This is a genomic window from Actinomyces israelii, assembly GCF_030253495.1.
In the GTDB taxonomy this organism is placed as follows: Bacteria; Actinomycetota; Actinomycetes; order Actinomycetales; family Actinomycetaceae; genus Actinomyces; species Actinomyces israelii.
Map to the genome: position 1 here is coordinate 862092 of NZ_CP124548.1, position 113050 is coordinate 975141.

Below are 113050 nucleotides of genomic sequence, written 5' to 3' on the forward strand. Positions count from 1 at the left end.
ACAACATCGCCTGCGGGAAGTCGGGGAAGTCCTAGCGGAGGCGCCGCCCCGGCACTACGCTCCGCGCGAGCCAGCGACACGCTGGAAAACCTAGTCCCCAAAAAGGTACAGATAGCAATACCATAACATTTTGATCTCGCTGCCGTCTCGCCGGGCGTGCCCTTGCGCCGCCCACTAGGCTTGTCAAGGCTATGGAGCATCGTTTCCCCTTCCCACGAGGAGAACGCATATGACTGTGACGACGCCGGGCCGTTCCGTCGTGAACACCTCGGCCCCCCCGACGGAGACGAGGTCCGGGCGCCGCCGCGCCTCTGCTGATGCTGACGCACAGGGCCGCCACCGCGCCGCCGCCTCGGCGGAGGCCGGGGCGACGACGGGGCGCCGCACCGCGCCGTCGGCCGTTCCCGCCTCCGAGGCCGGGTTCCAGTCCTACTCCATGTTCTCGGGGTCGCGCCCCGCCAACGCCGTCCCGGTCTATCGCAGCGCCGCCAGTCACGGTGCAGGGTCTCAGCCCGGTGCCGCGGGTGCCCCCCGCCCGTCGACGTCGGGCGGGGGGCACTCCCGCGCCCCTCGGCAGGCCTCCTCCCCGGGGCGGGGGGTGCGTCCCGCCTCGGCCACGAGCCCCGGATCCCAACGACCGGCCGTCGCCCCCGGCAGAGCCGCCCCGATGCCGCACAGGCGTCCGGCCGAGCCCGGGGGCGCCGAGCCGCCGACTGGGCGCCCGGCCTCCGGTCGGCGGCCCGCGGCCTCGTCCCGCCGCGCCTCAGAACCGCCCACAATGCCTTCCCCCACGGGCCCGACGCCGGTTCTGCCGCCGAGTCCGCCCGCGGAAGCGCACCTGTCCACCGCCGAGGCCGAGCTCAGCGCCCTGCTGCTCGGCGGGACGCCGACCGGCTCCATCGACGTGAGCTCGCAGGCGGGACATCAGAGGGGCCGAGCCTCCTCGACCGCGCGCCCCGGGGCGCCGGCAACGGCGCGCTCCGGGTCCCCCATCGTGGCGCGCCCCGGGGACCCGAACGCCGGCGCTGCGGACAGCTCCCGAGTCGCTTCTCCTCCTGCGGCCTCTGTCCGCCGGGCGGCCTCCGCTCCCCATGCGGCCTCTGCGGCGACCTCCGGCGGACGCGCGCGATCCGCCGAGCCCCCGGTGCGATCCGCCGGCTCCCCGACGCGCTCCGCGATGACGACGCCGTCCAGGGCGTCTGCGGCCTCGGCTGCCAGCGGAGCCCCCGCGCCGTCGGCCTCCTCCGCGCCCGGGGCGGTGAGGCGCCGCCCCGTTTTCGCGCCGGGCAGCCCGTCGGCGTCGTCCGCCGGAACCACCGGCCCGGTGGGCATCCTTCCCTCACCGGCCACAGCAGACGCCCCGGAGGGCACGGCGACCTATCGGGTGGTCGTCGCCAACCAGCAGGTCGCCGTCACAGCCGCCCATGAGGCGCCGGGCGCAGGTCGTGGCGCGGCGGGACCTCCGGCCTCGGCGCCGGCTCGGGCCGCGGCTCCCGGCCGCCCAGGATCGGGCAGCAGCAGGGCGCCCGCCCCGATTCGGGCGAGGACCCGGTCCACCGCGCTCCCGTCCGCCTCTCCGACCCCGGGGGTCCCTGCTTCGGCGGCGCCGGGCGCGCCGGCCAGGACTGCGCCCGGGCGGCCCGCGGCCGCCGCCTCCGCGCCGTCGTCGGAGACCGCCTCCCAGCCGGCGGTCCCCGCACGCGCCTCCTCCGCCTCGGGCGCCCAGGGCCGCGAGGTGTGGTCGCGGGAGGAGAACCTCGCCTGGGTCACGCTCTCCAAGAGCGCGCCCGGGGAGCAGCAGGCCCACGCCCCCTATCGCCGAGACGCGGTGGCGGCCGCCAGACGGCGGGGGATCCCGACGGCGGTGAAGGTCGCTGCGATCCTTGCACTGGTCCTGCTGATCGTACTTGCGGGCCTGATCTGGGTCGCGCCCATGCTGCTCGGCCCGGACTTCTCGCTGTCGCACATCGTCGGCTCGCTGCTGGGAGGGGCGTCGGCGGGCGCGGCCGCCCCGCCGGGTCTCCTGGCGTAAGTCCTGTCGTCGAAGGTCGTTCGACTCGGCGGTCGACACCGGCGGTGTGCAGCGGGGCCGTGGGCGGTCGAAGGCACGAGAGGGGTGGTGCGACCGCGACGCATGCCGCTGGGCCCGTATCCGGGCGCGGACGGAGGGGAAACCCGCACAGTCGGCCGCGGCCTAGCCCGCACGCCCCGGAAGACCTCGCGCGCTGGACGCTGAGCTAGACGCCGCCGTCGCTCGGCCCGCAACACCCCGGAGAAACTCCGGAGGAGTCGGCTCCCGGCCCTCCGGCTGGATTCGGTTCCTCGCCCATCACCAAATAAACCGCGGGAGCACCCCGCATTCCCGTGCTCAGGGCCACGGTTCCGGCCTCTTGGGCGAGGTGGGGACGTGGGGCAATATTGTGGACATGGCTGCGTCGCCGCCCGTGCGACGCGTTCCAGAGAAGAGGAATCCACCCATGACCTACGTCATCGCCCAGCCATGTGTCGACGTCAAGGACCGCGCATGTGTGGACGAGTGTCCGGTCGACTGCATCTACGAGGGCGAACGGACCCTCTACATCAACGCCGACGAGTGTGTTGACTGCGGCGCCTGCGAGCCCGTGTGCCCCACCGAGGCGATCTTCTACGAGGATGACGTCCCCGAGGAGTGGGAGGACTACACGCGGGCCAATATCGACTTCTTCGAGCTCGAGGGCCTGGGCTCCCCGGGCGGTGCCCAGAAGACCGGCCCCCAGCCCTACGACGACCCCATGGTTGCGGCCCTGCCTCCGCAGAACGCCGACTACCGGGAGGCCAACGGGCTCGACTGACCCGAACGGCGCGCGGCACCCGGCCGATGGCCCGCCGTCGGGGCACCGTTGGGAGACAATCGGGTGCGTGACTGACGTGACCGACTCGCCCTCCGCCCGCGCCTCTCGCCCCGTCCTGCCGCGCCCGCCCGCCCTGCCGGACTTCCCCTGGGACTCCCTGAGGCCCTACCGCGCCCTCGCCGCAGCACACCCGGACGGCGTCGTCGATCTCGCCATCGGCACTCCTGTTGACGACTCGCCCGATGTGGCCCGCGCCGCCCTGGCCGCGGCCTCCAACGCGCCCGGGTACCCGGCCGCCGTCGGCACGCCGGCCGTCCGCCGGGCCATCATCGCCTGGATGGAGCGCCGGCGCGGGGTGCGCGGCCTGACCGACGACGCCGTCATCCCCACCATCGGCTCCAAGGAGTCGGTGGCGCTCCTCGCGCTGCAGCTCGGGGCCGGGCCCGGCGATGTCGTCGTCCACCCGCGCGCCGCCTACCCCACCTACGACGTCGGGGCGCGTCTGGCCGGCGCCACGCCCGTGCCCGTCGACACCGATGCCGACCCCGACACCTGGGAGCTGCCCGCCGGCCCGGACGGCGCCCCCGCCGCGCCGGTCATTGTGTGGCTCAACAGCCCCGGCAACCCCGACGGCCACGTTCTGGGCGTAGAGCAGCTGGCGCGCATCGTCGCCTGGGCGCGCCACCGCGGGGCCGTCGTCGTCGCCGACGAGTGCTATGCCGAGCTCGGCTGGGCCGAGCCGTGGGCCTTCGAGGGCGTGCCGAGCCTGCTGGACGCGCGCGTGACCGGCCGCGCCGACGGCGGTGAGACTGATCCGACCGGGCTCATCGCCCTGTACTCCCTGTCCAAGCAGTCAAACTTGGCCGGCTACCGGGCCGCCTTCCTGGCCGGCGACCACGAGCTCGTCAAGGCGGTGACCGAGGTGCGCAAGCACTCCGGCCTGCTCGTGCCCGCCCCCGTCCAGGCGGCCATGGTCGCCGCCCTCGGCGACGACGCCCATGTGGCGGCCCAGCGGGAGACCTACCGACGTCGTCGGGAGGCCCTCCTGGAGGCCACGGCCGCCGTGGGCCTGGTCAATGACCCGGCCTCGGTCGCCGGCCTCTACCTGTGGCTGAGCGGGCCCGCGTCCATGAGCGCCTTCGACCTGGTGGGGGCCTTCGCCGAGCTGGGGATCGTCGTCGCCCCCGGGGACTTCTACGGCGAGGCGGGCGCCGGGCGGGTGCGCATGAGCCTGACCGACACCGACGAGCGCGTGGCCGCCGCCTGCGAGCGCCTGCGCTCGCCCGGGGCCCGGAGGCTCTTCGCCTGAGCGGGCCGCCGGCTCGCGCCCCTCCTCCTTCGCCGAGATCGGTCGAGTTCCGCACCGAGATCGGTTCATGCACAATTCTTTCAGGAACCCGTCAAGAACCCGCCGAGCGCGGCGCGTTGAGCGATCCGCACGGGAGGCCGTCATTGTGCGGAAAGGTGCCCCTGGGCGAGTTCTTCGGAGTTCTTTTGAGCCCGCGGTCAGTGTCGCTCGGCTGCGCCGGGCGCCTTTCGGGCGCCCGGCGCAGACCGCGGGGCCGCCCGGCGGTGCGCCCGCAGTTCGGCACGCGTCAATGTCGCGGGCGGGGAGCCCGTAGAGTTGGCCGAGGACCAGGGCCCGCCCGCGGTGGGCCAGGGTGCGGCAGCGCCGACGTCGTCAGCCTTAGGAGGCACTATGACCGACACGACCATCGACCCCAACGACCTGGACGTCCCGGGCGAGCTCACCGTCGGGGAGACGGGCCTGGAGCTGCCGCGCATCCACGCCACCGAGGGATCCGACGGGCTGGGCGTGGGCAGGCTGCTGCGCTCCACCGGGATGGTCACCCTTGACCCGGGCTTCACCAACACCGCCTCGTGCACCTCGGACATCACCTACATCGACGGCGCCGCCGGCGTCCTGCGCTACCGCGGCTACCCGATCGCCGAGCTCGCCAAGTCCTCGACCTTCCTGGAGGTCGCCTACCTGCTCATTAACGGCGAGCTGCCCGACGCCAGGACCTTCGAGCGCTTCGAGCGCCGCATCGGCCGTCACCGCCTCCTCCACGAGGACTTCCGCAGCTTCTTCACCTCCTTCCCCTCCTCCGGCCACCCCATGGCGATCCTCCAGGCGGGCATCGCCGGGCTGGCCACCTACTACGAGGACACCCTCAACCCGCACGACCCCTACGAGCGCGAGCTCGCCACGGTGCTGCTCCTGAGCAAGCTGCCGACCATGATCTCCTACATCGCCCGTCGCGCCATCGGCCTGCCGCTGCTCTACCCGGACTCCAAGCGGGGCTACGTCGAGGACTTCCTCAACATGACCTTCGGCATGCCCGACCAGAGCTACGAGATCGACCCCGCCGTCATCAGGGCGCTGGACATGCTGCTCATCCTGCACGCCGACCACGAGCAGAACTGCTCCACGTCCACCGTGCGCCTGGTCGGCTCCGCGGACGCCAATATGTACGCCTCGGTGGCGGCCGGCGTCGGGGCGCTGTCGGGGCCGCTGCACGGCGGTGCCAACGAGGCCGTTCTGCGCATGCTCGACACCATCCAGGCCGAGGGCATGACGACGACCGAGTTCGTCCGCAGGGTCAAGAACAAGGAGGGCGGGGTGCGTCTGATGGGCTTCGGCCACCGCGTCTACAAGAACTACGACCCGCGCGCCGCCATCGTCAAGGAGACCGCCCACGACGTCCTGACCCGCCTGGGCAGCGAGGACGGCGACCGCAAGCTCGAGATCGCCATGGAGCTGGAGGATGTGGCGCTGTCCGACGAGTACTTCATCTCCCGCAGCCTGTACCCGAACGTCGATTTCTACACGGGCCTGATCTACCAGGCCATGGGCTTCCCGGCGAAGATGTTCACGCCGCTGTTCGCCCTGGGGCGCCTGCCCGGCTGGATCGCCCAGTACCGCGAGATGATCGCCGACCCGGCCAAGCGCATCGGCCGTCCGCGCCAGGTCTACACCGGGGAGGTCGAGCGGCACTACATCGCCATGCGCCGCCGCAAGCACGCCGCCGAGTACCCCGGCACCCGCGTGGGCGAGATGAGCCTGGACCACGTCAACAAGGTCTGAGGGCCGGCCCTGCGGCGGCGCGGGCCTGCGCCGTGGCCCTCTCTCAGGCGTAGGACCGGGGATCGAGACTGCCCATGAAGTGTCTTCGCGTCATCGAGACCGTCCAGAGACGGCGGTTGGTCTTGATGTTGCCGCGCGTCCAGCCCGCTGCTGGGTCGTACCATTTCGCGGCCTCGACCTTCGCGCCCGCTGTCGCAGCGGCCGCGTCGAGCGCAGGGGCCAGATCAGTGTCGCGGGAGGCGAGAACGACGACGTCATAGGCGCGGGAGCGGGCCAGCTCTACCAGGGTGAGCGCGCACAGGACGTCTACGCCCTTCTCCTGCCGAGAACTGCGTACCGGCACTCGGCTCCCGTCCACGTAGTCCCATGAGTACTTCAGCGGACGCAGCGTCACGTTGACCACTCCGTGGTGGCCCCGTTCCCAGGCGGCGCGCTGTTCCTGGTTCCGCCGGTAGGCATCGGGGTCGTCCTCTGGGATCGGTAGGCCGCGGAACACCTCGACTCGTGAGACCGATACCTGGCGTGCGTCGTCGTTCGTCGCGTTGCGGGCCTGAGCGAGCCGACACGCGAAACGGTAGGGCTCGACAAGGGCCTCTTCCGGCGGGCGTCCAGGCAGAAACAGCTTCGCTGCTGTCAAGTGGACGTTCTGATAGTCGACTACGACTGCCATCGTGAGGGTCATGACAACTCCACAAAGTAGACCCCGCCAGTCCCGGAGGACGACGGGGAGTTATGAACGAATAGTAGGAGCGCTCCGGGCGACCGGTCAAGCAGCAGGAGGTGGGTCGAGAGCCGGCCCATGTCACTGTTTCTCACGGTGAGGGCAGGCTAAACTCCCGTCCATGAGCGACAAGCCCGCTTCCGACGTCCCCCTCCCGTACGCCGACCGCCCCATCGCCACAGCGCCCGGCCACTGGGTCCTCGCCCGCGCGGGCAAGCGCGTCCTGCGCCCCGGCGGCGCCGCCCTGACCGCCGACATGCTCGCCCACGCCGGGCTGGCGGACGCCGACGTCGTGGAGATGGCTCCCGGCCTGGGCCGCACCGCCGCCGAGATCGTTGCCGCCGGCCCAGCCTCCTACACCGCGATCGACCGTGACCCGCAGGCCGCGGCCCGGGTGGCCGCCGTCGTCGGGGAGCGCGGCACCGTCCGTCAGGGCGAGGCGGCCGACACCGGCCTGCCCGACGCCAGCGCCGACGTCGTCGTGGGAGAGGCCATGCTCACCATGCAGGGGGACAAGGGCAAGGCGGCCATTGTCGCCGAGGCCGCCCGCGTCCTGAGGTCCGGGGGCCGCTACGCGATCCACGAGCTCGGCGTCGCCCCCGACGACATCGACGAGGAGTACTACACCCGGCTGCGTCGCGACCTGGCCCGCGCCATCCACGTCAACGCCCGCCCCATGACCGCCGCCGCCTGGCGCCAGCTCATGGAGGACGCCGGGCTGGAGGTCGACTGGGTCGGCACCGCCCCCATGGCGCTGCTCAAGATGAGCCGCAACCTGCGCGACGAGGGGCTGGGCGGCGCGCTGAGGATCGTCCGCAACGTCATGCGGGACAAGGAGCTGCGCGCCCGCATCCTCCAGATGCGCTCCGTGTTCACCCGCTACCAGAAGGACATGGTGGGCATCGCCGTCGTCGCCCACAAGCCGCGGGCTTGAGACCGGCCCAGGGCGCCCCGAGGCCGGGGCGTGCGCCGGCCGACGGTGGCCCGGGCACAGGGATGCGTCAGTCATCGGCTCGGGAGAAACCGGAGTCCAGGCGGTCCCGGGCTCACAAGGAGCCTTCGGCGGCCCGGGCGGGGGCGCTTCGGAGTCGGCCCGGGCAGGGGCGTCCACCAGAATGACATTGGCGTCGGACAGTCCCGGGCGGTGTCGTACGATCCGCGGAATCATGCGGTTTTCTCATGTGCTCCGGCGGGTTCGAGCGGTTAATGTCATTCTGGTGGACACTCCCGCCACCGAACCCGCATCGAGCCACGCGGTCGGGCGTTGGGAAGACGGTCGGGCAGACCCCTGCGATCCCCGGACGTGGCGGCCCCACGCGCTTTCAACCCCGCCCCCGCACGACCCGCGCAATCACGCCGGTCGTGTACGCCCGCATCACCCCTGCACAACCTGAAAACGCGCGAGAACCACCTTCCTCGCAGAAGCAGTCGCCCTCCCCGGGTGCGTCGGGACGAGCCATGCCGCCTGGGGCTCCTGAGCGGGCGCCGAGCGTCCCCGGGCGCGTCGGGATGAACCTGGCCGGGTCCTTATCGGGCGACGCCCGCCACCGGCGCTCCCCGGGCGCGTCGGGACGAACGGTCCTCCCGGAGCGCCATGTGCCCGCGACTCCGCTCGGGGTCCGCCCCGCCGCGACCAGCCCGTGCGCCCTCAGTCGTCCCGGCCGCGGCCGATCAGCCCGGTGCGCAGCACCTCCCGGTTGACGCGCGCGATCGCCTCCAGCGGGATGCCGGCCGGGCAGGCGGGCACGCACTCGCCGTAGACCGAGCACGGCCCGAAGGCCTCGTCCAGGACGCGGGCCATCCTGCGCGCCCGCCGCGCCCGCTCGTGGCGGCCCTGCGGCATGAGCGACAGGTGCGCCAGCTTCGCGCCCGCGAAGAGCATGGCCGCACCGTTCGGGCACGCCGCCACGCAGGCCCCGCAGCCGATGCAGGCGGCGAAGTCCAGCGCCCGCTCGGCCTGCTGGTGCGGTTGGGCGACGTCGTCGGCGTCCGGCGCCGTCCCCGCGGCCACATCCACGGTTCCGCCGGCGCGGATGAGCTCGTCCAGGGCCGTGCGGTCCACCACCAGGTCGCGGATCACCGGGAAGGCCGCCGCCCGCCACGGCTCGATGCGCAGGCGCGTCACGCCGGGGAAGGCCCGCAGGTGCTGGCGGCAGGCCGGCGTGTTGTCCACCGGCCCGTGCGGAGAGCCGTTGACCAGGAAGCCGCAGGCCCCGCACACCCCCTCCCGGCAGTCAGACTCGAAGACCACCGGCTCCCCGCCGTCCTCAATGATCTGGTCGTTGAGGCGGTCGAGCAGCTCCAGCAGACTCATCTCCGGGGCGGCGTCCTCGACGACGTACTCCTCGAAGGCCCCGGCCGCCCACGGGCCGTCCTGCCGCCAGATCTCCAGCTCGACTCTCATCGGTAGTCCCTCACCTGCATCGGCACCAGCGAGAAGCTCAGCGGTTCGGACCGGCGGGTATGGGCGCCGTCGGGCGCCGTCTGCCAGGCCGACACCGAGCACCAGGCGTCGTCGTCGCGCCTGGCCTCGCCGGACTCGGTGGCGTACTCCTCGCGGAAGTGGGCGCCGGCGGACTCGCGGCGGTCCAGGGCGTCCAGGACCATGACCTCCGCCAGCTCCAGGAAGTCGGCCACTCGCAGCGCCCTCTCCAGCTCCTGGTTGAGGCGCTGCCCGCCGCCGACCACCTTCACGTCGGCCCAGAACTCCTCGCGCAGCGCGCCCACCTCCTCCAGGGCCCGGCGCAGCCCGGCCTCGCTGCGGCTGACCCCGCAGCCGGCGTAGAGGATCTCGCCGAGCCGGCGGTGGAACCACACGGGGCGGTGGGTCCCGCCCACGGCCATCAGCGCCCCGATGCGGGAGCGGACGGCGGCCACGGCCTCGCGCGCCTCGGGGGCGTCGCCCGGCAGCGGGCTGGCGCCGACGAGCCCGGCCAGGTAGCTCGGCACGCTCAGCGGCAGCACGAACCAGCCGTCCACGGATGCGCTCAGCAGCGAGTTCGCCCCCAGGCGGTTGGCGCCGTGGTAGTTGTTCGACGCCTCCCCGCCCACGAACAGCCCCGGGATGGTGGACATCTGGTCGAAGTCCACCCACAGGCCGCCCATAGTGAAGTGGGCGCCCGGGGCGATGCGCATGGGCACCTCGTAGGGGTCCTCGCCGGTGGCGTCCAGGTACATCTCGAACAGGTTGCCGTAGCGCGAGGCGATGGTCTCCCGCCCCAGCCGCTCCAGGGCGTCGCGGAAGTCCAGGTAGACGGAGTTGCACAGCGGGCCCACCCCGCGGCCGGACTCGATCTGCTCGCGGGCGTTGCGCGAGGCCACGTCGCGCGGGGTGAGGTTGCCGAAGGCCGGGTACTTGCGCTCCAGGTAGTAGTCGCGCTCGTCCTCGGGGATGTCGTTCGGAGGGCGTTCGTCCCCGGGCTGCTTGGGCACCCAGATGCGACCGTCGTTGCGCAGTGACTCGCTCATGAGCGTCGTCTTGGACTGCCAGCGGCTGGACACCGGCAGGGCCGTGGGGTGGAACTGGACCATGCAGGCCGACGCGAAGGCCGCCCCGCGCCGGTGGGCGCGCCAGGTGGCGGTGGCGTTGGAGGCCATGGCCAGGGTCGAGTAGTGGTAGACGCTGCCGTAGCCGCCGGTGGCCAGCACGACGGCGTGGGCGGTGCGGGCGGCGACCTCGCCGGTGAGCAGGTCGCGGGTGATGATGCCCTGGGCGCGGCCGTCGGCGACGATGAGGTCGAGCATCTCGGTGCGGGCGTGCATGCGCACGCTGCCGGCGGCGATCTGCTCCTGGAGGGCCTGGGCGCAGGCGATCTCGAGCTGCTGACCGGTCTGGCCGCGCGTGTAGTAGGTGCGCGAGACCTGCACCCCGCCGAAGGACCGGGTGGCGAGCTGGCCACCGTACTCGCGGGCGAAGGGCGCCCCGATAGCCTCCATGTGGTCGATGACCCGCCCTGACTCGGTGCCCAGGCGCACGACGTCGGCCTCGCGGCCCCGGTAGTCGCCACCCTTGACCGTGTCCTTGACGAACCGGGCCAGGGAGTCGCCGTCGACCTTGCGGGCCCGGGCGGCGTTGATGCCGCCCTGCGCGGCCACCGAGTGGGCGCGGCGCGGGGCGTCGTGCAGGCTGAAGCACTCCACCCGGTAGCCCAGGCGGCCCAGGCTCGCGGCGGTTCCCGAGCCCGCCAGGCCGGTGCCCACGACGATGACGGTCAGCTTTCGGCGGTTGGCGGGGTTGACCAGGCGGTAGTCGTCGCGGCGCCTCTGCCAGGCCTGCTCCGGCGGGCAGCCGGGCAGGTGGGGGTCGAGGTCGGGGCCGATGTCGTAGAGGGCGTCGACCGGGCCGGGCGTGCGGCGTGCGCTCGCGGGGCTCATGAGATCACCCCGGCCAGGATGAGCAGGGGCAGGGCGCCGTTGCCGAGCGCGACGGCCACTGCGACGGCGAGCGCGACCGCCAGCCAGATGCGGCGCAGCCTCTCGCCGGTGCCGCCCAGGTCGACGACGACGTTCCACAGGCCTTGGGCCAGGTGCAGAGCGATTGCGAGCATGATGGCGCTGTAGAAGATCGCCATGTGCGGGCGGGACAGGCTCGCCACGAGATTCTGGTAGGCGCTCACGTGCAGGGCGCCGTCGCCGTGAGAGGGGGCGGTGTAGGACGGCGAGGCGACCAGGCGCCCGATGGTCAGGTCAAGGATGTGGACGACGACGAAGACGGCGATGAGGCAGCCGGTAATGAGCATGGAGCGGGCAGCGGTGGCCCGCGCCGGCAGCCCGCGGCGTCGGAAGCGGCCGCGCGAGGCCCGGCCGCGGCGCCACAGCTCGACCCCGGCGGCCATGTGCAGGCCGATGCAGGCCAGCAGGACGACCCGCAGGATCCACAGCAGGCCCTCATGGGGGAGGAGCGGGTAGGCGACCTCGCGCAGCCAGGCGGCGTAGGAGTTGTAGGCCTCCGCGCCCATGAAGGCCTTGAGGTTGCCGACCATGTGGACGGTGACGAAGGCGGCCATGATCGTGCCGGTGAGGGCCATGGTCGTCTTGAGCGTCGTGAAGGACGGGCCGCGGCTCCGACCGGGACGGGCCGGCGGGGCGTCGCCGGGAGCGTGCGCCGACTTCGGGACGTCAGTGACCGCGGGCATTCGGCTCCCCCCTCCGTCCTCCGTTGCTGCAGAACTACAGTACTTATGGTAACGAAGGTCACAGCAGTGCGGGAGGAAATGACGGCCTGTCCCATACTGCGAGCCGGGCCGTCTCGCTCGCCGTGCTGCGCCTCTACCCGCTGCCCCGGGCCCGCCGCCCCGTCCGTCCCGCCCCTTTCGTCGAGATCGATCGTATTCCGGTTCGAGATCGGTTCAGTTCCGCGTCGGCGTTGGTTGCGTGTGGTTAGAGTCCTGCCAGGATGGCGAAGATGAGGGCGTAGAAGGCGATGGTGACGGCGGTCCATGTGGCGATGCCGATGAGGAGGCCTTTGATCATGGCGTGGTTGTAGGCGTTGGTGACGACGCCGAGGTTCTTGGCGGTGCTGTTGGCGGTGAGCATGGGGATGAGGCCGAACAGTCCGAAGAAGAAGCTGATCCAGAACGTGAGCCTGGTGGTGGGCAGCAGGGCGGCGACGGCGGTCTGGTCCAGGGGTCTGCCGTCCGGGCCGACCGGCTGGAAGGTGCGCGCCAGGATCGTGGGCCTGCCCGCGACCGCCCCCGCGGCGCGCGCCGGCGGCGGGGTCCACGTTCCGTCGCACCACTGCCTGAACGACCTGGAGAACACCGGCACCGCAAGAGCGAGTGGCGCAATGGTCATGAGAAGAAGGAGGATGATCGTCGTTAAGAGATTTGTCTGGACGAGTGGATGGTAGATGGCCATGAATCCGTTAATTATGGCATCTACGAGCGCGCATGTGCATAGGGTGATGGATAGGCATTGAGTAACGATTATATTCTTGTGATGTAATAGAAATGCGAGTAGTGCGACACCGCAGGAAACCCCCAGGGCGGCTGAAATCCACGATGCTGCACCCATGGCAAGTGCGAGGGAAGACTTGTCCTCGTGTAGGTGCGTTAGTAGACTGGGAAATGCATGCACCATGGGTTGTATTTGAATAAACCCGGTGCTGGCGTCGACGGCATGCATGTTGTTCTTGTTCCATGCGCTGAGCAGTGCGATAATGGCTTGCCATATCGAGGCGACCCCCAGTGAGCTTACGGCGACCGCGGAGTGGGGCGCGTGTGTGCGGTGGGGTAGGCGTCCCCACAAGCAGATAAATATAAATGATAATACGATGATGCGCGTTCCCGGGGTAAGGATTATGGCGATGCGGCGGAAGTCCGGCGCGCGATGGTGAATTTGATGCAAATCATTGAGGATTACGGTGGGCATAATGGCGCTGGCCGCTACTAACGAGCTTGGCATGACTCGCCTGCAGACTTGTACAATGCCAATAATGAGAAGTGTTAGCGGTGTGGAAAAGAGCAGGGTCGCGACTATTGTGCCCACATTGTCCAAGGAGAAGGGGAGCTGGCATGTTAGTAAAAGAACAATTGCGAGCATGGCGAGGATGAGGACTGCTCGCTGCTGGCCGCGTGACCACGGGGCGGTCTCCGTGGAGGTTGTCGTCGGAAGGGGCGGTGCGGATGCGGCAGCGATGGGCGCAGGGCCAGCAGGAACTCCGCTCTGGGCCGGCGAACCGTAGACGGGAGCGGGCCCGGAGGGGACCCCGCTCGGTGCGGCTGCGGCGGGGCCCGACGGTGGTGGGGGTGTCGGTTGGGGCGGGGGAGGCGGGACCGGGGGGAGGCTGCCGGTGTCGGTAATGGGTCCGCTGTCGGCGGATGCGGTTACGGGGGTTGACTGAGGGTTACCGCCGATAGGAGCGGGGGGGGGTGCTCATAATAGGGCATAGTATTCCGGCCCCCGAGCTGCCACCACGGATCGTCGTCCTCACGGTAGCCCAGAACACTCTTTGCCGGTCGTGTTCTCAGTTCGCAGGGCGACTGAGCGCGGCGTCCCGGGGTATCGGGCCCGGCCGAGCCCACCGCCGTCGGCGCCCTGGGGCCGAGGGCCCCGCGACTCGCCGAGATCGGTCCGACCGACCGATCTCGAGGCGGAAATGAACCGATCTCGGCGCGGAATACGACCGATCTCAGCGAAAGAGGAGGGACGGGCGGAGCGCGCGACCTACTGACGGGCGTGCAGGACGGCGTTGAGCTCGATGCCCTTGCCCCCGCGCGGCAGCGCCTCCACGGCGCCGGACTGCGAGTTGCGGCGGAAGAGCACGTTCGAGGCGCCCGCGAGCTCCCGGGCCGGGACCACGCGTGGCTCCTTGAACAGGCCGTGGGGCCCCGGCACCACACCGCCGGAGGGCAGCACTGAGAGCTTGGTACCGGCGGTCAGGTACAGGCCCGCCTCGACGACGCAGTCGTCGCCCAGCGGAATGCCCAGGCCCGAGTTCGCGCCCAGCAGGCAGCGCTCGCCCACCGCCACGCGCTGGTGGCCCCCGCCCGAGAGCATCCCCATGGTCGAGGCGCCCCCGCCGACGTCGGAGCCGTCCCCGATCACGACGCCCTGGGAGACCCGGCCCTCGACCATGGAGCGCCCCAGCGTCCCGGCGTTGTAGTTGACGAAGCCGGAGTGCATGACGGTCGTCCCCTCGGACAGGTAGGCGCCCAGACGGACGTTGGCCGCGTTGCCGATGCGCACGCCCGAGGGCAGCACGTAGTCGGTCATACGCGGGAACTTGTCGACCGCGTTGACCTGGACCGCGTGGCCGAGCTTGGCGCGCAGGCGGGTGCGCGTGGCCTCAAAGCCCTCGGCGGCGCAGGGGCCGGCGGAGGTCCACACGACATTAGGCAGGCGGGAGAAGACCCCGTCCAGGTTGACCGTGTTGGGCAGGACCAGGCGGTGGGACAGGACGTGGAGGCGCAGGTAGGCGCCCGCCACGGTCTTCGGGGCGTCGTCCAGGTCGGCCCAGGTGCGCACCACGGTGGTGTGGACCCCGCGCGCGGCGTCCTTGCTCTCCATGGCGGACAGGGTGGTGAGCAGGTCGGCGTCGCCGTCGGCGGGCTCATCCCCCAGGATCGGCCTCGGGTACCAGACGTCGAGGGTGTTGCCGTCATCGGTCACGGTCGCCAGACCGAGACCCCATGCTCTGCGGGTCGTCATGACGCCCAACCATACGGGACGCGGCCTCGGCGCGCCGGTGCCGACCGGCATCCGGGCGGGCCCGGCACGGGACGGCTTCCGCCTCGACGCGCCCAGGCTCACTTTGCCGCCCTGCGAGCGTGGTCGGTGATGAGCATGCCGACGACGGGGACTGCGGCAGCGAGGAATACTGCCGCTGCGGTGCCGACGGCGAGGTGGAAGCCGACGAGGAACGTGCTGGTGGTGATCAGTGCGCCCAGAGCGGCCACGCCGACGACGCTTCCGGTCTGCCTGGCCGCGTTGATGACTCCGCCTGCCAGCCCGGTGTACGCGGGCGGCGCCGAGGCCACCGCTGCGGACGTCGCCGCAGGCATGGCGAAGGCCATGCCGAAGCCGCCGGCGAAGGTCAGGAGCGCAGTCAGCGGATACGGCGTGCCCTCCGTGACCTTGATAAGGCTCCCGAATCCCGCTGTGCCTGTGAGAAGGCCTATGAGCATTGTGACGGGTGCTCCGATGCGCGCCGTGCTGCGCCCACCGAGCGGAGAGGCGATGGCCGCGCTGCAGGCCTGCGGGGCGAGCGCGAGGCCGGCGAGCCAGGGGGCGTACCCCAGATAGCTCTGGAAGAACCTCTGGAAGAACAGGGACAGGACGAAGAGCTGACCGAAGAAGCTGATATTCAGCGCCAGGCCGACGAGCGCCGAGACCGTGAATCGTGCTCTCCTGAACAGCGGCATGGGGAGCATCGGGTCGTCAACGTGATGCTCGACGACGACAAATCCCACGAGCACGGCCGCGCCGCAGCAGATCGCCGCGGCCGACGCGCCTCCCAGGCCGCTCTCGCCGCCGGCGATCATCCCGTAGGTGAGCGCGGCCAGGCCCAGGACGGACAGGATCTGCCCCAGCGGGTCGATTGCGCGCCCGTGCCGGGCGGCCGGTGCCGGCAGCGAGCGGAGGGCGAGCCGGCAGGCGATCGCAATAATGGGGATGTTGACCCAGAAGACGGCCCGCCAGCCGATCCAGGACACCAGCACTCCTCCGAGTACCGGACCGGCCGCGGCGGCGATCCCTCCCGCCCCTCCCCACAGGCCGATCGCGCGGGATCGCTTGTCTGGCTCCGTGTAGATCACGGCGAGCAGCGCCAGCGAGCCGGGGACGATGGCGGACGCGCCCGCCCCCTGGGCCGCCCGGGCCGCAACCAGCGCCCCGCGCTGACCCAGCGCAGCCATTTCTCTCTATCCTTCGCGCAGTGCCGGCCCCGGCTCCTGTTGCGAGCCCCCGGCGGAAGTCAAGATAGTGCCGCTCTTGTTCGGCGACGACCGAACAATCGGAGCTCTAGGATCAAAACATGTCGGCTCGCGTGTTTCCGGAGGCGGTCCCGGATATCTCCACCATTGCGACCGCTCTCGCCGACCGCTCGCGGGCGGCCATGTGCGCCGCGCTCATGGACGGTCGCGCGTGGACCGTCGGAGAGCTCGCCGCGTACGCCGGGCTGGCACGATCGACCGCCAGCGAGCACGTCAGCATCCTGGTCGGTTGCGGCATCGCCGTCGATACGCGTCAAGGACGCCACCGCTACATCAGCCTCGCCAACGAGGACACCGCCCGAGTGATCGAGAGCCTCGGCGCGGCCGCCAGGAGCACACTGCCCACCCCGCCGAGCCTTGGCGCGTGGACGGCCAATAAGCGCCTGCGGCAAGGACGCACCTGCTACAGGAACCTGGCCGGCTGCCTCGGCGTCGAGCTCACCGCCCGGCTCACGGACTGCGCCCTCATCAACCCCGGCTGGCAGCTGACGCGAAGCAGGGAAGAGCTCCTGACCGCCTGGGGCACTCCGCTGGGAGCGAGCAGGGACGAACGGCTCGCGGCGCCCTGCATGGACTCCACCGAGCGCCGCTTCCACCTCGCCGGCCCTCTGGGCACGGCGATCTGCCAGACCCTCCTCTCCCGCAGGTGGGTCGAGCGCCTCGGCGCCACCCGCGCCGTGCGCCTCACCCCGGCCGGCAGAGCGGTCCTCGACGACGCCGGTCTGGCCGTCGTCGTCAGCGAGCCCGCGCCCTGACCGGCCCGGCACCGCACCGCCGCCCGCGCTCCGCGGCCCCGCAGCCGCACCGCGCCGCCGACCGCACCGCGGGCGTGCGAGAATCACGCACATGGCGCGCACGACGATCCACCTCATGAGGCACGGCGAGGTCCACAACCCCGAGGGCATCCTGTACGGGCGCCTTCCCGGCTACCACCTCTCCGAGCTGGGCCGGCAGATGGCGCTGCAGGTAGCCGACGTGCTGTCCGCCTCCGGCCACGACATCACCGCGGTCATCACCTCCCCCCTGGAGCGGGCGCGCGAGACCGGCGCCCCGACCGCCACCGCCTTCAACCTCGCCCCGACCACGGACGCGCGCCTCATCGAGGCCGGCAACCACTTCGAGGGCGTGCCCGTCAACCGCAACCGGTGGGTCCTGGCCCACCCCGAGCACTGGCGCTACTACCTCAACCCCCTGCGCCCGAGCTGGGGCGAGCCCTACACCGATCTCGTCGCCCGCATGAGCGCCGCCGTGCGCGCCGCCATCGGCCGGGCCGAGGGCCACGAGGCGCTGCTCGTCTCCCACCAGCTGCCCATCTGGGCGACCCGCCTGTGGCTCGAGGGCCGCCTCCTGGTCCACGACCCCCGCCGCCGCCAGTGCTCCCTGGCCTCGCTGACCTCCCTGACCTTCGACTCGCGCACGCTGGTCGGCCTGTCCTACTGGGAGCCCGCCAGCGACCTCCTGCGCCGCGCCGAGGACATGGTCCCGGGAACCTCCGCGGCCGCCGCGGCCATGGGGCGCTTACCCGAGTCCGCCGCCCCGGACGCCCCGGACGCCCCGGACGGGACGACGGCGTGACCCTCCAGCCCTGGCCGCAACCGGAGGGCCCCGACGGCGCCGCCCCGGGCGAGCTCGTCCCCGCCCGGAGCACCGGCCTGGTCCGCCCGGACGGGCGCGCCCCCGCCCGCCCCGCCCCGCGGCGACCGTGGACGGGCCAGGACTTCGTGTGGTGGAACACCGCCGCCGTCCTGACCGCCCTGCGCGCCGGGCGCCGCCCCAACCCCGTCTCGCCCGTCATCGACCCCGTGCGCCGCGCCTTCGCCTCCGACGAGGTCATGCTCGCCACCTGCGACGCCGAGCTGCTCATGTGGCGCCGCGGGGACGCCACCTACAACCCGTCGCGCGGCTTCTTCCTGGCCGGCGGACCCGTCGGGCTGGCCCTGACCGCCGCCTTCTTCGGCGGCCAGGCCTACCTGAACTCGCGGCGCAAGAGGGCCGCCGAGGCCGACGCCGTCGAGCGCTGGCGCCACCTGGCCGACGCCCGCCTGACCGTGTCCACCCACGGGATCTACCTGGGCACCGGGGAGGGCATCATGCCGATCGCCCTCCGCGACGTCCAGGAGGCCCAGCTCACCGGCACCGGCGAGATCGTCATGGCGGCCGCCAACGCCAGCGGCTCGGCGCGCTGGAAGCTGCGCGGGCAGTGGGCCGAGCTCGTCCTGATCCTGTGGTCGGCCCGGTACATGCCCGAGCACCCGCAGGTCGTGGGGCGCACGTGGCTGCCCGGCGACTGGTTCGTCCACGCCGCCGCCCACGGCTACGACGTCGACACCTCCTCCTGGCCGCGTTTCACCCCGCGCGCCTCGAGCTGAGGCCGACGGCTGAGGTCACGGTCGTTCCGGCGCCCGGTCAGCCGGCCTCCCCGGAGCCGGCGTCCTCGGGGGAGTCCCCGCTGCCGTCCTCGTCGCGGTGGTGGCGCTTGCGGCGGATGTCCTGCTCCAGGCCCCGCAGGAACTCCGGGTCGTCGTCGGGGGCGACAGGGCGCGGGCGCTCCGCCCGACGGAAGCTCGTGCCCTCCTTGGAGGACCACATCGTCGGCTCGACCCCCCCGCCGCGGTCCTCGGCGGCCTTGACGCGGCTGACAATGATCCACGCGATCGGCCCGACGAGCGTGGCCATGACGATAATGACGATCCACAACAGCTTGGGCATGCGGGCCGGCATCGACTCCTCCGGCGTGCGGGCGCAGTCGAGCAGGGAGTAGATCGTCAGGGCGAGGACGAGGACGATGAGAACGGCGCGCATGGCGCCACCCTAGCGGTTACCGGCCCCGATCCCGCACGGCCGCATGCGTGCGGTGTGCGACCCTGGCGCCGTGAGCGCGCACGTCACCCCTCCGCCCCCTCCCGCCCCGCGCCCCCTCCGCCTCGTCGTGGGCGGGACCGGCGCCCACCGAATCGCCCACCTGCACGGCGCGCTCGCCGATGTCCTTCACGGGCGCCCAGCTGGCCCAGGCCCGACGGCGGCCCGCGGCGGCCGAGGGCCGGCGGGTGCGGCCGGCGGGCCCCGGCCACTGATCGTGCCGATCGGCCCCCGCGAGGACGCCGCCGTCGTGCGCGCCGACCTGGCAGGCAGGATCGCCGGCGTTCCGGAGCGCGCCGACATCATCCTGCGCACCTCCGGCTCCACCACGGGCACGGCCCGCCTCGTCGCCATGGGCGCCGCCGCCCTGGTCGCCTCGGCGCGCGCCACGCACGCCCGGCTCGGCGGCCCCGGGACCTGGGTGCTGGCCCTGCCCGCCCACCACGTCGCCGGCCTGCAGGTGCTGGTGCGCTCCGTCGTGGCCGGGACCCGGCCCGTCGTCGTCGATACCGCCGGGGGCTTCGACGCCGGTGCGCTCGCGGCCGGGGCCGAGCGGGCGCTGGGGCGCGGGGGACCGGTGTACGTCTCGCTCGTGCCCACCCAGCTCCTGCGGGTGCTGGCAGACCCCGGCGCGGCCGCCGTCCTCGCGCGCGCGAGCGCCGTGCTCGTCGGCGGGGCCGCCACCGACCCCGCGCTGCTGGCGCGCTCGCGCGCCGCCGGGATCCGGGCGGTGACGACCTACGGCATGAGCGAGACCGGGGGAGGGTGCGTCTACGACGGCCTGCCGCTTGAGGGCGTGAGCGTGCGCATCGAGGACCCCGACGAGGCCGGCGTCGGCAGGATCGTGCTGGCCGGGCCCGTCCTGGCGGAGGGCTACGTCGGCCCGCCCGGTGCGCCGAGCCGGACGGCTCAGACTGGCCGGCCTGCCGAGTCCGCCCGGTCCGCGGAGCCCACCCGGTCCGCGGCCTTCCGCACCGGCCCCCGCGAGCTCGCAACCGCCGACCGCGGGCGGCTGGAGGCCCTGCCCGACGGCTCCACCCGGCTGACGGTGCTCGGACGGCTCGACGACATCATTGTCACCGGCGGCATCAAGGTCGATCCCCACGAGGTTGAGCAGGTGCTGGCCGGCCTGCCCGGCGTCGCCCAGGCCTGCGTCGTCGGCATCCCGGACGCCACGTGGGGAAGCGCCGTCGTGGCCGTCGTCGTGCCCGAGGCCGGCGCCGCTGTCGACGGCGAGGGGCTGCGCAGGCAGGCCAGGGAGCGTCTTGACGGCGCCCACGCCCCCAAACGCGTCCTGGTCGTGCCCGAGATGCCCCTGCGCGGCCCGGGCAAGACCGACCGGCGCGCCGTCGCCGCCCTCTGCCGGGCGATGCGAGGCCTTCCGAGGCCTTCTGAGGCCGTCGCGGCCCGCTCCTGAGAAGCCTCCAGGCGCCGAGTCGGGGATGTTGCACATTCGTTTGCGGCCCGCGTGGAGCAGAACCGCGGAATCATGCGAAAAAGACGATGTGGCGGGAAGCGAGGCGGCTCTCCCGTGTGCGCAGACCCCCCTCGGCGACCGTGGGAGCACAGCAACAGATTGTGGCGATTGGGGAGAAATCGCAGAATCCCAACGAAAAGTCGGGCTCGCTCTGCGAGGGTCCTGTTCTCCCATGTGCAACTCGGCCGTGCGCCCTGGAACCGGTCGCCGAGAAGGCGCAGCCCTGAGGCGCGGGTGGGGCCCGTTCCCATTGGGAACGGGCCCGGCCGCGCGCCTATGCTGGTAACGGCCTTGATCGTCGTCCAGGAGCAGCCCATGTCGCAGCCGACCTTTCCCGACCAGCCGCAGTCACCCGGCCGGTACGGGTACCCGCCCGCCTCCGGGCAGCCCCAGGCGGGGTACGGGCAGACGCCGGCCGGATACGGCCAGACCGCCCCGGCTGGTCAGGGCCTGCCGCAGGGGGCTTACGGCCAGGCGGCTCCCGCCGGCTACGGACAGCCGGTGGCCTACGGCGCTCCCGCGGCTCCCGACTCGGCGCCTGGGAGCCTGCCTCCTCGGGGCGTTCCCATCCCCGTGACGCAGGAGTCCGTGGCCTTCCGCGCCTCCGCCACCAGGTCGGCGCGCACGGTGATGCTCGTCACCGGAGGTTTCGGTCTTGTCGTCCTCGCCGGCGCCATCTACAACTTTGCCGACGGGAAGTTCGGCGCCGGCATCCTCCTGGTCCTCCTCGGCCTGCTCCTGCTCGCTGTCGTCGCACTCATGATGACCGTGCGCACCACCCTGGACGCCACCGGGATCCACACCGGATCGGCCCTCGGGTACAAGGACTTCCCCTGGCCGGCCTCGCGCACCGGCCTGTTCGTGCGGATCAAGATCGCCGGGGGCAAGGCGGCTCTCGTCGCCAACGACGCGCAGGCCATGCTCGTCACCCCCGAGGGCAGGGCGGTGCAGCTCACCGGCCTGACCTGGATGGGTCCCCTGCCCAGCTCGATCGAGGCCAAGGGCATGGCAGAGCTCGACCGCATCTGGGCCTGGGCCCTCGCCCGCGGGTACGCCCGCGAGACCGGTCAGTACACCGAGATCCGCGGCCTCCAGAAGCTGATGCAGCTCCAGCGCCGTGGGCAGGAGGAGCGTTACGGGCTCGTGTGAGCCCTTCTGCGCGCGTCCGTGCGCCGGGACCCGGCCCGGCTCGTCCCCCGCAGGGTCCCTCCGCGGTCCCGGATCGCGCCGGCTCTCGCAAGCCCGGCCTCGTCGTCGCGCCACCGTGAGCAGGTAGGCTCCGCGGCAGGCACCGGGGAGAGGACATTATGAGCGCCAGCAGCACCGCACGGCAACCGGGCAGTCGGACGGATACGGGTCCGCGCGCCACCAGCTGGGCGGAGGTCGTGCGCCTGCGCACCCTGCCCGCCGCCGTCACCCCGGTCATTCTCGGGGGCGGGGCGGCGGCGGCGCTCGGGACCTTCTCGGCGCCGCGCACCCTGCTGGCCGCGGGAGTCGCCCTCGCCCTCCAGGTCGGCTGCAACCTCGCCAACGACTACTCCGACGGCGTGCGCGGCACCGACGACGAGCGCACCGGCCCGCCGCGCCTGACCGCCTCCGGGGCCGTCGCCCCCCGCGCCGTCAAGCTGGCCGCCTTCGGCTGCTTCGGGGTCGGCGGGGCGCTCGGGGCCGCGCTCCTGGCCCTGTCCGGCCAGTGGTGGATGCTGCTGCTCGGCGCCGCGGCGATCGCCGCCGCCTGGTTCTACACCGGCGGCCCCCGCCCCTACGGCTACGCGGGGCTCGGCGAGGTCTTCGTCTTCGTGTTCTTCGGGCTCATGGCCACCGCCGGCACCCTCTACGTCCAGGGCGGGAGCGTGCCGGGCTGGGCGTGGCTCGCCGCCTGCGGGATCGGGCTCATCGCCTGCTCGCTGCTCATGGTCAACAACCTGCGCGACATCGGCACCGACCCCCTGCACGGCAAGCGCACGCTCGCCGTGCGGCTGGGGGAGCGCGGGGCGCGGGCGGCCTTCTGCGCCATGCTCGCGGTTCCGGTCCTCCTCGGCGTCGTCGCCCTGTGGCAGGCCCGCAGCACTCACAGCGCTTCTGGTGCTCCCGGTGCTCCCGGCGCCGTGACGCTCGGCGGTGCCGTGGCCGTCGTCTACGCGGTCTACCTGCTCCTCCTCGGACTGCTCGCGGGCCGTGCCGCCCTGCCCGTCCTGCGCGGCGCCACCGGGCGCGATCTCATCCCCTCCCTGCGGGACGCCGGGCTGTACGAGCTCGTCTACGGCGCCGCCACCGCGGCGGCGCTCGTCGTCGTCACCGGTTGAGCGACGACGGGGAGGCCGCCCCATTCCCGCGTGCGGGACGGGCGCATACGCTGGGCGGGACGCAAGGGGGAGAGAATGGGTACTAGTGGTCCCTGGGCGGTGACGGATATGCAGGAGGCGCTGCTCCTGGAGCCGCCCCCGGACGTGGCCCGCACGGGGCGGCGCGTGTACGTGTCCTTCGGCGTGAACTGCGCCTCGTTGCTGTGCATCCTGGGCTGCCTTTCGACAGGCAGCATGGTGATCAACCCCGACCCGCCGGGGTGGTCGGTTCTCATGATGCTCCTGTTCGTAGCCGTCGACCTCCCGCTGCTGTGCCTCCAGCTCGTGGTCGCGCGCTCCCACTCGACGGTGCGCACCATCGTCACCCGTCGAGGGCTGGTCTGCATGGGCCTGTCCACGCGCCGACTGCCCTGGCCCTCCTCGCGCTCGGACCTGTACCCGGTTGTGCGCGGATTCTCCGGCCGGCAGGCCGTCATCGCCTTCCAGGTCGACGACGACGCCAGGGCCCATCAGCTCTTCGGGGTCATTCACATCGGCAGGGGCGAGCAGGTGCCGCAGATGCTCGCCGCCGTGAACGCTCAGCTCGACGCCGTGTGGGCGTGGGGCGTGGAGCGCGGCTGCGCCGTCGAGTCCGGCCGCTACCGGGCGCTGACCAGCTCCGGGGAGGAGCGGGCCCGACGCCGGGCGGCCGCGCGGCTGGAGGCCTTTCGTGGCGCCCGGAGGGGTCCGGGGCCGGGGTGACGGTTGCGGTTGTGTACATGGCCCTGGGCCTTGTCGCGGCCTTCTTGATGGGCGGGGCGGGCGGCGCATGGGAGGCAAGCGACACGGATCCTGTGGATTCCGTGGCCGAGCGGCGCTGTGCGCTCAAGACCGACCTTCCAAGAGACTCCGGGCCCCGGAGAGCCGGCAGAAGACACCGCCCGCCCCTGCTGGCGTCAGGCAGGGGCCTCGGACCGATCTCGGGTCGGAATACTACCGATCTCGACGAAGGGGGGGGCAGCGCCCCGGCACGTGCCGGCGGCGCTCAATACCCAGCTCGACGATCTGCGGACCTGGGGGCGCGGGGCCCTCAGCGCGCCGGCTCGGCGTCCAGGGCGACCTCGGCGTCGGGCTCGTGGGTGATGCGGTTGCGCAGGTCGCGGCGCACGACCTCAATCGACCACAGCCACACGATATGGCCGAAGAGCTCTGAGAAGTGCTCCGACCAGGTCTGGGCCCCCGCCACCCACGGGAAGGGGCTCGGAGCCCAGCCCAGCAGCGGCATGACGACGACGTGCGCGCCGATGTACACCACGATTCCGAAGACGGCGCCCTGCCACATCTTGATCCGCGGGAAGTACTCGGCCGCGATGCAGTAGATGAGGCCGAATGCGATGGCGAAGCTGAAGTGCACGATGAAGGACATGATCGGCAGCTGGTTGTTGCTGAAGGTCACCATCATGTGCGAGGTGTCGTGCGGCATCCCGAACCACTCCAGCATGGACTGGGGCGGATTCGTCTCCGAGCGCAGGCCGGGCGTACGGGGCGGGAACGGGACCTCCCAGCCGAACTTCACGAGCGCGGAGAACACGCCGCCGATGAGCCCTACGACTGCGGCGACCTTGAGACGGCGACGGGCGGGGTCGGTGCTGCCGAGCAGCGAGGTGATCCAGGTGGGCATGGGGGCCTCCGGGGTGGGGAATAGGAAGCCGGCACCGCCGATCGACGTCGGTCGACGCTGCCGGTTGAGGACGGAGCGGTACCCGTAAGGGCAGGCCCGCCCTGCCACCATGTCATCACAATGCCGTGGTGTCCAGGCTCCGTCCCGTCGTCGTTCCCGGGCCCGGACGGCCGGCTCCGAGCGGGGCGGGGCTCGGCGCCGAAAGTGCGTGGGAGCCTCACTCGGCCGGGGGCGGCGGTGCCCGGCCGGCGTCGTGAACCGATCTCGACGCGGAGATCTATCGTTCTCGGCGCGGAAGTGAACCGATCTCGAGCCGGAATACGACCGATCTCGGCGAAAGAGGCGGCGGCCCGCCCCCGATTGTCTCGGGGCGGGCCGCCGCAGGCCGGCTCGACGGATCCTTACTTGTTGCCCGATCCGTCGCTCATCTTGTCGTCGGGCATCGCCGAGCCGTCATGCATCTTGTCGCCGTCGGACATCTTGCCGTCGTCCATCTTGTCGCCGTCGGACATCTTGCCGTCGTCCATCTTGTCGCTCGACGTCTGCTGCATGCTCGGCTTGTCCTTGCCGGCGTCCGTCGAGCCGCAGGCCGCGGTGCCGGCCGCGAGGGCCGCAACGAGCAGGGAGGCGGACAGGGCGGTGCGAATACGCATGGGATCTCCTTAGAGAGGAAAGGAATGATGATGTGGAGTGGCGCGCCGGTGAGCGCGCCGACATCACAGGTTCGGAGCGGCGGGGGGCGCGGATTGGAGATGGGCCGAGCAGTTTGAGTGAGCCTCGTCACTCTCAATGGGGGCATCCGGACGGTCGTCCGCGCCGAACAGACGGTGACACCATCGCGAAAGAGGAGCAACAATGGTCAGTCTTGTTCTCATCGGCCTGCTCGGTGGCCTCATCACCGGCATATCCCCCTGCATTCTGCCGGTCCTACCGGTCATCTTCCTGTCCGGCGGGGCCCAGGGCGCACGAACACAGGGCGAGGACGGGGCCCCCGCCGTCTCCAGGTGGCGGCCGTACCTCGTGGTGGCCGGGCTGGTCCTCAGCTTCACCACCTTCACGCTGCTGGGGTCCACGCTCCTCAACCTCCTGCACCTGCCGCAGGACATCATCCGCTGGGTCGGAATCGTCCTGCTGGCCCTCATCGGCATCGGCATGATCGTCCCCAAGGTCATGGAGATCATGGAGCGGCCCTTCGCCCGCTTCCAGCGAGCCGGCTCATCCAACCCGTCCAACGGCTTCCTTCTGGGGCTCGTCCTCGGGGCCGCCTACGTGCCCTGCGCCGGCCCGGTGCTCGCGGCCGTCTCGGTCGCCGGCTCCACCGGCCAGATCGGCGCCGACACAGTCGCTCTCGCCATCTCCTTCGGCCTGGGCACCGCCGTGCCGCTGCTCGCCTTCGCGCTGGCCGGCCGCAAGCTCACCGAGCGGCTCCAGGCCTTCCGCCGTCGTCAGAAGGCCGTGCGCGTCACCGCCGGAGCGGTCATGCTGGCCCTGTCCGTGGCGCTCGTCCTCAACCTGCCGGCCGCCCTCCAGCGCGCCCTGCCGGACTACACCGCCTCGCTCCAGGCCGGCACCGACAGCGTGCTGCACGGCAGCATGGGTGTCGGCGAGGGGGGCAAGTGCGTCGACGGCGCCGACCACCTCGCCCACTGCGGGCAGCTGCCCCGCATCGACGGCATCAGCGCCTGGTTCAACACCCCCGGCGAGCAGCCCCTCGCCGACGCCGATCGGGCCGGCAAGGTGACTCTCCTGGACTTCTGGGCCTACTCCTGCATCAACTGCCAGCGCTCCATCCCCGGCATCCAGAAGCTCCACGAGACCTACGGCTCCCTCGGCCTGCAGGTCATCGGCGTCCACTCCCCGGAGTACGCCTTCGAGAAGGAGGTCGACAACGTCCGCGGCGGCGCCGCCAACCTCGGCATCACCTACCCGGTGGCGGTCGACTCCGACCTGACTACCTGGCGCAACTTCGACAACCACTACTGGCCCGCGCACTACCTCGCCGACTCCACCGGCGAGCTGCGCCAGGTCAAGTTCGGCGAGGGCGGCGAGGCCACCACCGAGAAGCTCGTGCGCGAGCTCCTGCGCGAGGCCCACCCCGACGTGCAGCTGCCCGCCCCCGTGTTCTCCGACGACGAGCCCTCCGCCGGAGGCCCGCGCACCCCCGAGACCTACCTCGGCTCCGCCCGCGCCAGCAACGTCGCCGGTCAGCTGACGGAGGGAACGTCGTCGTACACCTTCCCGGAGAAGCAGAAGGCCGACACCTTCTCCCTGGACGGGACGTGGAACGTGTCCGCGCAGTCCATCTCGCCCGACGGCGGCCCCGCTCGCCTCCGGTTGCGCTACCAGGGCAAGCAGGTCAACCTGGTCGCCTCCGGCGAGGGGGACATCACATACTCCACCGGCGGTGAGAAGCGCACGATCCATGTCTCGGGGGTCCCCAACTCGATCGAGCTTGTGAGTACGGAGGAGACTCAGGAGGGCACGCTCGAGCTCGAGGCGGGCCAGGGCCTGTCCCTGTACTCCTTCACCTTCGGATGATCACAGCCGGATAACGGCAGGAAGCCCAAAAAGGTGGTCTGGACCCGTACCATGCGACTGTGCATGATGAGGAACTGGAGCTCGACAACGCCCTTATCCGGGGGGTGGCTGCCGGGGATCACGAGGCCTTCGCCGAGTTCTACGACCGCTGGTCGGGACGGCTGCTCGCTCTCATCGTCCAGATCCTGGTGGACCGCACCCAGAGCGAGGAGGTGCTCCAGGAGGTCTTCCTGGAAATATGGCGCACCGCTCCCGCCTTCTCGCCGAGCAGGGGCAGCGCTCGAGCCTGGGCGGTGACCATGGCGCGGCGCAGGGCGATCGACCGGGTCAGGTCCTCCCAGGCGGCCCGTGATCGTGAGGATCAGTGGCGCGACTACATGCCGGATACCGACCTCACGATCCAGGCCGTCGAGGACCGGCTCGTCGGTGAGGAGGTGCGCCGGGCCCTGGACGCCGTCGGCGAGCCGCAGCGGTCCACGCTGGTCATGGCCTACTTCACCGGTCTGACCCACACCGAGATCGCCCGGCGCACAGGGGTGCCGCTCGGCACGGTCAAGACCAGGATCAGGAACGGAATCGCACGACTTCGCAAGGAGATGGGGGCGGCATCATGACGGGGCGGAACAGGCACCACCGGTCGAGAGACCCCTTCGCCGCCTACCCGAGGGCGGCCGGCAGCAGATGGGACGAGGACGCGCTCGCCATGTCGGATGAGGCCCTCGCCCTGCTCGGCGCGTCCCTGGAGCCGGTCGAGCCGCCGGCCTCGTTGCGCGCCGAGCTGCTCGAGCGCATCAGGCCCAAGGAGGGGGCTGCCGATCCCGCGGCCGACGGGACGGCGGCCTCGGGCGAGAGGACGGCTGAGAGCGCGGAGAGCGCAGGGGACAGGGGCGCGTCGAAGAGGGGCACTGCTGGGACGACGGCGCGAAACGCGGCGGCCGGGTCTGCGACGGCGGGGCCCGACCCCCGCTCGGCCGGCCCGAGGTCCGGCTCGGCCGGGCCGCGGTCCGCCCCGGCAGGGGCGCCCTCCCGCTCGGCCGGGCCGGAGTCCGCTCCTGCTGCTGCCGAGGCGCCGGCCGAGCACGCCGCCGACCGGCAGGGCGCCGTCGTCCCCCTGCGCCCGCGCCGACGCCGGTGGCTCACGGCCGGGCTGCGGGTCGCCGCCGTCGTCGTCCTCCTCGCCGTCGGCATCGGGGTGGGCCGATGGACCGCGCCCCGCCCGGCGGCCCCGGCCCCCACCGACGGCTACGCCCGTATGGAGGACTACGCCCACCTCAACCAGGCCCAGGACGTTCAGCGCGTGACCGACACCATGCCCGACGGCCACATCGCGACCCTCACCTGGTCCCAGGGCATGAGCATGACGGCGCTGAGCCTGCCGGACGAGCTGCTCGAGGCGGCCGCGGACAGCAGCCTCCAGGTCTGGCTGCGCAAGGGCGAGGACGTGAGCTCACTGGGCCTGTACGACCCGGCGTCGGGGGCGGGCTTCGCCTTCCTCGACCTCATGCCCGAGGAGGGGGAGCAGGTCTTCATCACCCAGGAGCCTGCCGGCGGATCGGACCGGCCGACGGGGGAGGCCCTGGTCACCTTCGACGTCAATGTCGACGGCACGACCACCCGCGGCTCGTCCACGCCGTCCGACCCGGCTCCGACGCCGTCCGGCAGGCCGGGCAGCAGCGGCTCGGCCACCTCTCCGGCTGCGCCGTCCGGTCACCAGCCCGCGAAGCCGACCGGGAAGGCCACGGCCTGAGCGGCCGGCCTCCTCAGAAGTAGTACGGGTAGGGCGACCAGTCGGGGGCGCGCCGCTGCAGGAACGCGTCGCGCCCCTCGACGGCCTCATCGGTCATGTAGGCCAGGCGCGTGACCTCGCCGGCGAAGACCTGCTGGCCCGCCAGGCCGTCGTCGGCCAGGTTGAAGGCCAGCTTGAGCATGCGGATGGCCTGGGGGGACTTGCCGGCGACGGTCGCGGCGTGCTCGAGCGCCCGCTCCTCCAGGCGCGCGTGCGGGACCGCCTCGTTGACCACGCCCCAGCGCTCGGCGGTGGCGGCGTCGTAGGCGCGCCCCAGGAAGAAGATCTCGCGGGCGCGCTTGTCGCCGATCTGCCTGGCCAGCAGCGCCGAGCCGTAGCCGGCGTCGAAGGAGCCGACGTCGGCGTCGGTCTGCTTGAAGCGGGCGTGCTCGAGGCTGGCCAGCGACAGGTCGCACACGACGTTGAGGGAGTGGCCGCCGCCGGCCGCCCAGCCGGACACGGCCGCGATGACGACCTTGGGCATGGTGCGGATCAGGCGCTGGACCTCCAGGACGTGCAGGCGTCCTGCGCGGGCGGCGTCGATGCGCGCGCGGGCCGCCGCCACGTCCGCCTCGTGGTCGTGGGCGGCCGGCGCCCCGGGTGCGCCGTGGGGCCCGGCGGCGGAGGCGCTGGCGGGCGCGTCGGGGCCGTGGGGCCCGGCGCCCTCCTCGCGCTCGTAGCGGTAGCCGTCGCGGCCGCGGATGCGCTGGTCTCCCCCGGAGGAGAAGGCCCAGCCGCCGTCGCGCGGGGAGGGGCCGTTGCCGGTGAGGACGACGGCGCCGACGTCGCCGCTCATGCGGGCGTGGTCCAGGACGCGGTAGAGCTCGTCCACCGTGCGGGGGCGGAAGGCGTTGCGTACCTCGGGGCGGTTGAAGGCCACGCGGACTACCGGCAGGTCGCTGATCCAGGCGCCGTCGGCGTCGCGGACGCAGCCGCGGTGGTAGGTGACGTCGGTCAGGCCCGCCGGCGCGCCCGTGCCGTGGGCGAAGCCCGCGATCTCGCGCCAGCGGGCGGGGTCGAAGATCTCCGAGACGCGGGGCGGCGGCGGGTATGCCGGGGTGGGCGGAGCAGGGGCGGTGGACGCGGTGCGGGCGGCGGACTCGTTCATGGGGTCAGGGTAGGGGACGGGGCGGGCGTGCGTTTCTCGGCTGGTCCGCGAATATGCGCGGGGACCCTGACGAATGTCAACTGTGGCGAGGACGGAAATCCTTCTACTGTGGATGCAGGCGGGGAGCGGCTGCTGTACCAGACGCATCCGCTTCAGCACCGGGGAGGTCTTCATGATATCGCTTTCAAAATATGCGCCAGTAGCCGCTGCGTGTGTGCTCGCCCTGTCTGTGTCTGCCGGTGGGGCTGCGCAGGCGAGTTCTCTGTCCGAGGAAGCAGGCTCTGGGGAGGGAGAGTTCGAGCAGCAAGTTGCAGTTGACCCGGCTACGGGTGCGCAGCGCTCCGCCGTACCCATTGACGGGGAGGGGCTGAGGCTGAATACTCAGCCAGGTGACCTGATTCGCGTTGAGGGCGACACGGTGACATGGCTTGATGGTGCCGGAGGCGTCGTGGCGACCATCAACCTGTCGCCGGAGAAGGGCGAGAGTGTCCCCTTTACTTATGATGAGACGAAGCATCTGCTCCGCCCTGAGGCGACGAGAGCTCTTGAGGACGATGAGTACGCGGGTTGTATGCCTAAGTGGTGGGGGTGGTTCTTCGGAATTACTTGGGGCGGGCTTGTCTGCGTGCCCGCGACCGCTGGCGCGTCCGGGGTGGCGACCCCGATCGCCGGTGCGGTTACTGAGATGGCGTGCGCTGCGGCTGGCGGAGCTCTTGTTACCGCGATTTCCTGCTGATCGTCTGGTGTGATATGGAGGTGGTGGGCATGAAGTATCGGCGACATGTTTATTGCGTCCTTTTGTCTGCGATCGCGATTGTTGTGACCATGCCATTTCATCCGGGTATTCCGTGGGCGGCGTGGTTGGGGGCCTTCATCTTCTTCGCGGTGGAGGCTGAGATTCTCTTCGCCGTGATTGACGGTCGACGCGGTGAGGGCCCGGACGATGTCGGCCGACGAGGCCGCTCTCGTCGGATGATCATCGTGGCCGGAGTGATGGCCGTTATCCTGCTGGTGCTCTGGAGCGCGGTATTGATGGGTGCGGCGGAAGGCTGACGCGGCTTGTAAAAATTTCTGAAGTGCTGCTCAGCGCAAGGAGGGCGGGGTGGCCCGGGCGGAGTCGAGATATTCACTGAATTCGAGAAGAAGCATTGCCCAGGCGCTCGTGGGTGGCGGAGCCTTGGCGGCGGCCCATGAGGTTCGCGGGGCTGCTCTCTGAGAGATTCGATCCTTTCGGCGCGGTGCGTGCGGTGATTGTGCTGTTCTCTGTACGGCTTCTCTTTTGCTCGTGGCGGGCGATAGGGAAATCTGGTGGTTCGCTTAGGTTCTCCAGGAGGTGGTATGCCCTGTCTGGCGTCGGCGTCATTATCGGACTTTATGGACTTTGGCCGGAATTAAACAAAATGGCATTCTGGGGCAGCTGCTGCGGGATTCCTGGTTGGCGTCTGCGGAGCACCTCGTATAAGATAATCTCATGCAGATCGACATGACGGACGAGGAACGGGACATCCTCATCAGGTGGAAGAAGCGCTCGGACACCTACAGGCTGGTGAGAATGAAGGCGGAGGCGATTGTGTACGCTGCCCGCGGCGTCGGCCTGGATATTATCGCGGAGATGGTCGAGCGGGCCGAGGGGACGGTACGTGAGTGGCTGTCGGAATGGCGGCAGACCAGGCTGGGCTCCGTGGTAACCGGTCACGCCGGCAACGAGAATGCGGCAAAGCTCAAGCGGGCGCAGAAGGAGGAGCTGGAGGAGATTCTCAGTAGACCGCCCTCGGAGGCAGGCGTCAAAGCCGGCTTCTGGGACGTCCCGGCCCTTAAGGACGTCGTGCAGATCAAGTTCGGAGTCGAGTACAGGTCCGAGTCCTCCTATCGGCTGCTCATGCGCTTTCTGGGCATGACCTTCAAGCTCCCCGACCCGTTCGACAAGCGCCGCGACGAGAAGGCCATTGCCAGGCGGATGGCCGAGATCCGGCGCCAGGTCAACGATCTGCTGGAAGAAGGCTGGGAGGTCTACACCGTCGACGAGGTCCGCGTCGAGCACGAGGCCGAGACCCGGCGCATGTGGCTTCCCAAGGGAAAGAGAACAAGGCTGTACGTGGACCGCAAGAAGGCGAGCCAGTCGTTCTTCGGGGCACTGAGCCTGACGACCAAGAAAATGAAGATCTACCCCATCGAGGGAAACCAGAACGCCGAGCAGATCACCCTCATGATGGATCGCCTGGCGCGCGAGACCGATGAGGGGAAGAAGATCGCGGTGGTCCTGGACAACGCCAGGTTCCACCACGCCAAGGCTTTGAACGATCTTTATGCCCCCGGCCAGGCTCTGGAGCGCATCACACCCATCTACATGCCCCCGTACGCCCCCGATCACAATCCCACAGAACACGTGTGGAACGCCGCCAAAGCCAATATCGCCAACCTCCAGCGCGACACCCCGGAGAACACCTTCGCGGCCTTCACCGCCTACATCACCAACCGCACCTTCGACTACGACTTCGAGCACCTCCCAATCACACCATCACACACCGATCTTGTTTAATTCCAGCCATTGCAACACAGTCACGACACGCGGCCCGGCAGCGCGCTCCCTGGTCCTTGCGAGTGGAGAACGAATGTCCGTGCATGCATTCGCACGCATGTCAGTTTCCGAGGGCTGCGGCTATGAGCTCTGTTCGCGAGGCGTAGCCCAGGCGGTGCAGGGCGTCTGACACATAGATTCGAGCAGTGTTCTCGGAAATACTGAGCCGCTTGGCGATGCGACGATTGGTGAGTCCCTCCAGCAGGCAGGCATGCACGTCCTTGAGTCTGGGTGGTAGCTCTTCGACCGCGCGACGCGTCTGTTCCGCGGCGTGCCGCCGGCGCTGCTCCGACTGGTAGGCGCTTGCAAGGAGCTCGGTGGGGCGTACGGACATGACGTGCTTTCCCCTTGCCGCGCGTACCATTGCCGTGGCAACGTCCTCAGCGCTCTCGTCCTTCGTGATGAAGCCGTTCACGCCCTCTGCGAGGGCCTCGGCGAGCATGTCATCGCGGCTGAATGCTGTGAACACGACAAGAGGGAGCTCCGGATACTGCTTGTGGATGGCGCGAGCAGTCTGGATGCCGTCGAGGTCGGGCATACTGATGTCGAGAAGGACGACGTCGATACGGTGGCTTCTTGACGACAGCGTCTTTAGCGCCTGGCCGCCTCCCGCTGCTGCGGCACATACGGAGACGCTTGGCTGCGCATCAAGCTGCTCGGCGAAAACGGTGAGGATGAACGGATCGTCGTCAACCATCATGACTCGTACGGGGGCGACGGTGCCATCAGTCATGCATACTCTCCCGGGTTCTCAGGGGCTTGCGTCTTCGTCATCCAGTAGGGGCGCGCTCCGGGCATTCCCATCCAGGGCGGCGCACGTGTTTATTGTCAGGAGAAGAGCGCATCGGGCCGGCGATGAGTCGCTGGTGGCGCGGCGGAGTCACGGTGCGCGAAGGTGGATTCGCGGATGTCATGTCCGGTCGCCGCCCCTTTCCTGCTCCTGGATGGAGTCAGTGTACGTGTGCACCCCTCTTCAATGAAGCAGTGAAGCGTCCCCGTATCGGGATGTGAACCGTAGGCGTCCCGTCGCGGCATCGCTCTCGGCGGAAGCGTCTCGCCACGCGCCGGTCAGCGGACCTGATGCAAGGGCGTTCGCTGCCGTGGCCCTCAGCTGGAGGGTGCGAGCGTTCGTGTGGCAAGCCCATTTTTTAAGATCGTCATTGTTGCCCGCTCTCGTGGCGCTGCCGATCTTCGCGGGTGAGCCTCATGCGGGCGGCGTTCGAACCCTGACGAGGATCAGCTGCGCACGACGGAGGCTGCTGCGTAGAGCTGAATCGCATCAATGATCTGACGTTCATGATTAATGGAGGGCCCCGATGAAGAGGCTCATGATGGCGGCTGCTTCTGTTCTGGTGTCTGCGCCTGCTTTCTACGGCTTCACTGCGCCAGCGCGCGCTCGGGATCTGGGAAGTGATTCACTTTCGTCGGCTCGGGAGAGCGGGCGGAGCGTGCGGGAGGATTCCGATCTTGCCGAGAAGGTGTCGGCGGCGCGGGATTCGGTCCCTCCGGGGGAGAGTGTTTTTGTCGGCACGGTCAATGGGTATGCCTTGTATTTGAAGGAAGATGTTGAGGGATGCTCTACGTGCTGTCTGGTGAGGCTGGTTCCTGGTCGGCTGTGCAGGGCCTCGTGTCGCTCTATGTTTGTTGAGAGGTGGAGGCGCTGTCGTTCAATAGGTGTTTGATGTACTTGTCGGATTTGCCGAGGGAGGCTGCGACGGAATGGCCGCATCGAAGATCTTGTTGCTGCTTGCCGTAGGGCTGCTGATAGGTGGGGCTGCTGCGTCTTGTGGGGCTCTTAAAGAATCTCGGCGGGCTTCCTCGAGGGGGCGGGGTGCCGGAAGGTCGATGTGGGCGCTGGTGCTGGTTCTGTCGGGAGGGACGATAGTCATTGTTCTTAGTCGGCTTCTTGGGGGTGGGGGCTCTTTCTCTGCATGTGCGTGCGTGTGACGCTGGGGGTGTGGCGCAGCGGACTGCATGATAAAACTGTTTCACCGCAATGCTTTTTCAGATGAACCGATCTCGAGCCGGAGCTGAACCGATCTCGACGAGAGGACGGGCGGTGGTGGCCGGGGCGTGCCGCGACCGGGTATCCTGAGTTGTGCCCAACCCCGGCCCGAACGCGCCGTCCGCCTCGCCGCTCCACGCGCGCGGCGAGCTCGACCTGCGCGCCCTGAAAGCCCAGGACTCCTCCGGGCTCCTCGACGGCATCGACCGCGCTGTCGTGTGGGACATCAAGATGACGACCCGCTTCCGAGGCATTGCGCGCCGCGACGGCGTCCTGCTTCACGGCCGGGCCGGCTGGGGAGAGGTCGCCCCCTTCTGGAACTACGGCCTGGACGACTCCGCCCCTTGGCTCGCCTCCGGACTCGAGTGGGCCCTGGTGGGCGCGAAGGGCCTGCCCCAGACCAGGCACTCGGTCCCAGTCAACGTCACCATTCCCGAGGTGTCCCCGGCGGCGGCCCGCACCCTGGTGAAGCGGTCCCGCGCCGGCACCGCCAAGGTGAAGGTCGCGGGCGCTCGCGCGGCCTCCTCCGGCCCGGACGCCGACATCCAGCGCCTTGCGGCCGTCCGCGACGCCCTCGGCCCCCGGGGCCGGATCCGCGTCGACGCCAACGGGGCCTGGGACCCGGCGACCGCCGCCCGCCTTCTGCCGCTGCTGGACAAGGCCGCCGGGGGCCTGGAGTACGTCGAGCAGCCCTGCCCCGACCTGGCGGGCCTCGTCGCCCTGCGCCGCCTGGTCGACATCCCCATCGCCGCCGACGAGTCCATCCGCCTGTCGCCCGACCCCCTGGCCGTGGCCCGCAGCGGCGCCGTCGACGTCGCCGTCCTCAAGGTCGCCCCGCTGGGCGGCGTGCGCCGCGCCTTCGCCCTGGCCCAGCGCCTCGGGCTGCCCGCCGTCGTCTCCTCCGCGCTCGACACGTCGGTGGGGGTCAGCACCGGGGTCGCGCTCGCCGCCGCGCTGCCCGAGCTCGCCGGCGCCTGCGGGCTGGGCACCGTCCGGCTGCTGGACCGCGACGTCGCCGCCCCCTCCTTCGTGCCCACCTCCGGCGGCCTGCCCGTCAGGCCCGTCCACGTCTCGCGCAGGCTGCTGGCGAGCGTCAGCGCCGACGACGATCTGACCTCCCGCTGGCAGGTGCGGCTCGGCCACGTCCTGGTCGCCCTGCGCTCCCGCCGCGAGCGCGAGCGGCGCGACCCCTCCTGCGCGATCGCGGGGCTGCCCCTGTGAGCGGGCCGGCCCGGGAGCCGGCGGGCGCCGCGCCCGCCCCCACGGCGCCTCCCGCCGCCACGACCGCGCGGGCGGTCCTGTCGGCGCTGGTCGGCGCCGGCGTGCGCCGCATCGTCCTCGCCCCCGGCTCCCGCAGCGCCCCCTTCGTGCCCGTCCTCGCCGACGCCGAGGCCGCCGGCCTCATCTCCGTGCGCGTCGTCCTGGACGAGCGCAGCGCCGGATTCATCGCCCTGGGAATGGCCCGGGCCGGGCTGCGCCGGCAGCGCACCGCCCCCGCCGCCGTCATCACGACCTCCGGCACGGCCGTGGCCAACCTCCACCCCGCCGTCGTCGAGGCCGACGCGGCCGGCGTCCCCCTCCTCCTGGTCACCGCCGACCGCCCCCACGAGCTCGTCGGCACCGGCGCCAACCAGACCACCGGGCAGACGGGCCTGTTCACCGCCGCCGCGCGCGCCGTCATCGACCTGCCCGCCGACCTGCCGCGCGACCTTGGGGCGGAGGCCGCGACCCTGGCCATCGGCGGCCGCGTCCGGCGCGCCGTCGAGGCCGCCTGCGGCAGGCTCAGCCGGGATCCCGGGCCCGCCCAGGTCAACGTCCGCTTCCGCCCGCCGCTGGCCTGGGCGCGCACGCGGGCCGCCGAGGCCCGTCCCCCCGCCCGGCCCGCCGCGGAGCCCGCCGTGACCCGGGGCGGCACCATGTGCGGCTCCGCCCGGCCCGCCGCGGAGCCCGAGCCGCCCGCTCCCGCGCCCCCGGCCGGAGGGCCCGCCCAGGCGCCGCGGTGCTCCCGGGGCGGCGGCCGCGGCCTGGTCGTCGTCGGCGACACGACGGACGACCTCGGTCGCCTGGGGCGTGCGCTCGCCGAGCACCTGGGCTGGCCGCTGCTGGCCGAGCCCACCTCCGGGGCGCGCGGCGGCCCCCAGGCCCTCATCCGCTACGCCGAGCTGCTGAGCACGCCGGCCGGCGCCGAGCTGAGCAGCCGCGCCCGGCGCGTCCTCGTCCTGGGGCACCCCACCCTCACCCGCGCCGTGGCCGCGCTGCTGGCCCGCGGCGACCTGCCCATCGACGTGGTGACCACCACGGCCCGCTGGACCGATGTCGCCGGCACGGCCGTGTCCGTCCACCTCGTCGGGCCCGGGGAGCGGGACGCGCCCGGGATCGCGGCGGCCCTCGGCCTGGAGCCGGCGCCGGCGTCGTGGACCGCCGCCTGGCGCCGGGCCGTCGACCGGCTCCCGGGCCTGCCCGAGGAGGGCGAGGCCCTGACCCCGGACGGCGCCGTCCTGGCGGTCTACGCCTCCTGCGATCCGGCGCGGGCCGGGAGCGCCCCCGACCTGGTGCTCGGCTCGTCCATGACGATCCGCCGCCTCGACCGGCTCGCCCCGCCCGCACGCGGGCCCGCCCCCGCGCCGATCGCCAACCGGGGCCTGGCCGGCATCGACGGGACCCTGGCCACGGCCCTGGGGGCGGCCCTGGCGCAGGGGCGGGGAGCGGGCGTGCGGGCCGTCGTCGGCGACCTCGCCTTCCTCCACGACGCCATGAGCCTGGGGCGGGGGCGGCACGAGGCGGAGCCCGACCTGCAGGTCGTCGTCATCGACGACGCCGGTGGGGCGATCTTCTCGACCCTGGAGTACCCCGCCGTCACCGAGCCCCAGGTCTTCGACAGGTACTTCACCACCCCCCAGAGCGCCGACGTCGCGGGGCTCGCCCGGGCCCTGGGCGCGCGGGTCCACCGGCCGCGCACCATGAGTGAATTGCGCCATGTGCTGGCCGGGCCGGTGCGGGGGCTCAGCGTCGTGCACGTACGGGCGCGCGGGCGCGACTGCGCGGCCCAAACCGTTGACACGCCTCCCGTTGCCGGGGGCGCGGCGCGGCCGCGGGGGCGGACGGAGAGTGCAACCGGTGGTGCAGACGCCGGGCCTGGCGCACTATAGACTCGCATTTCACAGGAAAGTCCCAGACGAGGGTCGGTTGTGGCCCAGACCGGCCGTGTTGGGTGAGACCCGTTTGAAGAAGGGGCCGCGGCCCAGGGAGGACCTTATGAGCACATACGACGAGCAATCCGGCGCCACGCCCTCGCGGACGGGCGGCGGCCCGCAGGCTCAGCCCGGAGCGGATGGGGCGCAGACCGCGCGCTTCTCCGCGCCAGGTGCCGCGAGCTCCGGAGGGGCGGAGCAGCGGGGCGCGGGCGGTTCGTCCTCAGCCGACTGGGCAGGCCCGTCCGACTCGCGGTTCGCCCCGCCGTCTGCCGACTCGTCGTACCGCGCGGACGCGAGCGCGTCCCCCTACACCGCGGCCCCCCGGACCCCGGCGGGCTACAGCTTCGCGCGATCCTCCTCCGCGCCGGGCTCCACGCCGCGCGGGGACGCCCCGGGCGGGTACGGCGCCGGCGCCGAGGGCCGGCTCTCCTACGGGTCCGTGCCGTCCTCGCCGTCGTCGTCGACCCCGGTGGGCGAGGGCGGCGGGCGCCGCGGGCCGGGCTGGGGCGGCGTCGTCGCCACCTCCGTGGTGGTGGCGCTGCTCGCCTGCGGCGGCACGGCCGCGAGCCTCCACTACTTCGACAAGGGCGCCCCCGCCGCCTCCTCGACCTCGGCCCCGACGGCGATCGCCACGGGCTCCACCACGCAGACCGTCTCCTCCACGGGCACCGCCCCCGACTGGGAGGCGGTCACGGCCGCGGTCTCCAACGCCGTGGTGTCCATCACCGTGCAGCAGGGGCAGAACACGGCGGCCGGCTCGGGAGTCATCTACGACTCCTCCGGCCACATCGTGACCAACAACCACGTCGTCGCCGGGGCCAGCCGGATTCAGGTCACCCTGGCCGACGGCCGCATCTACGAGGCGAAGCTGACCGGCACCGATCCTGCCACCGACCTGGCGGTAGTCGCGCTGGAGAACGCGCCCTCGGACCTGACGGTGGCGCAGATCGGGGACTCCAGCAAGCTCGTCACGGGGCAGGACGTCATGGCCATCGGAAACCCGCTGGGCCTGTCCTCCACCGCCACCACCGGAATTATCTCGGCCCTCAACCGCCCTGTCATCACCACGCAGCAGGAGGGCGGCTCGTCCGACGACGACTCGTCCGGCAACCGGCGCGACCAGGGCGGGCGGCTGGGCCAGAACGGCAAGAGCGCCTCTCAGGTGGTGACCAACGCCGTCCAGATCGATGCTGCGGTCAACCCCGGGAACTCCGGCGGCCCGCTCTTCGACGAGACGGGCATGGTCATCGGCATCACCAGCTCGATCGCCTCGACGGGCACGTCCTCCTCCGACCAGCCCGCCGGCTCGATCGGCATCGGCTTCGCGATCCCGTCGAACCTGGTTCAGAAGGTGGCCGACCAGCTCATCTCGACCGGTACGGCGACCCACGCCTACCTGGGCGTGACCATCGGCAACGGCGGCGGCACCGCCAACGGGGTGACCCGTGCCGGGGCCGAGGTCGGCACGGTCGAGCCCGGCTCGCCCGCGGAGACGGCGGGGCTGAAGGAGGGCGACGTCATCACCGCCATCGACGGCAAGGCGACGCCCGAGGGGACCGCGCTCACCGGCTTCGTGCGGCAGTACTCCGCCGGCGACCAGGTGACCCTGACGGTGATCCGTGACGGCCAGGAGATCGAGACGACGGCGACGCTCTCCGAGCGCAAGGACTCCTGAGGGGCCTCCCCGGCCCCCCGCTCTTCCGCCCTTTCGACGCCATGCGCGGCCAGGCGCCGGGCACGCGGCCGCTCACGGCGCGGCCGGGCGGGTGAGCGGCGGGGAGAGCACCGTCGCCGTGGGGTCCACGCCGGGCGCGGCCCGGTACAGGGCCGCGGGCCGGCCCGCCCCCGCCTGCGACATCCTCCCAGTCGGCTCGAGGAACCCCTCGGTGCGGGTGGCCTTGCGGTGGAAGTTGCGCGGGTCGAGCCGCACCCCCCAGATCGCCTCGTAGACCGCGCGCAGCTGGGAGATCGTGAACTCCGGCGGGCAGAAGGCCGTGGCCAGGGGCGTGTACTCGATCTTGGAGCGGGCCCGCTCCACGCCGTCGGCGAGGATCCGTCCGTGGTCGAAGGCCAGGCGCGCGGCGACCCCGCCGACCTCGCACCAGCGCACGCCGCCGGCGTCCCCGCCCGCACGGGGCGCGGCGAAGCGGGGCGCCATGAGCAGGTGGGCGACCGACAGCACCGGCCCGCGCGGGTCGCGCCCCTGGGGGCCGTAGGTGGCGATCTGCTCCAGATGGCCCGGCGGGTCGATCCCCGTCTCCTCGACCAGCTCGCGCCGGGCGGCGTCCATCGTCTGCTCGCCGGCCAGCAGGAAGCCGCCCGGCAGGGCCGCCTCGCCCTCGAAGGGCGGCAGGGCCCGGTCCACCAGGAGGACGTTGAGCCGGGCGGCGATGATTGTCAGGGCGACGACGTCGACGGCGACCGGCACCAGCAGCGCGGTGGGCGGCAGGGCCGGGGCGGGGGACTCTGCGGAGTGTGATGGGGGGCGCATGCCCGAAGCCTATCGTGTCAGGTTGACGAAAAGGGGTCGCCCCAGTTATCGTCAGGACGACGAAAACATGTGAGCAAGGAGCCGACATGGGCATCATCCGCACCATCCCGTTCATCCGCCACTATCAGGGCTCGCCGACCGAGCACGTCGTCCGACTGCGGCGCGGGCGCGTCGTGCGCAGCGGCGTCGGCCAGGCCTTCTGGTTCCTCCCCGCGACCACGGCGCTGTCCGAGCTGCGGGTGGTCGACCGCGAGCGCGCCGTCCTGTTCCACGTGACGACCGCCGACCAGCAGGACGTCACCGTCCAGGCGGCCCTCACCTACCGTGTCGGCGACCCCGAGCTGGCGGCCTCCCGCTTCGACTTCGACATCTACCCCCGCTCCGTGGCCGGGCCGCCCCGCGGCGAAGAGGAGATCGGCGAGCTGGTCGCCGGCATCGCCCGGGCCCTGGCCGTCGACGTCGTCGGCGGGCTCACGATGGCCGACGCGCTGCAGGGCGGCCTGGAGCGCGTCGGGGAGGCGCTGGCCTCGGGCCTGCCCGGCCAGGAGCGCCTGACCGGGTCGGGCGTCGAGGTCTGCGACGTGCGGGTCCTGTCGCTGCGGCCGGAGAGCGACATCGAGAAGGCCCTGCAGACCCCGCTGCGCGAGCAGCTCCAGGCCGAGGCTGACCGGGCGCTGTACGAGCGTCGCGCCCTGGCCGTCGAGCGCGAGCAGCAGATCTCCGTCAACGAGCTCGCCAGCAGGCTCGACCTCGCCCGCCGCCGCGAGGAGCTCGTCGCCCAGGAGGGCGCCAATGCCAGGCGCGAGGCCGAGGAGAAGGCCGCCGCCGCCCTGGTGGACACCAGCGCCGCCGCCGAGCGCCGTCGTATCCGCTCCGAGGCCGAGGCGGCCGAGACCGAGCGTGTCGGCCGGGCCGCCAACGAGGTCGAGGCGGCCCGCCTGAGCGCGCTGGCCGGGATAGGCGCCGAGGTCCTGCGCGCCATGGCGCTCCAGGAGGCCGCCAAGCACCTGCCGCAGGTCGGCCAGATCAACCTCACCCCCGACATCCTCCAGGGCCTGCTCGCCGGCCTGCTGCCGGGGGCCGGGGCGGGGGAGGGGCGTGCATGACGGCGACGGCACCCGCAGCGCCGGCAGTACCGGCAGTACCGGCCGCCCTGCGGCGCCGGGCGGTCCTGGTCCACCGCCGCACCGAGCTCGACGAGCTGGTCGACCGGCACTCCACGCGCGGGCAGGCCGAGTTCTTCCTGCGCACGCGCGGGCGCTCCCTGGCCGAGGTGCAGCGCTCCCACGACCAGGTGCAGGAGGTCCTGGCCGCCGTCGCGGCCCTGCTGCCCGAGGAGTGGGCGCGCACGAGCGTCGAGCGCCGCGACCTGCCGTCCTTCCTCTTCGCGCCCGAGGACGTCGTCATCGTCGTCGGCCCCGACGGGCTGGTCGCCAACGCCGCCAAGTACCTGCACGGCCAGGTCGTCATCGGCATCGACCCGCGCCCCGGGGGCGGCCGCGGTCCCCTGGTGCCCTGCGACGTGAAGGCGGGCGGAGAGCTGATCGGCCTCATCGCCCGCGGCCGGACCCCGGCCGTCTCCCGGCGGACCATGGTGCGCGCCCGGCTCGACGACGGCCAGGAGCTCACCGCCCTCAACGAGATCTACCTCGGGCACGCCTCCCACCAGTCGGCCCGCTACCGCCTGGAGTGGCGGGACCGCCAGGAGACCCAGTCCTCCTCCGGCCTGATCGTCTCGACCGGGACCGGCGCCACCGGCTGGGTCGCCTCCCTGGCCCACGACCGGGGCGGGCGGGACCTTCCCGACCCCGCCGCGCGCACCCTGGCCTGGTTCGTCCGCGAGGCCTGGCCCTCGCCGGTCACGGGCGCCTCCATGACCGAGGGGCTGCTGGACGAGGGCGAGGAGCTGGGGCTCGTGGTGTCCTGCGAGCGGCTCGTCGTCTTCGGCGACGGGATCGAGGCCGACCGCTGCGAGGCAACCTGGGGCCAGCGGGTGCGGGTCTCGGTGGCCGAGCGCACCCTGGCCCTGGCCGAGCCGCTGCGGGCGCAGGGGCGGGGGGCGACCGGCGCCCGGGCCGCGGGCCAGCGCGACGAGCCGCCGCGGGCCTGAGGGCGGCGGCGCGTCACCGGCCCGGCCCGCGCCGGGCGCGCTCAGGCGGGCGCCTCCAGCGCTCCCAGCGCTCCCAGCATGGGGCGCATCTTGGCCTCGGTCTCCGCCAGCTCGTCGGCGGGCACGGAGTCCGGCATGATGCCGCCCCCGCCGAACACCCGCGCCGGCGCGCCCGGCCCGGGGCCGCCGTCGGGAAGAGCGGCGCTGCGCAGCGCGATGCACCACTCGCCCTCCCCGTGCCAGTCGACCCATCCGACCGGCCCGGCGTAGCGGCCGCGGTCCATGCCCTCGACCTCCTCGATGATCCGGGCCGCCGCCGGCGTCGGGGTGCCGCACACGGCGGCCGTGGGGTGCAGCGCCCCCACCAGTGACAGCGCGCCGGTGTCCCCGGCGACGACCCCGGTGATGTCGCTGGCCAGGTGCAGCACGTTGGGCAGGGTCACCACGAAGCGCTCCGGCGCCTCGACCACCGAGCACAGGGGCTCCAGCGCCGCCAGCGCAGAGGCCCGAGCCAGCTCGTGCTCGCGGTTGTTCTTGCCCGAGGCCTCCAGCCACTCAGTCAGCTCTGCCAGCTCGGCCAGCTCTTTCAACTCAGCCGGCTCAGCCGGCTCTGCCGCCCCGCGGGCGCGGCCGGCGCGGCGGCGGGCCGTCCCCGCCAGCACGCGGCAGGCCAGGCGCCGTCCCTCCAGGCGCACCAGCAGCTCGGGGGTCGCGCCGACCATCCCGTCGACGGCGAAGGTCCAGCACGAGGGGTAGCCGTGGGCGAGCCGCGCCAGGATCCGCGGGGCGGGCATCGGGGTCGACGGCGTGACCATGACGTCGCGGGCGAGCACGACCTTGCGGGCCTCGCCCGCCGCCATGCGCCGCTGCGTGGCCGCGACCGCGGCCAGGTAGGCGTCGTCGGCGAGGGCCCCGCGGGAGACCTCGGCGCGCGGCCGGGCCGGTCCCGGCGCGGGTTGCGGCCGGTCCCGGCGCGGGTTGCGGCCGGTCCCGGCGCGGGCTGGGGCCGGGGGCGACTGGGACGGCCGGTCTGCCAGGGACGCGGTGGTGACCCAGGCGCCGGAGGCGTCGGCGCCCACGATCACCTCGGGCACCACCAGCACCGAGCGCTCCCGGGAGGAGGCCGAGAAGGCGATGGCCCCCAGGGCCACCGGCCCGGTCCCCGGCCGCACCAGCGGGTCCGTCCACCAGGAGGCGTGGACGACGGCGCGCCAGGCGGCCCGCAGCTCCTCGATCCGCCCGGCGCCCTCCGCCTCCAGCGTCAGGACCCGGCCCCAGCCGACCAGGCCGCGGCCGTGACGGACCCACGCCACCACGTCCCGGCGGCCGTGCAGCAGGGCGAGCAGGTCGGCCGCCTGCTGCGCGGGCAGCGCCCGGGTGGACACGGAGAGCCGGGGTGGGGAGTCGATGAGGTCGCGGGCCCTCGCCCGCCGCGCGGCGACCATTTCAGGGCTTGGTGGCGCGGTGGACGGCGACGATGCCGCCCGACAGGTTCTTGTAGCCCACGCCCCGCCAGCCGGCCTGGTGCATGAGCGCGGCCAGCCCCTCCTGGTCGGGCCAGGCCAGGATCGACTCGGCCAGGTAGTCGTAGGCCTCGGTGTCGGACGACACGAGCCGCGCGGCCGCCGGCAGCGCCGTGCCCAGGTAGAAGCGGTAGACGCTGCGGAGGGCGCGGCGGGCGGGCGTGGAGAACTCGGCGACGACGAGGCGCCCGCCCGGGCGCGTCACGCGCGCCATCTCCCGCAGGGCGCCGACGGTGTCCTGCACGTTGCGCAGCCCGTAGGAGATGGTGACCGCGTCGAAGCTGCCGTCGGCGAAGGGCAGGGCGGTGGCGTCCCCGGCGACGAAGGCGATGCCCGGGTGGCGGCGCCGGCCCTCGGCGATCATGCCGGTGGAGAAGTCGCAGGCGACGACGTCGGCGCCGGCGGCGGCGTACTCGGCGGCGGAGGTCCCGGTGCCGGCCGCCAGGTCGAGCACCCGGGTGCCGGGCCGGGCGGCGACGGCGGAGCGGGTGACGGCGCGCCACACGCGCACCTGCCACAGGCTCATGACGTCGTTCGTCAGGTCGTAGCGGCGCGCGACGGCGTCGAACATGCCCGCGACCTCGCGGGGCTCCTTGGCTAGGGTGGCTCGGCTCATGCGGCCCATGATCTCAGGCGGGGGTGCCGCGTGTACCACCCGGCGGACCGGAGCGGCCCGAGGCGTCCGTCTCGGAGAACGACGTCGGAGCGGACGTTGGCCCGTCTTGGGAACCACCATCACAACCGACAACCTGCCCTCCTCCAAAAAGCTGAGTTCTTATAGCCGCTAACTCAAACAATTTTCATAGCAGGACCTAGCAAGCACGTATCCACGATGCGTCGACAAAAGTTAGTAGCGAATGCGCTGACTTGCCGAGCCTCCGGTCCGCTTCCCGGCGACGAGCCTTCCCGCACGGGATTCAGGTGGGTCTCGCATCCCTTGACGAGGGCTGTCGGCCGGAGTATGCTCTGCCGCAAGTGATGATGTTGCTGAAGGAATGTCATGTCCCTGCTCTCTGCTCATACGGTCAGCGTCCAGTCCGTGTGCGGGCGACTTCAGTTTTGTTTGACTCGCGACGTGGACGGGAGGCGACCTCCGCCGCGATGCGTCTCGCTGAGCCCTGGAGGATTGTTGTCGGCCCTGTCCGGACTTGTGGGCGGCTGCCGATTTTTTGCAGGTCCGCACGGATCCTGTGGTGCTGGGCGCGGCCATCCGGTTTGTGTGAGGAACCCTGGAGTTGAAGAATGATCAGTGTTGAAGGACTTACAAAGAAGTACGGGCGGAACGTCGCCGTCGATGATCTGAGCTTTTCGGTCGAGAATGGCATCCTGTTCGCTTTCCTCGGCACCAACGGAGCGGGAAAGTCCACCACGATCTCCTGCATGACGACCCTGTTGGCGTTCAATTCAGGAAGAATTACAATCAACGACAAGGAGGTGGGGCGCCGGGACGGCGAGATCCGCTCCGATATAGGCATCGTGTTCCAGCAGTCGTTGCTCGACCCGCGCCTGACGGTGAGGGAGAACCTGGAGTCCCGGGCGCTGTTCTACGGCGTGAGCCGCCGTCGCGTGAACGAGCTGATCGACCTCATTGACATGCAAGGGTTCCAGGGCAGGCGCTACGGCGTGCTCTCGGGCGGCGAGAAAAGACGCGCGGACATTGCGCGGGCACTGCTCAACAAGCCCTCGATGCTCTTCCTCGACGAGCCGACGACGGGGCTGGACCCTCAGAGTCGCGAGCAGGTCTGGTCGGTCATCTCCCAGCTGCGCACGGACCTGGGGCTCACGGTCCTTCTGACAACGCACTACATGGCCGAGACGGAGAACGCGGACCGTGTTCTCGTTATCGACCACGGACGCTCTATCGCCGAGGGGACGCCGTTCGAGCTGCGGGCGCAGTACAGCACCCCCCACCTGTCGGTCAGTCTGGAGGACGAGGACAGCCCGGGCGCGGCCGATCGGGTGCGCGCCCTCGTGCCGGGCGTCCAGGCCGAGTCGGAGGAGGTCGGGGGCGCTGTGCACCTCACGGTACCCGATTCGGCGGCGGCCCTGAGGGCCCTGGACGCGCTGCGCCCCCACCTGGTCGACTTCGAGTTTCGGCAGGGCTCGATGGACGATGTATTTCTGGCGCTCACGACGCAGGAGAGGAAGTCATGAGGACGACTCTGGGACTGGTGCGACGCAATATTCGAGTTTATTACCGTGATCGAGGGCAGGTTGTCCTCTCGCTCATCGCGCCGCTGATCCTTCTGCTGCTCTACGTGCTGTTTCTCGGGAACCTTCAGGTGGATACGCTCGAGGACTCGCTTCCTGAGGCCAGTGCGGAGCAAGTTGATGCATTCGTCTACACCTGGGTATTCTCCGGGATGGTGATGATCACGACGGTGACCACGGGGCTGTCGGCATTGAACACATTCGTGGAGGACAGGGTCTTCGGACGGTTCAAGGACTTCCGGGTGTCTCCGATCAACTCGGTGCAGCTCATCACCGGTTACCTTGTCGCCTCCTGTCTCATCGCCTTCGTGATGAGCATGGTCGTCTTCGCTGCCGGCCTGGTGGTGGTATCGATGGCTTACGACAGCTTTCCCGGCTGGAGAAATGTTTTCCTGAGCGTCGGTTACGCCGCGCTGATGTGCCTTGGGTTCTCGTCCTTGTCGGCTCTTATGGTGACCTTCGTGCGCACTTCCGGGGCATTCACCTCGCTGAGTGTGATCGTGGGGACGATCATCGGCTTCCTGGCCGGGGCCTATATCCCGGAGGGAACGATGACGAAAGGCGTCGTGCACGCGCTCAACGTCTTGCCGTTCTCGCAGTCGGCGATGCTGCTCCGTGAGCCATTGGCCGGTGGCGCGCTAACCGATCTCACGGAGGGGCTGCCGGGCGCGCATGAGACGATCGCCGAGTACTTCGGTTTCAAGCTGATGATCGGCAGCATGAGCGTCACGAATGGGATTGCCGTTCTTGTTCTTGTCGCTATGACGATCGTGTGCGGAGGCCTGGGGGCATTTCGGATGCGCAGGAGCATCAATTGATCCAGGAAAGAACGACGGCGCTGCGCTCCTCGAGCATATTGGCGCTTTTCCCCGGTCAGGGAACCCAGGCCGTCGGCATGGGACGCAGGGCGGCCGAGGCTTCAGCCGCGGCGGCGCAGGTGTTCGACTTGGCCTCCGACATTCTGAGGATCGATGCGCGTGAGCTGTGCTGGCGCACACCCGATGCTGAGCTGAAGCGGACCAAGAACGCTCAGCCGGCTATCACGATCGCGGCGCTGGCCAGCTGGGCCGTGGCATCGGAGGAGCTGATGGGTTCCTCTGCGGTGGTGGCAGCGGGGCACAGCGTTGGGGCCATCTCCGCCGCCGCGGCCGCCGGCTACCTCAGTATGCCCACCGCGGTCAGGCTCGCGGCTTCGCGAGGCGAGTTGATGGGCTCGGTGGCGGGCCACGGCTCGATGCTCGCGGTGGCGATCAACGGCCTTCCCACTGCCGACGAGCAGGAGGAACGGGCACATGAGCTTGCTGCGCGTTTCCACGTGGACGTAGGTGCTGTCAACGGCCCCAGACAGGTCGTGCTCTCCGGTCCGCGCGATCTCATCGAGCGGGCCTGTGCGCAGCTGGAGGGTAGGGCGAAGATGCTCGCGGTCAGCCACGCGTTCCACTCCAGGATGATGGCGCCGGTGGAGTCGCAGTGGTGCGCCATGGTTGACGCCGTCGAGATGGAGCCTGCGCCGACCTGGTCCTACCAAGGGTCCATCCTCGCCATGAGGGCGCGGACTGCCGAAGACGTGCGCCAAGATCTGCGGGCGAGTTTGACCATGCCCGTGCTCTGGTCGAGAGTCATGGAGTCGACGATGACGCTCTCCGAGGTCCGGGTCTTCGGCCCTGGTGGGGTACTGGCGCGCCTGGCCCGCCCTTATCGGGGCGGGCGGACGGTGACGCAGGTGGACGTGTCATGAGGAACAGGTTCCTGGCACTGGTGACCGGAGCATCACGCGGAATCGGTCGTGCCGCCGCGATCGCTCTGGCGGAGGCGGGGTATGACATCGCCGGGTGGTTCAAGTCGAATTCTGACGCTGCGGGGGAGACTGCGCGCGCCGTTGAGGCGACCGGCGCGCGCTTCTACGCCCAGGCGGTCGACGTCGCGGACGAGGCAGCGGTCAGGGCCGGCTTCAGGCAGATGCGCAAGACAGCCGATGCGCCGTTGCGCGCACTGGTCTGCGCAGCGGGGATCACCCGGGACGGGCTGGCGGGCATAATGACTGCCGAAGCCTTCGACTCGGTCGTCAGGGTCAACCTGCGCGGTTCTTTTCTCGTATGCCGGGAGGCCACCAAGGCGATGCGTCGCAGCGGTGGGGCGATTGTCCTCGTCTCCTCAGTAGCCGGCCTGTCCGGTCAGCCCGGACAGGCGAACTACTCCGCCAGCAAGGGCGGTATTAACGCGATGACCCAGTCGCTGGCGAAGGAGAGCGCACGGTTCGGGATCCGTGTCAACGCCGTGGCTCCCGGGTACACCCAGACCGATATGTACCGGGCCATGGATCCGTCCGCGCGCAGGAGGGCGATGGAGACGGTTCCGCTGGGGCGGCCCGGGACGAGTGCCGAGGTCGCCTCAGCCATAGCGTTCCTCATCGGGGAATCCAGCAGCTACATCACGGGCCAGATCCTGGCCGTTGACGGAGGGATAACGGCCTGATGCCGTTTAGCACAATGAAGGAAGCCGAAGTGTCAGAACTGCGAGCACATGCACAGGAGCGTTTCGACCTGGTGGGCCGGGTCACCGAGATGCTCATCGACGGACTTGACCTGCCGGACGATCCTGCGCGGGTCGACCCTGATCAGCCCCTCTTCGGACGCGGACTCGAGCTTGACTCACTGGACACACTTGAGATTGTCAGCCTCATTGACGAGGAGTACAGCGTCACGCTGGAGGACACCCCGGCGGCGTTCGGGTCCATCAATAGGATCGTTGACCAGCTGTGTGACAGGCGGTCATGACGATGGCGGGCGACACCTACTCGGCCGTGCAGATACTGCACCGGCTGCCCCACCGGCACCCGTTCGTCCTGCTCGACCGGGTGACGGTCGATGAGCCGGGGCGCTGCGGCGTCGGGTTCTCGCTCATCAGCATCTCCAACCCGGTCTTCGCGGGACACTTCCCAAGCCACCCGGTTTATCCGGGCGTGCTCCTGGTGGAGACCGCCGCGCAGACCGCGGGGGTTGTTGCGGCAGCGGGCAGGTCCTCAGCCGGTGGGATCCCGCTGCTGGCCGCCATCCGCAAATTCGCTTTCCGCAAGCCGGTCGTTCCCGGCGACCTGGTGGAGGCGCACTGCGTGCTGAAGACTGCTGCGGGGGCCCTGCGAGAGTTCAGCTGCAGGATCGAGGTCAACGGCGAGCTGCGGGCAGAGGGAGGCGTTGCCGTCTCAATCCGCGAGGGCGCGGCAGGGGCGTGAGGACGGCATGCATATCCGTGACTACATTCGTTCGGATGCGGAACGGGTGCGCGATCTTATTGTGCGCACAGGCTTTGGCGCGGACGCCTCGGATGCGCTTAAGACCCCGGCGACCATCCACGAAACCCTGATGGAGCGCTGTGCCAAGTGCGTCCTGGTGGCCGAGGAGGAAGACGGCCGTATTGTCGGCATGCTGGCAATGCTCCGTGACAGCGGGCGGAGGTCGTCGCCTCCCGACGAGCTCTACTCCGACCTGTACCTGATTGACCCTCACCACCGGAACGGACTGGTCGGCGGCAAGCTGTTCGATATCGCGTTCCGACGGGTTCTGGCGATGGGGGTGCGGGTGCTGCGGACGGAGGCCAGTCCCGTGAACCCGGCCTTCGCGCTCTACGCCCGCGCCGGATTCCGTTGCAAACCGGGATCCCTGCCCGATCAGCGGGGCTACGTCGATCTGGTCTCATGGCTCCCCGGTGTCGTGCTCGACATGATGTCCGTGGACGTGCGGTACCGGGACGCCCCGCCGGGCCTGCACGCACTGCGCGGCACTCGCGGCGCTGGAGCGTCATCCGGCGTGGAATGGGTCGACGGCCGGTGGAGCGCGCGATATGAGGTGCAGCTGGGGGACAGCCCCTCATACATCGTCGTGGACCTCGATACCGGTGAGGTCCTTGAGGCCGGGGCGACGCTGCCCGTGCGGCTGCCGAGACCCGGCAACGGGGCAGTGGTGCCGCCCCGGACCGCGGAGCTGTGGCGGGCGGAGTTCGAAGACGGCGCCTGGACCGTCACCGTTGACGACGAAGGGACTCTGCGGATCGAGGACGGGGGGTCGCCGGTACTCCTCGAACGATGGCCGGTGGTCCGTCATGTGGATCCTCCTGGCTGGCGCAACACGACGCCGGCCAGGCAGGCTGACGCCGTACCGTTGCAGCCCGGTTCCCCGCGTGTCATCGCGCACCAGCGCCTCGACGGCGTGCGTCTCGCCGGCACGGCAGACGGTATTGAGCGCACCTGCACGGTGCGCGGCAATGAGCTGGAGGTGCGCACGTCGTCCGATAGAGCAGTGATCTGCAGCCCGTGGACTCGACTGCGAGGGTCCGTATGGCACCTTCACTCAGGCGGCCGCTGGTACAGCGGCCCGACGCGTCAGGGAGTGTGGCCCCCCTCAGCGGCAGACTTCCAGCCAGCGGTTCGCAGGCCCTTTGACGACGCGCGGAACGAGCATATTGATGCCGTGGCCGTCAGTGCCGGTGGACGGACACTGGTCGCACGGTGGGACGGGGCCGACGCCAGGTTCGAGGCGCTTCATCTCCCGCAGCTGCTCGTTCCCGCAGGCCGGGAGGCGACATGGACGGTGAGTGCGTCCGAGCATGACCTGGCGACCGAGCCGTGTGCCGAGTCGGCCCCGGGCGTGAATGAGATCCGCCTGAAGGACAGTGTGCAGCCGCCCGACCAGGACGTTGTGCGGCCCGTCGACTGGTCGGCTCCGGATAATCAAGGCGCTCGCGTGTGCGAGACCGGGCCGCACCGCCTCACGATGGCTTCCGGCTCTGCGCTGGCTACGTGGCTCTGCGGTGGTCGTTCCATCCTCACATCGCCCTGGCCGCGCTCTCGTGCCCTCGGTCCGCTGGGCGACTGGCACGCGGGACTGTGGGTCGTCGAAGTTCCCGACCGGAACGACCCAGACCATGGCGTCGTCTGGGCGGGGCCGGATCGGTCACTGCCTTACCAGCAGGACGGACCCGGCTGGTCAGTCGGCCTCGGGCAGGAGGGGATGCTGCGCGTGCGGGCGACTGCCGACAGCGGCGGTGACGGGGACGTCGCCGTTTGCCTGACTCCGTCCGTGGCGAAAGGATCTCGGTTCATGGTCCTTGCGAACGGGAGGTTGTGGGAGCTGTCTGAAGCAGCCCGCAGCTGGGAGGGAGGCGTCAGCGCTGTGGCGCTCATGATCGCACCTGATCAGTATCTGGTGGTCGCTCCGTGGCCGCAAGGGAGGCCCTCCGATACCGAGGTGTTTATCCGATTCGGTCATGGACCGGTGCTCCTGACGTGCCTGGGGCGGGCCCGCCGGCCTTTCACCGTCGATCTGCAAGTTCACCCGGCTGCCTCGGTCCTGAGCGTGCTTGGATGCCGGCCCGGGTCGTGCGAGCGGATCAGGTGACCCCGTCACCGGCTGCGTCCCTTGTAATTGTGGGGTTCATTTATCAATAAGGAGAAAGAGATGCTTGATCTGAACGACAGCTATGCCGCGCTCAGAGGCAGTGTGGGAGTGTATCCGATGACGGGCTCGTTGCTTCGGCTCTCCGGCGCCCAGCGTCAAGGAATGCTGTCGTGGCTGTTGGCCCGCACCACCGAGTACTCGCACCCGGACACGAGTGAGTGGTCGCTGGTCCTCGACAAGACCGGCCGTCCGGCGGGAACCGCGCTGGTCCTGCTCGGAGAGGCGGAGGACCTGCTCCTGCTTGATGCCGCTGCGGGATGGCTGGACGCCGCGTGCGGGGCCGCTCCGGAGCAGGTGCATGAGCGGGTGGAAGTCACCCCGGCCGAGGGTTTCGCGATCGCGATAGAAGGCCCTCGGTCGTGGGAGGTCGTCGAGCCGCTCATCGACCAGCCGATCTCCGATCTGCTGCTGAACGAGGTGATCGGAACCACGGTCGGCGGCCGGCCCGTCAGGCTCGCAAGGACTGGTACGACGTCCGAGTTCGGTTACGTCGTTATTGGTTCGGGTTCCATCGAGGCCGCCATGGGCGTGCTTGCCGCCCGGGCCGCGGAACTCGGGGGAGGGGTGATCGACCAGCAGGCCTTGGTCCGCGTCCACGTGGAGACCAACCATCCCATCATCCCCGAGCAAACTCGCGGACTGAGCATCACTGAGTCCGGCGTCTCCTGGCTCATGTCGCTGACCAGAGATGATGCATTCTACGGCGATGCCGCCCTTGGTGTTCCGGCCGGCACCCGGCGACTGGTCGCCGCATACGCCCGCGGTCAGGATTTCCCCGCCAGCGGCACGAGCGTGTTCGATGAGGATAATGCGGTGGGGACCGTGCAGGTCGCAGCGCCTGCAGCGGGGTGCGGCGACGGCATCGGGCTCCTGCTGCTGGATAATCCGTATTGCGTGCCCGGCCTGAGCCTGATGACGGGCGACGGACAGGTCCTCGAGACTGTCTCAAGGCCTGCAGTGACCCCTTTGTCCTGGGTGCGAACGATCGGGGTGCGTCCATGAAGGTCGTCATTACCGGCATGTCCATGCTGACAGCCGCTGGACGAACTCTGGCGGAGGGGTGGTCCGGCATCGCTCAGGGCCAGTCTGGGCTGGGTGACTTCGACTCGATCCCGACGGTCGGTGTGTCGACGAGGTGGGGCGGCCAGGTCCGGTCGGTCGAGGAACCCGGCCTCGAAGATGATGACCGTGCGATTCAGCTCGCTGCGCTGGCGCTGGGTGACGCCCTGCGCGATGCCGGCCTCGAGAAGGCCAATCCTTATCCGCAGGACCGTCGGGGCCTGAGCGTCGGAACCTGCATCGGCGGTGCCCGAAGGGGTGAGGCATTCCAGAGGCAGTGGATCAGCGATGGCCTGGACGCAGCCGACAACAGGCTGCTGTGGCAGTATCCGCTGCATGCGCTCGGCGACGCGTTGGCCAGCGAGTTCGCCCTCCTGGGGGCCCGCACTGTCAACTCGAATGCGTGCGCGGCGGGCGCGGTCGCGATCGCCAACGGCATGGAGGTCCTGCGTTCCGGCCACGCCGACGTAATGGTGGTCGGCGGATCTGATCCGTTGGCCTATCTTCCCTTCGCCGGGTTCTCCAGTCTGTCCGCGCTCTCGGCGGAGCACTGCGCGCCCTATACCCGCAGTGACGGGCTGACTCTGGGCGAGGGAGCCGCGTTTCTGATCTTGGAGGAGGACAACGCGGCCCGTAACCGCGGGGCGCGGATCCTGGCCGAACTGCGCGGCTACGGACTCTCAGCCGACGCCTATCATCCCACCGCGCCTGACCCGCGAGGGCGCGGAGCGCGCAGCGCCATGGTGGCAGCCACCCGGATGGCCGGCATTGAGATGACTGAGATCGACTACATCAACGGACACGGAACGGGGACTCCCGCCAACGACACTGGCGAGCTGCGGCTGATCTCCTCTCTTGGCAGTCCGCACCCCCCGGTCAGCTCCACGAAGTCCATGATCGGGCACACCCTCGGGGCCGCTGGCGCCGTCGAGTCAGTGGTTTCGATCAAGGCACTGGTGGAGCAGGTACTCCCACCGACCCACGTGCCGGAGGACAGTCTCGCCCAGCAGCGCAAAACCGCGAGACTCGAGGGCGAAGGGATCGATATCGTGCCGGACCGGGCGCGGAAGGGGACGATCGGCGTCGTGGCCTCGAACTCGTTCGCCTTTGGCGGGAATAACGCCAGCCTGCTGTTCTCACCACCCGACTCGGACGACTCCGGGCCGGAGTATCTCGACTTCACTTTGGAAGTGACCGGTGTGGGTGCTATTGCCGGTCATGCGGTCGACACCTTGCAGGTCGCAGACAAGTTGTTCGACGGCACTCGGCTGTACGATGAGGTCGCCACTGTGCGCGAAGGCGCCTCGTACCCTGTGGGCATGGTTCCCGACAAGAGGCTGAAAGCGGGGATCAACCCGCGGTCGTTGCGCCGCCTGGATCGGCTCAGCCGCTTGGCGGCGCAGGCGGTCTCCGAGTTGCTTGTGCGGACGAGGCTCTCGTCTGAGGCGCTCGAATCCTCTGGACTGGTGTTCGCCACGGGCTACGGGCCGTTGACGGCGATTGAAGAGTTCCAGCGCGGTCTGCTCGTTTCCGGGGAGGGAGACTCCCGCATCTTTCCGAACACCGTGATGAACGCCGCCGCGGGACATGTTGCTCTTCTGAAGCAGATGCGCGGTCCTACGGCGACTTTCTGCGCAGGAGGCACCTCGGCGGTCTCGGCTCTGCACTTCGCCGGACAGCTCATGCGCTCGGGAGCGTGTGAAAGGGTCATCCTGGTCGCGGCCGACGAGGTCACAAGAGTACTGCTCAGCGGATTCCACGGCCAGCCCGGATTCCTGTCCACGGGAACTCTGAATCCGCGCGGTAACACAGGACGGCTGTTTTGTGAGGCCGCAGTGGGAGTGCTTCTCGAACGACCGGATTCTCATCCCGACCGGGCGACCTTGGCTGAGATTGTCGGATTCGGCATGGCCGGGGACGGGTCGGTGCCGGGCACTCTTCGCCGTGATTGTGATGGGATCCTGCGGGCGATGACCGGTGCCCTTGATGACGCAGGCATTGGACCCGGTTCCGTGGACGTGGTGGTGAGCGCCGCGTGCGGGCGCGATCTGCCCGACCGGCTGGAGCAGGATGCTCTGGAGAGGCTGGGGCTGGCCTCCGGGGCCAGCGTGAGCTTCCCCAAAGGCGTCCAGGGGGACACGCTGAGTGCGGCGCCAATGCTCGGCGTCCTGCAGGCTGTGTGGATGCGTCAGCGCGGACGCGTTCCGGCGCTGCTCAGTGGCGCGGCTGGTGGTCTGGACATATCGGGCTCGATTCTGACGCTTATCAACTCCTTCGAGATCGGAGGCAGTTATCAGTCGATCATGGTCCGCACGTGAGCCCTAGCTTATGGGCGGTCCCGGCGGTGCCTCATGGCGTCTGGGCTTGGCGTGTCCGTTCAGACCGCCCCGCCCCCGCGGGGTCGGGGCGGCGGGCAGTTCGGCACCTGGCCAGGCTGCGCCCTTGTTGCAAGAGTCCCCAACCGCAGCCCTTGGATGACGGCCGTAGCCGCTGCGTCGGTTGCGGCAGCTTCTGGTCAGCGAGCCACTCAGGCTCGTTGATCGCCGTCGTGCGAGCGCCCGGTCCGATCGGCGTGGACGTGCAACAGCCTCGTTCTCGACCGGCGGCTCTGCGCCGATGGGGCGACAGATGCGGGGTGCCCGGGGCGCGGTTGTCCCACTGGGTGCTCGGCGAGGCCTGTCTCAAGGCCGTGGGACTCGCCCAGAGTCTGCCTCGCCGTGGCGAGCTGAACCTTCCCACCGCCCCGAAGGACTCGGGCCGGACGATGCTCGCGGACGGTAGAGCGATCGCGTGGCGGTGGGGGGACGCAGCGGGGGATCCGGACGGTTGTTTCTGGGCGCTCGCCTGGCTGCTGGGCTCCTTCTCCGCCCCGGCCTGAGTCATGACCTGACCAGCGGTTGATGCGGGAGCCGTCTCGCCCGCGCTTGTCATGGCTTGGCCCCCACAGGGCGGTCGAGGCTTGGACGTACTGAGGATAGGCGGCCCGGGTGATGGGGGCCGCCTGGGCCCACTGCGGGGGCAGCGCCCGCGAAGACAGTGGGAGGCTCACGCCTTTGACTCCGCCTTCGTTGACGATGCCGATGTGTCCGTCTTCCTGGCCGTTGGTGGAGAGCCTGGTGGTTGAAGAAGCGGCCGTCGTCGGGAGCGGGTGTCCAGCCGAGGCGGTCGCGGACGGCGAAGGCCTCCTGGAGGGTCATAGGCCAGGAGTGGTCCGTCCAGGCCCGGATCTAGGCCACATCCTCCCGGACCTGCAGGACGAAGAAGTCGGTCATGGGATGATCCTTTCTCTTGGGTGTTTGATGTGTGGTTGAGTGCTTAGAGACCGGCGATCTTCTGCTCGAGCTTGGCAGTGAAGCCGGGTGAGGGCGAGAAGCCCGTGGTGCGGACCCTGGTGGTCCGCCCCGGGCCGGGGGTCTCGAAGACGTCCGTGCGCAGGCTGGTACGGCCGTCCTTGATGAGCTCCCGCAGGCCGGGGTCGTCGTGGAAGTACCGGGGGACGCGCTCGTCCTCCAGCATGCGGTCCATGACATAGTCGGACGTGCCCTGGGCCGCGGGCGGGGCTCCGAGCTCATCGAGCTCATCAAGAGCGTAGGTCTTGCTCGGGTCGTAGGCGGCGGTGCCGCCCTTGTACTCGGGGATGACGACCTCGTCCCCGCGGGGTGGGACGGCCAGGCCGTCCACGTGGCCCGGGCCGGGGCCGCGTGCGGGGGGGGGCTGGACCGAGTGAAAGGCCTCCGGGATGTGGTGGCCCTCTCGGTTCAGCATCTGCTCCCCGCCCCGCTCGCCGGTGTACTCCGCCAGACGCCTCACGTCGCTGCGACCGTTAGACACCGCATCCGCAACGCGCTCTAATTCCTTGAGGTCCCGTTTGCTCACTCCTGATCCCGGCCTGCTCAGTTTACGGAGCGTTTTATCAGCTCTCTCCCGCGTGAAGGCCGACGCCGCGCACCCGTACCTGTTGGCCGGCTGCTCCGGCCCGGCCTCGGCGGCCCGCGTGGCGACCCGGGCATGGGCGGCGAAGCGGACCTGCTGCTCGGTGAAGTCGGCAGAGGTCTTCATAGCGCGCGCCTCGGCGAGCGCGGAGGCGGGAGCCCCCGCCGCCCAGCGGCCCGCTCACCCGAACGCGCTGCCGGGTATGTCAGCAGGTCCAGCACGTCAAGACAGAGCCGGCCCGGGGCGACAGTGGTGACGTAACCCATGAAAGCACTCCTCGGGTCGCGCACCAGGGCGGCCAGCCCCCCGCCTGTGCGACAGCCCCCAGGCCATCACGCCGGTGGCGCCCATGGCCAGGGCGAAGGACCCGCCCAGCGCCACTATGAGCATGACCCCCAGGGCGGTCATGAGGACCTGGCCCGCCCAGCCCAGGCCGTCCCACCACTGGGCCAGCCCCTCAAGAAGACCGGCGAAGAACACGTTGTCGCCCTTGATGCCCAATGCCCGCCAGTGCTCATGCCCGCCCACAGCCCGTACACGACCCACAGCAGCCCCGCCGTCGTCGCGACCAGGGCGCCCAGACGGAACAGCAGGCGCGTCCTCGGCTCACGGCCCGGGGCGACGGCGCCCATGGTATCGGCCCGCACGGCCCGCACCTGGGCCGCGGTCGCCCGGCCCCGCCGCATCGCCGCCGGCACGCCCCGGCGACGGTCCCCGTAGGCCGACCAGACCACCACCAGGTCGCTCCAGGCGAACTGCACCAGGGGCCAGCACCGCGATCGACACCGCCTGCAGAGGGCCGGGAACGCCGGTCAGCACCGGCAGGCGCACCGCCGGGGCCTCGGGCAGGGGCAGACCGCGTTCTCTCGCGCCTCCGCGCCGGTAGTCGTCCACCAGCAGGCAGCACCCCAGCAGCGCCACCGAGACCGGGACCGCCAGGGCGCCCCGCCCGCCGACCAGCCACAGCGGACAGACCCACCACGGGACGCCCTCGGCGTCGTTGTCCATCCAGCCGAGGGCGGACCCGCAGGCGTTCCACCCCGCGTGGTCGGCGCTCACCTGCGCCATCGCCAGCACAGGCGGGACCAGGGCCGTCACCCGTCGTGCCGCGCCGAAGGGGGCCCCAGCCCGCACCGTGCCGACCCGCCACAGGGCGATCCCCAAGCCCACCGCCACGGCCACGATCATGGTGCGCACCTGGTGGCCCACCGCCACGGCCCCGCCCCAGTGCGCGTAGCTGCCCAGCGTCCACGGGTTCGGGGAGCAGGAGAGCCCGGACCCGCCCAGGAGGGCCTCCAGCAGGCCCGGCTGCCGAAGGCGGCGGACAGATGTCCTCCGCCACCGTGAAACCGAGCCCGGCCGCGTACCCCAGCAGCGCCCAGTCGGCTGCGGCGAAGCGCCGCGCGCGCCCCGGCGCCCCCAGGGCGACCACCGCCAACGGGATCGGCTTGCCCGGCTCCTCGGCGAAGGCCGCCAGGGCGATGGAGGCGCCGTCGTCCTTCGGCGATAGCCCACCCAGCCCGCCCACCCTCCTGGTGACCACGGCCACCGCGAAGGCGCACCAGATCCCCGCTCCGTACACGGCGCTCACGGCCAGCCGGCTCGCTGTGCCGGGTGCGCGCGAGCCCCGTCATGATCACCGGAGCCATGGCGGCGAACAGCCCCGGCACCATGGCGGCCGCCGGCCGGGGGACCACCGGCAGCGCCAGCAGGAAGGTCACAGCAAGGTCACGCTCCCCGGGGCCCGGTACCCCTCGGGGAGCGCCGGCCCGGTATGCGCAGTATTTCGCAAGGGAAGAAGGGCCTAATTGGTTTCAATCCTCCTCCGGGACCGCGGGGGCACGGGCGCACTCGCTGACGCCATGGCGCGGAAAGGCTTCCCTGCGCAACGGGGGCTCCACCGGGGCTCGGGCTCCGGTCGCAGTCTCGGTAGAGTCGCCCTAGGCCTTCCTACCCAGAGGGCTGTTCGGCATGAGAGGAAAGGGGACGCGGTGACTGACCGGGACGGCAGGCGCACCGCCCCCACGGGCGGCCCCGGCGGCGGCGCGGGCGCCGAGGACCTGAGCGCCGACGTCGTCGTGGTCGGCGCGGGCCCGGCCGGCTCGTCGGCCGCCTACCACCTGGCCACCTGCGGCCTGGACGTCATCGTGGTCGAGAGGCACGAGCTCGGCCGCGACAAGGTCTGCGGCGACGGCCTGACCCCCTCGGCCGTGCGCGAGCTCGTCCGCATGGGCGTGGACACCTCGACCTGGCAGCGCAACAAGGGCCTGCGCGTCATCGGGGGCGGGCACCGTCTCCACATCCCCTGGCCCGAGCAGGCCTCCCTGCCCTCCTACGGGCTGGCGCGCCGACGCGCCGACCTCGACCGGGACCTGGCCGAGCACGCCGCCGCCGCCGGGGCCCGCCTGCTGACCGGCGTCACCGCCACCGGCCCGGCCACAACCGCCGCCGGACGCGTCGTCGGCGTCGAGACCAGGCCGACCACCCGCGTCGCCCGCCCCGGGATCCCCCGCCCCGCCACCCTGCGCGCCCCCCTGGTCATCGACGCCGGCGGCGTCTCGGCCCGCCTGGCCACCGCCGTCGGCCGGCGCAAGGACGAGCGCAGGCCGCTGGGCGTGGCCGTGCGCGCCTACTTCCGCTCCCCGCGGGCGGCCGACGCCTGGATGGAGTCCCGCCTGGAGCTGTGGGACGGCCCGGCGAACCGCTCCGCCCTCCTGCCCGGCTACGGGTGGCTGTGGAGCGTCGGCGACGGGCTGGTCAACGTCGGGCTGGGCTCGGTGTCCTCGCGCGCCGCGACCACCAGGGTCGACCACCGCGCCGTCTTCAACCGCTGGGTGGCCTCCGTCCCCGCCTCCTGGGCCTTCACCCCGGACAACCGGGTCGGGCGCCTGGCCTCCGCCGCCCTGCCCATGGCCTTCAACCGCAAACCCCACTACGCCGACGGCCTCATGCTGCTCGGCGACGCCGGCGGCATGGTCTCGCCCTTCAACGGCGAGGGCATCGCCCAGGCCCTCATGTCCGGGCGCCTGGCCGCCGAGGCCGCCGCGCAGGCCGCCGCCCGCTCCACCGCCGTCGGCCGCGAGAGGGCCCTGGGGCAGTACCCCGCCGCCCTGGAGGCCGAGATGGGCGGCTACTACACCCTCGGCCGGGTCTTCGTGGCCCTCATCGAGCACCCCGAGGTCATGCGCGTGTGCACCCGCTACGGCCTGGGCCGCAAGCACCTCATGAGGCTCGTGGCCAAGCTCCTGTCCGACGGTTGGGAGCGCCGCGGCGGCGACGCGATCGACCACCTCATCCAGCTCCTGACGAGAATGGTGCCAGCAGCATGAACCCCTACGTCTCCCTGCTCATTATGGCGGCGATGGCCCTGGTCGTGGCCGCCGGCGGCCTCATCCTGTCCGCGATCGTGAGCCCCAACAAGCGCAACAGGGTCAAGGTCGCCAACTACGAGTGCGGCATCGACCCCACGCCCACCAACACCGAGACCGGGCGCTTCCCCATCGCCTTCTACCTGGTGGGCATGACCTTCATCATCTTCGACGTCGAGGTCGTCTTCCTCTACCCCTGGGCCACGGCCTTCGCGCGCCTGGGGCTGTTCGGGCTGAGCGCCGCCCTCATCTTCATCGCCCTGATCACGGTGCCCTACGTCCTGGAGTGGCGCCGCGGCGGACTGGACTGGGACTGACGGGCGCGGGACGGGCAGGTAAGGCAGGCACACCATGAACATGCGCGACTACAACGAGAAGATGCTCCACATCCCCTCCAAGCGGGATGACCTCCAGCTCGCCGCCGAGCAGTCCGTGGACGGCCCCGGGTTCCTGATCACCAGCGTCGAGCGGCTCACCGGCCTGGCCCAGGCCCGCTCCCTGTGGCCGGTGACCATGGGCCTGGCCTGCTGCGCCATCGAGATGATGGGCACCGGCACCCCCCGCTTCGACATGGCCCGCTTCGGCTGGGAGGTCTTCCGCGCCTCCCCGCGCCACGCCGACGTCATGATCGTCTCGGGCCGCGTCTCCCACAAGATGGCACCCATCGTCCGCAACGTCTACGACTCCATGCCCGAGCCCAAGTGGGTCATCTCCATGGGGGCCTGCGCCTCCTCCGGCGGCGTGTTCAACAACTACGCCATCGTCCAGGGCTGCGACCACATCGTCCCGGTCGACATCTACCTGCCCGGCTGCCCGCCGCGCCCCGAGATGCTCCTGAACGCCATGCTCGAGCTCACCCGCCAGATCGAGCGCCGCCCCGTCTTCAGGCACCGCGAGGAGATCGCGCGCGCCGTCGAGGCCGCCGCCCTGGCCGCCACCCCCGTCTCCGAGATGAAGGGCCGGCTCGCATGAGTGAGAACGCCGCCTCCCCCGACACCGCCGGCGACATCGAGCCGGTCGCCGCCGTCCCCGAGGTCGTGCCCGGCCGCCCGGTGCGCCCCGAGCTGGTCGCCGAGGTCGTCTCCGCCCACTCCGGCCAGTTCGGCGCCGCCGACGCCGGGGACACCACCGGCTACGGCCGCCACCGCACCGTGGTCACCCTCGCCCCGGCCGCGGCGCGCCCCTACGGCTCCTGGTTCGACGGCGTCGTCGACGCCCTCGTCGAGGACCTGGCCGATGCCGGGGTCGAGCCGGCCGAGGCCATTGAGAAGGTCGCCGTCGAGCACGACGAGCTCACCCTGTTCATCGCCCGCGAGCACCTCCTCGACGTCGTGCGCCCCCTGCGCGACGACCAGGACCTGCGCTTCGAGCTGTGCCTGGGCGTCAGCGGCGTCCACTACCCCGGCGACGCCGGCCGCGAGCTGCACGCCTGCTTCGAGCTGGTGAGCCTGACCCACGGCGGGCGCCAGCTGCGCCTGGAGGTCGCCTGCCCCGCCACCGACCCGCACGTGCCCTCGATCGTGCCGGTCTACCCCGGCGACGACTGGCACGAGCGCGAGACCTGGGACCTCATGGGCATCGTCTTCGACGGCCACCCCAACCTCACCCGCTCGGCCATGCCCGACGACTGGGTGGGCCACCCCCAGCGCAAGGACTACCCGCTGGGCGGCATCCCTGTGGAGTACAAGGGGGCCGCCACCCCGCCCGCCGACACCCGGAGGTCGTACCGCTGATGAGCCCCGCAAGCACCTTCCGCGCCGCCGGGCCGGCCACCGACGACATCGCCGACGGCGCCCCCCAGTACACGCTGGCCGGCGGCGACTGGGACGACGTCGTCGCCGCCATCGCCGCACGCGACGAGGACGACCGCCTCCGCCACGACCGCATCGTGCTCAACATGGGGCCCGTCCACCCCTCCACCCACGGCGTGCTGCGCCTGGTCCTGGAGGTCGACGGCGAGACCGTCACCGAGGTCCGCGTGGGCACCGGCTACCTGCACACGGGCATCGAGAAGAACATGGAGTACCGCACCTGGGTCCAGGGCGAGACCTTCGTGACCCGCATGGATTACGTGGCCCCCTTCTTCCAGGAGGTCGGCTACGCCCTGGCCGTGGAGAAGCTGCTCGGCATCACCGACGACATCCCCGAGAAGGCCTCGGTCATGCGCGTGCTCCTCATGGAGCTCAACCGCATCGCCTCCCACGCCGTCGCCATCGGCTCCGGCGGCAACGAGATGGGCGGCACCACGCTCATGACCATCTCCTTCCGCTGCCGCGAGAACATCCTGCGCGCCTTCGAGATGGTCTCCGGGCTGCGCATGAACCACGCCTACGTCCGCCCCGGCGGCCTGGCCCAGGACATCCCCACGGGCCTGACCGACTTCGTGCGCTCGGTCATGCCGAACATCAAGAACGACATCGGCGAGCTCGAGTCCCTCCTCATGGAGAACCCGATCCTGAAGTCCCGCTTCGTCGGCGTGGGCGAGGTCAGCCTGGCCGCCGCCATGGCCATGGGCCTGACCGGGCCGTGCGTGCGCGCCGCCGGGTACCCGCTGGACATGCGCCGGATCACGCCCTACTGCGGCTACGAGACCTACGACTTCGACATCCCCGTCTACGACCGCTCCGACTGCTACAACCGCCTGGCCGTGCGCTTCGACGAGTGCTACCAGTCCCTGAAGATCGTCTCCCAGTGCGTGGACCGCCTCGACGAGATCGCCGAGCGGGGCGACGACCCCTCCAACACGACCATGGTGGCCGACCCCACCATCGCCTGGCCCGCCCGCATGGCCATCGCCACCGACGGCCAGGGCCAGTCCCTGGACCACGTGCGCGAGATCATGGGCACCTCCATGGAGTCCCTCATCCACCACTTCAAGCTGGTCACCCAGGGCTTCCGCGTCCCCGCCGGGCAGGTCTACCAGACCGTGGAGCACGCCAAGGGCGTCCTGGGCGTCCACGCCGTCTCCGACGGCGGCACCCGCCCCTACCGGGTCCACTTCCGCGACCCCTCCTTCTCCAACCTGCAGTCGCTGGCCATGATGGGCGAGGGCGGCATGATCGCCGACCTGGTCCCCTCCCTGGCCTCCATCGACCCCGTCCTGGGAGGCGTGGACCGCTGATGAGCACCACCGAGAACACCCGTGCGACCGCCGCCGGCTACGACCCCGATCTCGGCGCCCGCCTGGACGCCGAGATCGAGCAGATCACCTCCCGCTACCCCGCGGGCCACGAGCGCAGCGCCCTGATCCCCATGCTGCACCTCATCCAGAGCGTCGACGGCTACGTCTCCCCGCGCGGCATCGCCCTGTGCGCCGAGAAGCTGGGCCTGACGCGCTCGGAGGTCAGCGCCGTCGCCACCTTCTACAGCCAGTTCCGCCGCCACCCCGCCGGGGACTACCACGTGGGGGTGTGCACCAACGCCCTGTGCGCCGTCATGGGCGGCGACGAGGTCTGGCGGGCCGTGAGCGAGCACACCGGCCTGGGCAACGACGAGACCAGCGAGGACGGCCGCATCAGCCTGGAGCGCGTGGAGTGCAACGCCGGCTGCGACTACGCCCCCGTCGTCATGGTCAACTGGGAGTTCTTCGACAACCAGACCCCGGCCTCCGCCGTCGAGCTGGTGGCCCGCCTGGAGCGCGGTGAGGCCGTCGCCCCCACCCGCGGCCCCGAGACCCTGCCGACCTTCCGCGACAACGAGCGGCTCCTGGCCGGATTCGAGGACGGCCGCGCGGACGAGGGCGTCGGTGCGGGCGAGCCGAGCCTGCTGGGCCTGCGCATCGCCCGCGAGCACGGCTGGACGGTTCCGAAGGAGGAGACCAAGTGACCGACAGCGCGAGCGGCGCCGCCCAGGCCGGCCCGGCCTTCACTGCGCCGGGCACCCTCACCCCCGCCGTCACCGACATGTGGGACAGGGACCGCTCCTGGACCCTGAAGGCCTACCTCGCCCACGGCGGCTACCGGGGCCTGAGGCGGGCCAAGACGATGAGCCAGGACGAGCTCGTCGCCCTGGTCAAGGCCTCCAACCTGCGCGGCCGCGGCGGCGCCGGCTTCCCCACCGGCCTGAAGTGGTCCTTCCTGCCCGCCCCCGACGGCGGGGCCCGCTACCTGGTGGTCAACGCCGACGAGTCCGAGCCGGGCACCTGCAAGGACATCCCGACGATCATGGCCAACCCGCAGGCCCTCGTCGAGGGCGTGGCGATCTGCTCGCGGGCCATCGGCTGCGACCACGCCTTCGTCTACCTGCGCGGCGAGGTCGCCCACGTCTACCGCCGCCTGCTGGCCGCCGTGCGCGAGGCCCGCGAGGCCGGGTACCTGGAGACCGGCTTCGGCCAGGACGGCGCCCAGCCGCTCGCCATCACCGCGCACGCCGGGGCCGGCGCCTACATCTGCGGGGAGGAGACCGCGCTGCTGGACTCCCTGGAGGGCCGCCGCGGCCACCCGCGCCTCAAGCCCCCCTTCCCGGCGGCCCAGGGCCTGTACGCCCGCCCGACGGTCATCAACAACGTCGAGACCATCGCCTCCCTGCCGGGGATCCTCGCCCGCGGCCCCGAGTGGTACTCATCCATGGGCACCGAGCGCTCCAAGGGCCACGGCATCTTCTCCGTGTCCGGGCACGTGGCCCACCCCGGCCAGCTCGAGGCGCCCTTCGGCATCACCATGCGCGAGCTCATCGACCTGGCCGGCGGCGTCCGCGCCGGACACCGGCTCAAGTTCTGGGTCCCGGGGGGCTCGTCCACCCCGATCTTCGGCCCCGAGGAGCTCGACGTCCCCCTGGACTACGAGTCGGTCGGGGCGGCCGGCTCCATGCTGGGCACCCGCGCGCTCCAGGTCTTCGACGAGACGGTCTCCGTGGTGCGCGTGGTGGCCCGGTGGACCGAGTTCTACCAGCACGAGTCCTGCGGCAAGTGCACGCCCTGCCGGGAGGGCACCTACTGGATGCGCCAGATCATGGCGCGCCTGGAGGCCGGGCGGGGCCTGCCCGGGGACGTCGAGAAGCTGGAGTCCATCGCCTCCAACATCGCCGGCCGCTCCTTCTGCGCCCTCGGTGACGCCTCCGCCACCCCGGTCCTGTCCGGCATCAAGCGGTTCAGGGCCGAGTTCGAGGCCGGGTACACCTCCGCGGCCGACGAGCTCTTCCCCTACGCGGCCTCGGCAATCGTTGAAAGCGCACGGTGAGACATGACTGACACGGTCCACATGACGATCGACGGCGTCCCCGTCGAGGTTGCCAAGGGCACGCTCCTCATCCGTGCCGCCGAGAAGATCGGGGTGCGCATCCCGCGCTTCTGCGACCACCCGCTGCTGGCGCCGTCGGCCAACTGCCGCCAGTGCCTGGTGGAGGTGGCCATGCCCGGGCGCGACGGCGTGGTCCGCCCCATGCCCAAGCCGCAGCCCTCGTGCGCCATGACCGCCATGGAGGGCATGGAGATCTCCACCCAGGCCACCAGCGAGGTCGCCGCCAGGGCGCAGGCCGGCACCATGGAGTTCCTCCTGATCAACCACCCCCTGGACTGCCCGGTGTGCGACAAGGGCGGGGAGTGCCCCCTGCAGAACCAGGCCCTGGAGCTCATGGCCTCCGGCGCCCAGAGCGCCACGCGCTTCACCGACGTCAAGCGCACCTTCCCCAAGCCCCTGCGCCTGACCGGCAACATCCTGCTGGACCGCGACCGCTGCATCCTGTGCCAGCGCTGCGTGCGCTTCGCCGACCAGGTCGCCGGCGACCCCTTCATCGCCCTGCAGGGGCGCGGCGCCGGGCACGTCGGCGGCGAGATCACCGGGGGCCTGTACTCCGAGCAGATCGGCCGCTACGACTCCACCGTCCTGGACTTCTTCGACCCCGAGGGCGTGGCGGGCCTGGCCACCGAGACCATCCGCGGCGGGGCCTACCTCGCCCCCGAGGCCGACCTGGCCGGGCCGGGCGGGCAGCCCGGCGCCGTCGACGGCTCCGTCTACGGACCCGGTGACCTGGCGGGCCGCGAGGACCTCGACGTCTCGGGCCGCCCCTTCGCCTCCTACTTCTCGGGCAACATCATCCAGATCTGCCCCGTGGGGGCCCTCACGTCCGCCCGCTACCGCTTCCGGGCCCGCCCCGTGGACCTGGTGTCCACCGACTCGGTCACCGAGCACGACGCCTCCGGCTCCGCCATCAGGGTCGACATGCGCCGCGGCGTGGTCCTGCGGCGCCTGGCCGGCAGCGACCCCGAGGTCAACGAGGAGTGGATCACCGACAAGGACCGCTTCGGCTTCGCCTGGTCCTCCCAGCCCGACCGCCTGCGCGTCCCGCTGGTGCGCGACGAGGACGGCGAGCTGGTGCCCACCAGCTGGTCCGACGCCCTCGACGTCGCCGCCCGGGGCCTGGCCGCGGCGCGGGAGGCCGGCGGCGTCGGCCTGCTGCCCGGGGCCCGCACCACCCTGGAGGACGGCTGGGCCTGGTCCCGCTTCGCCCGCCAGGTGCTGGGCACCAACGACATCGACCAGCGCGTGCGCGACCACAGCGAGGAGGAGGACCTCTTCCTGGGCGCCCGGGTCGCGGGCACGGGGATGGGCGCCGTGACCTACTCCTCCCTGGAGAGCGCCGGTCAGGTCCTCCTGGTGGCCCTGGAGCCCGAGGACGAGTGCGGCTCCCTGTTCCTGCGTCTGCGCAAGGGCGTGCGCGCCGGCGGCGTGCGCGTGGCCGCCATCGCCCCGCTGGTCACCAACGGCTCGCGCAAGCTCGGCGCCACCACCGTCCTGACCGTCCCCGGCCAGGAGGCGCGCGCCATCGCCCTGCTCTCCCAGACCCACCCCGACGTCGTCGAGGCGCTCAAGGCCGAGGGCGCCACCATCCTGGTGGGCGAGCGCGCCGCCGCCGTGCCGGGGCTGCTGACCACCGTCGACACCCTGGCCACCGCCACCGGGGCCCGCCTGGCCTGGGTGCCGCGCCGCGCCGGCGAGCGCGGCGGCATCGAGGCGGGCCTGCTGCCCTTCCTCCTGCCCGGCGGCCGCCCCGTCGCCGACGACGGCGCCCGCCGCCAGGTCCAGGACGTCTGGGGCATCGACCCCGCCGGGGTCCACGCCCACGCCCCCCTGCCCGACGCGCCCGGCCGCGACGCGACCCGGATCCTGGCGGCGCTGGCCGACGGCGGCCTCGGCGGCCTGGTGGCCGGCGGCATCGACCCGCGCGACTTCCCGGACCCCGCCCTGGCCCGGACGGCCCTGGCGGCCTCCCGCTTCACCGTCCAGCTCGAGGTGCGCCGCAGCGAGGTCACCGAGCGCGCCGACGTCGTCCTGCCGGTCGCCCCCGCCGAGGAGAAGAACGGCACCTTCGTCAACTGGGAGGGGCGCGTGCGCCCCTTCGGCCAGGCCCACGTCTCGCACGCCCGCACCGACCGCCAGGTCCTGGGGATGCTCGCCGCCGAGATGGGCGAGGACCTGGGCGCGGACGACCTGGGGGCCCTCCACGCCCAGATCGCCGGCCTCGGCCTGTGGGGCGGGGCGCGCGGCGGGGTCGTCTTCATCGAGCCTTCCGCCGCCTCCCCGGTCGACGCCGGGGCCGGTGCGGCCGGTACCGCGCCCGCCGAGGGCCGGGCGGGCCGCTCCGGCCGCTCGACAGTGACCGGCCTGGACGCCGTCCTGGCCACGCACAAGCCCATGCTCGATGCCGGCCGGCTCCAGGACGGCGAGGCGTTCCTCGCCGCCACCGCCATGCGCCCGGTCGCCCGCGTCGCCGCCGACCTCGCCGCCCGGCTGGGCCTGAGCGGCGGGGAGAGCGTCGAGGTCGCCACCGCGGCCGGCGCCGTCACGCTGCCCGCGGTGGTCGCGGGCCGGGTCGCCCCGGGCACCGTCTGGCTGCCCGAGTGCTCGCCCGGCTCCACGGTCCGCCAGACGCTCCGCGCCGGCCACGGCTCCCGGGTCCGCCTGTCCCTCGCCCCGACCGGCACCCTGCCCAGCACCCCGACCAGCGCCCTGATCCGCACCCCGAGCAGCACGGAGGTGGCCCGGTGAGCACCACCAGCACCATGGCTCTTCTGCACCTCGTCCCGACGACGGCTCCGGCGACGGCCTCCGGCGCCGAGGGCGGTGTGACCGCCGACTTCTCCGCCGAGACCTGGTGGCTGACCCTCATCAAGGCGGTCTTCATCGTCGCCTTCCTCATCGTCAACGTCATCCTGGCGATCTGGGCGGAGCGGCGCGTCCTGGGACGCATGCAGACGCGCCCCGGGCCGAACGTCAACGGCTTCCTGGGCATCCCCCAGCTGGTCGCCGACGCCGCCAAGCTCATTATGAAGGAGGACTTCTGGCTGGGGGGCGCGGAGAAGCTCGTCTACCTCCTCGCCCCGGTCATCGCGGCGTTCAGCGCCTTCATGATCTACGCGGTCATCCCCTTCGGGCCGCAGGTGAGCATCCTCGGCCACTCCACGCCCCTGCAGCTGACCGACTTCCCCGTCGCGGTCCTCTACGTCCTGGCGATCACCGCCTTCGGCGTCTACGGCATTATCCTGGGAGGCTGGTCGACCCACTCCACCTACCCGCTCTTCGGGGCGGTGCGCTCGGCCGCGCAGGTCATCTCCTACGAGCTGAGCATGAGCCTGTCGATCCTCACCGTCTTCCTCGCCTCGGGGACCATGTCCACCTCCGGCATCGTCTCCTCCCAGCAGCGCCTGTGGTGGGGCCTGGCCATGGTGCCGAGCTTCCTCATCTACGTGGTCTCCATGATCGGCGAGGTCAACCGCCTGCCCTTCGACCTGCCCGAGGCGGAGGGCGAGCTCGTCGCCGGCCACATGGTCGAGTACTCCTCGATGAAGTTCGCCTGGTACTTCCTGGGCGAGTACATCAACATGTTCAATGTCTCGGCCATGTGCGTGACCCTGTTCCTGGGGGGCTGGCGCTCCTTCGTGATCGCCTCCTTCTGGCCGGGCGCGAACTCCGGGTGGTGGCCCATGCTGTGGTTCATCGGCAAGGTCTGGGCCGTCATGTTCTTCATGATCTGGACCCGCGGCACCCTGGTGCGCATCCGCTACGACCACTTCATGAAGCTGGGGTGGAAGTTCCTCATCCCCGTCTCGCTGGGATGGTTCGTCCTGGTGGCCGCCCTCCAGGGGTACCGCGCCTTCTTCACCGGCTCGCCCGCCGGGCTGCTCATCGCCCTGGCGGCCGTCTTCCTGGTCGCCATGCTCGTGCTCCTCATCCTGCCCGAGTCCGAGGACGACGGGCCGGCCCGTGGCGCCGGCGGCGTGACCGCCCCGGGGGAGGAGCTCGACGCCTTCGCGGGCGGCTACCCCGTCCCGCCGCTGCCCGGCCAGCAGCTGCCCGTCTCCCCGCGCGTGCGCCGCGCCCAGCGGGCCCAGGCGCCCGTCCGCACCGATGCCGCCAGCTCTGTCAGCTCTGTCAGCTCTGTGATGCTTGCCGTCGGCGGTGCTGATGATGCGGGCTCCGCGGACGTCGGCGGCCTCGCGGCCCTCGGCCTCCAGTCCACCCCCGACTCCGGCGACACCGTCCAGGAGGGAACCGATGACTGACCAGAACCCCGACGCCTTCCGCGCCCCGGGAGGGCGGCCGAGCCCCGACGGCCCCGGCGGTGCCGGCGGTGCCGGCAGCACCGCTGACCACAACCAGTGGCTGCGCGACCTTCCCGGCCCCGTGGGCCGATTCTTCGCCCCGGTGGCCGGCTACGGCGTGACCATCTCCTCGATATTCCGGCCCACCGTCACCGAGCTCTACCCCTTCGAGGCGCCGGTCCTCATGCCGCGCTACCACGGGCGCCACCAGCTCAACCGCTACGACGACGGCCTGGAGAAGTGCATCGGCTGCGAGCTGTGCGCCTGGGCCTGCCCGGCCGACGCCATCTACGTCGAGGCGGCCTCCAACGCCCCCGGCGCCCAGTACTCGCCCGGCGAGCGCTACGGCCGCGTCTACCAGATCAACTACCTGCGCTGCATCTTCTGCGGCATGTGCATCGAGGCCTGCCCGACGCGCGCCCTGACCATGACCCACGAGATCGACGAGTTGGTCGGGCCGACCCGCACCGGCCTGATCTACGAGAAGCAGGACCTGCTCGCCCCCGTGCCCGACGGGGCGGTGGCGGCCCCCCACCCCATGGTCGAGGGGACCGAGGACTCCGACTACTACCGCGGCGAGGTCACCGGCGTCACCCAGGCGCAGGTCGACTGGGTCCGCGAGCACCGCCCCGACGAGCCGACCCTGGCCTCGGCGCGGCCGGCCCCCGCCCCGAGCCCCGCCAGGGAGGCGGTGCACTCATGACCGCCCCGACCGTGCTGCCTGTGCTGCCTGCGCTGCCCGCTCTGCCCGTCCGGCCCGCGCTCGTGCCCGCCTCCCTGGGTGCGGACGGCACCATCTCGGCCGGGGAGACGATCCTGTTCGCCGTGGTCGCCCTGGTCGCCGTCACCTGCGGCCTCGGCCTGCTGACCGCCAGGCGCGCGGTGTCCGCCGCCGTCAACATGATCGGCATCATGATCTGCCTGGCGGTCCTCTACATCGCCGGCGACGCGCCCTTCCTGGGCGTCACCCAGATCGTCGTCTACACCGGCGCCGTCATGACGCTCGTCCTGTTCGTCATCATGATGGTCGGCGTCGGCGGCGAGGAGCCGGTGGGCACCGCCGGCTCGCCGGCCGGCAAGTGGGGCGTCGCCGCCCTGGGCGCCGTCCTGGCCGTCATCCTGGCGGTCGTCGTGTGGCGCTCCGTCGTGCCGGTGTCCACCGACGGCGGCGGGGCCGCGACACTCCCCTCGGCCCCCTCCGAGCTCGCACTGGTGCTGTTCGGCGGCCACGTCGTCACCATGGAGCTGACCGGCGTCCTGCTCATTATCGCCGCCGTCGGCGCCCTGACGCTGACGCACCGCCAGCGCATCCGGCCCCGCCCGACCCAGCGCGCCCGGATGGAGGCCAGGATGCGGGCCTTCGCCGACAAGGGCGCCCACCCCGGCCAGAAGCCCATGCCCGGCGTCTACGCCGCCACCAACGCCGCCGCCGCACCGGCCCTGGCCGCCGACGGCGAGGCCCTGGAGGAGTCGGTCCCGCGCGTGCTGCGCGTGCGCGACCAGGCCCTGGAGCTGTCCGAGGTCTCCCCGGAGATGGGGGCCGCCCAGCGCGCCGGCACCATCACCGCCCGCGAGGACGCCGCCGTCGGGCTCTCCGGCATGCCCGCCATGCCCGGTGCGGCCGCCCCGGCCGTCGACCAGCCCGTCGCCGTCGACCCGCTGACCGAGCCCGCCGCGGAGCCGGCCGACAAGCCGGCCGGGGGGCCGGGAGGGCAGCAGCCGCCCGGCCCCTCCGAGGCGGGCCCCAGGCAGAAGGAGGAGCAGAAGAAGTGAGTGTTCCCGTCACCGCCTACATCGTGCTCGCCGGGGTGCTCTTCACCCTCGGGGCACTCACGGTGCTCCTGCGGCGCAACGCCATTATCGAGCTGATGGGGGTCGAGCTCATGCTCAACGCCGTCAACCTGGTCCTGGTGACCTTCTCCCGCGTCCACGGCAACCTCAACGGACAGGTCTTCGCCTTCTTCGTCATGGTCGTCGCGGCCGCCGAGGTGGTCGTGGGCCTGAGCATTGTCGTGTCCATCTTCCGCACCCGCAGGTCCACGTCGGTCGACGACGAGAACCTGCTCAAGAACTGAGGGGGCCGCCGCCATGACCGCACCGTCTCTCGTGCTCGCCGGCGCCCTGGCCCCCGCTGCCGCGCCTGCGGCCTCCGCCGTGCCCCCCGCCCCCCTGGTCGGCCCCGCCACGGGCCTGGCCTCCCTGGCCTGGCTGCTGATCGCCGTGCCCGCGGCCGGCGCCGCCATCCTCCTGCTGGCCGGACGCGCCTGTGACCGCTGGGGCCACCTGCTGGGCCTGCTCGCCTCCCTGGCCAGCGCCTGCCTGGGCCTGGGCATCCTCGCCCAGGTCCTCGGCCTGCCTCCCGCCGAGCGCACCATGGTCGTCAGCCTGTGGCGCTGGTTCGGCGCCGGGGACCTGGAGGTGCGCATCGGCCTGCGCATCGACCCGCTGTCGCTGACCTTCGTGGCGCTGGTGACCTTCGTCGGCTTCCTCATCCACGTCTACTCGGTGGCCTACATGGCCCACGACCGGGACCGCCGCCGCTTCTTCGCCTACCTGAACCTGTTCATCGCCGCCATGCTCACCCTCGTGCTGGGCGACTCCTACATCGTCCTGTTCGTCGGCTGGGAGGGCGTGGGGCTGGCCTCCTACCTGCTCATCGGCTTCTGGAACACCGCCGACGCCGACGCCCCGCAGGCGGTGCGCTTCACCAGCCGGCAGAACGCGACGGCCGCCAAGAAGGCCTTCATCATGAACCGCGTCGGCGACGTCGGCCTCCTGCTGGCCATGATGGCCATGGTCTCCCAGGTCGGCTCGGTCTCCTTCATCTCCGTGCTGCCCGCCGCCCAGTACGGCGCGCTGTCCACCGGCTGGCTGACCGCCATCGGCTTCTTCCTCCTGCTGGCCGCCTGCGGCAAGTCCGCCCAGTTCCCCCTCCAGGCGTGGCTGGGCGACGCCATGGCCGGCCCCACGCCGGTGTCCGCCCTCATCCACGCCGCCACCATGGTGACCGCCGGCGTCTACCTCATGGTGCGCTCCGGCGCCGTCTTCCAGGGCGCCCCGGGCGCCCAGCTGGCCGTCGCCGTCGTCGGCGCCATCACCCTGGTGCTGGGGGCCGTCATCGGGTCCGCCAAGGACGACATGAAGAAGGTCCTGGCCGCCTCCACCATGAGCCAGATCGGCTACATGATGCTGGGGGCCGGCCTGGGCCCCATCGGCTACGCCTTCGCCATCTTCCACCTGCTGACCCACGGCTTCTTCAAGGCCCAGCTCTTCCTGGGCGCCGGGAGCGTCATGCACGCCATGGGAGACCAGGTCGACATGCGCCGCTTCGGCGCCCTGGCGCGGGTCATGAGGGTCACCTGGGTCACCATGGGCGTCGGCTGGCTCGCCATCCTCGGGATCCCGCCCCTGTCCGGCTTCTGGTCCAAGGACAGGATCATCGAGGCCGCCTTCACCGGCGAGGGCGCCCGGCCCTGGGTCCTCGGCACGGTCGCGCTGCTGGGGGCGGGCCTGACCGCCTTCTACATGTCCCGCCTGTTCTTCATGATCTTCCACGGGCGCGCCCGCTGGACCACCGACAAGGACATCGAGGGCGCCGTCCACCCCCACGAGTCGGGGTGGCTCATGACGGCCCCGCTGATCATCCTGTCGGTCTTCTCGCTCGGCCTGGGCGGCCTGCTGTCCATGAACGACGCCTTCGTCACCTGGCTGGAGCCCGTCACCGGGCACGTCGAGCACGGCGAGCCCGTGCTGCCGGCCACGGTCATTATGGGCGCCACCCTCGCCCTGGTCCTCACAGGAGTCCTCGTCGCCTGGCTCGTGTACGCCCGCCGCCCCGTGCCCACCGTCGTGCAGACCGGCAGCGCCCTGGTGCGGGCCGCGCGCCGCGACATGTACCAGGACGCCATCAACGAGGGCCTGGCCATGCGCCCGGGGCAGGGCCTGGTCACCGCCGCCACCGTCTCGGACCGCTACGTCGTGGACGGCGCCGTCGAGGGCCTCGCCAAGGGCGCCGCCGGGGCCGGGCGGCTCGTGCGCCGCACCGAGAACGGGTACGTGCGCTCCTACGCCGGCTACATGCTCGCCGGGACCGTGCTCGCCCTCATCGCCGTCCTGGCCAGCAGGTTCTGAGAGGACACGACCACATGCCGCCCATTACCGCATCCGTCCCCGGTCCGGCCCCCGTGCTGACCGTCATGGTGCTCGTCCCGCTCGCCGGGGCGCTGCTCCTGTGGCTCCTGCCCCCGCTGCGCGCCCTGGCGCGCGCTGTCGGCCTCGTCTTCTCCCTGGGCGCGCTCGGCGTCGGCGTCTGGGCGCTGACCCTGTTCGACACGGGCCGCGCCGCCACCGTCCAGCTCGCCGAGACCCGCCCGTGGATCCCCGTCCTGGGCGTCTCCTGGGCCCTGGGCGTCAACGGCCTCGGCCTGGCCATGCTGCTGCTGGCCGCCTTCCTCGTGCCGGTGGTCCTGCTCGCCAGCTGGGGCGAGGTGGCCGCCGACCGCCAGGGCGCCTTCACGGCGCTGGTGCTGGTGCTGGAGGCCTTCATGGTCGTCATCTTCAGCGCCCGCGACGTCTTCCTGTTCTACGTGTGCTTCGAGGCCATGCTCATCCCGGTGTACTTCCTCATCGGCCGCTTCGGCGGGCCGGACCGCCGGCGCGCCGCCCTGAAGTTCCTCCTGTACTCGCTGGCCGGCGGGCTGGTCATGCTCATCGGCGTGGTCGCCCTGTACTTCTACGGCCCGCACACCCCGACCGGCTACCTCATCGAGTCCATGGCCGGGGCCGTCACCGCCCCGCCGGCGGCGGCCCGCTGGATCTTCGCGTCCTTCATGGTCGCCTTCGCCATCAAGGCCCCGATGGTGCCGTTGCACACCTGGCTGCCCGACACCGCCGAGCAGGCCACCCCGGGCACCTCGGTCCTCCTGATCGGCGTCCTGGACAAGATCGGCACCTACGGCATGATCGCCCTGGTCCTGCCGCTCTTCCCCGAGGCGTCCGCCTGGGCCGCCCCGGTCCTGCTCGTGGCGGCCGTCGTCGGGATCATCTACGGGGGACTGGCCGCCATCGGCCAGGACAACCTCTACCGGCTCATCTCCTACACCTCGATCAGCCACTTCGGCTTCATGGTGCTGGGCATCTTCATCGGCAGCCGGGTCGCCGCCACCGGCGCCATGGTCTACATGGTCGCCCACGGGCTGTCCATCGCCGGCCTCTACCTCACCACCGGCTTCCTCGCCCGGCGCACCGGCACGGTCGCCATCAGCGAGCTCGGCGGCATGGCCCGGGTGATGCCGCTGGTGGCCGGCACCTTCCTGGTCTCCGGCCTGGCCTCCATCGCCCTGCCGGGCCTGAGCGGATTCGTCCCGGAGTGGATGGTGCTCACCGGCGCCTTCTCCCGGTCCGTCCCCCTCGGCGTCGTCGCCGTGGCCGGCGTGGTCATCGCCGCCGTCTACGTGCTCCTGCCCTACCAGCGCGTCTTCACCGGGGCGCCCGCGCCCGAGCGCGTCGGCGGCGCCGACCTGGACGCGCGCGAGAGGCTCGTCCTGGTGCCCGTCATCGCCGCGATGCTCGCCCTGGGCCTGGTCCCGGGCGTGCTCACCGACATTCTCGACGGCGTCGCCGAGCAGACGGCGGCCGCCACGAGCACGGGCCCCGATCGGCCGGCCGCCCTGTCAGCCCTGTCGGGCCAGGCGGCCCCGGCCGACGCGAGCGCGCACCCCGCCCCCACCGTCACGGAAGGGACCAGCAAGTGAGCTTCACCGTTCCGACTATTGAGTGGGCGGGCCTCGCCCCGGTTCTCATCATCCTGGGGGCCGGCGTGCTCGGCGTCCTCATCGAGGCCTTCGTGCCGCGCAGGGGGCGGCTGCCGGTGCAGGCGGGCCTGTCCGTGCTGGCCATCCTCGGCTCCGGCGTCGCCTTCGTGCTGCGCTGGGAGCAGGTCCTCCCGCAGGACCCCGGCACGGGCCAGGTCTCGCCGTCGGGGCGCGTGCTGGCCTCGGGGATCAGCGAGGACCCCTTCGCGGTGGCCGCGCAGGGCATTATGCTCCTCATCGGGCTGCTGTCCGTGCTGGTCATGGCCGACCGCACCACCGCCGGCGACGGGGCCTTCGCCGCCCAGGCCGCCGACCGCCCCGGCAGCGCGGAGGAGACCGAGTCCCTCCACCACGGCTGGACGGCCACCGAGGTCTTCCCGCTCATGCTGTTCTCCCTGGCCGGCATGATGCTCTTCCCCATGGTCAACAACTTCATCGCCCTGTTCGTGGTGCTCGAGCTGGTCTCGCTGCCGCTGTACATCATGGCGGCCACCGCCCGCCACCGCCGGCTGCTGAGCCAGGAGGCGGCGCTGAAGTACTTCGTGCTGGGAGCCTTCGCCTCGGCCTTCCTCCTGCTGGGCTCGGCCTTCCTGTACGGGCTGTCCGGCTCGGTGTCCTACACCTCGGTGGCCGGCGCGCTCGCGGCCGGCGGCGTGCTCGACATGGACTGGCTCGGCCTGGCGGGCGTGGCCCTGGTGACCGTGGGCCTGCTGTTCAAGACCGCCGCCGCGCCCTTCCACGCCTGGAGCCCCGACGTCTACCAGGGCGCGCCCACCCCGGTCACCGGCTTCATGGCCGCTGGGGTCAAGGCCACCGCCTTCCTGGCCCTCGTGCGCTTCTACTACCTGGTCGGTGGCGCCTTCGGGTGGGACATGGCCCCGTTCCTGTGGACCGTCGCCATCCTGACCATGGCGGTGGGCACCGTCGTCGGCGTCGTCCAGAGCGACGTCAAGCGCATGCTCGCCTACTCGGCGATCGCGCACGCCGGCTACATGCTCATCGGCATCATCGCCCTCAACGGGGTCGCCATCAGCGCTCTGCTGCTCTACGCCCTCGCCTACGGCGCGGCCACCGTGGGCGCATTCGGCGTCGTCACCCTGGTGCGCGCGGGCCGCGACGGCGCGGCGGGCGCCGAGGCCACCGACCTCGAGGCCTTCGCGGGCCTGGGGCGGCGCAGCCCGTGGCTCGCCGGCGCCATGACGGTGTTCCTGCTGTCCTTCGCGGGCGTCCCGCTGACGGCGGGCTTCATCGCCAAGTTCGAGCTGTTCGTCGCCGGTATCAGCGGCGGCGCCCTGTGGCTGGTGATCGCCGCGGTCGTCTCCTCGGCCATCACCGCGTTCTTCTACATGCGCCTGGTGGTCCTCATGTTCTTCCGCGAGCCCGAGCAGGGCCGGGTGGTCGTCGTGGGGTCGATGGGCCCGTCGGGCGCCGCCATCACCGTGGCGGTCTTCGTCACGGTGGCGCTCGGCGTGCTGCCGCAGGTCGTGCTCACGCTCCTGGGCCGCGCCGCTATGCTCCTGCCGTGATCGGATCGCTGCCCTTGAACGCCCCGCAGCTCGAGGGCCGGATCACCCCGGCCCTCGACGCCGTCGAGGCGCGTCTGCTGGAGGTCGTCTCCAACGCTGACGAGACCATCAACCCGCCCACCTCCCACCTGGCCGAGGCCGGGGGCAAGCGGCTGCGGCCGGTCCTGACCCTCCTGACCGCCCAGCTCGGCGACACCGCCCTGGCGGCGGGGGAGCAGGTGCTCGACGCCGGGGTCGCCGTCGAGCTCACCCACATCGCCACCCTCTACCACGACGACGTCATGGACGAGGCGCCCCTGCGCCGCGGAGCCCCCAGCGCCCAGACCGTATGGGGCAACTCGGCCGCCATCCTCACCGGCGACGTGCTGGTGGCGCGCGCCTCCCAGCTCGTCGCGGCGCTCGGGCCGCGGGCGGTGCTCGCCCACGCCAAGACCTTCGAGCGCCTGTGCATGGGCCAGCTCCACGAGACCCTGCCCCGCCCGGCCGGCACCGACCCCGTCGACCACTACATCCAGGTCCTGGCCGACAAGACCGGCTCCCTGATCGCCGTGTCGGCCCGCTACGGCGCCATGCTGACCCGCGCCGGTGCCGCCACCGAGGGCGTCGTGGAGGAGTTCGGCGAGAAGATCGGCGTCGCCTTCCAGCTGGCCGACGACGTCATCGACCTCGCCGGCGACTCCGAGACCACCGGCAAGACCCCGGGGACGGACCTGCGCGAGGGCGTGGACACCATGCCGGTGCTCCTGCTGCGCAAGGCCCTGGCCGCGGGCGAGCTCGACGCCGCCGGGCAGGCGATCCTCTCGCGGCTGTCGACCGGGAACCTTGCCGACGACGCCGTGCTCGCCGACATCGTCGCCCGGCTGCGCCTGCACCCGGTGCTGGCCCGTACGCGGGAGATGGCCATGACCTGGGCCCGGGAGGCGGTGGGCGCGCTCGCGGGCCTGGAGGGCGCCGTGCTGGCCGGGACGCGCGAGCGCCTGGACGCCGCAGGAGCGGGCGGGGCCGAGCGGGAGGCGGCCCTGGCCGACGCGGCTCGGCGCGTGGCGCTCGTGCGCGAGGGCATGGAGCAGTTCGCGCGACTGCTCGTGGACCGGGCCGCCTGAGCCCCTTTTCACAGACCTCGACGAAAAAGAGGGGGGCGCTCAGGAGCCGAGCCAGGAGGTGGCGGCGAAGAAGCTGTGATCGACGGCGAGCCCCCAGGGGGTGACGACGTTCACGCCCGACATGCCTGTCCTCTCATCCGTCTCGGCGATCGTCTCGCCCGTGCCCAGTGAGGTGAGCTCAAGGCGGTGCGATCCCGATCGGGTGGAGTCGTCGAGGTAGTACGTGGTGTAGAGGACGTCGCCGAGGACGCCCGCCCCCTGCGGCAGCGTCCGTTCCTCCTTCGTCCATGTCAGGACGGGGGAGGGGGCGCCGGGACGGCGGGCGGTGAAAGGATCCATGCTCTCGCGCTCCAGAAGCCTGATGATCTCCTGCTGGTCCGAGGCGACGGAGGGCCAGCCGAGCAGCCTCACGTCCTCGATTGCGCCGTCGTCCAGCACGACGGTCTCGCCGGAGGCCAGGTTCCGCGCGCAGCCGCGGGTGATGATGGAGCCGGAGCCTACGGGGCTCAGGGTCTCCTTGTAGTAGTACCAGCCGTCCCTCACCAGGACCGGGTGGTTGCGGTTGTCCTCCTGCGCGCCGTCGGCCAGGAACACAGTCGTTCTTCCCGCGCTGATCGCCTGGCCGTGGGAGAAGACGTTGGCGGGGGGCCTGATGTCGAGGACGGAGTGCGCGTCGAGCTGGACGGACAGGTCCTCGGCGCTCAGGCGCAGCCCGATGTAATCGGCGTCGACGCTGTCGTTGCCGGCCAGATTGTTGCCCGCCATGAGGAGGGCGTCGCGGTCGGCGGAGAAGGACAGGTGGATGCGTGCGACACTTCTGGCGAGGAACCGCTCGCTGACGGTCGCCGAGGCCGCGACGGCGCCGTCGGCCAGCCGGACCTTGAGCGCGGTCACCGGGCAGGTTGTTCCCGCCTGGATGACCTCGGTGCCCGCGCTGCCGGCCGGGTCCGTTGAGGACGGGGGGAAGGCGCCGACGACGAGATAGGCGTGCTCGGCGTCGATAAGGGCGGGGCCGAGCGCGATCGTGCTCGCAGCGGCCGTCCGGTCGTTCTCGTCGCGGTGGGCGACCGGCTCGACCTCCTGGGTGGTCCAGGCGCCGTCCTCGCCCAGGAGCACCGCGCGGGTGGTGGGCCCGGAGACGTCGACGACGACGGGGCACCAGCCCCGCGTGAAGGCCTTCTCCGCCTCGTGCGCCACGGTGGCGCCGCACAGGTAGCGGTCGCGGGCGGCGGTGAGGGTCTTCCTGGTCCAGACGCCCGGCCACACGGCCTTGTCGTCGAAGGCGGAGGGGAGGGCGTCGACATCGGGCGGCGGCGTCGGGGCCGGGTGACTGGGCTTCTTGGTGAACCGGCTCGGCGAGCAGGCGGTCAGCGCGGGCGGAGCCGCGGCTGCTGCGCCGGCGGCTGCGGCGATGAGAAGGGTGCGACGGCGCATAATGCCTGCTCCTGTGCTCGTGGGCGGGACCCGGGGCTGGACGGACCCATTGTCCTCCCCGCCGCCGGCGCCGTGCGGGCCGCCGTCGGCGCTGCGCACAGCGCGTCCCGGTACGACGTCGATCGGCCAGTCGTGCTCCGTGTCCTCATCGAGGGTGTCCAGAGCGCGCGTCCGGCCGGCGCTCGCGCCGTCGTCGTCGGCAGGGCCCAACCGGCAGAGAGCATGTGTCCGACGCCATGAGGACACGGCGCCCGTGCCGCCTAGACTGGCGCGGGCGGTAGCCGGCGTCGTTCGACCTCGGCCCGCCCCACCTCATCCCATCGCTGACAGAAACGAAAGAGCAGTGAACGCACGTCCTCTCAGTGTCGCCGTCATTGGAGCCGGTCCAGCGGGCATCTACGCCTCGGACATCCTCTCGAAGTCGGGCATGGAGGTCTGTATCGACCTGTTCGAGCGCCTGCCCGCCCCCTACGGCCTGGTGCGCTACGGCGTGGCCCCCGACCACCCGCGCATCAAGCAGATCATCGTGGCCCTCTACAAGATCCTCCAGCGCGGCGACATCCGCCTGATCGGCAACGTGGAGGTCGGCCGCGACATCTCCGTGGCCGAGCTCCACGAGCACTACGACGCCCTCGTCTTCTCCACCGGGGCGGACACCGACGCCCCCCTGGACATCCCCGGCGTGGACGCCCCCGAGTGCTACGGCGGCGCTGACTTCGTCTCCTGGTACGACGGACACCCCGACCACCCGCGCACCTGGGACCTGAGCGCCAAGGAGGTCGCCGTCATCGGAGTCGGCAACGTGGCCCTGGACATCTCGCGCGTCCTGGCCAAGCACGCCGACGACCTCATGACCACCGAGATCCCGGCCAACGTCGCCGCCACCCTCAAGGACTCCCCGGTCACCGACGTTCACGTCTTCGGCCGCCGCGGCCCCGCCCAGGTCAAGTTCACCCCCCTGGAGCTGCGCGAGCTCGGCAAGCAGGCCGACGTCGACGTCGTCGTCGATGAGGAGGACTTCGAGTACGACGCCGGCAGCGAGGCGGCGCTCAAGGCCTCCAACCAGCAGCGCCAGGTGGTCAAGACCCTGGAGGGCTACGCCATGCAGGACCCCGAGGACCTCACCGCCTCCCACCGCATCCACATCCACCTCTTCCAGGCGCCCGCGGCCGTCCTCACCGACGACGACGGTCACGTGCGGGCCCTGCGCACCGAGCGCACGCGCCTGACCGGCGACGGCAGCGTCACCGGCACCGGGGAGTTCCACGACTGGCCGGTCCAGGCCGTCTACCGGGCCGTCGGCTACGCCTCCAGCAGCATCGAGGGCCTGCCCTTCGACGCAGGGCGCCACGTCGTGCCCAACGAGGGCGGGCGCGTCCTCGGCGAGGACGGCGAGCCCCTGACCGGCCTGTACGCCACGGGCTGGATCCGGCGCGGCCCGGTGGGGCTGATCGGATCGACCAAGTCCGACGCCCAGGAGACCATCGCCAACCTCGTGGCCGACGCGAAGGCCGGCCTTCTGCACGCCGAGACCCAGGATGAGGAGCAGGTCGGCCACGACGCCCTCATCTCCCTCCTGGAGTCCCGCGGCGTGCCCTTCACCAGCTGGGAGGGCTGGGAGCTGCTGGACGCCTACGAGCGCGAGCTCGGCAAGGGCTACGGCGAGGTCGTCGTCACCGGCGGCGCGTCCAAGCCGCGCGAGCGCGTCAAGGTCGTCTCCCGCGACGCCATGACCGCCATCTCCCGCTCCACCGAGGTCCCCGACGACCTCATCGGCCGGCCCGAGGACGACCGGGTCCCCGAGCGCGTCGCCGGCCGCCTGGAGAACTGATCGGGCTCTCGCGCAGATCCCGGCCGGCGCCCACCGGGCCCGCGCCACGTCCAACGGAGGAAGAATCATGCGAATCGGTGTTCCCACCGAGATCAAGGACAACGAGTTCCGCGTCGCCATCACCCCGGCCGGCGTCCATGCGCTCACCCGGCGCGGGCACGCCGTGACCCTCCAGGCGGGAGCCGGTGAGGGTGCCGCCATCCCCGACGAGGAGTACGTCGCAGCCGGCGCCGCCGTCACCGGCGACGTCCCGGCGCTGTGGGCCGACTCCGAGATGATCCTCAAGGTCAAGGAACCGATCGCCGAGGAGTACCCCCTGCTGCGCCCCGACCTGCTCCTGTTCACCTACCTGCACCTGGCTGCGGACCGGCCCCTGACCGAGGCGCTCCTCGCCCGCCGGGTCACCTCCATCGCCTACGAGACCGTGGCGACGGCCTCGGGCGCACTGCCGCTGCTGGCCCCCATGTCCGAGATCGCCGGGCGCCTGGCCGCCCAGGTGGGCGCGGACGCCCTGCTGCGCCCCCGCGGCGGGGCCGGGGTCCTGCTGGGAGGCGCGGCCGGCGTGCGGCGCGGCGCCGTCGTCGTCCTGGGCGGCGGCACCGCCGGCCTGGCCGCCGCGCGGGTCGCGGCGGGCATGGGGGCCGACGTCACCGTCTTCGACGTCGACCCGGTGCGCATGCGCCGCATCGAGGAGGTCTCGGGCGGGGCCATCCGCACCCGCTTCTCCACCGAGCTCGACGTCGCCCGCGCCTGCGCCGGGGCCGACCTGGTCATCGGCGCCGTCCTCGTGCCCGGGGCCCGCGCCCCGCGCCTGGTGACGCGCGAGACGGTCCGGTCCATGCGGCCGGGCAGCGTGCTGGTCGACATCGCCATCGACCAGGGCGGCTGCTTCGAGGACTCCCGGCCCACCACCCACTCCGCGCCGACCTTCGAGGTGGACGGCACCGTCTTCTACTGCGTGGCCAATATGCCCGGCGCTGTGCCGCACACCTCGACCTACGCGCTGACCAACGCCACCCTGCCCTACGCCCTCGCCCTGGCCGACGACGGCTGGCGCGGCGCCTGCCGGGCGCGGGCCGACCTGGCCCGGGGCCTGAGCACCCACGCCGGCGCGCTGTACACCGCCGGCGTCGGTGAGGCTCTGGGCCTTCAGGCGGCCGACACCGCCGCACTGCTCGCCTAACGTTGGGCGTTATTGACGCGTTGCGTTAAGTCGGTCATCCTGTCGGTGCGATCAGGTCGTTCGCAGGCTATGACACCGAACGTCTATGGTGCCGGATCAATGACCGGTGGAGGGTCTGCTTCGTGCGGACCGACGCCGGCCCTGAGGAGGCTGAGGTCGTTGACCACTCGAGGCGATCACGCCGATCCAGGCCGCGTGAACGGCGGGGCGGCGGGCTCGCCCCGTCCTGAGCCGATCGATTCCAACAGGGTGCGGGCGGCTGTCCCCATCGACGCTCCGAGAGCTCCCGGAGGCCGACTTTTGAGGAGTCGTGGCACCCGGCGACCGATCTTCTGAGACATCACAGGCGCCCGGCGAGCGCCCCGAACCGATTTCGAGCCGGAAGTGAACCGATCTCGACGAAGGGGAACCGCGGCTCCGCCCCGCACTCGGTGCCACTCGTCTCGCGGGCGGTCCGGCCGCGTCCGCCGTGCAGCAGGAAGACGGCACCGACTCAGCCCGCACACAGCCGGCGTCCATAGACTACGGCCATGACCGGTGCCAACCACCACAACGGGCTCAAGACCGCCGTTCTCATGGGCGGCCTGTGGAGCCTGCTCCTCCTGTTCGGCTGGGTGCTCGCCAAGGGCACGGGGTCGTCGATCTGGCTGTTCATCATGCCGCTGATCGGCGTCAGCCAGACCGCCTACACCTACTGGAACTCCGACAGGCTCGCCGTGCGCTCCATGGGCGCCATCGAGGTCACCGAGGCCCAGGCCCCGGCCATGTACCGGATCGTGCACGAGCTGTCCGAGGCCGCCGGCCAGCCCATGCCGCGCCTGTTCGTGGCCCCGACCATGAGCCCCAACGCCTTCGCCACCGGGCGCGACCCGGCCCACGCCGCCGTGTGCTGCACCCAGGGCATCCTCCAGCTCCTCAACGAGCGCGAGCTGCGCGGGGTCCTGGGCCACGAGCTGTCCCACGTCTACAACCGAGACATCCTCACCGGCTCCATCGCCGCGGGCATCGCCGGGATCATCTCCTCGGCGGCCACCATGTTCCTCTGGTTCGGTGGCGGCGGGGGGCGCGACCGGGACCGTGACGGGGCCTCGGGCCTCGCCCTGCTCCTCATGGTGCTGCTCGCCCCGCTGGCCGCCAGCGTCACCCAGTTCGCCGTCTCGCGCACCCGGGAGTACGACGCCGATCACGACGGGGCCGTTCTCACCCAGGACCCGCTGGCCCTGGCCAGCGCCCTGAGCAAGCTGGAGTCGGGCGTCTCGCGCGTGCCCATGGGCAGGGACCCGCGGGTGGAGCCCGTGTCCTCCATGATGATCGCCAACCCCTTCGGGCGGGTCCGCAACCTCTTCTCCACCCACCCGCCCATGGAACAGCGCATCGCCCGCCTGGAGCGGATGGCCGGGTACTGATGGCGGCTGCGAGCACGGGGCGCACGGTTCCCGACGCCGGTGCCCGCGGAGGCGGACTGCGGCCGCTGCTGGCGGTGGTCGGCGGTCTGCCCGCCGTCGGCAAGACCGCCGTGTGCCGCGCCCTGCTGAGGGAGCGGCGCATGACCTGGCTGCGCGTGGACTCCATCGAGCAGGCCCTGCGCGACAGCGGGGAGATGCTGCCCGGGGCCCCCGGCGGAGCCGGCTACTGGGCGGCCGCGGCTGTGGCCGCCGATGTCCTGCCCACCGGGGGAGACGTCCTGGTCGAGTGCGTCAACCCCCTGCCAGTCACCCGGCGCCTGTGGGCGCGGACTGCGGCCGGCGCCGGCGCCGCCCTCCTCGGGGTGGAGCTCGTCTGCTCCGATGCGGCCGAGCACCGCCGTCGTGTCGAGCAGCGGGTGAGCGACATCGACGGCCTGGTCCTGCCCGACTGGCGGGCCGTGCTCCGGCGCGACTACGAGCCCTGGCCCGAGGCCGACCTCCGGGCGGACACGGCCCGGGAGGCCCCGGCCCGCCTCGCGCGCACCGTCGTCGAGCTCTGCGACGCGGCTCGCGGCAGGGCCTGACGGGGCGGGCGGGGGCTCTCGTCGCGTGGTCGGGAACGGGGCCCAGTGCTGCTCAGTGCTGCGGCCCCAGGCACAGGACGATGTCGGAGGCCGGGCTGCCGCTGTACCTGCCGCTGTAGGGCAGGCGGCGCATGTGCCAGGAGTAGAAGAGGCCGACGTCGGCCGCCCCGGCCCGGGCGCAGAGCCCGGAGTAGTAGTCGAACCGGTCCTCACCGGAGGAAGGCCCTTTCTCAACGTCGTTGAGCACGGCGAGCACGGGGTGGACGCCCCCGTCGGCGCAGTCGGTCTTGACGGCCTTCTGCGAGACGGCCGTGACCGCCTCCAGCGTCACGCAGTCGCCGGTCTTCACGCTGTTGACGGCGGTGTCCGGGGCCGTGTCGGTCTCGGCCAGGCAGACGAAGTCCTTGCCCGTGTCGTAGACGGTGTCGGTCCCGGGGAAGAGCGCGCACGCCGTCGCGGTTTCCGCACGGCCCGTCACCCGGTGGACGGCGTCGGCGGAGCTGCAGTCGGTGATGGAGGACTCGGGGTCGGATATCAGGACGCTGGTGACGCAGCTGCCGGCTCTCGCGTTCTCGATGGAGCGCTTGGCCGAGTACGTGGATGTGGCCCAGATCATAAACTCGCAGAGCGCCGCCATGAGGCCGATGACCGTCACCAGGACTGCGAGGACGATCAGCCACACCCGTCTGCGCCGCCGCGGCGGGCCCGCCGCGGGCGCGTACGGGCCCGCCTGCTGCAATGCCGGGTACGCCTGCGACGACGGCTTTGGGGAGGACGGATTCATACGAGGACCTCCAACGCTGACGGCAGGCCGATCGGGGTGGGACCGACTCGTGAATACTAACCGGCGGCGGGGCGATGCGTGCGATCGGGTCGTGCCGGTGAAGCGGGATCAGCCGGGGAGCATGGTGAGATGAGGGCGTGAGCAGCTCTTCGACGTCGTCCGCGCTCCCAGGCCCCGAACGGGTCGGCGGCCCCGCCCCGCCCGGCGTCGACTTCGGCCGCCGCATCCGGGCCGCCGCCGACGCCGGTGGTCTGCGGGGCGTTCCGGCCGGCCCCGCCCAGGTCGAGCCGCTCGGGAGCGGCGAGAGCTACACCGCCTGGCTGGTCCGCTCGGGCTCGACGGCGAGAGTGGTGCGCGTTCCGCGGCGCGAGCCCCACCAGATGCCCCGGCCCATGGCCGCGGAGCTCGCCGTCCTCCAGCGCGTCCCGGCCCGGCTGGGCGCGAGCGCTGTCGCTGCGGAGACCGGCACCGACAACATCCTGGGCGTCCCCTACATGGTCGTCACCCACGTGCCCGGCCGTGTCCTTCGGGCCCGGGACTGGGGGCCGGGTCCGGCTCGCGCGCTCGCGGCCCAGATCGCCAGGCTCCACCTCGCCCTGGCGGCTCCCGGCGCCGCCGCCCCCGCGCTCCCGGACGCCGGCGCCTCGGGGCCCGCTCCTGTCCCGACCGCCTCCCGGGAGGGGTGGACCCTCCTGTCCTGGTGGCGCGAGCACCACCCGCGCACCCTCCGCGATCCGCGGGTCGTCCCCCTTCTGGATCCCTGGCGCCGGGCGCTCGAGCGCCTTGATCCTGCCTTCGAGGGCGTCCCGACCCACCCGCTCATCCACGGGGACGCGGTCCTGACCAACATTATCCTCGCCCCCGACGGAACGCCCCGGTTCATCGACTTCGAGTGGGCGGGTCCCGGCGACCCGGCCAAGGACCTCGCCCTCATCGGCGGGCGGGTGGTCGGCGGCCCCTGGTACGCGCCCATGGGACGGCACGAGATCGCCGCCTTCGTGTCTGAGTACGCCGGGTGCCTCCGGCGCCTCGGCGCGGAGAGGGCTCACAGAGGTGCGGTTCCACAAGCGCGCCCGCGCTCCGGGAACCGGCCGACCTGGGAGGCCGACGCCCGCACCGCCGACCCGCAGCGGCTTCTGGCTCGGCGCGACGCCTGGGAGCTGCTCGACCGCCTGCCCAACCTCCTGTACTGCCTCAGCCTCGCCGAGCAGAGCCCCCGCCACGCGCACTGGGCCGACGACCTGGCGGCGGGCCTGGGCGCGGTCCTCACGGCCGGTCGTTGATGGGTGACCGGGTGCCCGGCTTCGCGGCGCGGAGCGCTCGGAGATGTCGCAGGAGGCGTGCGACGAGCCCGACCGCCGGCGGGCCGGCGCCTCCCAGCACCAGGGCGGTTGCCGTCCGGTCGCCGACGGCGTCGGGGGAGCGGCCCCTGCCAAGGCACGCCACGGCCTGGCCGGTCTGGCGGAGCGGCTCGACGGCGTGGACGGGAGGCTGACGGTCACCTCGCCGGCCGGCGGCCCGACCCGGGCGGAGGCGGTGATCCCGTGCGCGCCCTCGCCATTCCCCGCCTGCTTGCGCCGGGCGCCTTCTACTGGGGGTCCTTGCCGGCCAGGATGAGGGAGACCTCGTCGTCGGTCAGCGCGTAGCCGAGGTAGGTGCTGTAGAAGTCCTTGACCTTCTGCTCGATTGCGAGGTCGGCGAAGAGGTCCGGGTGAAGAAGGTGAGAGGCCCACTGCACCTGGAGGAGCTCCTCGACCCCGTAGCGGTCCCAGCCGAAGACGCCCTTGGGGTTGACGTAGACCTTCTTGTTCTGGACGGCCTTGATGCTCGCCCATGTCGAGTCGGACAGGATCTGCTCGACCTCGCCCGCCTTGCCGGTGATAATGACGTCGGGGTTCCAGGAGAGGATCTGCTCCGTGGTGAACTGGGCGTTGGCGTCGCTGGTGGGCGAGTCGACGGCGTTCCTTCCGCCCGCGGCCTCGATCCAGGTGTCGATAATGGTGCCGGTGCCGTCGAGGTTGGTCGTGTAGACGCTGTTCCCGTGCATGACGGTGGGGCGGTCGGCGTCGGCCAGACTGTCCGTCTTCGCCTTGACGGCGTTGACGACGTCGTCCAGCTCGGTGTTGTACTTCTCGGCAATGCCAGGGGCGTCCCCGCCGAAGACCTGGGCGGTCAGGGCGATCGACTGCTTCATCTCCTCGTAGGTGGAGAAGGCGCAGCTGACCAGCGGGATGCCGACCTCGGTGGCCTTGTCGCGCAGCGTATCCTTGGAGTCGAAGATGACCTGCGGGCCCAGGGCCACCAGGTCCTCGAAGTTGAAGTCGTCGCCGAATGTCGAGGTCGCCTTGGACATGTTCGGGCAGACCTTGTACATCCAGGGGAACTTCTTGGGGTCGCAGTGCGTGGCGACGAGGCCCTCGGCGCCGGTGAGCATGATGGTGACCTCGTTGTGGGCGTACCAGCCGTCGGCGTAGGCGGTCGGGTTGAGGGGGACCTCCACCTCGGTGCCGGTCATGTCGGTGACGGTCTGGGTGGCCGAGTCCGTGGAGGGGGACTTGGATCCGCAGGCGGCCAGCAGGCCCAGTCCAGCGGCGCTGCCGACGCCGAGGCCGGCGAGCCTGAGAATATCGCGGCGGGAGAGGGCCGTGGGGATGTGCGCGGTCATAGGAGCTCCGATTGGTGGCGGTGCAAGAAACTCATTGTGACCCTAGTCGCAAATGCCTCACGTTTCCAGAAAATGTTTTCGTGGGCACGAAAAATGTGGCACGGGTTTTCTTATCTGCGTTGAGTTCTGGGCGGGCTCACCGGAGAGTGCGGTGCGCCGCCGTGCTCGTCTGTCTGGCGGCTCGCCGCTTTTCGCGCTCCGGGGTTGCACCTGGGCTGGCGGCCCGCACGCGCGCGACAACCCCGGCAGCCCAGATGGCGCGAGTGGGGCCGGGGACGCGGCACCCCACTCACTGCCGGGTGGCGCCGGCCCCGACCGTCTGCGCACGCGACGTCGCGCCAGAACCGATCTCGATACGGAAATGAACCGATCTCGGCCAAGGCTCTCCCGCATCCACGTCAGCGTGCCTGCGTCGCCCGCCCCGCACCAGCTACAGGGGGCGCAGCGAGGGCACGCAGGTGCGCGTGGGGAGACCGTCGTCGTCAACTGTGTCGATGACCCGCACGCGCGTGCCGTATGCCTCCCGCAGGTTCTCCTCGGTGAGCACCTTGTCCACCGGCCCGGACAGGATGCGCCGCTCGCGGGTCAGGAGCACGGCGCGGGAGGCGACCATGAAGGCGTGGTCCGGGTTGTGCGAGGTCATGACCACGCCGTGGAGCTCGTCGGCGAGACCGCGCACGGTGGCCAGCACGGTCGCCTGGTTGCGCAGGTCCAGGGCCGCGGCCGGCTCGTCCATGACGAAGATCGCGCCGTCCTGGACGAGGGCCCGCGCAATAAGGGTCATCTGCTGCTCGCCGCCGGAGAGCTCGGTGAAGGGCCGCTCGGCCAGGTGGGGGATGCCCAGGCGCTCCAGGGCCGCAGCCGCGCGTGCGCGCTCGGCCGCAGGCGGCGAGCTGAGCAGGCCCAGACGCGAGGCACAGCCGGTCAGGGCGACGTCGAGCGCCGTGAAGGCGAAGGGCGGCTCGTGAAGCTGGGGCACATAGGCGATGGCGCGGGCCATCTCACGGCGCGACAGCGTCGAGCGCAGCCGGCCCGCGATCCTGACGGTGCCGGCCACCGGTGCCAGGCGGCCGAGCAGGGTGCGGAAGAGCGTGGTCTTGCCCACCCCGTTGGGACCCAGGAGGCAGAGCACCTGGCCGCGGCGCACGTCGAGGTCGATGCCCTCCAGGACCGGTCGGCCGCGGTAGCCGCAGGCCAGGCCGCGCGCGGAGATGGTGACGGGCGCAAGGGGCTCTGTGGGTGCGCTGGGATTCCCGGTCGCCCCGGGCGTGGCCGCCGTCTGCTCGTCGCCGGCGGGGCCCTCGGGCCGGGGGCTCATGAGCGCGCTCCTCGCTGGCTGCGCAGGAGGATGACGAAGAACAGCGGCGCACCGATCACGCTGGTGAGGATGCCCAGTGGGATCTCGGAGGGCATGACCGTGCGGCAGGCGGTATCGACCAGCATGAGGAAGGCGCCGCCCAGGACGACCGACAGGGGCACGACGATCCGGTTGTCGGGCCCCGCGATGAAGCGCACAAGGTGCGGCATGATGAGCCCGACCCAGCCGATGACGCCCGAGATGGCCACGCTGGAGGCGGTCAGCAGGGTGGCGCACACAATGCAGGTCGCACGCAGCGCGGCGACGTTGACGCCCAGGGACTCGGCCTCCTCCTCGCCGAAGGCGAGCGTGTTCAGCCGCCACCGCAGCGCGATGATCGGAATGAGCCCGACGACGAACGGGACGGCGTACAGCGTCAGGTCGGACCAGGTCACCTTGGCGATCGACCCCATGAGCCAGTAGGTGATCTCCGGCAGCTTCGAGTCGGGATCGGCGGTGTACTTGACGGCGGAGACGAAGGCCTGGAAGAGGGCGGAGACGATCATGCCGCACAGAACCAGCAGCAGGACCTGGCTGGTCCCCCGGCCGATGCTGCGCGCCGAGGCGTAGGTGAGCAGGACCGCGATGACCCCGCCGACGAAGGCTGCGGCCTGCACCCCCGAGCGGCTCGCCGAGACGAGCAGCGCGAGCGCCGCGCCGAAGGAGGCGCCGGTGCTCGCTCCGAGGATGTCGGGGGAGACCATGGGGTTGCGGAACAGCCCCTGGTAGGCGGCGCCCGAGACGGCGAGCGCCGCCCCGATCATGGCGGCGGCCGCGACCCGGGGCAGGCGCACCCCCATGACGATCGTCCTGCTCGCCAGCGGGACCCCGCCGTCCCCTCTCAGGGAGCGGGCCAGGACGGCGATGACCTCGCCGGGGGAGAGCGTGGCCCGTCCTATCGCCAGTGCGGCGATGGCAGTCACGGCAAGGAGGACGAGGCCGAGCGTCAGAAGCAGGACTGGGGGCGGCCGACGGCGGGTCGAGGGCAGGCTGTAAGCGGTCATAGTGAGTCCCGGGGTTCTGGGTCGGTGAGCGGTCGCGTGAGGACTTGAGGCAGGCTAGCGTCATGGTGGCAGCGGCGGTTCCACGGCGTTGCGGGCGTCCGAAACCTGGAAAAAGGTGGCTCCCACGCACTTTTAAACACCGACCCCACCCCGACCTCGTCGTGGAGCCGCGGAATCACGCCGATTTCTCTCGGACCCGGTGTCGCCGACCGCCTTAAAAGTGCGTGGGAACCACCTTTTTGCCGTGCAGCCCCGCTCGGCCTCGGGGCCGAGCGCCCAGATGACGGCCCCAAGGGGACGGGCGTCCCCCTGCTGCTCGGCTCGTGCGTCCGCCAAGTCGGTCCCGGTCGTGGCTGGGCTCGGCCGGCGGCGCGGTCGCGCCCACCCCGTCCGGGCCCGCGGCACTCCGGGCGGAATGCGAACGCGTCTTCCCAACGTCAACGCACCGTTGTCGCGCCCTGCCGATTTTCGGCGCGCGCTCTGCTGCGGCCCCGGCGCGCACATCCTCCGGCGCGCGCCTCCCGGCGTCGCGACCGGACTCGCGTCTCGGCTCGTGGCCGTGGCCCTGCGCTGCGCTCGGGGCTGGGGCTGTTCGGGGTGGTATGAGATCGGGCTGCACACGGCAGAGCGGGGCCTTTGCGGAGCCAATGCGGTTTTTCGTTGGAACTATACGGATACTCGAGGGTGGTCAAGATTGGTTGGCGGGATCCCGTGCGCGTTGAGGGAGGTCTGCGCACGTGGGGGCGGTGTCGTGGTCGCAGCGGAGATCACTTTCCGGGTCGCAGCGGCATCCGGCGGGCGCCTGGCGCGGGCGCCCCGAACCGATCTCGACGCGGAGTACGATCGATCTCGGTGAAAGGGCCGGCGCGAGGGGCGGTACAGGGGGTGCGGCATGTGACCAGGCCCCTACGGAGAACGATGGCGCGGGCCGCCGTCGGCTTGCTACTCTTCGACGGCATCGCGCGGCGCCTGGCCTCAGGGCGGTGCGGAGCACGGCGGGTTGCCCGAGCGGCCAATGGGAGCTGACTGTAAATCAGCCGCGTAAGCTACGGGGGTTCGAATCCCTCACCCGCCACCATGACCGCCCTGCTGCGGCAGGGCGGCCAGAGCCGTCCCGCGGGGCGGTGCCGCAGTGAGCGAGGACACGCGGGCCCGGATTGCCACGGTAAATCCAGTCCGCATAGGATCTTGTTCGTTGCCCCGATAGCTCAGTCGGCAGAGCGTCTCCATGGTAAGGAGAAGGTCAAGGGTTCGATTCCCTTTCGGGGCTCTGACGCTTGTGGGGCTCCCAGCCCCTCCTGTGTCGGTATGGCGAGGTAGCTCAGCTGGTTAGAGCGCACGACTCATAATCGTGAGGTCGAGGGTTCGAGTCCCTCCCCCGCTACGCAAGGTTCGAGCAAGGCGCCCACCGGCTCGAGGGTCAAATCAGAGGAGAGACGCGTGGCCAGCAAGTCCACCGACGTTCGCCCCAAGATCACTCTGGCTTGCTCGGAGTGCAAGGAGCGCAACTACATCACGAAGAAGAACCGTCGGAACACCCCCGACCGGCTCACGATCAAGAAGTTCTGCGCGCGCTGCGGCAGGCACACCGAGCACCGCGAGACCCGCTGAGTCCTTCCTCGGCGGCCGGCGCAAGCGGCTCATGAACGTCATCGACCCCGTCGACGAGCAGTCGGCGGGGCTTTGTCGTGCCCTGAGGCCCGTCCTCGCCACGGCTCTCATCCGCGACCCGGCGGCGGCCGCCCGCCTGGGGGTCGACGCGATTCTTCCCGCCGTCGTCGCTCTGCGGGCTGTGCAGCGGGCACCGCAGACCCGGGGCCGGCACGACCTGCTCCACCGGCGCTGCCGAGTCCTGCCGGCCGTCGGCGCCGACACGGCGACCGGCGCAGCGACCGTCAGAGTCACGGAGCGCGCCGGCTGGCAGCTCGTGCGGGCTCGCATTGAGGTGGGGCCGAGCCGTGCGGGACGACGATGGCCCGGCGGCGCCGTCGTCGTGCACGACCTCGCCCGACGCCTCGACGACGACGCGCCCACTGGCGCCGCCCCGCTTCGCACCCCGGTGCCGGCCCCGTCCGCAGGTCGCACCCCGGATCGTGGCGCGCGGCCGCCCGGGGCTGGTCGTGCGGTGCGCATAGGCGCCCTGGACGTCGCCGCGTGGGCTGAGGCCGGCGGCGACCGCGGCCGCGTGCACACCCTTCCGGGGGCCGCCCGGGCGGCGGGGCTGCGCGCCGGAGCGGACGACGTCGTCGCCCACGGGCTGCTCCTGGCCGCCGTGAGCCTCGCCCTGGTCCCGGCCGGGAGCGGCGCCGTTGATGCGCGTATGCCGGCCCCTCTGCCCGTGCCGGCTGCTGGCGCCGCAGCGGTCCGACGACCGGATGCGGCACCAAGCGTGTGCGTGCTCCTGGACGGGCGCACCGGCGAGCTCACCGCCGGCGGGCGGTGCGTTCTGCGCCGCCGGTGACGAGGAGCACGTCCCCCTCCCGACATCCGAATGATATACAGAAAGAGATACAATTAGGTTGTTCAATCCTGAATGACCGGGTCGAGCGGGCGCCACCCGTGGGAGCAGCTGGAGGATGACAGAGGATGACAACGGCCGAGGCGAGCGGTGCGATCGCGGGAGTCTGCGGCCAGGAACCGTCGCCGGCATGCGGCCAGGGGGCCGCTGCTGCCGAGCCTGCTGAATCCGCTGAGCGCGCCCGCCCCCTTGATGCCGTGGAGATGCAGGCGTGGAGGGCCTTTCTCGCCGCGTCGACATCGGTGGCCGCCGTCCTCAATCGCGAGCTCGAGGCCGGTGCCGGTATCTCCATGCACGAGTACGAGATCCTCGTGCGCCTGTCGGAGGCGGCCGATCGTCGGCTGCGCATGTCCACACTGGCCGACCACGTCTCCCACTCCCGCTCGCGCCTGACGCACACGGTGGGCCGCCTGGAGAAGGCGGGCTACGTCGAGCGCACCTCGTGCGCGGCGGACAAGCGCGGCGTGTACTGCCGGCTGACCGAGGCGGGCCTGAGCTTCCTGCGCGCGGCCGCTCCCATCCACCTGGGCGGCGTGCGCCGCCACGTCCTCGACCGCTTCACCCGCGAGCAGCTCGTCACTCTGACCGGCTTCATGGCCGCGCTCGTCGAGGACGAGGACGCCTGAGCTCTCAGGGCTCTCAGGGCGAGCGCTCAGGGGGCTCGGGAAGCAGGGCCGCCAGCTCTGCCCACACGGTGTCGAGGGCGGCGAGCAGCGGCGCCTCGCCGTGGACGCGGTCGGCGTCCGGGGCGGGCCGCTCCCAGCTCCTCGCGTCATCCGTCGGCGCGAGCCTGACCCACCGCAGATCGTCGGACTCGCGGTCCAGCGGCACGGGCGAGTCCCACGCCGGGTCGGGCGGTGCTTGCGCCGTGAAGGTCGTGTACGACCAGTCCGGGTGGACCTGGGTGTGCTCGGCCCCCAGGGCGAGTGCTTTCGCCGGCAGCCCGGTCTCCTCCTCGCACTCGCGCAGCGCCGCCTGCGCAGGCCTCTCCCCGTCGCGCACCGCGCCGCCGGGCAGGCCCCAGGTCCCGCCCCCATGGGTCCACTCGGCGCGCAGCTGCATGAGCACCTCGACGCCGGCATCGGCGTCCCGGGTCCGGCGCCACACGAGCAGCCCCGCCGCGCCGTTGAGCCCCCAGTGCAGGCTGCCGCAGCCGCAGCGGACCCACCCGTCCCCGGGGCGCCTCACCGGCCGGCCCACAGATCCGTCCACCCGACGCCCAGCTCGGCCAGCAGGCGCCGCAGCAGCGGCAGGGAGATGCCCACCACGCCGTGCGGATCGCCGTCGATCCCCTCTATGAAGGCGCCGCCGAGCCCGTCAATGGTGAAGGCCCCCGCGCAGCCCAGGGGCTCGCCGGTGGCCACATAGGCGTCGATCTCGGCGTCCGTGGGGGAGCCGAAGCGCACCGCCGTCGAGGAGACGCCGTGAGAGCGGGCGCCGTCGCGCACCCGCACCAGGGCGTGGCCCGAGTGGAGCACCCCCGTGCGCCCGCGCATCGAGCGCCAGCGCTCGCGGGCGGCCTCCGGCGTGCCGGGCTTGCCGACGACCCGCCCGTCGATCTCCAGCATGGAGTCGCAACCCACGACCACCAGGTCGAGATCCGTCTCGCGCTCGACCCGGGTGACGGCCGCGGCCACGTCCTCGGCCTTGGCGCGCGCGAGGGCCCGCACCTGCTCGGCGGGGGTCGGCTCGGCGGGGTGGGCGGCGGCCAGCGCCCGCAGCACGGCGGGCTCATCGACGTCGGAAACCCGCACGAGCGGCTCGACACCGGCGGCGCGCAGGGTGGCCAGCCGGCCGGAGGACTGCGAGGCCAGAAGAATCACGGCCCCACCCTAGACGATCGGTCCGACAGGCTGGATCTGCTCGGTCCGCGCGGAGAATGACGCGACCACGGGGGCAGCGGGTCGCGTCGCCTGGGCGTACCGCTCGACCGCGTCGTCCGACGCTCCCCGGGGCCGGTCATCCGGGCCGGGGCTCATTACGGGGCGCCGGCGAGGGGGTTCGGTCGGGAGTCGCCTTTTTGGAGGGCCGCAGCGCGTGGCGGGCGGGCGCCCCGAACCGATCTCGAGCCGGAGGTGAACCGAACTTGACGCGGAGTACGACCGATCTCGGCGAGAGGGTATCGGGCGCTGTCGGTGCTGTCGGTGCTGTGGGCGCTGACGGCGCCCCTGGGGCCGCGGGCGCCGGGCGTGGGGCCGATAGGCTGCGGCGATGAGCAGCTCCTCCTTCACCCGTCTTGTGACGGTCCGGACCACCGGCTCGACCAACGACGACCTGCGTGCGGCGCTGAGCGGCCCCGACGGGCGCGTGGACCCGGCGGCGGCCAGCACCTGGCCCCACCTGTCCGTCCTGCGCGCCCAGACGCAGACCGCGGGCCACGGGCGCGCAGGGCGCACGTGGGCGACCCCGCCCGACGGCGCCCTGACGGCCTCCGTGGTCCTGCGGCCGCTCGTGCCCGCCGGGCGCCTGGACTGGCTGCCGCTGCTGGCGGGACTGGCGGTGCAGCGCGCTCTCGCGCCCCGCCTGGAGGCCGCCGGCTGGCGGGCGCGCACGAAATGGCCCAACGACGTCGTCGCCCTGCCGCAGGACCAGCCGGCCGGCCCGCCCGCGGACCCGCAGCCGGCGGAGCCGCCCGGGTGGGGGCGCAGCCGCAAGGTCGCCGGCGTCCTGTGCGAGCTGGTGCCCGGCTGCACCGAGGACGGTCCCGGGGACGACGACGGCGCGGGCCGGGGAGGCGCGCGAGGGTACCGGGAGGACCGGAGGGCGGCCCGGGACGCGGTGCCGGCGGTCATCGTCGGTGTCGGCGTCAACCTGGCTCAGGGCGCCGACGATCTTCCCGTGCCCTGGGCGGCCTCGCTCACCGGTCTGGGCGTCGCCCCCGCTCTCGCCGCCCCGGAGGGCGTCCTGGAGGACCTCGGGCAGCACCTGGCGGACCTGGTCGCCCGCTGGGAGGGCCGGGGCGGCGACCCCGACGCCGGCGACGGCGCGCTCGGGCGGCACCTGCGCGAGGCCTGCTCCACGCTGGGCCAGGACGTGGTCGTCGCCGTGCCCTCGGGGCGGGTGCGGGGCAGGGCTGTCGACCTGCGGCCGAGCCTGGTGCTGCGCGACGCCGCCGGGGGCCCGGCGGAAGACGGTGCCGGCAGTGCCGGCAGTGCCGACGAGCTCGTCGTCTCCGCCGGGGACGTGGTCTCCGCGCGTCTGCGGGACGGGTGGGCAAGCCGATCGTGACCTGGCGAATTATGTCGAAAAGGTCGACACAGCCTCTACGGTGAGCGCCGTTGTGTGACGTGCGCTACTGTTGCGGGCGTGACTGACCAGACCAGCCCCGCGGCCCGGACCCAGGAGGGGGAGATCCGTGCGCCCGCCACCCAATCCAGCGGCGTCACCAGTGGTGTGGCGCCCGACGGCACCGCTGTGCGCGACGACGACCAGTGGGCCACCCTCGCCGCGCACGAGCGCATGCTCCTCGGGGGAGTCCCCGCCCTGAGCATGCGCGAGATGGCCGAGCGCGCCGGCACCAGCCTCGGGCTCGCCAGGTGCTTCTGGCGGGCGATGGGCTTCGCCGACGTCGAGCCGGACGAGGTGCGCTTCACCGAGAACGACGTCGATGCGCTGCGCATGATGGCGGACCTCATCGACGACACCGACGACGGGCGCCCCTCGCCGGCGGCCCCCGGAGGCGGGCTGGCGGCCAGCAGCGCCCTGGAGCTGCTGCGGGCCCAGTCCTTCACCATGGACCGCCTCGTGCTGTGGCAGCTGGAGACGCTCGTGACCGACATCGGGCAGCGCTTCGACCTGGACGACACCTCCGCCCGGCTCGTGGCGCTCGACCACATCGACGAGCTGGTCGGCTCCCTGTCCGCCCAGCTCGGCTACGTCTGGCGGCGCCACCTCGCGGCACTCATCGGCCGCACCGATGCCGAGGTCGCCCACCGCGGGCGCGAGGACGCCGGCCCCGACCTGTACCCGCTGTCCCGCTCGCTCGGCTTCGTCGACATCGTCTCCTTCACCCAGCGCGCCCAGACCATGGGGCGCAAGGAGCTGTCCGCCATGCTGGAGGACTTCGAGTCCACCGCCCGGGACGTCGTCACCTCCCGCGGGGCGCGCGTGGTCAAGACCATCGGGGACGCCGTCATGTACATCGCCGATGACCTTCTCATCGCCGCCGACGTCGTCACCGCCCTGGTCGAGGAGCTCCAGTCCGGCCCGGAGATGCTGCTGGTGCGCGCCAGCCTGGTCCGGGGCCGGGTCGTCTCCCGCTCGGGCGACGTCTTCGGCCCCCCGGTCAATCTCGCCTCCCGGCTGGTGGACACGGCCGAGCCCGGCGGGATCCGCATGGACGAGGCGACCGCCATGGCGATCGCCTCCGGCCCGGGTGCCGACCACTACCAGGTTCGTCCCTGTCACGAGGTGGTCGCCAAGGGGCTGGGCAACATCACGCCCTGGGAGCTGTCACGGGTGTGAGCGGGAAGATCTGATCTCCGGTTCTCCGTCTTGCGGATGATGGCGGCGGGGCTTCCGGTCGCCTACGATCCGACTTATGACGACAGTGCTTCTCGTTGAGGACGACCCCGCCATCTCCGAGCCCCTCGCTCGCGCCTTCGGACGCGAGGGCTACGAGGTGCGCGCCCACGGCACCGGCAAGGGTGCCCTCGAGGAGGTCGCCGGCGCCGACATCATTGTGCTGGACCTCGGTCTGCCCGACATCGACGGCCTTGATGTCGCCCGTCGAGTGCGCGCCCAGGGCCTGACCACCCCCATCCTGATGCTCACCGCCCGCAGCGAGGACACCGACCTCGTCGTCGGCCTGGACGCGGGCGCCGACGACTACGTCACCAAGCCCTTCCGCCTGGCCGAGCTGTTGGCGCGCGTGCGTGCCCAGGTCCGCCGCGCCTCGGGCGAGGCCATCGAGGACGAGCTCACCGCCGGTGAGATCCGTGTGGACGTCGCCGCCCACCGCGCCTTCGTGGCCTCCCGCGAGCTGCAGCTGACCACCCGCGAGTTCGAGCTGCTGCGGGTGCTGGTGCGCGGGGGCGGCCAGGTCGTGTCGATCGACGACGTCCTCAAGGAGGTCTGGGGCGAGGACCCGACGGGCACCGAGCAGACTCTTGAGATGCACGTCACGTGGCTGCGTCGCAAGCTGGGCGACGACGCCGACGCCCCGACGCTCCTTCTGCGCGACGGGGCCGGTTACCGTCTGGCCGTGTAGCGCTCCGGCGCGCGCGCCCGCGGGCGCCGCCACGACGGGCACGCCCCGGTCCCGCCCTGCGCGGGCCGGGGCGTCTACCGTGGTACCGGGTTCACGAAGGGAGCGGGCATGCGCCGCCGAACGATGACGATGACGATGGTGGCGGTCTCCGTCGCCGTCGTGCTGCTGGGAATCCCCCTGGGCGGCGCCTGGATCGCCCTGGCGTTCCGCACCACGCCGAACGCCGAGGACCGCGCCCAGGTGGTGATCACCGTGGCCCTGACCGCCGTGGGGCTGGCGGCCGTGGCGCTCCTGGCCGCCTACGTGGTGGCGGCCAAGGCGTCGCGGCGGATCAGCGCCCCGTTGATCTTCCTGGCGGCCGAGGCCGAGCAGCTCGGCTCGGGGCAGGTGCGCCCGCGCCTGCGCCGCTCCGGCATCGAGGAGATCGATCTGGTCCAGGCCGAGCTGGTGCGCACCGCGGAGCGCGTCGCCGGCAGGCTCGCCGCCGAGCGGCAGTTCGCCTCCGACGCCTCCCACCAGCTGCGCACGCCACTGACGGGTCTGAGCCTGCGCCTGGAGGAGATCGAGTTCATGTCGAGCGAGGAGGAGGTGCGTGCGGAGGCGCGCGCGTGCATCGAGCAGGTCGACCGGCTCACCGGGGTGGTGGAGGACCTGCTCAAGGTCTCCCGGCGCACCGGCGGCGGCACCACCGAGGCCCTCCACCTCAAGGAGGTCTTCGCCCAGCAGCGCGAGGAGTGGGAGCCCGCCTTCGCGGAGGCGGACCGGGAGATCACCTTCACTGACGACGTCGAGCTGCCGGTGCTGGCCAGCCCCGGGTCCCTGGCGCAGGTCCTGGCCACCATGATCGAGAACTCGCTGCGCTACGGGGCGGGGACGACGAGCGTGAGGGTGCGCAGCGCCAAGGGCGGGCACGGGGTCTTCATCGATGTCGCCGACGAGGGCGACGGCGTCGAGGAGGACATCGCCCCCCACGTGTTCGAGCGCCACGTCTCCGGCCACGGCTCCACCGGTGTGGGCCTGGCGCTCGCCAAGGACCTGGTCGAGGCCGACGGAGGGAAGATCGAGCTGTCGCAGCGCAGCCCGGCGATCTTCTCCGTGCTGCTCAACGCCGTGCCGCGGTCCCTGGACCCGAACAACGTCCTGCCGCAGGGGGCGCTGGTGAGCGTAGGGCGCCGTCGGCGCTTCTGAGCGTCAGAGACGGCCCCCGGCCGGCTCGGGCCGGGGCGCGCTCAGGCCTCCGGCCGGGCGGCGACGCCCGCCTTCTCGCGGGTCTCAGGGGAGGGCTCCTGGGCGGGCTGGGGGCCGGCCCTGCGGGAGGACAGCCAGCTGCGCAGCGCCGAGATGAGCATGGGCAGCACGGAGACGAAGACGATTCCCAGGATCATGGCGTCGATGTTCTTCTGGATCCACTCGATGCTGCCCAGGAAGTAGCCGAGCCAGGTGATGGCGAAGGCCCAGAAGGTCGCGCCGATCGCGTTGAAGATGAAGAAGTGGCGGTAGTGCATCTTGCCGACGCCCGCCATGACGGGGGTGAAGGTGCGCACGATCGGGACGAACTGGGCCAGGGTCACGGCCTTGCCGCCGTGGCGCTCGAAGAAGGCCGCCGTGCGGTCCACGTACTCCTTCTTGAACAGGCGCGAGTCCGGCCGGTTGAAGATGGCCGGGCCCGCCTTGCGACCGATCGCGTAGCCCGTCTGGTTGCCGATGATCGCAGCCAGCCACACCAGGGGGGCGGCCACCCAGATGTGTACGCCGACGGCGCCCGTTCCAACGAACATGCCCAGGGTGAACAGCAGGGAGTCCCCCGGCAGGAAGAACCCGACGAGCAGGCCGGTCTCGGCGAAGATGACGAGCATGACGCCCACGATCGCCCAGGGGCCGAACCACTCGACGATCTTGGTGATAATGCTGGCGGCGTCCAGCCACTCGGGGCCGAGGGCCGGCGCGGGGGCCCCGGGGAGGGCCTGGGGCAGGGCTGCGGAGAGTCCGGCCGTCGCGGCCGTGGCAAGAGGCATCACAGGGCCAGGTTAGGGAAGCGGGCGGGGAGCGCACCGTGAGGCCGCCCTCACCGGGTGTGTGGCGTCAGGCACGCCGGGTGCTGCGGGCCCGGCGCTCGCTCCCGCCGTCGGCCGAGCCGCCCCCCATCCCGCCCGCCGCACGGTCCTGCGAGCCGTCCCGCCCGCCACTGAAGACGATGTAGTGGTAGAAGGTGAACCGGAAGGCGGTCCCCAGGCCGAAGCCGACGACGTAGGCCGCGACCATGTCCGCGATCGCCGAGCTCAGCCCCAGGACGTGGTGGGTGAACAGCAGGCAGAACTGGGTGATGCACAGGCCGCCCACATTGGCCAGGGCGAACAGGAGGGCCTCGCGCGCCACGTTCTCCTGCGTGCGGCCCCGGTAGGTCCACAGCCGGTTGGCCACCCAGGAGAAGATCGTCGCGATCGTCGCGCTGGCCGCATTGGCCGTGTTCGGGTGCCCGGCCAGGAAGTCCAGCGGCCCGTGCTGGAAGACGACGAACAGGCCGGAGTCGACGACGTAGGCCAGCGCCCCCACCAGCCCGAACTGCAGGAACTCCTTCACCCAGGCGACAATGCGCTCCTTGAGGGCCGCAGGGCCACGCGAGCTGGATCGGGTCACACGCTCGATCGTAGGGCACCGGGGTGCGCGGGCCGGTGCACCGCGGCGGTGGGCGCGCTCACGGCACCCACTGGGTCACCCTGACCGAGAGGTCCCACACCCAGCTGATCCAGAACAGCTGTCCCACCGCGCAGGCCGTCAGCAGAAGGGCCCGACGCCGGGTCGACAGGCAGGACGCCAGCGCCCAGGCAACCGGCGCCAGCGGCAGCAGGATGCGGAAGACCGACGTCGTCGGATCGAAGAACGCCAGCAGGTACACCACGTAGCCGATGCACCAGAACCAGGGCCCCGGCCCCAGGCGGCGCAGCGACGGCGCGCCGAGCACCAGCACCGCCGTCGTCAGGACGCCCACCAGCAGCAGCGCGCCCAGGTGCTCCCCGACCCACCAGCCGCTGCGGGCCGGCCACGGCGCGAAGGGCACGAGCGAGCCGCTGCGCCACGCCGTCTCGGTCGCCGTGTAGGCGTCCGCCCACCCCGTGACCAGCCAGGCGAGCGCCGGCCAGGCCAGGGCGCACATCGCCGAGAGGGCCGTCAGCGCCGCCAGGCCCAGCCGCTGCCCTCGCTCCAGCGGTCGGGCCCCGGGCAGCACCCGCTGCCTCCAGGGTCCGGGCAGGCGGGCGCCGGCGACCTCCCACACCCACCAGGCGCCCAGGGCCAGGGTCAGCGGCACCCCGATGGGGCGGGCGAAGGCCGCGAGCGCGACGCACGCGGCGGCGAGGAGGCCCCTGCCCCATCCGCCTCGCCCGGCTCGGCCGCCTCCGCCGGCCAGGGCCAGCGCCCCCGCGGTGAACAGCAGGCCCAGGGACTCGGCGTAGGGGACCTGCAGCACGAGGGCGCACGGCGAGCTCCACATCAGGGCGACCGCCCACAGCGACGCCCGCCGGCCCACCACCGGCGCCAGCCACCGGTCCATGACGACGGCGGCGCCCGCGGAGGCGATCGTCGCCACCAGGGCGGCGCGCACGTAGAAGGACCAGCCGGTCCACCCCAGTGCTCCGGCGAGCGCGGGCAGCAGCGGCATGAACGCCCAGGCGCTCTGGGTCACGTTCCCGCTCGCGTCCCGGGGCAGCTCGGCCGGGTAGCCCTCCTGAGCGATCCGGTTGTACCAGCCCGCGTCCCAGAAGGCGAGGTGCCCCTCCCAGGGCGGGCGGGCCGGCGCCCACGGGGTGGCCGGGGTGTCGGAGGCGCCCAGCCGCAGGATGAGCAGGGTCAGGGCGCTCGCGGCGGCCCAGACGGCCAGGACCCTCAGCCAGTGGAGGGGCATGCGGTCATTGCGCGGCCGCTCGGAGGCGGGGCGCTGGAAGAGGGGCGAAGGGCTGAGCACGACGCCCAGCGTACGGCGTCGTCGGGAGGAGCCGCCGACCTGCCGGTAGCCTGAGGGTGTGAGCGCACCGATCCTTGCCGTTATCGGAGGCGGGCAGCTGGCCCGCATGATGCAGGAGGAGGCCTCCGCCCTCGGCGTCCACCTGCGGGCCCTGGTCGAGGCCCCGGACGGCTCGACGGCGCAGGTCGTCGTGGACGCCCCTGTCGGCAGGGCCGACGACGCCGATGCGGTGCGCGCCCTGGTGAACGGTGCCGGTGCCCCGGGCCCCGGGGCCGGCGCGGCCCGCCTCCAGGCCGCCGGGCGCGCCGACGCCCTCACCTTCGAGCACGAGCACCAGGACTCCGCGCTGCTGGAGCGGCTCCAGGCCGAGGGCGTCTCCGTCCAGCCCACGGCGCAGGCCCTGCGGCTGGCGCGCGACAAGCTCGCCATGCGCCGCGCCATGGACGGGGCCGGGCTGCCGCAGCCCGCCTGGGCCGAGGTCGGCGGTGAGGCGCGCGTCATGGCGGAGCGGATCCGCGTCTTCGGGGAGCGTCACGGCTGGCCGGTGGTGCTCAAGACCCCGCGCGGCGGCTACGACGGGCACGGCGTGCTGCTGGTGGAGGGGCCGGGGGAGCTGGCCGACGGCGGGGCCGCCGCCTGGATCGCGGGGGTCGCCGCGGCCCGTGCGGGCCGGGTCTCCGCTGGCGCCGGGGGCGGGGGGAGCCTGGGCGGCGGCGCGGTCACGAGCCTGCTGGTCGAGCAGGCGGTCCTCTTCACCCGCGAGCTCGCTGTTCTGCTCGCCCGCAGCCCCAGCGGGGAGGTGCGGGCCTGGCCCGTGGCGCAGACCGTCCAGGACGGGGGCATCTGCTCAGCGGTGATCGCCCCGGCGCCCGGGCTCGAGGAGGCGGCCGTGGCGCAGGCGCAGCGGATCGGGCGCGCGATCGCCGAGCGCTTCGGCGTCACCGGGGTGCTCGCCGTCGAGCTGTTCGCCGTGGAGGAGGCGGGGCGCCCCACCGCCCTGTACGTCAACGAGCTGGCCATGCGGCCCCACAACTCGGGCCACTGGACCCAGGACGGCGCCGTGACGAGCCAGTTCGCCCAGCATGTGCGCGCGGTCCTCGACCTGCCGCTGGGCTCCCCGGAGCCCACGGCCCCGGCCACGGTCATGGTCAACGTCCTGGGCGGGCGGGGCGAGCCCGGGGCCGACGCCCTGAGGCGCGCCATGGCGCTGGATCCGCAGGCGCGCGTCCACATCTACGGCAAGGGCCGGCGTCCGGGCCGCAAGCTCGGCCACGTCAACCTCGCCGTGGCCGGCGACCCCGCCGCGCCCGCCGACGCGCAGGCCGTCGCCGCGGCGCTGGAGCGCGCCCGCGCCGTCGCCGCCGTCCTGCGCGGGGACGCCTGAGGCGCTTGCCCCGTTCCCCGCCCCTCCTCCGCCGAGATCGGTCGAGTTCCGCGCCGAGATCGGTTCACTTCCGGCTCGGGATCGGTCGAGACTGGGCGGGACGGGGCCGCGCGCCCCGCCCCGCCTGCAGACGAGTAGGAAAGGCTTGTCATGAATCACACCTCGCAGCCGAGGGTCGGCATTGTCATGGGCTCGGACTCCGACTGGCCCACCATGGAGGCCGCCGCCGCCGCCCTGGAGGAGTTCGCAGTGCCCTACGAGGCCGACGTCGTCTCCGCCCACCGCATGCCCACCGAGATGATCGACTACGGCCGCCGGGCCTGCTCCCGCGGCCTGCGCGTCATTATCGCCGGCGCGGGCGGGGCCGCCCACCTGCCCGGCATGCTCGCCGCCGTCACCGAACTGCCCGTCATCGGCGTGCCGGTGCCGCTCAAGCACCTGGAGGGCATGGACTCCCTGCTGTCCATCGTGCAGATGCCGGCCGGCGTGCCCGTCGCCACCGTGTCCATCGGCGGGGCCCGCAACGCCGGGCTGCTGGCCGCGCGCATCCTCGGCGCCGGGCAGGGCGAGGAGGCGCAGCGCATCCGCGCCGCCATGCGCTCCTTCCAGGCCGAGCTGGGTCGAATCGCCCACGCCAAGGGCCGGGCCCTGCGCGACCGGCGCGCCCAGAGCTGAGCCGGGACGTTCCCGCCGGTCCTGCCGGTCCCGTCAGCGCGGAGCCGACGGGTGCCGATCCGCGGGGACGGGGCTGGGCCGGTGCGTCCGCGTCCGCCCGGTGGGGCGGTCAGGCGACGATGAGCCCTGTCCCGATATTCACGGCGGCATGCACCGCCGCACCGGGCACGAGGGTGCCGGTCTTGTGGCGCAGCCATCCCAGCAGCCACCCGGCGGCGAACTGCACGGGGACGATCGGCCACAGCCGCACATCGACCAGCAGCAGAGCCAGGTGCGGCACGATGAACATGACGGCTTGGAGGAGGTTGCCCCACCCAGGACCGAGTCGCCTCATGAGCACGCCGCCGAGCAGCCCGCGGAAGAAGATCTCCTCGCCGACGGGCCGGAGCACGACCCCGATCGCCGCCCCCACCGAGGTGAGTCGAGCGACGGAAACGCCGGACGTCGACAGCAGGTCGGCGGGCACGAGGGCGATGGCGAGCCAACCCGTCAACATCATCGGGGGCAGGAGAAGCAGCGCCCAGCCGTAGGCCGCGGGAGAGCCCCAGGACGCCCCTGCGCGAGCCAGCGCGGCCTTGAAGCGCGAGGCGCGATCCTGTCCGCGAGATTGCACGATCAGGTACACGATGGTGGGCAGACTCAACAGGACGAACTCAGCCACGCGGTCAGCCTACATGTGCTGACCGGGCGGGAGCCCGTCACCCGGCGCGCGCCGGAACCCGTCCGGACGCCCCTCGGGCCCGGACGGGCAAGGCGACGGCGGTTCGCGGGGCTCGATGAGCTCACGGGGCGACGCGGCCGATTGAGACCAGGCGGCACCAGCGGTATTTCGTCTACGCTTAGTGGTATGAGCATCCTCGTTGTCGGTGGCGCCGGCTACATCGGCGCCCACGTCGTCCGTCTCCTCCTGCAGCGCGGGGATGAGGTGATCGTCGTCGACGACCTGTCCTACGGCACGCCCGAGCGCGTGGTCGGCGCCGCCCTCGTTGAACTCGACGTCGCCTCCGGGGGCGCCGTCGACGCCCTGACCGACGTCATGGGGCAGCGAGGGGTGAGCGCGGTCATCCACTTCGCGGCGCGCAAGCAGGTGGGCGAGTCGGTGGCGAGGCCCAGCTGGTACTACCAGCAGAACGTCGGCGGCCTGGCGAACATGCTGCTGGCGATGGAGCAGGCGCGGGTCGAGCAGATGATCTTCTCCTCCTCGGCCGCCGTCTACGGGATGCCGCCGGTGGAGGTCGTGCCCGAGGACATCGACTGCCACCCGATCAACCCCTACGGCGAGACCAAGCTGATCGGCGAGTGGATGATGGCGGACTGCGAGCGGGCCTGGAGCCTGCGCTGGGCGGGTCTGCGGTACTTCAACGTCGCTGGCGCCGGCTGGGACGACCTGGGCGATATGGCCACCCTCAACCTCATCCCCATGGTGCTCGACCGCCTCTCGCGCGGCGAGACCCCCAAGATCTTCGGCACCGACTACCCCACGCCGGACGGCACCTGCATTCGCGACTACATTCACGTGCGCGACCTGGCGGTGGCGCACATCGCCGCCCTGGACTACCTGGCCGACGGCCGGAAGATGACCGATCACATTTTCAATGTGGGCACCGGCAAGGGGTCGAGCGTGCGCGAGGTCGTCTCCAAGGTCATTGCGGCCACCGGCCTGGACGTCGAGCCGGAGGAGCTGGACCGCCGCGCCGGCGACCCGCCCCAGCTCATCGGCGACGCCGAGCGCATCGGGGAGGTCCTGGGCTGGAGGGCGGAGCACGATCTGGACGACATCGTGGCCTCCTCCTTCTCCTCCTGGCAGGCCGATCCCAAGCGCACGAGCTTCGCCTGACCCAGACGGCGCGGACTGTTCCGGCCCCGCCCGCCCGCCCCGTGCCGGGGCCGGCGGGCGGGGCCGGTTCGCGACCGATCTCGGTGCGGAAGTGAACCGATCTCGGCGAATGGGGGAGTGGGGTCAGGGCTGCTGGTCGAAGTCCTTGGCCGTCAGCCGGCCCGCCCGCACCTTGGAGAAGAAGTCGGGTGCGGTGGTGTCCTGCAGGAGCACCGCGGCGCCGATCCCGCCGGGCTCGTAGTCGAGGCTCTCAATCGGCGGCGCGCCGGTGAGTCCGTCGCTCGAGGCCGAGCGGAAGGCCAGCGCCATCCGCGCCAGGCTGAGCGTGGAGGCGTCCTCGTCCACGGTCAGGGCGCTCGTCCCGGAGTCGACGAGCCGGCCCTGCCGGAAGGGGTTGATCAGGGTCGTTGGAGACATGGCCTTCGAGACCACCGCCGAGACGACCGTCCGCTGGCGCTGGGCGCGACCGATGTCGCCGGTCGGGTCCGACTTGCGCATGCGGGAGTAGGCCAGGGCCTTGTCTCCGTCGACGGTCTGACAGGTGCCCTTCGAGGTGTCCCACACCAGGGAGGAGTCGGGGTCATCGACGTCGTAGTCGAGGCACACCCTGATGCCGCCGACCGCGTCGACCATCCGCGTGACCCCGCCCATGCCGACCTCGACGTAGTGGTCCATGGTCAGGCCCGTGAGCTTCTCGGCGGTCTGCACCAGGAGCGGGGCCTGCCCGTAGGAGTAGGCCGCGTTGATCTTGTCATCGTCGTAGCCGGGGATCTCGACGTAGGTGTCGCGCGGCAGCGAGATCAGTGAGGCCTGCCCGTTGGGCGCCTTGTGGAGCACCATGATCGAGTCGGCGCGCGAGCCCTCGGTGCCGTCCTGGGGCACGCCGCCGTCGGCGCGGGAGTCCGAGCCGACAATGAGCCAGGTCTCCCCGGAAGTGTCCTTGGCCGCGGACAGCGCATCCACGCGCTGGAGCCTGGAGTCGATCTCGTACCACAGCCAGGCCACGCGCCCCACGGTGAGGACGAGCATCAGGACCAGGAACGCCGCCAGCCATCGCAGTGGCCGGCGCCGACCGGCGCTCTCCGGCGCGTCGGGCCGCACCGGCAGGTGGGCGGGGCCGTCGGGCCGGGAACCCGTGGCGCCGACCGGGAACGCGGCCCGTCCACGGGGGCCGGGAGCGGCGCCGCCGGCAGCCCTGCCAGCGCCCCCGCCGGGCAGGGCGCGGGTGGGTTCGGGGCTCGAGGCGGACCGGCTCCCGATCGGGACGGCGGAGGAGCCCCGACGCGCATGGCTCGCACCGCTCCTGCTGCGGCGGTCCAGGGGCTGAGCCGTGCGCGGCGGCGATCCGGACCGCAGGGAACGGCGCGGCGGCACGGCCCCCTGTCGCGTGCCTGAGGCTCCTGAAGGTGCAGCGCCCTGGCGGGACGGGGCGGCAGAGCGGGGGGCGCGTCCTCGGGCGTCGGCGGGGCGGCCGGCCGGCGCCGGCGGCCGCCTGACTCCGGGGCGGGAGCCCGTGCCCGACGCCGAGCGGGCGGAGGCCGGCCTCGCCCCATCCTCGCGACGGCGGTCCGAGGGGGAGTCGGGGTCAAAGGACGGGGGCAGATCCGGTGAAGGAGTCACAGAAGGCCGACCTGGTCATGTCACTGGCACTGGGTGGCGGGGTCCACGGTCGCCGGGTCCTGCTGGTCCTGCCCGCCGCCGGTCGGGACCTGGGGCTGGAGGGGGCTGGGCTTGACCTCGGTGTCGCTGGACGGATCGCTCGCCTCGGCGGAGTCGCTCGCGGTGGGAGCCGCCTCCTTGCTGGGGGAGGTCCCGTCTGCGGACAGGGAGACGGCGTCCTCGGGGACCGGCTGGTCGGCGCGCAGGGCGTCCCAGACCTCGTTCGCCTTGCTCCTGATGGGGACCACGCGGTTGGCGTCGTAGGCGTCCTGCTCGACGGGCATGGTGATGAAGTTGATGTTGTCCATGCCGATATTGGCGGCACTGTTGGCCAGGCCCGCGAGCTTGTCCACGCCTCCCAGCCCGGTGCTGACGGTGAGCGTCTCCAGCGCCGAGGTCGCGAAGGCGTAGAGGGACGTCATATCGGTCAGGAGGTTCTTCGACTTGGCAGTGCGCATCATCGCGGCGACCAGCTGCTGCTGCCGCCCGATGCGGGAGATGTCGGAGCCGTCCCCCAGCGAGTAACGGGCGCGCGCATAGCCCAGGGCCTGGGCGCCGTTGAGCGTGTTGCAGCCCTTGTCGAGGTAGAGGTCGGCCCTGTCGTCGGCGACGTCCTCATCGACGTACATCGGCACGCCGCCCAGGGAGTCGACCATCTTCTCGAAGCCGGTGAAGTCGACCACCATGAACTCGTCGATGCGGAGATTGGTGAGCCGTTCGACAGTCTTGATGGTGCATGCGGCGGCGTACTTGACGTCCTCGGGATCGGTTGAGTTGTCGGCGCCCGTGGAGAAGGCCGAGTTGAAGATGGTCTCGGAGGAGGGACTGCTCTCAGAGCCGTCGGGCAGCGTGCACGCGGGTATTGTCACCAGGGTGTCGCGGGGGATCGAGACGACGTCCATGCGGCTGCGGTCCTCGGACAGGTGCACGATCATGGCCGTGTCCGAGCGCATGCCCTCCGTGCCGTCGTTGACCACCTGGCCGTTTCGCGAGTCCGAACCCATGACGAGGATGTTGACCGCGCGCCCCTCGAAGGAGTGGTCCGTGGGCCCGTCGGGCCGGTCGTTGCCCAAGAGCTTGTCAATGTCCTGGATCTTGAGGCGCGACTGAAGATCCTGATAGATGGCCCAGCCGCCCGTGGTCACGAAGAGCATGACCGCCAGCAGGCTCAGCAAGACGTTGCGCAGCAGCCGGTGGCGCAGCTCGCGTGCTGCGTGGCGGACGGGTGGGGTAGTCACACAACTTACAATACGCCGAGAACTCGCACCTTCCTATGATTCTAGTCTCGTGTGGAGTGTGGTGCCGACTTCCGTCCTGCCCCGCCCCGCTTGGGATCGGGCGCCGTGTCCAGGGCGATGCGTCGCGCCAGATGTGTGATCTGTCTCTCGCGCCTGGCGTCGCGGCGGAACGAGGAGAGGACCTGAGCCAGGAAGGCGATCACCAGGGTGTAGAGGAGCAGGTCGGCGCCGCGCCCCACGCCGACGAAGCGGGCCAGGTGGGCCGTGAGCGAGGGCACGACAATGGCGACGATGGCGAAGAGCACGAAGGCCAGCGTCACCAGCCTGCGCCCGGCCTGGTGGCGCGCGCCTCCGGGGGAGCGCAGCATCATCCACCCGATCCCCGCGACGCAGACGAGCAGGACGGACTTGATGATCAGCTGGGAGGTCATGGCGGGCTCCTTGCTCGGGCCGGGTCAGGAGAAGATCAGATCGACGAGGATATTGACGGAGTTGAGCAGCGACTGCCCCTTCGCCTTGGAGTAGGCGGTGTAGGCGATGTGCACCGGGAACTCCCGCCAGGGCAGGCCGGTGGCCCCGAGCTGGCGGATGATCTCGCTGGCGTGAGCCATGCGGTTCTGCCTGAGGTTGAGGTGCTTGGCGGCGTCCCGCCGCAGCAGCCGCAGCCCGTTGTGCGCGTCGGTTAGATGCATGCCGGTGGTGCGGGAGGCGACCAGGGCGGCCGTGGCGAGCACGAGGCGCTTGAGCCGGCCGACCGGCGAGGGCCCCTCGAGGAACCGGGAGCCGAGCACGATCGCCAGGTCCTCCTCGCGGGCGGCCGCCACCATGGCGGCGGCGTCGGCGGCCGAGTGCTGGCCGTCGGCGTCGAAGGTGATGAGGTAGCGCGCGTCCGTGCGCTCCAGCACGTAGCAGATGCCGGTTTGCAGGGCGGCGCCCTGCCCCAGGTTGATGGGGTGGCGCACGACGACGGCGCCCGCCGCCTCGGCCTTGGCCGCGGAGTCGTCCCGCGAGCCGTCATCGACGACGACGATGTGGCGGAAGGTTCGTCGGGCGTCCTCAATGACCTCGCGGACGACCTGTGCCTCGTTGTACAGGGGGACAACGAGGCAGGCATCGTCCAGGTCCTCGGGATGCTCGGGCTGTGCGGGGGGCGGGGAGTCCGGGGAAGACGTCACTGCCGCATTCTTACACGCGGCTCCTTCCTTCGGGGCGGGCTAGGATGCGGACATCGTCCCTGTCCCGCGGAGTCCGACTCGCCTCACCACTACACCACCTACGACCACCTACGTAAGGAGCCGCCGTGGCCACCCGTATTGCGCCGTCCGCCGACATATCCGAAGCAGCCGTGATCGGCGACGGCTCGGCGGTGTGGCATTTGGCTCAGGTGCGCGAGCACGCCGTGCTCGGCGAGGGCTGCGTCGTCGGGCGCGGCGCCTACATCGGCGAGGGCGTGCGGATGGGACGCCACTGCAAGGTGCAGAACTACGCCCTGGTCTACGAGCCGGCGGCGCTGGCCGACGGCGTCTTCATCGGCCCGGCGGTGACGCTGACCAACGACCACTTCCCCCGCGCCGTCAACCCGGACGGGACGCTGAAGTCGGCCTCCGACTGGGAGCCGGTGGGCGTGACCATTGACGAGGGCGCCTCCATCGGCGCGCGTGCCGTGTGCGTCGCCCCGGTGCGCATCGGGGCGTGGGCCACCGTGGCCGCCGGCGCCGTGGTCACCAGGGACGTGCCGGCGCACGCGCTGGTCGCGGGCGTCCCCGCCCGTCGCGTGGGCTGGGTCGGGCGCGCGGGCCGGCCGCTGGTCGCCGTCGGCAACGACGGCGGGGCGCGGCGGTGGCGGTGCCCCGCCACGGGCGCGCTGTACGAAGAGTCCGAAAACACGATCCGAGAGGTGCGTGCCTGATGTCACGTGAGTTCATTCCGGCTGCCAAGCCGATTATCGGGGCCCAGGAGCGGGCCGCCGTCGACGCCGTCCTCGCCTCGGGCATGGTGGTCCAGGGCCCGCAGGTCGCCGCCTTCGAGGAGGAGTTCTCCCGGCAGGTCGTCGGCGGGGCCCACGCGGTGGCCGTCAACTCGGGCACCTCGGCCCAGCACCTGGCGACGCTGGCCAGCGGCCTGCCCGAGGACGCCGAGGTGATCGTGCCGTCCTTCACCTTCGCGGCCACCGGCAACTCGGTGGCCATCGCGGGAGCCCGGCCCGTGTTCGCCGACATCGACCCGGCGACCTTCACCCTGGACCCGGCCGCCGTCGAGGCCGCGATCACCGAGCGCACCGCGGCGATCGAGGTGGTCCACCTCTACGGCCTGCCGGCCAATATGCCCGAGATCATGAGGATCGCCGAGGCCCACGGCCTGGCCGTCTTCGAGGACTGCGCCCAGGCCCACGCCGCCGCCATCGACTCCACGCCGGTGGGCGCCTTCGGCGCGTGGGGGTCCTTCTCCTTCTACCCGACCAAGAACATGACCTCCCTGGAGGGGGGCATGGTCACCACCGGGGACGCCGAGCTGGCGCGCCGGGTGCGGCTGCTGCGCAACCAGGGCATGGAGAAGCAGTACGCCAACGAGCTGGTCGGGCTCAACAACCGCATGACCGACGTCGCCGCGGCCGTGGGCCGGGTCCAGCTGGGCAGGCTGGCCGGGTGGACCGCGCAGCGTCAGGCCAACGCGGCGGCGCTGGACGAGGGCCTGGCCGGCGTGCCGGGCGTGGTGACCCCCGCCGTGCCCGAGGGCTACACCCACGTCTACCACCAGTACACGATCCGCTTCGAGGGCGCCACGGGCGCCGAGCGCGACCGCATCCAGGCCGCCCTGAAGGAGGAGTGGCAGGTCGGCACCGGCGTGTACTACCCGATCCCCAACCACCGGCTGGACTCCCTGGCGCCCTACGCGCCGGGCGTCGAGCTGCCCGGCACCGAGAAGGCGGCCCGCGAGTGCCTGTCCCTGCCGGTCCACCCGTCCCTGTCCGAGGCCGACCTGGCGCGCGTCGCCCGGGCGGTCGCCGCAACCGTGAGCGCAGGAGCCTGACCCATGAGCGAGACAGCGAACGCACCGACGACCACCCGGAACCTGCGCGTGGGCCTGATCGGCCTGGGCTCCATGGGGCGCCACCACGCCCGCGTCATCCGCGCCACCCCCGGCATGGAGCTCGTCGCCGTGGCCGACCCCGGCGGCGACCGCTTCGGCGTCGCCGGGGATCTGGAGCTGCTGCCCGACGTGGCCGCGCTCATCGACGTCGGCCTGGATGCCGCCATGGTGGCCGTGCCCACCGTCTACCACGAGGAGGTCGCCCTGGCCCTGGCGGAGGCGGGCGTGCCCACCATGGTCGAGAAGCCCATCGCGCACAGCGTCCAGGCCGGCCGCCGCGTCGCCGACGCCTTCGCCTCCCGCGACCTGGTGGGGGCCGTCGGCTACGTCGAGCGCTGCAACCCCGCCCTGCGGGCCCTGCGCGAGCGCCTCGACGCCGGTGAGCTCGGGCAGGTCTACCAGGTGCTGACCCGCCGCCAGGGCCCCTTCCCGGCGCGCATCAGCGACGTCGGCGTCGTCAAGGACCTGGCCACCCACGACGTCGACCTGACCGCCTGGGTGGCGGGCTCCCCCTACTGCTCGATCAGCGCCCAGGTCACCCACCGCTCCGGGCGCGCCAACGAGGACATGGTCGTGGCCAACGGCCTGCTGGCCAACGGCGTCATCGTCTCCCACACCGTCAACTGGCTGACCCCCTTCAAGGAGCGGGTCACCATTGTCACCGGGGAGAAGGGCGCCTTCGTGGCCGACACCCTCACCGGCGACCTCACCTTCCACGCCAACGGGACCGTGGAGTCCTCCTGGGACCAGGTCGCCAACTTCCGGGGGGTCAGCGAGGGTGACGTCATCCGCTACGCCATCCCCAAGCGCGAGCCCCTGGCCCTGGAGGCCGAGCACTTCCGCGACGCCGTGCTCGGCACCGGCGGCGAGGCCGTGACCATGGCCGACGGCGTGGCCACCCTGATCGTCGTCGAGGCCATCCTCGCCTCGGCCAGCGAGAACCGGGTGGTGGAGATCTGAGCCGGTCCACCGCCCCGACGGGTCCCCGGGCGAGGCTGCTCGCCCGGGGGCGGGCCCTGCTCGCGGGCTCGCCCTTCCTCGCCCACGTCATGACGCTGGTGACCGGCACCGTCGTCGCCCAGGGGGTCGTCTTCGTCATGACGATGATCCTCACGCGCGTGTACTCCGCGCAGGACTACGGCCAGTTCACCCAGTACGCCTCGGTGGTGGCGATCATCGCCTCCGTGGCGGCCCTGCGCTACGACATGACCATTATGCTGCCCAGGCAGCGCTCCTGGGCGCTGGCCTGCGCGCGCCTGGGCATGGTCTGCGTGACCGTCACGTGCCTGCTCGCCATGGTCGTCTCCTTCCCCCTGCGCCCCTGGGTGTCCGCGCACTGGGGGCCGGGCGTGGCCGCGTGGCTGCCCATGGTGGGCGCGACGGCCTTCCTGCTGGCCTCCCTCCAGCTCCTGCAGTACTGGTACAACCGCGAGTCGGACTACAGGACGATCTCCGTCAACCGCGTCGAGCAGCAGATCGGGCAGACGGTGGGCCAGCTCGTCCTGGGCGTGGTGGGCATGG

Annotated in this window: 103 protein-coding genes and 3 tRNA genes (2 of these 106 only partly in view); 71 read left to right on the top strand and 35 right to left on the bottom strand. The window is 71.8% G+C overall.

Going from position 1 to position 113050, the window contains the following annotated elements; genetic code table 11:
• Positions 1-35 carry the end of a VanW family protein gene (locus AIF0345_RS03450; RefSeq protein WP_285297173.1) on the top strand. It extends 3403 nt beyond the left edge of the window, so only the last 35 of its 3438 coding nucleotides appear in the window; its start codon lies beyond the left edge, outside the window; the stop codon is at positions 33-35.
• 889 nt (positions 36-924) lie between these two features.
• On the opposite strand, the gene AIF0345_RS03455 is transcribed toward AIF0345_RS03450, so the two are convergent.
• On the bottom strand, positions 925-1332 hold the full coding sequence (locus tag AIF0345_RS03455) for a hypothetical protein (RefSeq protein ID WP_285297175.1): 408 nt from the start codon (positions 1330-1332) through the stop codon (positions 925-927).
• Positions 1333-1377: 45 nt separating this feature from the next.
• Positions 1378-1770: a hypothetical protein gene (locus AIF0345_RS03460; RefSeq protein ID WP_273167523.1), complete on the bottom strand. Its 393-nt coding sequence runs from the start codon at positions 1768-1770 to the stop codon at positions 1378-1380.
• Between the two features lie 94 nt (positions 1771-1864).
• Between AIF0345_RS03460 and AIF0345_RS03465 the strand changes: the two genes are divergently transcribed.
• The 4 genes from AIF0345_RS03465 to AIF0345_RS03480 all read left to right on the top strand — a co-directional run bounded on the left by AIF0345_RS03465 (position 1865) and on the right by AIF0345_RS03480 (position 5919).
• The gene (locus AIF0345_RS03465) at positions 1865-2032 is read left to right on the top strand and encodes a hypothetical protein (protein ID WP_285297178.1); all 168 of its coding nucleotides are present in this window, start codon (positions 1865-1867) and stop codon (positions 2030-2032) included.
• A 445-nt stretch (positions 2033-2477) separates the two neighbouring features.
• Positions 2478-2831, top strand: coding sequence for a ferredoxin (gene fdxA / locus AIF0345_RS03470; protein ID WP_043564319.1), 354 nt, complete (start codon positions 2478-2480; stop codon positions 2829-2831).
• 76 nt (positions 2832-2907) lie between these two features.
• Entirely contained in the window at positions 2908-4140 is a 1233-nt protein-coding gene (dapC, locus tag AIF0345_RS03475) for a succinyldiaminopimelate transaminase (protein WP_285297881.1), read from the top strand.
• Between the two features lie 390 nt (positions 4141-4530).
• Complete coding sequence (locus tag AIF0345_RS03480) at positions 4531-5919, top strand: citrate synthase (protein ID WP_084682667.1); 1389 nt, start codon at positions 4531-4533, stop codon at positions 5917-5919.
• Between the two features lie 43 nt (positions 5920-5962).
• Here AIF0345_RS03480 and AIF0345_RS03485 read toward each other — a convergent pair whose 3' ends face one another.
• Positions 5963-6601 (bottom strand): NYN domain-containing protein, encoded by a 639-nt coding sequence (locus AIF0345_RS03485; protein WP_285297179.1) that lies wholly within the window; start codon positions 6599-6601, stop codon positions 5963-5965.
• A 160-nt stretch (positions 6602-6761) separates the two neighbouring features.
• Between AIF0345_RS03485 and AIF0345_RS03490 the strand changes: the two genes are divergently transcribed.
• The gene (locus AIF0345_RS03490; protein WP_285297181.1) at positions 6762-7574 is read left to right on the top strand and encodes a class I SAM-dependent methyltransferase; all 813 of its coding nucleotides are present in this window, start codon (positions 6762-6764) and stop codon (positions 7572-7574) included.
• A 714-nt stretch (positions 7575-8288) separates the two neighbouring features.
• Here the strand turns inward: AIF0345_RS03490 and AIF0345_RS03495 are convergent.
• The 6 genes from AIF0345_RS03495 to AIF0345_RS03520 all read right to left on the bottom strand — a co-directional run bounded on the left by AIF0345_RS03495 (position 8289) and on the right by AIF0345_RS03520 (position 15993).
• Positions 8289-9044: a succinate dehydrogenase/fumarate reductase iron-sulfur subunit gene (locus AIF0345_RS03495; protein ID WP_043563962.1), complete on the bottom strand. Its 756-nt coding sequence runs from the start codon at positions 9042-9044 to the stop codon at positions 8289-8291.
• Positions 9041-11014: a fumarate reductase/succinate dehydrogenase flavoprotein subunit gene (locus tag AIF0345_RS03500; RefSeq protein WP_285297183.1), complete on the bottom strand. Its 1974-nt coding sequence runs from the start codon at positions 11012-11014 to the stop codon at positions 9041-9043. Before AIF0345_RS03500 ends, AIF0345_RS03495 begins: the two co-directional genes overlap by 4 nt.
• Complete coding sequence (locus AIF0345_RS03505; protein ID WP_285297185.1) at positions 11011-11775, bottom strand: succinate dehydrogenase cytochrome b subunit; 765 nt, start codon at positions 11773-11775, stop codon at positions 11011-11013. The genes AIF0345_RS03500 and AIF0345_RS03505 overlap by 4 nt, the downstream gene beginning before the upstream one ends.
• 244 nt (positions 11776-12019) lie before the next feature.
• Positions 12020-12496, bottom strand: a complete 477-nt coding sequence (locus tag AIF0345_RS03510) for a hypothetical protein (RefSeq protein WP_156966782.1) — start codon at positions 12494-12496, stop codon at positions 12020-12022.
• A gap of 1308 nt (positions 12497-13804) precedes the next feature.
• The gene (dapD, locus tag AIF0345_RS03515; RefSeq protein ID WP_043563968.1) at positions 13805-14788 is read right to left on the bottom strand and encodes a 2,3,4,5-tetrahydropyridine-2,6-dicarboxylate N-succinyltransferase; all 984 of its coding nucleotides are present in this window, start codon (positions 14786-14788) and stop codon (positions 13805-13807) included.
• Between the two features lie 98 nt (positions 14789-14886).
• Positions 14887-15993 (bottom strand): MFS transporter, encoded by a 1107-nt coding sequence (locus AIF0345_RS03520; protein WP_285297188.1) that lies wholly within the window; start codon positions 15991-15993, stop codon positions 14887-14889.
• A 119-nt stretch (positions 15994-16112) separates the two neighbouring features.
• Here AIF0345_RS03520 and AIF0345_RS03525 point away from each other — a divergent pair, with 119 nt between their 5' ends.
• The 3 genes from AIF0345_RS03525 (at position 16113) to AIF0345_RS03535 (ending at position 18440) form a co-directional block, all read left to right on the top strand.
• On the top strand, positions 16113-16826 hold the full coding sequence (locus tag AIF0345_RS03525) for an ArsR/SmtB family transcription factor (RefSeq protein WP_285297190.1): 714 nt from the start codon (positions 16113-16115) through the stop codon (positions 16824-16826).
• Between the two features lie 91 nt (positions 16827-16917).
• Complete coding sequence (locus tag AIF0345_RS03530; protein WP_285297192.1) at positions 16918-17646, top strand: histidine phosphatase family protein; 729 nt, start codon at positions 16918-16920, stop codon at positions 17644-17646.
• Positions 17643-18440: a hypothetical protein gene (locus AIF0345_RS03535; protein WP_268918032.1), complete on the top strand. Its 798-nt coding sequence runs from the start codon at positions 17643-17645 to the stop codon at positions 18438-18440. Before AIF0345_RS03530 ends, AIF0345_RS03535 begins: the two co-directional genes overlap by 4 nt.
• Before the next feature lie 37 nt (positions 18441-18477).
• Here AIF0345_RS03535 and AIF0345_RS03540 read toward each other — a convergent pair whose 3' ends face one another.
• The gene (locus tag AIF0345_RS03540) at positions 18478-18873 is read right to left on the bottom strand and encodes a PLD nuclease N-terminal domain-containing protein (RefSeq protein WP_285297194.1); all 396 of its coding nucleotides are present in this window, start codon (positions 18871-18873) and stop codon (positions 18478-18480) included.
• Between the two features lie 43 nt (positions 18874-18916).
• On the opposite strand from AIF0345_RS03540, the gene AIF0345_RS03545 reads away from it, so the two are divergent.
• From AIF0345_RS03545 to AIF0345_RS03560, 4 genes are all read left to right on the top strand, one after another.
• A complete protein-coding gene (locus AIF0345_RS03545) occupies positions 18917-20347 on the top strand; it encodes an AMP-binding enzyme (RefSeq protein WP_404975972.1) in 1431 nt (476 codons plus the stop codon).
• A 375-nt stretch (positions 20348-20722) separates the two neighbouring features.
• Positions 20723-21556 carry a polyadenylate binding domain-containing protein gene (locus AIF0345_RS03550; RefSeq protein WP_285297198.1) on the top strand — a complete coding sequence of 278 codons (834 nt, stop codon included), beginning with the start codon at positions 20723-20725 and terminating at the stop codon, positions 21554-21556.
• Positions 21557-21714: 158 nt separating this feature from the next.
• Complete coding sequence (locus AIF0345_RS03555) at positions 21715-22713, top strand: 1,4-dihydroxy-2-naphthoate polyprenyltransferase (RefSeq protein ID WP_285297200.1); 999 nt, start codon at positions 21715-21717, stop codon at positions 22711-22713.
• Positions 22714-22788: 75 nt separating this feature from the next.
• Entirely contained in the window at positions 22789-23454 is a 666-nt protein-coding gene (locus AIF0345_RS03560; RefSeq protein WP_285297202.1) for a hypothetical protein, read from the top strand.
• Positions 23455-23782: 328 nt separating this feature from the next.
• Here the strand turns inward: AIF0345_RS03560 and AIF0345_RS03565 are convergent, their stop codons facing one another.
• Together AIF0345_RS03565 and AIF0345_RS03570 are read right to left on the bottom strand one after the other, a co-directional pair.
• On the bottom strand, positions 23783-24373 hold the full coding sequence (locus AIF0345_RS03565) for a YagU family protein (RefSeq protein ID WP_285297882.1): 591 nt from the start codon (positions 24371-24373) through the stop codon (positions 23783-23785).
• Between the two features lie 401 nt (positions 24374-24774).
• Positions 24775-25026 carry a hypothetical protein gene (locus tag AIF0345_RS03570; protein WP_043563317.1) on the bottom strand — a complete coding sequence of 84 codons (252 nt, stop codon included), beginning with the start codon at positions 25024-25026 and terminating at the stop codon, positions 24775-24777.
• 202 nt (positions 25027-25228) lie between these two features.
• Here AIF0345_RS03570 and AIF0345_RS03575 point away from each other — a divergent pair, with 202 nt between their 5' ends.
• From AIF0345_RS03575 to AIF0345_RS03585, 3 genes are read left to right on the top strand one after another with little or no spacing between them, the layout of a single operon-like run.
• A complete protein-coding gene (locus AIF0345_RS03575; RefSeq protein WP_285297204.1) occupies positions 25229-26911 on the top strand; it encodes a cytochrome c biogenesis protein CcdA in 1683 nt (560 codons plus the stop codon).
• A 59-nt stretch (positions 26912-26970) separates the two neighbouring features.
• Positions 26971-27525 carry a sigma-70 family RNA polymerase sigma factor gene (locus AIF0345_RS03580; RefSeq protein ID WP_268918024.1) on the top strand — a complete coding sequence of 185 codons (555 nt, stop codon included), beginning with the start codon at positions 26971-26973 and terminating at the stop codon, positions 27523-27525.
• Complete coding sequence (locus tag AIF0345_RS03585) at positions 27522-28658, top strand: anti-sigma factor (RefSeq protein ID WP_285297206.1); 1137 nt, start codon at positions 27522-27524, stop codon at positions 28656-28658. Before AIF0345_RS03580 ends, AIF0345_RS03585 begins: the two co-directional genes overlap by 4 nt.
• Positions 28659-28671: 13 nt before the next feature.
• Here the strand turns inward: AIF0345_RS03585 and AIF0345_RS03590 are convergent, their stop codons facing one another.
• A complete protein-coding gene (locus AIF0345_RS03590) occupies positions 28672-29805 on the bottom strand; it encodes a 1,4-dihydroxy-2-naphthoyl-CoA synthase (protein WP_285297208.1) in 1134 nt (377 codons plus the stop codon).
• 73 nt (positions 29806-29878) lie between these two features.
• On the opposite strand from AIF0345_RS03590, the gene AIF0345_RS03595 reads away from it, so the two are divergent.
• From AIF0345_RS03595 to AIF0345_RS03605, 3 genes are all read left to right on the top strand, one after another.
• Positions 29879-30541 carry a hypothetical protein gene (locus AIF0345_RS03595; protein WP_285297210.1) on the top strand — a complete coding sequence of 221 codons (663 nt, stop codon included), beginning with the start codon at positions 29879-29881 and terminating at the stop codon, positions 30539-30541.
• Positions 30542-30561: 20 nt separating this feature from the next.
• Positions 30562-30858, top strand: coding sequence for a hypothetical protein (locus AIF0345_RS03600; protein ID WP_285297211.1), 297 nt, complete (start codon positions 30562-30564; stop codon positions 30856-30858).
• Between the two features lie 418 nt (positions 30859-31276).
• Positions 31277-32344 carry an IS630 family transposase gene (locus tag AIF0345_RS03605; RefSeq protein ID WP_285297213.1) on the top strand — a complete coding sequence of 356 codons (1068 nt, stop codon included), beginning with the start codon at positions 31277-31279 and terminating at the stop codon, positions 32342-32344.
• A 100-nt stretch (positions 32345-32444) separates the two neighbouring features.
• On the opposite strand, the gene AIF0345_RS03610 is transcribed toward AIF0345_RS03605, so the two are convergent.
• Positions 32445-33116: a response regulator gene (locus tag AIF0345_RS03610; protein ID WP_285297215.1), complete on the bottom strand. Its 672-nt coding sequence runs from the start codon at positions 33114-33116 to the stop codon at positions 32445-32447.
• A 1365-nt stretch (positions 33117-34481) separates the two neighbouring features.
• Between AIF0345_RS03610 and AIF0345_RS03615 the strand changes: the two genes are divergently transcribed.
• The 3 genes from AIF0345_RS03615 (at position 34482) to AIF0345_RS03625 (ending at position 39257) form a co-directional block, all read left to right on the top strand.
• Positions 34482-35609: an o-succinylbenzoate synthase gene (locus AIF0345_RS03615; protein WP_285297217.1), complete on the top strand. Its 1128-nt coding sequence runs from the start codon at positions 34482-34484 to the stop codon at positions 35607-35609.
• Positions 35606-37537, top strand: a complete 1932-nt coding sequence (gene menD, locus AIF0345_RS03620; RefSeq protein ID WP_285297218.1) for a 2-succinyl-5-enolpyruvyl-6-hydroxy-3-cyclohexene-1-carboxylic-acid synthase — start codon at positions 35606-35608, stop codon at positions 37535-37537. The genes AIF0345_RS03615 and menD overlap by 4 nt, the downstream gene beginning before the upstream one ends.
• A 106-nt stretch (positions 37538-37643) precedes the next feature.
• Positions 37644-39257: a S1C family serine protease gene (locus AIF0345_RS03625; protein ID WP_285297220.1), complete on the top strand. Its 1614-nt coding sequence runs from the start codon at positions 37644-37646 to the stop codon at positions 39255-39257.
• Positions 39258-39329: 72 nt separating this feature from the next.
• On the opposite strand, the gene AIF0345_RS03630 is transcribed toward AIF0345_RS03625, so the two are convergent.
• Positions 39330-40073: an NUDIX hydrolase gene (locus AIF0345_RS03630; RefSeq protein ID WP_052375092.1), complete on the bottom strand. Its 744-nt coding sequence runs from the start codon at positions 40071-40073 to the stop codon at positions 39330-39332.
• Between the two features lie 86 nt (positions 40074-40159).
• On the opposite strand from AIF0345_RS03630, the gene AIF0345_RS03635 reads away from it, so the two are divergent.
• Both AIF0345_RS03635 and AIF0345_RS03640 read left to right on the top strand, forming a co-directional pair.
• On the top strand, positions 40160-41179 hold the full coding sequence (locus AIF0345_RS03635) for an SPFH domain-containing protein (RefSeq protein ID WP_285297223.1): 1020 nt from the start codon (positions 40160-40162) through the stop codon (positions 41177-41179).
• Positions 41176-42183: a diacylglycerol kinase catalytic domain-containing protein gene (locus AIF0345_RS03640; RefSeq protein ID WP_404975973.1), complete on the top strand. Its 1008-nt coding sequence runs from the start codon at positions 41176-41178 to the stop codon at positions 42181-42183. The genes AIF0345_RS03635 and AIF0345_RS03640 overlap by 4 nt, the downstream gene beginning before the upstream one ends.
• Before the next feature lie 41 nt (positions 42184-42224).
• Here AIF0345_RS03640 and AIF0345_RS03645 read toward each other — a convergent pair whose 3' ends face one another.
• A complete protein-coding gene (locus tag AIF0345_RS03645) occupies positions 42225-43628 on the bottom strand; it encodes an isochorismate synthase (RefSeq protein ID WP_285297225.1) in 1404 nt (467 codons plus the stop codon).
• Between the two features lies 1 nt (position 43629).
• Positions 43630-44322 (bottom strand): demethylmenaquinone methyltransferase, encoded by a 693-nt coding sequence (locus AIF0345_RS03650; RefSeq protein WP_285297227.1) that lies wholly within the window; start codon positions 44320-44322, stop codon positions 43630-43632.
• 626 nt (positions 44323-44948) lie between these two features.
• Here AIF0345_RS03650 and AIF0345_RS03655 point away from each other — a divergent pair.
• Genes AIF0345_RS03655 through AIF0345_RS03695 form a run of 9 tightly spaced genes read left to right on the top strand, consistent with a single transcriptional unit; the run spans position 44949 to position 54747 of the window.
• Positions 44949-45860 carry an ABC transporter ATP-binding protein gene (locus AIF0345_RS03655; RefSeq protein WP_285297229.1) on the top strand — a complete coding sequence of 304 codons (912 nt, stop codon included), beginning with the start codon at positions 44949-44951 and terminating at the stop codon, positions 45858-45860.
• Entirely contained in the window at positions 45857-46735 is an 879-nt protein-coding gene (locus AIF0345_RS03660) for an ABC transporter permease (RefSeq protein ID WP_285297231.1), read from the top strand. The genes AIF0345_RS03655 and AIF0345_RS03660 overlap by 4 nt, the downstream gene beginning before the upstream one ends.
• A complete protein-coding gene (locus AIF0345_RS03665) occupies positions 46732-47655 on the top strand; it encodes an ACP S-malonyltransferase (RefSeq protein ID WP_285297233.1) in 924 nt (307 codons plus the stop codon). Before AIF0345_RS03660 ends, AIF0345_RS03665 begins: the two co-directional genes overlap by 4 nt.
• Positions 47652-48392: an SDR family oxidoreductase gene (locus AIF0345_RS03670; protein ID WP_285297235.1), complete on the top strand. Its 741-nt coding sequence runs from the start codon at positions 47652-47654 to the stop codon at positions 48390-48392. Before AIF0345_RS03665 ends, AIF0345_RS03670 begins: the two co-directional genes overlap by 4 nt.
• Before the next feature lie 29 nt (positions 48393-48421).
• Entirely contained in the window at positions 48422-48694 is a 273-nt protein-coding gene (locus AIF0345_RS03675; protein ID WP_285297237.1) for a phosphopantetheine-binding protein, read from the top strand.
• A complete protein-coding gene (gene fabZ / locus AIF0345_RS03680) occupies positions 48691-49149 on the top strand; it encodes a 3-hydroxyacyl-ACP dehydratase FabZ (protein ID WP_268917567.1) in 459 nt (152 codons plus the stop codon). The genes AIF0345_RS03675 and fabZ overlap by 4 nt, the downstream gene beginning before the upstream one ends.
• Before the next feature lie 7 nt (positions 49150-49156).
• Positions 49157-51310: a GNAT family N-acetyltransferase gene (locus AIF0345_RS03685; protein WP_285297239.1), complete on the top strand. Its 2154-nt coding sequence runs from the start codon at positions 49157-49159 to the stop codon at positions 51308-51310.
• A gap of 60 nt (positions 51311-51370) precedes the next feature.
• Positions 51371-52372, top strand: a complete 1002-nt coding sequence (locus tag AIF0345_RS03690; protein ID WP_268917569.1) for a hypothetical protein — start codon at positions 51371-51373, stop codon at positions 52370-52372.
• Positions 52369-54747 carry a beta-ketoacyl-[acyl-carrier-protein] synthase family protein gene (locus tag AIF0345_RS03695; protein ID WP_285297241.1) on the top strand — a complete coding sequence of 793 codons (2379 nt, stop codon included), beginning with the start codon at positions 52369-52371 and terminating at the stop codon, positions 54745-54747. The genes AIF0345_RS03690 and AIF0345_RS03695 overlap by 4 nt, the downstream gene beginning before the upstream one ends.
• Positions 54748-54956: 209 nt before the next feature.
• On the opposite strand, the gene AIF0345_RS03700 is transcribed toward AIF0345_RS03695, so the two are convergent.
• The 3 genes from AIF0345_RS03700 to AIF0345_RS03715 form a co-directional block, all read right to left on the bottom strand.
• Positions 54957-55478, bottom strand: a complete 522-nt coding sequence (locus AIF0345_RS03700; protein WP_353962061.1) for a hypothetical protein — start codon at positions 55476-55478, stop codon at positions 54957-54959.
• Positions 55479-55744: 266 nt separating this feature from the next.
• The gene (locus tag AIF0345_RS03710) at positions 55745-56488 is read right to left on the bottom strand and encodes a hypothetical protein (RefSeq protein ID WP_285297243.1); all 744 of its coding nucleotides are present in this window, start codon (positions 56486-56488) and stop codon (positions 55745-55747) included.
• Positions 56489-56968: 480 nt separating this feature from the next.
• Positions 56969-57577, bottom strand: coding sequence for a hypothetical protein (locus tag AIF0345_RS03715; RefSeq protein ID WP_285297245.1), 609 nt, complete (start codon positions 57575-57577; stop codon positions 56969-56971).
• Between the two features lie 845 nt (positions 57578-58422).
• Here AIF0345_RS03715 and AIF0345_RS03720 point away from each other — a divergent pair.
• From AIF0345_RS03720 to AIF0345_RS03795, 16 genes are all read left to right on the top strand, one after another.
• Positions 58423-59691 (top strand): geranylgeranyl reductase family protein, encoded by a 1269-nt coding sequence (locus tag AIF0345_RS03720; protein ID WP_285297884.1) that lies wholly within the window; start codon positions 58423-58425, stop codon positions 59689-59691.
• Entirely contained in the window at positions 59688-60047 is a 360-nt protein-coding gene (gene ndhC, locus AIF0345_RS03725; protein WP_043562428.1) for an NADH-quinone oxidoreductase subunit A, read from the top strand. Before AIF0345_RS03720 ends, ndhC begins: the two co-directional genes overlap by 4 nt.
• Positions 60048-60081: 34 nt before the next feature.
• Positions 60082-60702, top strand: coding sequence for an NADH-quinone oxidoreductase subunit B (locus AIF0345_RS03730; protein WP_404975974.1), 621 nt, complete (start codon positions 60082-60084; stop codon positions 60700-60702).
• Positions 60699-61463, top strand: a complete 765-nt coding sequence (locus tag AIF0345_RS03735) for an NADH-quinone oxidoreductase subunit C (protein ID WP_273166877.1) — start codon at positions 60699-60701, stop codon at positions 61461-61463. Before AIF0345_RS03730 ends, AIF0345_RS03735 begins: the two co-directional genes overlap by 4 nt.
• A complete protein-coding gene (locus AIF0345_RS03740; RefSeq protein ID WP_043562426.1) occupies positions 61463-62851 on the top strand; it encodes an NADH-quinone oxidoreductase subunit D in 1389 nt (462 codons plus the stop codon). The genes AIF0345_RS03735 and AIF0345_RS03740 overlap by 1 nt, the downstream gene beginning before the upstream one ends.
• Entirely contained in the window at positions 62851-63555 is a 705-nt protein-coding gene (gene nuoE, locus AIF0345_RS03745) for an NADH-quinone oxidoreductase subunit NuoE (RefSeq protein WP_043562425.1), read from the top strand. The genes AIF0345_RS03740 and nuoE overlap by 1 nt, the downstream gene beginning before the upstream one ends.
• A 77-nt stretch (positions 63556-63632) precedes the next feature.
• A complete protein-coding gene (gene nuoF / locus AIF0345_RS03750) occupies positions 63633-64907 on the top strand; it encodes an NADH-quinone oxidoreductase subunit NuoF (RefSeq protein WP_285297886.1) in 1275 nt (424 codons plus the stop codon).
• A 3-nt stretch (positions 64908-64910) separates the two neighbouring features.
• On the top strand, positions 64911-67715 hold the full coding sequence (locus AIF0345_RS03755) for an NADH-quinone oxidoreductase subunit G (RefSeq protein WP_285297250.1): 2805 nt from the start codon (positions 64911-64913) through the stop codon (positions 67713-67715).
• A 14-nt stretch (positions 67716-67729) separates the two neighbouring features.
• The gene (gene nuoH / locus AIF0345_RS03760) at positions 67730-69229 is read left to right on the top strand and encodes an NADH-quinone oxidoreductase subunit NuoH (RefSeq protein ID WP_285297887.1); all 1500 of its coding nucleotides are present in this window, start codon (positions 67730-67732) and stop codon (positions 69227-69229) included.
• On the top strand, positions 69222-69971 hold the full coding sequence (nuoI, locus tag AIF0345_RS03765; protein WP_285297251.1) for an NADH-quinone oxidoreductase subunit NuoI: 750 nt from the start codon (positions 69222-69224) through the stop codon (positions 69969-69971). The genes nuoH and nuoI overlap by 8 nt, the downstream gene beginning before the upstream one ends.
• Positions 69968-71041, top strand: coding sequence for an NADH-quinone oxidoreductase subunit J (locus AIF0345_RS03770; protein ID WP_285297253.1), 1074 nt, complete (start codon positions 69968-69970; stop codon positions 71039-71041). The genes nuoI and AIF0345_RS03770 overlap by 4 nt, the downstream gene beginning before the upstream one ends.
• Positions 71038-71343, top strand: coding sequence for an NADH-quinone oxidoreductase subunit NuoK (gene nuoK, locus AIF0345_RS03775; RefSeq protein ID WP_043562422.1), 306 nt, complete (start codon positions 71038-71040; stop codon positions 71341-71343). Before AIF0345_RS03770 ends, nuoK begins: the two co-directional genes overlap by 4 nt.
• Before the next feature lie 13 nt (positions 71344-71356).
• Positions 71357-73399, top strand: a complete 2043-nt coding sequence (nuoL, locus tag AIF0345_RS03780; protein ID WP_268917579.1) for an NADH-quinone oxidoreductase subunit L — start codon at positions 71357-71359, stop codon at positions 73397-73399.
• Between the two features lie 14 nt (positions 73400-73413).
• Positions 73414-75021, top strand: coding sequence for an NADH-quinone oxidoreductase subunit M (locus AIF0345_RS03785; protein ID WP_285297255.1), 1608 nt, complete (start codon positions 73414-73416; stop codon positions 75019-75021).
• Positions 75018-76607 (top strand): NADH-quinone oxidoreductase subunit NuoN, encoded by a 1590-nt coding sequence (gene nuoN / locus AIF0345_RS03790; protein WP_285297256.1) that lies wholly within the window; start codon positions 75018-75020, stop codon positions 76605-76607. The genes AIF0345_RS03785 and nuoN overlap by 4 nt, the downstream gene beginning before the upstream one ends.
• A complete protein-coding gene (locus tag AIF0345_RS03795) occupies positions 76604-77710 on the top strand; it encodes a polyprenyl synthetase family protein (RefSeq protein ID WP_285297258.1) in 1107 nt (368 codons plus the stop codon). Before nuoN ends, AIF0345_RS03795 begins: the two co-directional genes overlap by 4 nt.
• A 39-nt stretch (positions 77711-77749) precedes the next feature.
• Here the strand turns inward: AIF0345_RS03795 and AIF0345_RS03800 are convergent, their stop codons facing one another.
• Positions 77750-79354, bottom strand: coding sequence for a hypothetical protein (locus AIF0345_RS03800; protein ID WP_285297260.1), 1605 nt, complete (start codon positions 79352-79354; stop codon positions 77750-77752).
• Positions 79355-79487: 133 nt separating this feature from the next.
• Between AIF0345_RS03800 and AIF0345_RS03805 the strand changes: the two genes are divergently transcribed.
• From AIF0345_RS03805 to AIF0345_RS03820, 4 genes are all read left to right on the top strand, one after another.
• Positions 79488-80975 (top strand): FAD-dependent oxidoreductase, encoded by a 1488-nt coding sequence (locus tag AIF0345_RS03805; protein ID WP_285297262.1) that lies wholly within the window; start codon positions 79488-79490, stop codon positions 80973-80975.
• A gap of 67 nt (positions 80976-81042) precedes the next feature.
• Positions 81043-82158, top strand: a complete 1116-nt coding sequence (ald, locus tag AIF0345_RS03810; RefSeq protein WP_268917585.1) for an alanine dehydrogenase — start codon at positions 81043-81045, stop codon at positions 82156-82158.
• 530 nt (positions 82159-82688) lie between these two features.
• On the top strand, positions 82689-83564 hold the full coding sequence (gene htpX / locus AIF0345_RS03815) for a zinc metalloprotease HtpX (protein ID WP_268917586.1): 876 nt from the start codon (positions 82689-82691) through the stop codon (positions 83562-83564).
• Positions 83564-84148, top strand: coding sequence for an AAA family ATPase (locus tag AIF0345_RS03820; RefSeq protein WP_268917587.1), 585 nt, complete (start codon positions 83564-83566; stop codon positions 84146-84148). Before htpX ends, AIF0345_RS03820 begins: the two co-directional genes overlap by 1 nt.
• Positions 84149-84200: 52 nt before the next feature.
• Here AIF0345_RS03820 and AIF0345_RS03825 read toward each other — a convergent pair whose 3' ends face one another.
• Complete coding sequence (locus tag AIF0345_RS03825; RefSeq protein WP_285297264.1) at positions 84201-84932, bottom strand: LppU/SCO3897 family protein; 732 nt, start codon at positions 84930-84932, stop codon at positions 84201-84203.
• A 137-nt stretch (positions 84933-85069) separates the two neighbouring features.
• On the opposite strand from AIF0345_RS03825, the gene AIF0345_RS03830 reads away from it, so the two are divergent.
• Positions 85070-86215: a phosphotransferase family protein gene (locus AIF0345_RS03830; RefSeq protein ID WP_285297265.1), complete on the top strand. Its 1146-nt coding sequence runs from the start codon at positions 85070-85072 to the stop codon at positions 86213-86215.
• Positions 86216-86520: 305 nt separating this feature from the next.
• Here AIF0345_RS03830 and AIF0345_RS03840 read toward each other — a convergent pair whose 3' ends face one another.
• The 3 genes from AIF0345_RS03840 to AIF0345_RS03850 all read right to left on the bottom strand — a co-directional run bounded on the left by AIF0345_RS03840 (position 86521) and on the right by AIF0345_RS03850 (position 89958).
• Positions 86521-87597: an ABC transporter substrate-binding protein gene (locus tag AIF0345_RS03840; protein WP_043562406.1), complete on the bottom strand. Its 1077-nt coding sequence runs from the start codon at positions 87595-87597 to the stop codon at positions 86521-86523.
• Positions 87598-88027: 430 nt separating this feature from the next.
• Entirely contained in the window at positions 88028-88915 is an 888-nt protein-coding gene (locus AIF0345_RS03845; RefSeq protein ID WP_285297266.1) for an ABC transporter ATP-binding protein, read from the bottom strand.
• Positions 88912-89958 carry a FecCD family ABC transporter permease gene (locus AIF0345_RS03850; protein WP_285297267.1) on the bottom strand — a complete coding sequence of 349 codons (1047 nt, stop codon included), beginning with the start codon at positions 89956-89958 and terminating at the stop codon, positions 88912-88914. The genes AIF0345_RS03845 and AIF0345_RS03850 overlap by 4 nt, the downstream gene beginning before the upstream one ends.
• A gap of 994 nt (positions 89959-90952) precedes the next feature.
• Between AIF0345_RS03850 and AIF0345_RS03855 the strand changes: the two genes are divergently transcribed.
• From AIF0345_RS03855 to AIF0345_RS03880, 6 genes are all read left to right on the top strand, one after another.
• Positions 90953-91036 (top strand) — tRNA-Tyr (locus AIF0345_RS03855).
• Positions 91037-91155: 119 nt separating this feature from the next.
• Positions 91156-91228, top strand: a tRNA-Thr gene (locus tag AIF0345_RS03860).
• Positions 91229-91268: 40 nt separating this feature from the next.
• Positions 91269-91342 (top strand) — tRNA-Met (locus AIF0345_RS03865).
• Between the two features lie 56 nt (positions 91343-91398).
• Entirely contained in the window at positions 91399-91569 is a 171-nt protein-coding gene (gene rpmG, locus AIF0345_RS03870) for a 50S ribosomal protein L33 (protein ID WP_043562405.1), read from the top strand.
• A 31-nt stretch (positions 91570-91600) separates the two neighbouring features.
• On the top strand, positions 91601-92419 hold the full coding sequence (locus tag AIF0345_RS03875; RefSeq protein WP_268917592.1) for a protein dehydratase: 819 nt from the start codon (positions 91601-91603) through the stop codon (positions 92417-92419).
• A 125-nt stretch (positions 92420-92544) separates the two neighbouring features.
• Entirely contained in the window at positions 92545-93102 is a 558-nt protein-coding gene (locus AIF0345_RS03880; protein ID WP_285297269.1) for a MarR family winged helix-turn-helix transcriptional regulator, read from the top strand.
• A 13-nt stretch (positions 93103-93115) separates the two neighbouring features.
• Here the strand turns inward: AIF0345_RS03880 and AIF0345_RS03885 are convergent, their stop codons facing one another.
• Both AIF0345_RS03885 and AIF0345_RS03890 read right to left on the bottom strand, forming a co-directional pair.
• Complete coding sequence (locus AIF0345_RS03885; protein ID WP_268917594.1) at positions 93116-93664, bottom strand: NUDIX domain-containing protein; 549 nt, start codon at positions 93662-93664, stop codon at positions 93116-93118.
• Complete coding sequence (locus AIF0345_RS03890) at positions 93661-94299, bottom strand: Maf family protein (protein ID WP_268917595.1); 639 nt, start codon at positions 94297-94299, stop codon at positions 93661-93663. The genes AIF0345_RS03885 and AIF0345_RS03890 overlap by 4 nt, the downstream gene beginning before the upstream one ends.
• A 388-nt stretch (positions 94300-94687) precedes the next feature.
• Here AIF0345_RS03890 and AIF0345_RS03895 point away from each other — a divergent pair, with 388 nt between their 5' ends.
• From AIF0345_RS03895 to AIF0345_RS03910, 4 genes are all read left to right on the top strand, one after another.
• Positions 94688-95704, top strand: a complete 1017-nt coding sequence (locus AIF0345_RS03895) for a biotin--[acetyl-CoA-carboxylase] ligase (protein WP_268917596.1) — start codon at positions 94688-94690, stop codon at positions 95702-95704.
• Between the two features lie 78 nt (positions 95705-95782).
• Positions 95783-96940 (top strand): adenylate/guanylate cyclase domain-containing protein, encoded by a 1158-nt coding sequence (locus AIF0345_RS03900; RefSeq protein ID WP_268917597.1) that lies wholly within the window; start codon positions 95783-95785, stop codon positions 96938-96940.
• Between the two features lie 76 nt (positions 96941-97016).
• Complete coding sequence (locus AIF0345_RS03905) at positions 97017-97685, top strand: response regulator transcription factor (protein ID WP_268917598.1); 669 nt, start codon at positions 97017-97019, stop codon at positions 97683-97685.
• A 108-nt stretch (positions 97686-97793) separates the two neighbouring features.
• Entirely contained in the window at positions 97794-98873 is a 1080-nt protein-coding gene (locus tag AIF0345_RS03910) for a sensor histidine kinase (protein ID WP_285297271.1), read from the top strand.
• A 41-nt stretch (positions 98874-98914) separates the two neighbouring features.
• Here AIF0345_RS03910 and AIF0345_RS03915 read toward each other — a convergent pair whose 3' ends face one another.
• The 3 genes from AIF0345_RS03915 to AIF0345_RS03925 all read right to left on the bottom strand — a co-directional run bounded on the left by AIF0345_RS03915 (position 98915) and on the right by AIF0345_RS03925 (position 101586).
• A complete protein-coding gene (locus AIF0345_RS03915; RefSeq protein ID WP_268917617.1) occupies positions 98915-99700 on the bottom strand; it encodes a VTT domain-containing protein in 786 nt (261 codons plus the stop codon).
• A gap of 67 nt (positions 99701-99767) precedes the next feature.
• A complete protein-coding gene (locus AIF0345_RS03920) occupies positions 99768-100322 on the bottom strand; it encodes a GtrA family protein (RefSeq protein WP_268917600.1) in 555 nt (184 codons plus the stop codon).
• Between the two features lie 58 nt (positions 100323-100380).
• On the bottom strand, positions 100381-101586 hold the full coding sequence (locus tag AIF0345_RS03925) for a hypothetical protein (protein WP_404975998.1): 1206 nt from the start codon (positions 101584-101586) through the stop codon (positions 100381-100383).
• A gap of 118 nt (positions 101587-101704) precedes the next feature.
• Here AIF0345_RS03925 and AIF0345_RS03930 point away from each other — a divergent pair, with 118 nt between their 5' ends.
• On the top strand, positions 101705-103030 hold the full coding sequence (locus tag AIF0345_RS03930; RefSeq protein WP_268917602.1) for a 5-(carboxyamino)imidazole ribonucleotide synthase: 1326 nt from the start codon (positions 101705-101707) through the stop codon (positions 103028-103030).
• Between the two features lie 150 nt (positions 103031-103180).
• Entirely contained in the window at positions 103181-103705 is a 525-nt protein-coding gene (gene purE / locus AIF0345_RS03935) for a 5-(carboxyamino)imidazole ribonucleotide mutase (RefSeq protein ID WP_268917603.1), read from the top strand.
• A gap of 109 nt (positions 103706-103814) precedes the next feature.
• Here the strand turns inward: purE and AIF0345_RS03940 are convergent, their stop codons facing one another.
• Complete coding sequence (locus AIF0345_RS03940; protein ID WP_043562394.1) at positions 103815-104366, bottom strand: CPBP family intramembrane glutamic endopeptidase; 552 nt, start codon at positions 104364-104366, stop codon at positions 103815-103817.
• A gap of 186 nt (positions 104367-104552) precedes the next feature.
• On the opposite strand from AIF0345_RS03940, the gene galE reads away from it, so the two are divergent.
• Positions 104553-105542, top strand: coding sequence for a UDP-glucose 4-epimerase GalE (gene galE, locus AIF0345_RS03945; RefSeq protein ID WP_285297273.1), 990 nt, complete (start codon positions 104553-104555; stop codon positions 105540-105542).
• Between the two features lie 123 nt (positions 105543-105665).
• Here galE and AIF0345_RS03950 read toward each other — a convergent pair whose 3' ends face one another.
• From AIF0345_RS03950 to AIF0345_RS03965, 4 genes are all read right to left on the bottom strand, one after another.
• Entirely contained in the window at positions 105666-106571 is a 906-nt protein-coding gene (locus AIF0345_RS03950; RefSeq protein ID WP_268917605.1) for an LCP family protein, read from the bottom strand.
• A 611-nt stretch (positions 106572-107182) separates the two neighbouring features.
• Positions 107183-108439, bottom strand: a complete 1257-nt coding sequence (locus AIF0345_RS03955; protein WP_043562392.1) for an LCP family protein — start codon at positions 108437-108439, stop codon at positions 107183-107185.
• A 41-nt stretch (positions 108440-108480) separates the two neighbouring features.
• On the bottom strand, positions 108481-108870 hold the full coding sequence (locus tag AIF0345_RS03960; RefSeq protein ID WP_043562391.1) for a DUF2304 domain-containing protein: 390 nt from the start codon (positions 108868-108870) through the stop codon (positions 108481-108483).
• Positions 108871-108894: 24 nt separating this feature from the next.
• Complete coding sequence (locus AIF0345_RS03965) at positions 108895-109614, bottom strand: glycosyltransferase family 2 protein (protein WP_084682501.1); 720 nt, start codon at positions 109612-109614, stop codon at positions 108895-108897.
• 125 nt (positions 109615-109739) lie between these two features.
• On the opposite strand from AIF0345_RS03965, the gene AIF0345_RS03970 reads away from it, so the two are divergent.
• The 4 genes from AIF0345_RS03970 to AIF0345_RS03985 all read left to right on the top strand — a co-directional run.
• Positions 109740-110348: an acyltransferase gene (locus AIF0345_RS03970; RefSeq protein WP_268917606.1), complete on the top strand. Its 609-nt coding sequence runs from the start codon at positions 109740-109742 to the stop codon at positions 110346-110348.
• Positions 110348-111469, top strand: a complete 1122-nt coding sequence (locus tag AIF0345_RS03975) for a DegT/DnrJ/EryC1/StrS family aminotransferase (protein WP_268917607.1) — start codon at positions 110348-110350, stop codon at positions 111467-111469. The genes AIF0345_RS03970 and AIF0345_RS03975 overlap by 1 nt, the downstream gene beginning before the upstream one ends.
• Before the next feature lie 3 nt (positions 111470-111472).
• The gene (locus AIF0345_RS03980; protein ID WP_268917608.1) at positions 111473-112489 is read left to right on the top strand and encodes a Gfo/Idh/MocA family protein; all 1017 of its coding nucleotides are present in this window, start codon (positions 111473-111475) and stop codon (positions 112487-112489) included.
• A gap of 89 nt (positions 112490-112578) precedes the next feature.
• A protein-coding gene (locus tag AIF0345_RS03985) for a lipopolysaccharide biosynthesis protein (protein WP_268917609.1) crosses the window boundary here: on the top strand, positions 112579-113050 show its 5' portion. It continues 773 nt past the right edge of the window; only the first 472 of its 1245 coding nucleotides appear in the window; its start codon is at positions 112579-112581; the stop codon falls past the right edge of the window.

What these genes read in the sequence shown, in the direction of transcription:
- AIF0345_RS03455 (WP_285297175.1), bottom strand. Translation starts at nt 1,332, where the DNA reads ATGCCCACCGGGCCGGTGGTTCCGGCGGACGACGCCGACGGGCTGCCC.
- fdxA (WP_043564319.1), top strand. Translation starts at nt 2,478, where the DNA reads ATGACCTACGTCATCGCCCAGCCATGTGTCGACGTCAAGGACCGCGCA.
- AIF0345_RS03480 (WP_084682667.1), top strand. Translation starts at nt 4,531, where the DNA reads ATGACCGACACGACCATCGACCCCAACGACCTGGACGTCCCGGGCGAG.
- AIF0345_RS03485 (WP_285297179.1), bottom strand. Translation starts at nt 6,601, where the DNA reads ATGACCCTCACGATGGCAGTCGTAGTCGACTATCAGAACGTCCACTTG.
- AIF0345_RS03490 (WP_285297181.1), top strand. Translation starts at nt 6,762, where the DNA reads ATGAGCGACAAGCCCGCTTCCGACGTCCCCCTCCCGTACGCCGACCGC.
- AIF0345_RS03495 (WP_043563962.1), bottom strand. Translation starts at nt 9,044, where the DNA reads ATGAGAGTCGAGCTGGAGATCTGGCGGCAGGACGGCCCGTGGGCGGCC.
- AIF0345_RS03500 (WP_285297183.1), bottom strand. Translation starts at nt 11,014, where the DNA reads ATGAGCCCCGCGAGCGCACGCCGCACGCCCGGCCCGGTCGACGCCCTC.
- AIF0345_RS03505 (WP_285297185.1), bottom strand. Translation starts at nt 11,775, where the DNA reads ATGCCCGCGGTCACTGACGTCCCGAAGTCGGCGCACGCTCCCGGCGAC.
- AIF0345_RS03510 (WP_156966782.1), bottom strand. Translation starts at nt 12,496, where the DNA reads ATGGCCATCTACCATCCACTCGTCCAGACAAATCTCTTAACGACGATC.
- dapD (WP_043563968.1), bottom strand. Translation starts at nt 14,788, where the DNA reads ATGACGACCCGCAGAGCATGGGGTCTCGGTCTGGCGACCGTGACCGAT.
- AIF0345_RS03520 (WP_285297188.1), bottom strand. Translation starts at nt 15,993, where the DNA reads ATGGCTGCGCTGGGTCAGCGCGGGGCGCTGGTTGCGGCCCGGGCGGCC.
- AIF0345_RS03525 (WP_285297190.1), top strand. Translation starts at nt 16,113, where the DNA reads ATGTCGGCTCGCGTGTTTCCGGAGGCGGTCCCGGATATCTCCACCATT.
- AIF0345_RS03530 (WP_285297192.1), top strand. Translation starts at nt 16,918, where the DNA reads ATGGCGCGCACGACGATCCACCTCATGAGGCACGGCGAGGTCCACAAC.
- AIF0345_RS03540 (WP_285297194.1), bottom strand. Translation starts at nt 18,873, where the DNA reads ATGCGCGCCGTTCTCATCGTCCTCGTCCTCGCCCTGACGATCTACTCC.
- AIF0345_RS03545 (WP_404975972.1), top strand. Translation starts at nt 18,917, where the DNA reads ATGCGTGCGGTGTGCGACCCTGGCGCCGTGAGCGCGCACGTCACCCCT.
- AIF0345_RS03550 (WP_285297198.1), top strand. Translation starts at nt 20,723, where the DNA reads ATGTCGCAGCCGACCTTTCCCGACCAGCCGCAGTCACCCGGCCGGTAC.
- AIF0345_RS03555 (WP_285297200.1), top strand. Translation starts at nt 21,715, where the DNA reads ATGAGCGCCAGCAGCACCGCACGGCAACCGGGCAGTCGGACGGATACG.
- AIF0345_RS03560 (WP_285297202.1), top strand. Translation starts at nt 22,789, where the DNA reads ATGGGTACTAGTGGTCCCTGGGCGGTGACGGATATGCAGGAGGCGCTG.
- AIF0345_RS03565 (WP_285297882.1), bottom strand. Translation starts at nt 24,373, where the DNA reads ATGCCCACCTGGATCACCTCGCTGCTCGGCAGCACCGACCCCGCCCGT.
- AIF0345_RS03570 (WP_043563317.1), bottom strand. Translation starts at nt 25,026, where the DNA reads ATGCGTATTCGCACCGCCCTGTCCGCCTCCCTGCTCGTTGCGGCCCTC.
- AIF0345_RS03575 (WP_285297204.1), top strand. Translation starts at nt 25,229, where the DNA reads ATGGTCAGTCTTGTTCTCATCGGCCTGCTCGGTGGCCTCATCACCGGC.
- AIF0345_RS03585 (WP_285297206.1), top strand. Translation starts at nt 27,522, where the DNA reads ATGACGGGGCGGAACAGGCACCACCGGTCGAGAGACCCCTTCGCCGCC.
- AIF0345_RS03590 (WP_285297208.1), bottom strand. Translation starts at nt 29,805, where the DNA reads ATGAACGAGTCCGCCGCCCGCACCGCGTCCACCGCCCCTGCTCCGCCC.
- AIF0345_RS03595 (WP_285297210.1), top strand. Translation starts at nt 29,879, where the DNA reads ATGTCAACTGTGGCGAGGACGGAAATCCTTCTACTGTGGATGCAGGCG.
- AIF0345_RS03605 (WP_285297213.1), top strand. Translation starts at nt 31,277, where the DNA reads ATGCAGATCGACATGACGGACGAGGAACGGGACATCCTCATCAGGTGG.
- AIF0345_RS03610 (WP_285297215.1), bottom strand. Translation starts at nt 33,116, where the DNA reads ATGACTGATGGCACCGTCGCCCCCGTACGAGTCATGATGGTTGACGAC.
- AIF0345_RS03625 (WP_285297220.1), top strand. Translation starts at nt 37,644, where the DNA reads ATGAGCACATACGACGAGCAATCCGGCGCCACGCCCTCGCGGACGGGC.
- AIF0345_RS03630 (WP_052375092.1), bottom strand. Translation starts at nt 40,073, where the DNA reads ATGCGCCCCCCATCACACTCCGCAGAGTCCCCCGCCCCGGCCCTGCCG.
- AIF0345_RS03635 (WP_285297223.1), top strand. Translation starts at nt 40,160, where the DNA reads ATGGGCATCATCCGCACCATCCCGTTCATCCGCCACTATCAGGGCTCG.
- AIF0345_RS03640 (WP_404975973.1), top strand. Translation starts at nt 41,176, where the DNA reads ATGACGGCGACGGCACCCGCAGCGCCGGCAGTACCGGCAGTACCGGCC.
- AIF0345_RS03645 (WP_285297225.1), bottom strand. Translation starts at nt 43,628, where the DNA reads ATGGTCGCCGCGCGGCGGGCGAGGGCCCGCGACCTCATCGACTCCCCA.
- AIF0345_RS03650 (WP_285297227.1), bottom strand. Translation starts at nt 44,322, where the DNA reads ATGAGCCGAGCCACCCTAGCCAAGGAGCCCCGCGAGGTCGCGGGCATG.
- AIF0345_RS03655 (WP_285297229.1), top strand. Translation starts at nt 44,949, where the DNA reads ATGATCAGTGTTGAAGGACTTACAAAGAAGTACGGGCGGAACGTCGCC.
- AIF0345_RS03660 (WP_285297231.1), top strand. Translation starts at nt 45,857, where the DNA reads ATGAGGACGACTCTGGGACTGGTGCGACGCAATATTCGAGTTTATTAC.
- AIF0345_RS03670 (WP_285297235.1), top strand. Translation starts at nt 47,652, where the DNA reads ATGAGGAACAGGTTCCTGGCACTGGTGACCGGAGCATCACGCGGAATC.
- fabZ (WP_268917567.1), top strand. Translation starts at nt 48,691, where the DNA reads ATGACGATGGCGGGCGACACCTACTCGGCCGTGCAGATACTGCACCGG.
- AIF0345_RS03685 (WP_285297239.1), top strand. Translation starts at nt 49,157, where the DNA reads ATGCATATCCGTGACTACATTCGTTCGGATGCGGAACGGGTGCGCGAT.
- AIF0345_RS03690 (WP_268917569.1), top strand. Translation starts at nt 51,371, where the DNA reads ATGCTTGATCTGAACGACAGCTATGCCGCGCTCAGAGGCAGTGTGGGA.
- AIF0345_RS03695 (WP_285297241.1), top strand. Translation starts at nt 52,369, where the DNA reads ATGAAGGTCGTCATTACCGGCATGTCCATGCTGACAGCCGCTGGACGA.
- AIF0345_RS03710 (WP_285297243.1), bottom strand. Translation starts at nt 56,488, where the DNA reads ATGAAGACCTCTGCCGACTTCACCGAGCAGCAGGTCCGCTTCGCCGCC.
- ndhC (WP_043562428.1), top strand. Translation starts at nt 59,688, where the DNA reads ATGAACCCCTACGTCTCCCTGCTCATTATGGCGGCGATGGCCCTGGTC.
- AIF0345_RS03730 (WP_404975974.1), top strand. Translation starts at nt 60,082, where the DNA reads ATGAACATGCGCGACTACAACGAGAAGATGCTCCACATCCCCTCCAAG.
- AIF0345_RS03735 (WP_273166877.1), top strand. Translation starts at nt 60,699, where the DNA reads ATGAGTGAGAACGCCGCCTCCCCCGACACCGCCGGCGACATCGAGCCG.
- AIF0345_RS03740 (WP_043562426.1), top strand. Translation starts at nt 61,463, where the DNA reads ATGAGCCCCGCAAGCACCTTCCGCGCCGCCGGGCCGGCCACCGACGAC.
- nuoE (WP_043562425.1), top strand. Translation starts at nt 62,851, where the DNA reads ATGAGCACCACCGAGAACACCCGTGCGACCGCCGCCGGCTACGACCCC.
- nuoF (WP_285297886.1), top strand. Translation starts at nt 63,633, where the DNA reads ATGTGGGACAGGGACCGCTCCTGGACCCTGAAGGCCTACCTCGCCCAC.
- AIF0345_RS03755 (WP_285297250.1), top strand. Translation starts at nt 64,911, where the DNA reads ATGACTGACACGGTCCACATGACGATCGACGGCGTCCCCGTCGAGGTT.
- nuoH (WP_285297887.1), top strand. Translation starts at nt 67,730, where the DNA reads ATGGCTCTTCTGCACCTCGTCCCGACGACGGCTCCGGCGACGGCCTCC.
- nuoI (WP_285297251.1), top strand. Translation starts at nt 69,222, where the DNA reads ATGACTGACCAGAACCCCGACGCCTTCCGCGCCCCGGGAGGGCGGCCG.
- AIF0345_RS03770 (WP_285297253.1), top strand. Translation starts at nt 69,968, where the DNA reads ATGACCGCCCCGACCGTGCTGCCTGTGCTGCCTGCGCTGCCCGCTCTG.
- nuoL (WP_268917579.1), top strand. Translation starts at nt 71,357, where the DNA reads ATGACCGCACCGTCTCTCGTGCTCGCCGGCGCCCTGGCCCCCGCTGCC.
- AIF0345_RS03785 (WP_285297255.1), top strand. Translation starts at nt 73,414, where the DNA reads ATGCCGCCCATTACCGCATCCGTCCCCGGTCCGGCCCCCGTGCTGACC.
- ald (WP_268917585.1), top strand. Translation starts at nt 81,043, where the DNA reads ATGCGAATCGGTGTTCCCACCGAGATCAAGGACAACGAGTTCCGCGTC.
- htpX (WP_268917586.1), top strand. Translation starts at nt 82,689, where the DNA reads ATGACCGGTGCCAACCACCACAACGGGCTCAAGACCGCCGTTCTCATG.
- AIF0345_RS03820 (WP_268917587.1), top strand. Translation starts at nt 83,564, where the DNA reads ATGGCGGCTGCGAGCACGGGGCGCACGGTTCCCGACGCCGGTGCCCGC.
- AIF0345_RS03825 (WP_285297264.1), bottom strand. Translation starts at nt 84,932, where the DNA reads ATGAATCCGTCCTCCCCAAAGCCGTCGTCGCAGGCGTACCCGGCATTG.
- AIF0345_RS03840 (WP_043562406.1), bottom strand. Translation starts at nt 87,597, where the DNA reads ATGACCGCGCACATCCCCACGGCCCTCTCCCGCCGCGATATTCTCAGG.
- AIF0345_RS03845 (WP_285297266.1), bottom strand. Translation starts at nt 88,915, where the DNA reads ATGAGCCCCCGGCCCGAGGGCCCCGCCGGCGACGAGCAGACGGCGGCC.
- AIF0345_RS03850 (WP_285297267.1), bottom strand. Translation starts at nt 89,958, where the DNA reads ATGACCGCTTACAGCCTGCCCTCGACCCGCCGTCGGCCGCCCCCAGTC.
- AIF0345_RS03875 (WP_268917592.1), top strand. Translation starts at nt 91,601, where the DNA reads ATGAACGTCATCGACCCCGTCGACGAGCAGTCGGCGGGGCTTTGTCGT.
- AIF0345_RS03880 (WP_285297269.1), top strand. Translation starts at nt 92,545, where the DNA reads ATGACAACGGCCGAGGCGAGCGGTGCGATCGCGGGAGTCTGCGGCCAG.
- AIF0345_RS03895 (WP_268917596.1), top strand. Translation starts at nt 94,688, where the DNA reads ATGAGCAGCTCCTCCTTCACCCGTCTTGTGACGGTCCGGACCACCGGC.
- AIF0345_RS03905 (WP_268917598.1), top strand. Translation starts at nt 97,017, where the DNA reads ATGACGACAGTGCTTCTCGTTGAGGACGACCCCGCCATCTCCGAGCCC.
- AIF0345_RS03910 (WP_285297271.1), top strand. Translation starts at nt 97,794, where the DNA reads ATGCGCCGCCGAACGATGACGATGACGATGGTGGCGGTCTCCGTCGCC.
- AIF0345_RS03915 (WP_268917617.1), bottom strand. Translation starts at nt 99,700, where the DNA reads ATGCCTCTTGCCACGGCCGCGACGGCCGGACTCTCCGCAGCCCTGCCC.
- AIF0345_RS03925 (WP_404975998.1), bottom strand. Translation starts at nt 101,586, where the DNA reads ATGCCCCTCCACTGGCTGAGGGTCCTGGCCGTCTGGGCCGCCGCGAGC.
- purE (WP_268917603.1), top strand. Translation starts at nt 103,181, where the DNA reads ATGAATCACACCTCGCAGCCGAGGGTCGGCATTGTCATGGGCTCGGAC.
- galE (WP_285297273.1), top strand. Translation starts at nt 104,553, where the DNA reads ATGAGCATCCTCGTTGTCGGTGGCGCCGGCTACATCGGCGCCCACGTC.
- AIF0345_RS03950 (WP_268917605.1), bottom strand. Translation starts at nt 106,571, where the DNA reads ATGCTCGTCCTCACCGTGGGGCGCGTGGCCTGGCTGTGGTACGAGATC.
- AIF0345_RS03960 (WP_043562391.1), bottom strand. Translation starts at nt 108,870, where the DNA reads ATGACCTCCCAGCTGATCATCAAGTCCGTCCTGCTCGTCTGCGTCGCG.
- AIF0345_RS03975 (WP_268917607.1), top strand. Translation starts at nt 110,348, where the DNA reads ATGTCACGTGAGTTCATTCCGGCTGCCAAGCCGATTATCGGGGCCCAG.
- AIF0345_RS03980 (WP_268917608.1), top strand. Translation starts at nt 111,473, where the DNA reads ATGAGCGAGACAGCGAACGCACCGACGACCACCCGGAACCTGCGCGTG.